Here is a 101,428-nt window from a genome sequence, read left to right on the forward strand (position 1 = left end):
GGTGATGCTGGGGGAATTGGCGGTGAATCAGGCATTGGAGCACGTCGCGGGAGTGGCCCCCCCCCCTGCCCCCCCCCCTTTTTGCGGGACCGCCGGCCGCTGTTCCCGACATGATGCATCGCTGCCCGCCTCTCTATAGATGAGGCGGCAACTCACAAACTTTTCACATTCTCTTCGTAATACTCCGCCCCATTCTGGCCGTACCTTTGTGTGCGGCCTCCGTTCGTCGGCTTCATGGATGTTCCGGCGGTGGTTGTAACGAGTGAGCTGGAGCGCCGAATGGCATTGTTCAAACGCAGCAAAACGACTGCGACAGGTTTCGACTGGGCCGGACTTCTCTGGCTGTTTGTATTCTTCTGGTACTTCTCGGGTATCACCCAACTGCTGATCCAACTGACCGGCACCTCCGGCTTCAGCGGCTTCCGTCAGGCGTTCTTCATGAGTGCGCTGTGGCTGGCGCCGATGCTGCTGTTCCCCAAACGCACCAAACTGCTCGCCGCCGTGATCGGCGTGGTGCTGTGGGCCTGCTCGATGGCCAGTCTCGGCTATTTCTTCATCTATCAGCAGGAATTCTCGCAAAGCGTCATCTTCATCATGTTCGAGTCGAACATTTCTGAAGCTGGCGAATACATGACCCAGTATTTCGCCTGGTGGATGGTCGCGGCGTTCCTCGCGCACACCGCGTTCGCCTACTTCCTGTGGACGCGTCTGCGCCCGGTGTACATGCCCCGTGGCCGTGCGATGGTCGCCGCCGCTGCGATCGTGATCGCGGTGGTTGGCTATCCGCTGGTCAAACAGACCCTGCGCATGGGCTCCTTCGCCCAAGGCTTCGAAAAATTCGAAACCCGCATCGAGCCTGCAGTGCCATGGCAGATGGCCGTGGCCTATCACCGTTATCTGGATACCCTCGCCGACATGCAGGGCATGCTGCATAACGTGAGCAAGATTCCACCGCTGAAAAACCTCAAGGACGCCTCGGCCGACCAACCGAAGACCCTGGTGCTGGTGATCGGTGAATCGACCAACCGTCAGCGCATGAGCCTCTACGGTTATCAGCGCAACACCACGCCGGAACTGGACAAGCTCAAGGATCAACTGGCGGTGTTCGACAACGTCGTCACGCCGCGTCCGTACACCATCGAAGCGTTGCAGCAAGTGCTGACCTTCGCTGACGAAGAGCATCCGGATCTGTACCTGTCGACGCCGTCGCTGGTCAGCATGATGAAACAGGCGGGTTACAAGACCTTCTGGATCACCAACCAGCAGACCATGACCAAGCGCAACACCATGCTCACGACCTTCTCCGAGCAGGCCGACGAGCAGGTGTACCTGAACAACAACCGCAACCAGAATGCCGCGCAATACGATGGCGACGTGATCGAGCCGTTCAACAAGGCCCTGGCTGACGCGGCACCGCGCAAACTCATCGTTGTGCATTTGCTCGGCACGCACATGAGCTACCAGTACCGCTATCCGCCGACGTTCGACAAGTTTCAGGATCGCAACGGCGTGCCACCGGGTGTGCGTGATGATCAGGTACCGACCTACAACAGCTACGACAATGCCGTGCTGTACAACGACTTCGTGGTGTCGAGCCTGATCAAGGATTACGCCAAATCCGATCCGAACGGCTTCCTGCTGTACCTCTCCGACCACGGTGAAGACGTGTTCGACTCGGTGGGCCACAAGACCCTGGGCCGCAACGAAAACAAACCGACCGCGCCGATGTACACCATCCCGTTCATGGCCTGGGCGTCGCCGAAGTGGAAGGAAAGCCACGACTGGAACTTCGCCGGTGATCTGGATCGCCCGTACAGCAGCTCGCACTTGATCCACACCTGGGCCGACCTCGCCGGTTTGAGCTTCGATGAACTCGACCGCAGCAAGAGCCTGGTCAGCGACAGCTTCAAGGCGCGGCCATTGCTGATCGGCGATCCGTACCAGACTGAACAGCGCGCGCTGATCGACTTCAGTTTGATGAAGCCGAAAAAGCCCGACGCAGCACCGGCGGGTGTCGCGCAGCAGTAAAACCAGAAGGGGCCGGAAACGGCCCCTTTTTTCATGTCCACCGCAAGCGAAGTGCGTTATCAGGGACAGACCACCTTTCCCCCAGAGATTCGCGCGACTTTTCGCGTTTTAAACTGGAATGTTTAAAAGACACCTTCAGACACGTCTCTGAGGCTACAAATTCTTGCGCCATTGCCTACAGCTACGCCAGAATCCGCCGGCTTGTGCGCCTTGGGGTCGGGTTCTATTGTGGGTCGGTCGCTGACGAATCAGCGATCGGGTTTAGCAGCTCGGCAACTTTCAAGGCACGCGAGTCCCGCCATTACGTTATGGCGGCTTTGCGTGGGGCACTTCGGTGCGCCGGGATCCTTGAGCCTGGTCTGCTAACCCGCGTACAGCCGCCACCCTATCCGTTTAGCAGCGATGGATGACGGCTCCACATCTCAAGGAGCTTTACCATGATCAAACCAACACCCAACCCACCCGAAACCGACCTCGCCTCCCCCTACGAATCCCTCGACTCAAAAAAGCTCAACGACGCCGCCGAACGCGCCCTCGATCACTACCTCTGCCCACCCGGCTCCACCCCACCGCCCCGCAAAACCCGCCGCATGTACGCCGTTACCGCGGACTTCAAAAACGAGGAGCTGCTGGCCGATGCCAGCGAAACACTCGCTTCAGCCAGAACTATCGCCCATGACTTCGCCCACCTCATACCGGCGTCGCAGCGCAGGACGCTGTTGGGGATCGCGCAACTGATCATGCTCGGCGAGCTGGCGGTGAATCGGGTGATGGATAATCTGGAGGTGCCGCAGTAGCGGGCCTTGATGATCGTTCCCACGCTCTGCGTGGGAATGCCTCAACGGACGCTCCGCGTTCGGCTCTGGATGGGACGCAGAGCGTCCCGGGCTGCATTCCTTTGCTGCGCATGGGGACGATCAACACCGGCAAGATCAAAAAGATCGCAGCCTTCGGCAGCGCCTACACCGCCCCCTGTAGGAGATGCCGAAGGCTGCGATCTTTTGATTTTAAAGTGACGAGGGCTATCGGTTATTCAACGGGCTCAATGCTCGTTAGCGCACCAATAGTGTGATAATTTGCGCAAATCCGACCATTCTCCGGAGGCCCGCTCATGGCAACCGTACGAAAAACCATCACCGTGACTGACCAGCAAGACCACTGGATCAAAGCCCAGATCGAAGCTGGTCATTACACCAACGACAGCGAATACATCCGCGATCTGATCCGTCGAGAACAGGAGCGAAACGCCGAGCTGGAAACCATCCGGGCGGCGCTTCGGGAAGGTGAGTCCAGTGGGACACCTCGCCCCTTCGATCCTAAGGCATTCAAGAAGAGAATGTTAAGCGGACATGGCTGAATATCGTCTTACCCCTGCGGCGGAGGGTGACCTTGAGGCGATCTGGAGTTATACGGCTCAGCAATGGGGGCTGGATCAGGCCAATCGCTACATCGACATCATTACCGCAGCCTTCGAGCAATTAGCCGAGCGCCCCAAAACGGCGCCGGCCTGCGACGCAATCCGCCCCGGTTATCGGCGCTGCAGTGTGGAACGCCACATGATCTATTTTCGGATCACCGCGTATGGCATCGCGATTATCAGGGTTCTGCATGATCGGATGGAAGCGCAGCGTAATCTCTGACAAAGACTCGCATTTCGCTGGATACGATGGTGGGCTGGTACCCGTAAGATCAAAAGATCGCAGCCTTCGGCAGCTCCTACAAAGATCAGCGTTATCAGGGACAGACCGCCTTTCCCCCCAGATCTTCGCCCGACTTTTCGTTTTTTAAACTGGAGTGTTTAAAAGACACCTCCAGACACGCCTTCAAGGCTACAAATTCTTGCGCCATTGCCTACAGCTACGCCAGAATCCGCCGGCTTGTGCGCCTTGGGGGCGGGTTCTATTGTGGTGCGGTCGCTGACGAATCAGCGATCGGGTTTCGCAGCCCGGATCAATCAAGGCGCACAGCGCTCCAGTTCATTGCCATCAACGATTAATGGCAATGGTGCTTAATGGCGGCTGTGCGCGGGATACCTTCGGGTATGCCGGGTACCTTGATTCCCGGTCTGCGAACCTGCGTACAGCTGCCACCTCTCTTCGTTTCGCAGCGAAATGTGGCGGCTTCAATAATCAAGGAGCTTCACATGATCAAACCAACGCCAAACCCGCCCGAAACCGACCTCGCCTCCCCCTACGAATCCCTCGATTCAAAAAAACTCAACGAAGCCGCCGAACGCGCGCTCGATCACTACCTCTGCCCACCCGGCTCAACACCACCGCCACGCAAAACCCGCCGGATGTACGCCGTTACCGCCGACTTCAAAAACGAGGAACTGCTGGCCGACGCCAGCGAAACACTCGCCTCAGCCAGAACAATCGCCCATGATTTCGCCCATCTCATACCCGCGTCGCAGCGCAGAACGCTGTTGGGGATCGCGCAACTGATCATGCTCGGCGAACTGGCGGTGAATCGGGTGATGGATAATCTGGAATTGCCGGATTAGTTCGGGTACAGATCGTTCCCACGCTCTGCGTGGGAATGCAGCCCGGGACGCTCTGCGTTCCTTCCGAAGCCGAACGCGGAGCGTCCGTTGAGGCATTCCCACGCGGAGCGTGGGAACGATCAATTCGGGACAGGCCCAAGGGCTGTGATCTTTTTTTAAGAAAAGTGGCGGAAGGCAGCCGGAGTCGAACCTGCCCGGGAACGGATGCCGTCCCCAACCGGGTTTGAAGCCCGGCCGCGCCACCGGGCGCGATTGCCTTCCTTGAACTCATTGTGCGCAAGCGTTGGCCAGCGCGTTGTCGGGGCGGATCTGGCGGGATTCGCCGAGGCGTCGGGTCAGGCCGACGCGGTCGAAGTATTCGAGGTACTGAATACAGCGTTTGCGACCCAAGCCTAGCGCATCGCGGAAGGTTGTCACCTGGATCTGCGGATTTTCCTTGGCGAGTTGGAGCAACACGTTGGCCATTTGGCGCAGTTGCACGTCACTCAAGAACAGGTCGCGCACCACCTGATGCATCAGACCGAGCCGCGCCAGTTTGCGTAGCAGCAGGCGTACGATGGCGTCGTCCTGCCCGAGCATTTTCGCGATGTCGCGCACCCATGGCGGGTCGAAACCGGCTTGTTCGAACAACGGCTGCAATCCTAGCCAGAGGCTTTCGTCCTCGGCATTCAAGCGCACTTGATGATCCGGTAAATGCAGCCATGGCCCGCTTGCCTGAATCGATCCGGCGGTGAGCAATTCATCCATCAAACTGACAAACGTCGAACGCTCCAGCGCCAGACCACTGAAGCGCCGCAGGCGATCGCGGTCCGGGCCCATCTGATCGGGCTCCAGTTCATGGAACTGCGCCAGTTGTTCCAACAGGGTGAACTTCAGTTGCGCCCAGCGTTGCACGTTGAACAGCAGCGGGCCTTGACGTGTGTCGATGAAGCGGACGTTTTCCGCTAATGCCCAAGTCGAGCGTGGGCGATTGAATTGGCGCTCCAGCCGCAACGGGTCGAGGCCGCCCGCGCTGTAGTTGAGCAGTACGGGCAAGACCTGTTCGAACTCGTCGCCCGAAACCAAGGCGCGCAATTGCGCCAAACGTTCCGGGCTGCGACGTTGTCGCGACGGGGCGAACGGATCGAGGACCTGTCCCCCCCCGAGGGTACGTTGCGCGCTCTGGTCGCGCAGGATCAATCGATCGCCCTTCACCGCGTGCACCGGCGCATTGATCAGCAGTTGCGCAAACATGCGCTCACCAGGATTTAGGCGCGGGCCTTCGAGCAAGGCCACCCGAGCGATGACATCTTGCGTGCCGAGATGCACATGCACCGGGTGAAAGTGTTCGAAGGTGCGCTCGCCAGGCAGCAGTTGAAAGTCGATGTCGACCCGTTGTGTCGGCGCGTGCAGCCACTCGCTAAGCAACCACTGGCCGCGATGGATCTGCGCCAGTTCAAGACGCTCGCCGCTGATATTCAAAGCCACTCGCTGCCCGGCGAAAGCCTGTTCGGCGGGTTGATTTTGCGCGTGCAAGCCGCGAACCCGGACCGATTTGCCGGAAGGTCCGAGCAACAGTTTGTCGCCGACTGAAACAGTGCCCGACAACGCCGTGCCGGTCACCACAATCCCCGCACCGGCAACGCTGAACGCACGGTCGATGGCCAGACGAAAACCACCTTCACGGCTACGCTCGTGCACCTCGCTTTGCGTCTGCAACAACACCTCGCGCAGTGCCTCAATGCCCTGCCCGCTCAGGCTCGACACGGTCAGGATCGGCGCCTCGGCAAACGGCCCCGGGGCCAGCAGATCGAGCACCTGGCGCTGCACCTCTTCCACCCTGCCCGCCTCGACCCGATCGCATTTGCTGATCGCCACCAAAGCGCGCGGAATGCCGAGCAATTCGACAATCGCCAGATGCTCGCGGGTCTGCGGCATCACGCCGTCGTCCGCCGCGACCACCAGCAGCACCAGATCAATGCCTTGGGCGCCGGCGAGCATGTTGTGGGTGAATTTCTCGTGGCCCGGGACGTCGATAAACCCGGTCAGGCCGGCGCCGGGTTCAAGTTCGGCATAGAGATAACCAAGGTCGATGGTCATCCCGCGTTCGCGTTCCTGCGGGCGGCGGTCGCCGGTCTGTCCGGTCAGGGCTTGCAGCAGCGACGTCTTGCCGTGGTCGATGTGCCCCGCCGTGCCGACAATCACGGGTCGACCTGCAGCTGCGGCAATTGCGCAAGCCACGCCGGCTCATCGTCGAGCTGACGCAGATCCAGCCACAACGCGTCGTCGTCGATGCGCCCGAGCACCGGGATCGGCAAGGCTCGTAACGCGGCTTCCAGACTCAACAGGCAACGCCCGCGCAAGCGCTTGGAGACTTGCGGGCGACAACACAGCGCCGCACTCGGCAAACGCGCCACCGGTTGGCTGCCGCTGCCGATCATGCCCAAGGCCTCGACTGCACTGACCTGCCAAACCGACCCCAGGATTTCAGCCATCAAGGGCCGCAAGCGTGAGGCCTGCGCGAAGATATCGGCTTGCGGGCGCGTCAACAGCCGCAGACTCGGCAGACGTTCTGCGAGGCGATCCGGATCGCGATACAACCCCAGCACTGCCTCCAGTGCCGCCAAGGTCAACTTGTCCACCCGCAATGCGCGTTTCAGTGGGTTCTTCTTGATCTTCGCGATCAGCTCTTTGCGCCCCACAATCAACCCGGCCTGCGGGCCGCCGAGCAATTTATCGCCGCTGAAGGTGACGATGTCCGCGCCATCCAGCAGCGCTTGCCGCACCGTCGGTTCGGCCGGCAACCCCCAACGGGTCAGATCCAGCAGGCTGCCGCTGCCCAGATCCTCCAGCAACGGCAAGCCATGTCGATGGGCCAGCTCGGCCAGTTCAGCAGTCGGCACCCGTGCGGTAAATCCTTCGATGCTGTAGTTGCTCGCGTGCACGCGCATGATCAAACCGCTGCGCGGGCTGATCGCCGCTTCGTAGTCGCGAGCATGGGTGCGATTGGTCGTACCGACTTCATGCAGGCGCACGCCAGCGCGGGCCATGATGTCGGGGATGCGGAACGCGCCGCCGATTTCGATCAACTCACCGCGCGAGATGATGCCTTCCTTGCGTACGCCCAGACTGTTCAGCGTCAGCAGCACGGCGGCGGCATTGTTGTTGACCACGGTGACGGCTTCGGCGCCGGTCAGTTCGCGGATCAGGCCTTCGATCAGATCATCGCGATCACCGCGTTTGCCGCTGGCCAGATCGAATTCCAGATTGAGCGGATAACGTGCGGCCATTTGCACGGCGTCGATGGCTTCGTCCGGCAACAAGGCGCGACCGAGGTTGGTGTGCAGGACGGTGCCGGTGAGGTTAAAGACTCGGCGCACGTTGCTGCGCTGTTGTTGGACCAGGCGTTCACCGACGCGGCCAGCGAGCACTTCGGGGCTGATTTCAATCGCCGACAATTGCCCGTTCAACACGCTGGGACGCAGCTCATCGAGCAACTGACGCAAACTCGCCAGCAACGACTCACGCCCGTGACGCTCAAGCAAAGGCACACACGCCGGATGACGCAACACACCATCAATGGAAGGTAACCGCAGGGACATCAGCCACTCCTGGAGACAGATCACTGCGCCCCGCAGTGAAAACCAAGAGTGTAGACGCTCACTTCATTCGTCTCCCGGGGCCAGCAACAGATTCGGCGCCAGGCGCTGATAACCGTCCTGCGCCAGACGCATGTCCAGCAGCAGACTGCTCAAATCAGCCGACAACGCCTCCGCATCGGCATCGTTTTCCAGATACACCAGCTTCAGATAACTGTTACAACCCGGACAGACCTCCGCCCTTAACGGCGCCTGATTGGCGGCGTGGCGATCATCCTCAAGGCTGAAATAATCCAGCCCCTTACTCGACTCGCAGTACACACACTTGACCCGCACCACATGCCATTCACACGCACACAGCGAACACACCAGATATCGCAAACCGTTGTGCTTGCCGCGATGGCGGATCACCCCGGCCATCGCCGGCGAACCACAGGCCGGGCATTGGCTGAGGCTGTCGCCGGGTTTGAGTTGCAGATTCGGCGCGCTGAGCAGCCAGTGACTCCAGGCCACTTGCAGCGCCGCGCCAAGAAACGGCACCAGTTGCGCCGGCACCATCGAATACTGGCCGCTGATCAATGCCACGGCCCAAGAGCGCAATTGGCCCGTGCTGGCGGCGCGCAGCGTGTCCACCGCTTCAACAACAGCAGGCTGCCCCAAAGGCTCATAACGCTGAAGAAAAGCCTCGAGATAAGCCTGCCAGCCCTCTTCGCGCACCAAGGTATCAGCCGCAAACGGCGGCAAACCATGCTGCTGACAGGCTTCAATCCTTTGCTGATCAAACGGTGCCGTCAGCGGCGGATCGTCGAAGACCTGCTGCTGCACCCGGCACAACCCGGCGATCAAACGCAAGTACTCGGCCAACGGGTGCCCTTGCGCCAAAAACTCTAGTCGATCAGCCCGCAGCGCAAACAGATTCGATGGCGGCAGATACAGAAACGGCGGCGAACTCGCTGCCGCTTCAATTTCCCCAGGTTCCAGAATGGTTGGCAAACGTCAGCCCTTTTTGGTGATCGGTCGTTCCGGCACGTCCGGTTGGCGTTCATCGCGGGTGATGTCGCGATACCAGAGTTCATGGTGTTTCTTCGCCCAGGCGCGGCTGACCCAGCCATGCATCATCGCGTCCACCGAGCCCTTGATCCACAGCCCGGCGTAGATGTGAATGATGATGCTCAGCACTAGAATGAACCCGGCCAGCGCATGCAGGAGCATCGCCCAGCGAATCACGGTGATGCCGAAATACGCACTGAAATACGCGCGCCAGATCACTAGCCCGGTGAACAGCAATCCGAGCATGCACAGCAGTAAAGTCCAGAACAGCATCTTCTGCCCAGCGTTGTATTTGCCCACGGGCGGTACGCTTTCTTCATCGTTGACCAGTACTCGATCAATACGGCGCATCCACTTCCAGTCGTTGTCGATAAAGAAGTTCGCACGCCAGAAACGCAACACCAGGCCGAGGAACAAGACAAACATGGCGATGCCCATGAACGGATGCAGAATCCGCGTCCACGGGCCGCCGCCGAACAGGTTGCTCAGCCAGAACAGCGACGGATGAAACAACGCCAGCCCGGACAGCCCGGCCATGAAAAACAGGATCGCCACCAGCCAGTGATTGGTGCGCTGGTTGGCGGTGTAGCGCAGGATCGTCTTGTTGCTCATGGCCGCTCCTCCCCGCGTGGATCGAAGGTGTGCACCGCCGGGTCAACGACATGCACCGAGGTGTCGGGTGGCGTTGGATGTTCATCTTCTTCGACGCGATTCGGGCCGATGCGCACGTAATGGAAGAACCCGGCCAATACCGCCGCGCCCATGGCCAGCAGGCCCAGAGGTTTGCTGATGCCTTTCCACAACCCCACCAACGGACTGATCGCCGGATCCTGCGGCAGGTTGGCGTAGATCGTCGGCGTATCGGCGTGGTGCAACACGTACATCACATGCGTGCCGCCAACACCGGCCGGGTCATACAAACCGGCGTTTTCGAAGCCACGGCTTTTCAGATCGACGATGCGTTCGGCGGCGTGTTCCTTCATGTCTTCCTTGGTGCCGAAGACGATGGCGCCGGTCGGGCAGGTTTTTACGCAGGCGGGTTCCAGCCCTACTGCCACGCGATCCGAGCACAAGGTGCACTTGTAAGCCTTGTGATCCTTCTGCGAGATACGCGGAATATTGAACGGGCAACCGGTGATGCAATAACCACAACCGATGCAGTGATCCTGATCGAAATCGACGATGCCGTTGGCGTGCTTGATGATCGCGCCGGGGCTCGGGCACGCCGCCAGACAACCCGGCTCGGCGCAGTGCATGCAGCCGTCCTTGCGGATCAGCCATTCGAGGTTGCCGGCGTCGGTTTCATGCTCGGTGAAGCGCATCAACGTCCAGGTTTCGGCGCTCAGGTCTTGCGGGTTGTCGTAGGTGCCGTGGTTGTGGCCGACCTCGTCGCGCAACTCGTTCCATTCCGAGCAGGCGACCTGACAGGCTTTGCAGCCGATGCATTTGGTGGTGTCGATCAGCTTGGCCACCGCTTCCTGATTCCTCACGGACGGCGGCACCGTGGTAGTGGCCGAGCGGGCAATGATGTCTTGGCTGGCCATTTAAAGATTCTCCATCAGAGCTTCTCCACGTTGACCAGGAATGACTTGGATTCCGGGGTCTGTGTATTGCCATCGCCGAGGAACGGCACCAGGGTGTTGGTCAAATAACCGTGACGCGTCAGGCCGGTGAAACCCCAGTGCAGCGGGATGCCGATCTGATGCACGACCTGGCCGTTGACCTGCAGCGGCCGGATCCTTTTCGTCACCACCGCCACCGCTTCGATAAAGCCACGTTTGCAACTGACCCGTACGCGATCACCGGCAGCGATGCCCTTCTCTTTCGCCAGCACTTCACCGATTTCGACGAACTGCTCGGGTTGAGCAATCGCGTTCAACTTGCAGTGCTTGCTCCAGAAGTGGAAATGCTCGGTGAGCCGGTAACTGGTGCCGGCGTACGGGAAGTCCTTGGCCTCGCCGAGGGTTTCCCAGACCGAATCGAAGATCCGCGCCGCCGGGTTGCTGGTGGCTTTCTTGTTCTGCGGGTGCAGCGGGTTGATGCCGATTGGCGTTTCGAACGGCTCGTAGTGCTCGGGGAATGGCCCTTCATTCATCTTGTCGACGGCGAAGAATCGCGCGACGCCTTCGGGGTTCATGATGAACGGGTTCATCCCGGCTTCCGGCGGTACGTCGGCTTTGTAGTCCGGCACATCGGTGCCGCCCCAGGCCTTGCCATTCCACCACACCAGGCGTTTTTTCGGGTCCCACGGTTTACCGGAGACGTCTGCCGAAGCGCGGTTATAGAGAATCCGCCGGTTGGCCGGCCACGCCCACGCCCAGCCCAGATGCTGATGCATGCCAAACGGGTCGCTGTTGTCGCGGCGGGCCATTTGGTTACCGACCTCGGTCCAGCTACCGGCGAAGATCCAGCAGCCGGACGCGGTGCTGCCGTCATCCTTGAGCAAGCCGAACCCGGCCAGTTGGGTGCCGGCCTTGACCGCCACACCCGTGGCATCGGTGAAATCAGCCACCGCGCTGCCGTTGATTTCCTTGGCCAGTTCCTCCGGCGAAGGTTCGTCGGGGATCTTGTACGGCCAGGTCAGTTTTAGTAGCGGATCAGGGAATTTGCCGCCCTCGGCCTGGTAACGCTTGCGCAGGCGCAGGAACAATTCGCTCATGATGCGAATGTCGGTCTGCGCTTCGCCCGGGCCATCGGCGCCTTTCCAGTGCCATTGCAACCAGCGACTGCTGTTGACCAGCGAGCCGTCCTCCTCGGCAAAACACGTGGTCGGCAGGCGAATGACTTCGGTCTGGATCTCCGCGCTTTTCACATCGTTGTACGGCCCGACGTTGTGCCAGAACTCCGACGTCTCGGTGGCCAGCGGATCCATCACCACCAGCCATTTCAGTTTCGCCAGTGCGCCCATCACGCGGTTTTTGTCCGGCAGCGCGGCGATCGGGTTGAAGCCTTGGCAGAAGTAGCCGTTGACCTTGCCTTGGCTCATCAGGTCGAACATTTTCAAGACGTCGTAGTTGGGAATGTCGAGTTTCGGCAAATGGTCGTAGCACCAATTGTTTTCGGCAGTGGCGTTGGCGCCGTACCACGACTTCATCAGGCTGACGTGGAATTTGCTGTAGTTCTGCCAGTAAGACAGTTGCCCCGGGCGCAGCGGAACTTGCGTGCGTTTATGGATGAACTGACCGTAGTCCTGCTCGCTGTCGCTGGCCAATGTCAGGTATCCCGGCAGCGCATTGGAGAGCAAGCCAAGGTCGGTCAGGCCTTGAATGTTGGAGTGCCCACGCAAGGCGTTGACGCCGCCGCCGGGCATGCCGACGTTGCCCAGCAGCAGTTGCACCATCGCCGCGCTGCGGATGATCTGCGCGCCGATCGAGTGCTGCGTCCAGCCGAGGGCGTAGAGAATCGTCATGGTCTTGCCCGGAATCGAGCAGGTGGCGATTTCGTCCCAGATTTTCTGCATGGCGTCGACCGGCATGCCACAGATCTGGCTGGCGAGGTCGATGTTGTAGCGGCTGTAATGCGCCTTCATCAATTGATAGACGCAGCGCGGGTCTTGCAGGGTCGGGTCGACTTTGGCGAAGCCGTCGTCGCCCATCTCGTAGCCCCAACCGGACTTGTCGGTGTAGCTGCGCTTGGCGACGTCGTAGCCGCTGAAGATACCGTCTTCGAAGCCATAGCCTTCTTTGACGATGAACGAGACGTCGGTGTAATTGCGCACGTACTCGTGCTGGATTTTGTCCTCGGTCAGCAGGTAATTGATCAGCCCGCCCATGAAGGCGATGTCGGTGCCGGTGCGGATCGGCGCGTAATAGTCGGCCACCGAAGCGGTGCGGGTAAAACGCGGATCAACCACAATCAGCCGCGCAGCGTTGTGCGCTTTGGCCTCGGTCACCCATTTGAAGCCGCACGGATGCGCTTCTGCGGCGTTGCCCCCCATCACCAGGATCAGATTCGCGTTGGCGATATCGGTCCAGGTGTTGGTCATGGCTCCACGGCCGTACGTCGGGGCAAGACTTGCCACCGTCGGGCCGTGTCAGACACGCGCCTGGTTATCGAACCCCAGCATGCCGAGACTGCGAATCACCTTCTGGGTGATGTAACCGGCTTCGTTGGACGCCGCCGATGCGGCGAGGAACCCGGTGCTCAGCCAGCGATTCACCGTTTGCCCGTTGGCATTTTGTTCGATGAAGTTGGCGTCGCGGTCGGTCTTCATCAGGTCGACGATGCGATCGAGTGCTTCGTCCCAACTGATCCGCGTCCATTCACTACTGCCCGGCTTGCGCGTTTGCGGGTAGAGCAAACGGCCGGGGCTGTGAATGAAGTCGAGCAGGCCTGCGCCTTTCGGGCAAAGGGTGCCGCGGTTGACCGGGTGGTCGGCGTCGCCCTCGATGTGAATGATGCTTTGCGCTACGTTCTTCGCTCCATCGCCCTGGCTGTACATGATCAAACCGCAGCCGACCGAGCAATACGGGCAGGTGTTGCGGGTTTCATGGGTGTGGGCAAGCTTGAAGTGGCGCACCTGCTCGGCGAAGGCCAGCGTCGGGGCCATGCCCAACGCGCCCAGGCTCGAGCCTGCAAGGCCGATACCGGCGACCTTGAAGAACTGACGACGGCTGAGATCCATCGTGCACTCCTGATCAGGTGGAACCCGGTACTTGAGCCGGGTTTTATCTGGACAATCACGGTTGCGGCAGACAAGTGCCGACCTTTTCACTGTAGACAATGACCACACAATCTGTGTGAAAACCGACCGTCGGCCGTTTGTCAGGTCTTTAACTGAAGACCACCAAACCCTGTGGGAGCGAGCTTGCTCGCGAAAGCGGTGTGTCATTCGACATCGATGCTGACTGACACGACGCCTTCGCGAGCAAGCTCGCTCCCACATGGGCAGCGTAAGGCTTAGAATGGCGTCCAAGACCATTCCCGCCTTCACGAGACCGCGCATGACTTTCGATTTTGATCAGCTGTTCGACCGCCACAACACCGGCAGCACCAAGTGGAGCCGCTATTCGGCCGACGTGTTGCCGATGTGGGTCGCTGATATGGATTTCGCCGCGCCGCCAGTGGTGATCGCGGCGCTGCAGCAACGCCTGCTGCATCCGCTGGTGGGCTACAGCGTGGCGCAGGACAACCTGCGCGAAGCCATCGTCGCCGACCTCTGGAACAAGTTTTCCTGGAAGGTCAAACCGCAAGAGCTGATCTTCCTGCCGGGCGTCGAGTCCGGCTTCAACATGGCTTTGAAAGCGCGGGGCCCCCCACAACAGAACGTCGTGGTGCAAGTGCCGAACTACCCGCCACTGCGCCATGCGCCGGGGCATTGGGGCTTGAACAAGGTTGAGCTGGAATTCGACGCGCAGGCTGACGGTACTTACTTGACGCCGCTCGACGTGCTGCGTGAATCGCTCAACGGTGGCGGCGCGTTGCTGCTGAGCAATCCGCACAACCCGATCGGCAAAGTGTTTGGCCGTGAAGAGCTGCAAGCCGTGGCCGACATCTGTGCGGCGCAGGACGCGTGGATCATCTCCGACGAAATCCACGCCGAGCTGTGCTTCGACGGTCGCGTGCACATTCCGACCGCCTCGTTGAGCGCGGAGATCGCCGAGCGCACGATCACCCTGATGTCGGCGAGCAAGGCCTACAACATCGCAGGCCTGAAGACTTCGTTCATGATCATCCAGAACGCCGCGCTGCGCGAACGCGTCAATCACGCCCGTTGTGGCATGGTCGACAGCGTCAACCCGCTGGGCATGGAAGCCACCCGCGTGGCTTACAGCGAAGGTGCGCCGTGGCTGGCCGAGCTGAAAACCTACCTGCAGGCCAACCGTGACTGGTTGGTGGAAGCGGTGCGCAACCGCTTGCCGGGCGTAAGCATTAATGTGCCGCAGGGCACCTATCTGGCGTGGCTGGATTGCTCGGCGCTGGATCTGGACAACCCGCAGCAGTTCTTCCTTGAGCAGGGCAAGGTTGGCCTCAGCGCCGGTCTGGACTTCGGCGATCAACACCAGCAGTTCGTGCGCCTGAACTTCGGCTGCCCGCGCTCGTTGCTGGAAGAAGGCATCGCCCGCATGGAACGCGCCCTGACTACACGCAATACCTGAAACCTCAGATGATCCCCTGTGGGAGCGAGCTTGCTCGCGAAAGCGGTGGTTCAGTCAACATTGACGTTGGCTGACACTCCGCCTTCGCGAGCAAGCTCGCTCCCACATTGGTTTTGCATTTCCAAGTCGGAAAATGCAGTGGAAATCCGATCGAACTCACGGCAAACACACCGGGTCAACCGCCCATACCTGCCCTGAGACCTCGGAGACCCGCGATGACCGACTATCCAAAACCACCCTTCCCCAAACAAGCCCAAGCCGTGCCTGGTGCCCAAGGCAAAATGCAGCCCTATCCCGATTGCGGTGAGCAAAGCTATGTCGGTTCAGGCCGACTGGCCGGCAAGATTGCCCTGATCACCGGCGCCGACAGCGGCATTGGCCGCGCCGTGGCCATCGCATTCGCCCGGGAAGGCGCCGACGTCGCTGTGGCCTATTTGAATGAACACGAAGACGCCAAGGAAACCGCACGCTGGGTCGAACAAGCCGGGCGTCAGTGTCTGTTGTTGCCCGGCGATATCGCGCAGAAATCCCACTGCCAAGCCCTGGTCGACAAAACCGTCGAGCGCTTTGGCCGCATCGATGTGCTGGTCAACAACGCCGCGTTCCAGATGACCCACGAAACCTTCGAAGAAATCCCCGACGAAGAATGGGTGATGACCTTCGACGTCAACATCACTGCGATCTTCCGGCTGTGCCAGGCGGCGATCAAACACATGCGCGCCGGGTCATCGATCATCAATACCAGCTCGATCAACTCGGATTTACCCAAACCGACCCTGCTCGCCTACGCCACCACCAAAGGTGCGATTGCCAACTTCACCGGCGGTCTGGCGCAAATGCTCGGGCCGAAAGAGATTCGCGTGAACTGCGTGGCACCGGGGCCGATCTGGACGCCGCTGATCGTCTCGACCATGCCCGACGAAGAAGTACAGAACTTCGGCGGCAACACCCCGCTCGGCCGCCCCGGGCAACCCGTGGAAGTCGCGCCGATCTACGTGCTGCTGGCCTCCGATGAAGCCAGTTACATCACCGGCCAGCGCTATGGCGTGACCGGCGGTAAGCCGATGCTGTGAGTAAACGCACTGTAGGAGCTGCCGCAGGCTGCGATCTTTTGATTTGGATGTTAAAAACAAGGTCAAAGGATCGCAGCCTGCGGCAGCTCCTACAGGGGCGGCGTCAGAAGCGAAAGGGTCTCTGCAAGCGGCCGTCATTAATCACTGAGGGCGGCACATCATGAGTTTTGTCGTGTGGGTGGCGGTGCTCGGCGCCGTGCTGTTGACCTTGGCACTGACCTCGTCGTACCTGCGCTGGATGCCGGTCACCACCTCGGCCGTTTGTCTGCTGCTGGGGATTGGTATCGGCCCCAGCGGCCTCGATTTGCTGAAACTGTCGCTGGAAAACGCCTCGTTGTGGATGGAGCACCTGACGGAAGTCGCGGTGCTGTTTTCTTTGTTCGTCTGCGGCCTGAAGTTACGGTTGCCACTGCGCGACAAGCGTTGGCGGATCGCCTTTGGCTTGGCCGGACCGGTGTTGGTGCTGACCATCGCCGGCGTTTGTCTGCTGCTGCACTTTGGCTTGAGCTTGCCGTGGGGGCCGTCGATGTTGATTGGCGCGATTCTGGCGCCGACCGACCCGGTATTGGCGGCGCTGGTGCAGGTCAACGATGCCCGGGATGTGGACAGCGTGCGTTTCGGCCTGTCGGGTGAGGCCGGGCTCAATGACGGGGTGGCGTTTCCGTTCGTGATACTCGGTTTGTTGCTGATTCACGGCGACGGCTCTGCCGCCGAGTGGCGGGGCTGGGTCTTGCGCAGTTTATTGTGGGCGGTGCCCGCAGGACTGCTCACCGGCTACTGGATGGGGCGCGGTATCGGTCGGGTGACGCTGTCGCTGCGGATTCATAACGACGACAGCACGCTCAGCCCCAATGATTATCTGGCGTTGTCGCTGATTGCCCTGGCGTATGTCGTTGCAGAGGCCATTGGCGGTTACGGCTTCCTGTCGGTGTTCGCCGCTGGCCTGGGTTTGCGACAGGTCGAAGTCAAATCCACCGGCGCCAGCCAAACGCCTGCCGAGCATCTGGTGCAACCAGTGGTCGGCCATCAGAACGTCGAACCGCAACACGCGGTGCACGGCGACACCGAGCGGCTTGAAAGCAGCCAAGTCGCCGCCGGCATCATGATGGGCGACATGTTGTCATTTGGCAGTCTGGTCGAACGCGCCATGGAGGTGTTTCTGGTGACCCTGCTCGGCGTGGTGCTGGTGGCGCACTGGGACTGGCGAGCGTTGCTGGTGGGCGGCGTGTTGTTCTGCCTGATCCGCCCGGCCTGCGTTGCGCTGATGCCATGGGGCAAACTGCTGGAGGGACGGCAACGGCTGTTGATCGGCTGGTTCGGTATTCGCGGGATCGGCAGCCTGTTCTATTTGTTTTATGCCTTGAATCATGGGCTGACCGATAGCGTGGCCAGCGTGTGTACCGACCTGACCTTGTCGGTGGTGGCGCTGAGCATATTGCTTCATGGCATCAGCACGCAGCCGATCCTCGCTCGCTATGAACAGCACAAGAAACAAAAAACCTGATTTTTAATCCCGGGTTTTATCGACTGATTGATCGAATTTTTTTCTGTAAAAAAATTGATCCCTGCTTAATCGCCGACAGTCACAAGCATAACCCCTCGCCGGATGTGCCCGGCGGGGCCCGGCAGGTTCGGTTCCCCTGCGGCGTCAAGCCTGTGAAAAGGAATCCTTGAAGAATAAGGTTACGGTCATGAAAGAATGCTCGACTCCTGCGCAAATCAAGGCATGCAGAGCGTTGGCTCTGGAACGCAATCGCCAACTGTTTGATAACGCCCACACCCTCAATCGAGCGGCCAATGCGCTGCTGGATGTCAAAGATCTGGACATCGAACAGTTCGAGCGCTACCGCGCACTGCGCAAGAAAGCCGATTCGATGTTTGAAGATGCCATCGATCATTTGTGCGTGTTGAACGAAGATTTTCCGCCGATTCCGATGTCATCGCAGAACTCGATGGCGTTGCGTCGGCAGCTTGAAACCGTGGAGTGAGCCAGAACAGCCCCCTCACCCTAGCCCTCTCCCAAAGGGAGAGGGAACTGACCGAGGTGGATGGTTGAGGTACGCCGACGTGAGATACCGAGTCGAACGTAGATTTTGACCACGACACTGAGATACCGCGTCGAACGCAGATTTTGACCACAACGAAGATCTGCTCCCTTCCCCCTCGCCCCCTTTGGGGGAGAGGGCTGGGGTGAGGGGGATCGATCTAAAGTGCACCACAAAATCCAGCCAAAATGAAAAAGCCCGGCGATATAAGCCGGGCTTTTGCGTGAAGACCATTCACCCCCCGGGATTGGTCACCTGAATAAACACCGCATAACTTCCCAACAACACCCAGAACGTCGCAAAGATCCAAGGCGTGCGCACCGAGAACAGCAGCGACTTGCGATACCCCTTGTGGCTCGACTCCATTTCGCTGAACAGCGGCGATTCGTCATACGCCAGCCCCATCAGCGGCTCACTGTGCAACAAGTGGCTCTGCTTGAAATGCCAGTGATCGATGATGTCGTACGCTGCGCGAATCCCCGGCCAGGCATTCAGTGAGCTGAGCAACCCGAGCAGCGCCAGAAACGGTGGCACCACCAGCGTGAACAACTTGCCCCATTCCGGGTTGAGGTTGGCCATGCACGAGGCGAAGGCGATCACCAGAAACGACTGCGCGGCCAGATAGGCATCGGTGCGGTTGGCGAGGATGCTGGTTTCGTACTGGATCTCCCGGCGATAGAAATCCAGCCGTTCCTTGGGTGAGCCGAACATCTTGGCGTCATGTTCGGTGAGAGTTTCTTCAGCGGTTGGCTCAGTCAGTATGCGAGACAAAAGGTGCGCGCTCCGGGGTGGGGAAAACATTTAGAAATCCCCTTCGGCGCGCAAGTTCAGAACGATTGACCACTGCCTCACTTCATCGATTGGGCAATGATTGCCACCAGATTCATCTGCGTGAATGGCTTGGGCAACCGCGGCAGTTGCGCAGCAAAACCTTCCAGACGCTCGGCGTAACCGGTGGCCAGGATAATCGGCAGATCCGGTTTGAGCAGGCGCACCGCATGGGCGAGTTGCGCACCGCTCATCTGCGGCATGGCCATGTCGGTGATCATCAGGTCGATGACTTCACCCTGATCAAACAGCGCCAGTGCCTTCGCCCCGGACGTCGCACTGATCACGCGATGACCGAGGTCTTCGAGCAGCAGGCTGGTGCTGGTCAACACCAGCGAATCGTCATCCACCACCAGCACGCTGAGCCTTGGCACCACCACCGGCTCGGCGGGCGGATGCAGCGGCTTGCTGACCATGCCCTCGACGGCCACCGGAATCCACAGTTCGGCCGTGGTGCCCCGGGCTTTTTCGCTCTGGAGAATGAAGCGGCCCCCGAGTTGTTCCATAAAACCATGGACCATCGACAAGCCTAACCCGGTGCCCTTGCCCAGGCCTTTGGTGGTGAAAAACGGATCTCTGGCCGACGCCAATGTGTGCTCGTCCATGCCCTCCCCGCTGTCGATCACGCTGAGGCAGATATAACGCCCTGCCGGTAGATCCGAATGACTGAGCTCGAGCACCACTTGCGGTTCAGCGCAAATGATCACCGTACCGCCGTCGGGCATGGCGTCGCGGGCGTTGGTCGCCAGGTTGAGCAAGGCCAGCTCCAGTTGATTGGTGTCCGCCAGCACCGGCTCCAGGTCTTCCGGAAACCGCGTGTCGATGCGGATACCCGGCCCGAGGGAGCTGCGCAACAAACCGGTGATGCCCTGGACCAATTGCGCAATATCGACCGACTCGGTTTTCAGTTCCTGACGGCGGGCAAACGCCAACATGCGCTGGGTCAGTGACACGCCGCGCAGTGCACCTTGGGTGGCGTTTTCCAGCAGGCGGCTGATTTTCGCATCCTCACCCATGCGCTTCTGCACGATCTCCAGATTACCGAGAATCACCGTCAGCAGATTATTGAAGTCATGGGCGATGCCACCGCTAAGCTGACCGATCGCCTGCATCTTCTGCGCCTGGAACAGCGCTTCCCGGGTTTTCTCCAGCGCCTGCTGCGCCTGATGGGCTTCGGTGATGTCGCGGGTGATCTTGGCAAAACCGAGCAAAGTGCCGGTATCGCCACGAATCGCATCAACCACCACATGGGCGAGAAACCGCGTGCCGTCCTTGCGCATGCGCCAGCTCTTGTTCTCGAAGCGGCCCTCGCGGGTGGCGATTTCCAGCGCCCGTTGCGGTTCGCCGAGTTCGCGGTCTTCGGGGGTATAGAAAATCGAAAAGTGCTGGCCGATGATTTCTTCCGGCAGATAACCCTTGATCCGCTGGGCGCCCTGGTTCCAGTTGCTGACCCGGCCTTCGGGGCTGAGCATGTAGATCGCGTAGTCGGTGACGCCCTGCACCAGCAAGCGGAATTGCTGCTCGCTTTGCTTGAGGGTTTCCTCGGCCATTTTGCGGTCGGTGAGGTCGCGGGTGATCTTGGCGAAGCCAAGTAATTTGCCGTTGGGATCAATGATCGGATCGATCACCACGTGCGACCAGAAGTTGGTGCCATCCTTGCGCACCCGCCAGCCCTCGCCTTCGAAGCGCCCTTCACGGATCGCCGTATCGAGTGCGCGTTGCGGCAAACCGGCGGCGCGATCATCAGCGGTGTAGAAGCGCGAGAAGTGTTCGCCGAGGATTTCCGCTTCTTCGTAGCCCTTGAAGCGTTTGGCGCCGGAATTCCAACTGGTGATGATGCCGCCGGGATCGATCATGTAGATCGCATAGTCGACCACCGCATCGATCAGCAGACGAAAACGCATCTCTTCGATCGCCGCGGTCTTGTTGTTTTCGCTCATCACACTCACCAGCCATTGTCATGATCGGAAGTATGCGTCAATCCGGCGAATTGGGAAGCGGCCGGCTCATTTTTGATGGCCCACCAACTCGGCAGCAGTTGTTTGATCCGGCTCTCGGCAAAGCGGTCGTCAATCAGCATCACCACGCCGCGATCCTCGCGGGTCCGGATGACTCGCCCGGCGGCTTGCACTACCTTCTGCACGCCGGGGTACAGGTAGGTGTAGTCATAACCGGCGCCGAAGATCGCCGCCATGCGGTATTTGAGTTGTTCGTTGACCGGATTGAACTGCGCCAGCCCCAGTGTGGCAATAAACGCGCCGATCAGCCGCGCACCGGGTAAATCGATGCCCTCGCCGAATGCGCCGCCCAACACAGCGAAGCCGATACCCTGGCTGTGCGCGGTGAACTGATCGAGAAAGGCCTGTCGCGCGCCTTCGAGCATCCCCCGCGATTGCTGCCAGAGGGTGATGTGCGGATAGCGCTCGGCCATCAACGACGCCACTTGTTGCAGGTAATCGAAGCTGCTGAAAAACGCCAGATAGTTGCCGGGGCGCTCGCTGAACTGCCGCGCGATCAGCTCGACGATCGGCTCCAGCGAAGCCTGACGATGGTTGAAGCGCGTCGAGATGCGGCTGACGATCTGTACCTGCAACTGCTCGGCGCAAAACGGCGACTCGACATCGATCCACACGGTGTCAGCGGGGGTGCCGAGCAAATCGGCGTAATAGTGACGCGGGCTGAGGGTCGCGGAAAACAGCACGCTGCTGCGCGCCGCTTTCAGGCGTGGGCCGATGAACGCGGCCGGCACCACGTTGCGCAGGCACAACTGTGACAGCGGCTTCTTGCGGTCGAGGTCGCGCTTGCTGATGTCGAACAGGTAATGCGCGTCGTACAGCTCCGCGACCCGGGCGAATTGCAGCAGGTCGAAGTAGAAATTCTGCAAGGCACTGTCGAGACCCTGCGGATGATCATTGAGGTAATCGCCGATGGCCGCGCAACATAACGAGATCGCGTGCAGAAGTTTTTCCGGCGCCTTGTCGTAAGCCTGATAGGCCGCCAGTTGCGGCGCATGCAGGGCGTTCCATTCACGGTTGATCCGTTGCAGGGAGTTTTTCAGCGCCGCCGGTGCGGTTTTGCGCACACTGCCCAACGTGAACTGATCAAGACTGGCGCTGTACATCTGCCGGCCCCGCTCGACGAGATTGTGCGCCTCGTCCGCCAGCACCGCGACTTTCCATTGGTTGAGCTGGGCGAGACCGAACAGCATGGCGCTGAAGTCGAAGTAATAGTTGTAGTCGGCGATGACCACATCCACCCAACGGGCCATCTCCTGACTCAGGTAATACGGGCACACCGCGTGCTGCGCGGCGACCTCGCGCATGGCCGCTTGATCGAGCAACTGGAGTCGACTGGCCGCCTCGCGCGCGGCAGGCAGGCGATCATAAAAGCCTTGGGCCAACGGGCAAGATTCGCCGTGGCAGGCTTTGTCCGGGTGTTCGCAGGCCTTGTCGCGGGCGACCATTTCCAGCACCCGCAAGGGCAAGGCTGGCGATTGATCGAACAACACCTGACTGGCATCCAATGCCAGTTTTCGCCCCGGTGTCTTGGCGGTGAGGAAGAACACCTTGTCCAGTTGCTGCGGCGCCAGGGCTTTGAGCATCGGGAACAGCGTGCCGAGGGTTTTGCCGATGCCGGTCGGTGCCTGGGCCATCAGGCAGCGGCCGGTGCTGACGGCCTTGAACACTGACTCGGCCAGATGCCGCTGACCGGGACGAAAATCCGCATGGGGAAATGCCAGTTGTTGCGCGGCCAGATTGCGCGCCTCGCGATGGGCCATTTCCTGTTCGGCCCATTGCAGGAACAGCGTGCATTGCTGCTCGAAAAACGCTTTCAACGCATCAGCGCTGAACGCCTCGACCAGGCAGGTTTCTTTTTCGCTGACGATGTCGAAATACACCAGCGCCAGATTGATCTGTTCAAGCTCGAGTTTGCGGCACATCAACCAGCCGTAGATCTTCGCCTGCGCCCAATGCAACTGGCGGTGGTTGGCCGGTTGCTTGCTCAGGTCGCCACGGTAGGTTTTGACTTCTTCCAGGCAGTTTTGCGCCGGGTCGTAGCCGTCCGCCCTGCCCTTGACCTTCAATTGCAGGAACTCGCCTTCCAGCGCCACTTCGCTTTGATACTTTTCGCTGCGCCGCGAGGCCACGGTGCGGTGGCCGGCGATGCCTTCCAGGGCCGTGGGTGATGGTGTGAAGCGCAGGTCGAGGTCGCCGGTCTTGGCGGTGAACTCGCACAATGCGCGCACGGCAATGCTGTAGCTCAAGCGCTCTGCTCCGCCCATTGCACATAGCACACCGCCACCGGCATCTGGTGTTGATGGCAGAACTCGAGCCAGCGCAGTTGGTTGTCCTGCAAGCGATCGCCGGGGCCTTTCACTTCAATCATCCGATAGGTTTTGTGCTGCGGCCAGAACTGGATCAGGTCAGGCATGCCGGCGCGGTTGGCCTTGATGTCGAGCAACAAACGGTTGAACCAGTGCTTGAGGTGTTCGGCCGGCAAGCAGGCCAGTGCTTGCTCCAGCAACGTCTCATTCAGCGCGCCCCAGAACACGAATGGCGACTGGATACCCCACTTGTCGATGAAGCGCTGGCGAATGGTCGCAGCGTATCGACCGTCGTCAAGCTCGCTCAGACACGCCTGAAACAGCTCTGCGCGACGTTGCTGGAAATCTTCGTTGAGCAGGTCCACCGGGCCGCGCTGGAACGGGTGAAAGAACGCCCCGGGCAACGGCGCGAAAATCGCCGGCCAGCACAACAGGCCGAACAGCGAGTTGATCAGGCTGTTCTCTACGTAATGCACCGGGCCCTCGTCATCGTGCAAATGCGCCTGCACGTAAAACTCCACGGACAACGCAGGATCGCTGCGCGGCAACTGCAGGTCCAGTCGCTCGACCGGTCTGGCGGCTGCACGTTTGAGCGGCGGGCCACCGAGTTTTCGCCGCACCCTTGGCAATATGCGTTGCAGGCCTTGCTGCTCGGCGGCGCTTTCCGGCGCTTGCTCCGCCAGCGTCGCTAGCTCCAGCACCAACGGGTATTCGCCGCGGCGTTCCAGCACACGAATCATGCGCAAACGGGCGCCGGGATAGGTGCAGGCGCGGTAAATACTCAGGGCCAGGGCCAACTCGCCGAGACGTTCGCAATACTGGCCGATCTGGAACAGCACCTTGCCGCGCCGCCGTTGCAGCCACGGGTTGTCGAAGTGCAGCGCACTGACTTGCTCGACGATGGTTTCCAGCGGTTCGCCGGCCTCGAAGCGTAATTGGCAGTCGTGCAGGTACAGGCAGGCGTCGACGTCTTCGCGGCGGCGCAGGCCTCGCGAGTCTGCGCAGAATTCGACTTTTTCATAGGTGAAGATGCCCAGGTCAGCGAGGACGAATTCCGACCAGTCCTGATACAGGTTGCCGAAGAACATCAGACGCAAGCGGTCGCACAGGTCCATGAGGGTCAGGCTGAACAAGCGGTCATCAAGCATTGGCGCCCAGTCGCGCAGGCTGCGCATTTCACTGAACTGTTCGACCAACAGCGGCAGCCAGTCGTCCTTGCGCCCCTTGGGCTGCTCGATGGCGGCGCCGAAGGCTTGCACAAGCTCGGCTTTGAGCAGCACGGCGAATAACTCGGCGAGGGTCAACGGCGCGTGTTCGTCGATCCAGCCATGCGCCAGCAACGGTTGCGCGGCCTCGGCGATGTCACCGATTTCAGCGTAATTGAGTTTGCCGACCCGAAAGTGCACGCCCTTGCGCATCACCATCCGCACCAGCAAACCCTGCGACGTACGTGGCAAGGCCTTGAAGTCGCGGATGAACGCGTGTTCCGTTTCGCTCATCACATCGGTATAGCGAAGCTCAAGCCAATCAAGCACTTGCCGGAAGTTGTTAAGGTAATAGAACGGGTCGTCGAGGGGATTGGCAGTCACGGGAATTCAGGGCCATGGCGAGCGAGTACTGGTTATGCGTACAGATACCAGCTGTGCCCTGCCCGGTGCAAACGGAAAATGATCAATGGCATTTTTTCGCCGGGTTATCGAACTTTTCCTCCGGGGATGGCACCAACCGCGTTAGAGGGCCGACAATGCTCGGCATCACATCGAATGAGGATTTAGAGGTGGGTATGAAAATCAAGTCACTGGGCATCCCTTTCGCCGTCGTTGCCGCGCTGGCACTGGCCGGTTGCTCGACCCCGACGGTGGTCACCCTGCAGAACGGCACCCAGTATCTGACCAAGGACATGCCGAAGACCAAAACCAAGGACGGCTTCTATGAATTCGAAGATATTTCCGGGGCCAAGGTGAAGGTCCGTGCCGATGAAGTGGCGACCGTTCGCGAAGAAGACTAGGTTTCGCTCGTGTCGATCGTTCCCACGCGCAGCAAAGGAATGCAGCCCGTGACGCTCTGCGTCCCATCCAGAGCCGAACGCGGAGCGTCCGTTGAGGCATTCCCACGCAGAGCGTGGGAACGATCAGCGAGGGAACGATCATTACGTGTTATTCGAAGGTCGGCATGCCCGGGAGGCTGCCATCGCACGGCATGTACGTGCCACCCCGCTTGACCACTTCACCCTGCAAGCGTCGGCAACGTTCCAGATCCTGCTGCGCCATGCGGTCAATGCTCAGATTGCCGGTGGTTTGCGGCTGCTTGCCGTCGCCCAGGCGCAGGGTCACGAACGGTTGTTCGGGCTGAATCTGAAAGCGGCTTTTCTCTTCAACCGGCTCGACCGCCTCGGTTTTCGGCGGGCTCGGCAGTTGGTCGGTGGTGATGCCGTAACGGCTCAGAATCGAACTTTGAGGCAGATCGGCGCAGACATTGGCCGAACCCAGCGCCAGTGCAACAAACCCGATATACCCCTTGAAACCTTTCACGTTTGAATCTCCTGTACTCGATGGCGGCTAGCTATAGAACGTGTGCGCACGTGCTGGCTTTAGGCCGCATTTCCTGTTTTGCAGGGGTTTGAGTCAGGGAATGGTTGTCGAGTCACTTTTAAACCGCATTATCGTTCTTCGCGAGCAGGCTCGCTCCCACACCGGATCTGTGTCGTTTACAAATCCCCTGTGGGAGCGAGCTTGCTCGCGAAAGGGCCCTTACCGGCGCCCCATCAACATCAGGCAATCACAACACCGTCAGCACTCAAGCTGTTCAGCGACACCCCAACCAACGTCACCGAATCGTTGCCAAACGTCAGCACCGTGTCCTGCCCGACAGTCGCAGCATGAGCCCGGAAATCCTCCGCCGGCAAAACACCCTGCACCCCGAGAAACACCAGTTTGTCGTTGGCGGTAAACCCCACCACCCGATCCTGCCCAAACGCACCGTTAAACAGGAACGTATCCGCCCCGCCTCCCGATTCCATCAGGTCATTACCGGCACCACCAACAAACACGTCGTTGCCCGCGCCACCGATCAGGCGATCGTTGCCGTCCAGCCCGAACAACCAGTCGCCGCCGGCATGCGCCTTCAGCGTGTCGGCGCCGCTGGTGCCTTTGACGCTGGACTCATACGCGGTGACGTTGTTGCCGACTTTCAAGCCGCTGGCCGTGACGCTGTGGGTCACATCGTCCTTGAACAGGCCCCAGAGAAAGCCCGGTTCCTTGGTGACAATGCTGCCGATGTCGCGGGTGATGCTGATCCCGCCGTTGGCGTCGCGCACATAGAGATTGCCGGCGCCGTCATTGGCGAAGTCGAAGTTCTTCACCGCGCTTTGCAGGTCGAGGGTGTTGCTGCCCTGCCCGCCAAGGATGACGTTGTAGCCGCCGCTGTCGCGGAAGGTGTCGTTGCCGGCGCGGCCTTCCAGATAATCGTTGCCGCTGCCGCCCTGAATCAGGTCGTTGCCGTCGCTGCCGATGATGAACGTGCTGCCCTTGTGGGTTTCGGCGTTGCGGTTGAGGTCCTGCACCCAGGTGTTGGCCCGCGCCGGGTCCGAGAGGTTGGCGACGATGATCGTCGAGTCGCGGCTGGTCAGGTCATAGAATTTAGAGTCGATCACCCGGTTCATGCCGTCGCCGTAAGCGGTCGGCAAGTGCGAGATCCAGGTGGGAATGTTGAGGATCGAGTACGGCAGCAGATTCCACGCCGTCGAGGCGTAGTGATCGTTGAAGCTGACGATGTTGTCGGTGGCCGAGGCCTTGGGCGCGTCGTGCACGCCGATCGAGGCACCCGTGAAGGTCGAGCCGTCGAGGGCACGGAACACCGGGTCGTTTTCGTAGCCGACGTTGAGCACTTTGTCGGTGCTGCTTTGCGTTGGCGAGGCGTAGGCAATGTAGTTGGAATCGGCGAAGAAACCGCCCCACTTGCCGCCGCTCAAGTCGGCCATGCTGTTGACCGCCAGGCCGCCAAGGCTGTGGCCGCTGACCAGTACGTCCTTGCCGCTGAGGCCGTTGGCCTTGGCAAACGCCACCACATCATTGAGCAGATTGCCGAAGGCTTCGCCGACGTAGTTCTTGGCGTAATCCTTGGGGCCGAAGGCGGCGAGCAGGTCGTTGATCACGTCGCCGATGGAGTCGAGGATCAGGTTTTCCCGCGGGCCGCTGGTGCCGCGAAAGGCTATGCCGAGTTCGGTGAGATGGCCCTGAGCGTCGTACTTGCCGAGGATTTCCACTTGGGCGGTGGTGTAACCGGCCTTCTCGCCGAAGAAGGTTCCCCGCGCATCGGTCTTGCCGTCGTAGCCCAGTTGCGAGGCAGTGATCGGCGTCCATCCGGCCTTTTTCACGGCGTCGAGGGCGAGTTTTTCCGAATCGGGGTTCCACGGAATACCGGGAATCACCCCTTGTGAACCGGTGCCGCCGAGCAGCGCCGTGACCAGCGTGGCGGGCAGGCCGAGGCCGAAACCGTTGTGCTGATAACCGGCCGCAAAGCCGTTATCGAGGTTGTGATAGGAATACAGCGTGATCGCCATGGCATCGCTGAACAATGCCTTGGAATCGGCTGTGCCGAAGTTCTTGTAGTCATACACACCCATTGCTATTGCCTCTCTCTTGTTGGAATTGTTAGAGATAGCTCACAGCCAGGGCGCCCCACGGGGACGCCCCGGAGCATTTCAGTACTACTTACTGCTGTTTACTGTGGGAGCGAGCTTGCTCGCGAAAGCGGTGCGTCAGGTACGAGTACTTCAACTGACACTACGCATTCGCGAGCAAGCTCGCTCCCACATTGGATCTACGCGAACATGAAACTGGAGTCCGACAGGTTAGCCACTCCCACCCCGACCAGGGTCACGGCGTAGTCGCCAATCTTCAGCACGGTATCGCTGCCGGTCTGCGACGCGTGCTGCTTGTAGTCATAGCCCTGCCCCGCACCTTCAACGCCCATGAACACCAGTTTGTCGCTGCCCTGATAACCGTTGATGGCGTCGAAGCCGAACGCGCCGCTGAACAGGAAGGTGTTGTTGCCACCCACCGCCGTCATCACGTCGTTGCCCGCACCACCGACAAAGGTCACATGGCCCTTGTCGCTGATCAGTTGGTCATCGCCACCGAGGCCGAACAGCCAGTCACCGTCGGCCGTGGCGTGCAGCGCATTGCCGTAGCCATCGCCGCTCAGCGAGTGGTTGTACTGGGTCAGCTCGCTGCCATTGGTCAGGCCTTTGGCGGTGACGCCCCAAGTGATCTCCTTGCTGCCCCACCACGAACCCGACTCCTTGCTCACCAGCGCGCCGATGTCGCGGGTCATGCTGATGCCGCCGTAGGCGTCGCGCACGTACAGCGTGCCGTCACCGTCGTTGGCGAAGCTGAAGTTCTGCAACGGTTTCTGCAGTTCGAAAGTGTTGTGGCCCTGGCCGCCGAGCAGGATGTTGTAGCCACCGTCATCACGGAAACGGTCATTGCCGCCCAGGCCTTCGAGGAAGTCGTTGCCCGCGCCGCCCTTGAGCCAGTCGTTGCTCTGCGTGCCGATGATGAAAGTGCTGCCAGTGTGCGGTTCGCCGCTGCGGCCAAGATCTTCAACCCAGGTCTTGCCGCGAGACGCTTCTTCCAGATTGGAGACAATGATCGTCGAGTCTTTATGCGTCAGGTTGTAGAACGTCGAATCGATCACCCGATTCAAGCCATCGGCATAGCCCAGCGAACTGTGGGCCGACCAGTTCAGCGGATTGATGATGCTGAACGGCACCAGGTTCTGCGCGGTGGACGCGTAGTTGTCGTTGAAGTTGACGATGTTGTCGGTGGTCGAATCGTGCGGCTTGTCGTGCTTGCCCATCGAGGCCGTGCTGAACGTGGTGCCGTCGAGTACGCGAAACACCGGGTCGTTCTCAAAGCCGATGTTCAGCACGTTATTGCCAGTGCTGCTCTGGGTTGGCGAGGCGAAGGTGATGTAGTTGGCGTCCTTGAAGAAGCCGCCCCAGTTGCTCGCGCTCAATTCGGCGACGCTGTTGACGCCGAGCCCGCCGAGGCTGTGACCGCTGAGCAGCACGTCCTTGGCGGCAATGCCGTTGGCAATCGCGAACGCCGCGACAGCCTTGAGCAGATTGTCGAAGGCGTTTTTCGCGTAGTTGCTCGCGTAATCCGACGGCCCGATGGCGGCCAGCAAGTTGTTTTTCAGGTCGCCGAACGTATCGCTGTAACCCAACCCGCCGGTGCCGCGAAAGGCCACGCCGATGCCGATCAGTTTGCCGGCAGCGTCGTATTTGCCGAGCACTTCGGCTTCGGCACTGGTGAAGCCGTCCTTCTCGCCGAAGATCGTGCCCTGCGGCCCGACCTTGCCCTGATAACCCAGTGCCGTCGCTGTGAGCGGCGCCCAAGCGGTGGCCGGTAACGGTTTGCCGGTCGGCGTGTAGGCATACAGCGTCAGTGCGATGGCGTCGCTGTACAACGCTTTGCCATCGGCATTTTTATAATCGAACAGTCCCATGTTGTGCTCTCTCTTCCTTCAAATGACTGGCAGCTCCTTGCAGAGCTGCCAGCACGCCTTAGAACTGCCAGTACTCTTTAGAACTGCCAATCCAGGGTCAGACCCACACCGTGGTCTTTCTCGTTGTCACCGATCAGTCCGTTGTAATCGAGGTTCACCCGCACATCGCGGTTGAGCGCCAGACCCGCACGCACACCGACCACCGCGGCATCACGATCCATCGACACGCTCTGCACGGTGAACGCGCTGTTGCCGTTGGCGAACGCCAGATGGCTGTCAGCGTCGACACTGCTCAGGTTGTGCTGCCAGCCGAGGCTCGCACCCAGCTCCAGTTGATGCTGGTCCGACAGGGCGAAGCTGCGCTTGGCGCGCACGCCGAGGGTCGACAGCACCACATCGCGGTTGTCCTCGCCGCCCTTCAGCGCTGCCGCGTCACCTTTTTCGGTGAAGCTTTCAGTGTTGAGGTGCACGTAGGACAGATTGGCGAACGGCTCCAGATTCATCGGTTGCAGGCCTAGATCATAAGCGGCCTCGGTGAATACTTGAGTGGTTGCGGCATCGTGTTTGGTCTTTTGTTTACCGCTCACGTCCCCGAACTGCAGGTCACGTTTGACGTCGACACGGTGCCAACTGTAGGCGCCGCCGACGGTCAGACGCAGCGCATCGATCTGATGCCCCAGGTATGCACCCAAGTGGTAGCTGTCGACCGACGCCGACGAGTGCGTGCCGCTGCCCATGCTCAACGAGCTGTCGCTATAACCGGTAACGAAACCGAGACGGGTATCTTCAGCGATCAGGCCGTCAACACCGGCCAGCAGGCCACCGATGGAGCTGTTGGAGTCAGCATTGTCATGCCCGCCATCGCTCTTGCCCCACGAACCCAACACCTTGACCCAGGCATTGCTGCGGTCGTCGGTCGGTGCGCCGGCATTGAACAGATCACGTTCGCGCAGACGCTCGCCCACCGCTTCGCGCAGGTAACGGCTGTCGTTGATCAGCATCGTGCCGATGGCCGGGTGAATCTCGCCGGACAGTTGCTGGAAGGCTTGCTGCGCCGACGCCGCATTCGGCGACAGCAACAGGGTTTCGAACAACGCATTGCCGGCGCCCAGCCGTTCAGCCGCCGCACCGACAGCGCGTTGGTTCGGCGTCAGGCCGACACTGGCGAACGAGGCATCGTTACGCCCGACGGCCAACTGGATGCCATCCGCCGAGTACGCCAGCGTGCCGCCGAGGAAGGCGTAATCCGGCAACACCTGACCGAAGCGCCCTTCAATGCCGCCCGCCGCTTGCAGGATGTTGTAGCGCGTGCCGAGCAGGCTTTGCACTTCATTGGTGGTCAGCAGCGTCGGGCTGTTTTCCAGCGACATGCTTACCGTGGCGCCTTCGATGACCGCTTTGCCAGTGGCGATGATCTGGTCGCTGCTGGTCGGCGACAGCTCTACGGCGTAGGTCGAACCCGGTGCAAACGTCACGTCACCGGCCACGTTCAGGGTGCCGATGGAGTTACCCGGCGCGACCGTACCGCCGCTGTTCACCGACAGCGCGCCGATGTGGCCGTTGCCGCCGAGGATACCGCCGTCATTCACCGTCACCGCCGACTGCAGCGAACCGTTGATGGCCAGGCGGCCCTGATTGACCAGGGTCGGGCCGCTGTAAGTGTTGTTGCCGGTCAGCACCAGCGTGCCGATACCTTGCTTGGTCAAACCGCCGTGACCGGAAATGTCGTTGCGCCAGGTGTCGAGGCCGCAAGTGATGTCGGTGCACACGCGTTCGGTCGGCTTGCCCTGATCGATGATCGCGCCGATGCCCGGCAGATCCGCGACAAACTGGCCGGAGCCGTAAGCGCCGTCAATGCGGAATTCCGCCGGAATGTCCTGCTCGGTGACGAACATCGACGGACCGTCGATGCCTTTGCGCAGGTTGATCATGCCCCAGCCGTACAAGGCGTCGATGCCCGGCGCGCCGAGGTCGGTGGCGGTAGTACGCAAGACCGTCGCGACTTGATCACCGCTCATGTACGGGAAGCGCTCCATCAGCACCGCCATGGAACCGGCGACGTGCGGCGCGGCCATCGAGGTGCCGTTGTAGTTTTGTAGCCGGTGGTCAGGTTGTCGGCGTTGGTGCCTTCGATGATCGAGCTGAAGATTTTCGTGCCCGGCGCCGAGACGCAGAAACTCGCGGTGTAGCCGCAGCGCGAAGAGAACGTACTCATGATGTACGGGTTGGCGCTGGCCAGATCCGGGTTCTTCTGCAACGCGGCGACGGTGATCCAGTTCGGCGCGATGTCCGGGACGAAATAGCCGAGGCCGGCGATGGCATCCGGGTTGTTGAGGTTGTAGTCGTTGCCAGCGGCGAAGATTGTCACGATGCCGCTGCGCGCGGCGGCAATTGCGCCGTCGTAGGCACCACCGGGTTTAGTGCCGAGCAGCGTGCGGATCTCGTTGAACTGCAACTGTGCGTCATTGACGGTGAAATGCGGATAGGCCGGATCGCGGCCGCCGAGGTCGAAACGGTCGGTGATGCCGATGCCCCAACTGTTGTTGATGATCCGCGCGCCGCTGGCGATCAGTGCGTCCCAGCCGGCCTTGTACACCGCGCCGTCGTTGCCGCGAACGATGCCGTCTTCCGGTCCCGGGTCGCCGTTGTCGGCGCTGATGATCTGCGCACCGAACGCCACGCCGTGCATCGGCCCGCCGTCACGACTGCCGGCGGCGATACCGCCGACGTGGGTGCCGTGGGCGCCGAGTTTGCCGTCGGAACCAACCGAGGGCGAACCGTCATAGCGGAACGCATCGCCGGCTTTGACCGGGATGTACGGGTCGGTGTATTCGCGGATCCCGCTGGTGACCAGGGCGACGACTTTATTGCTGCCGGAAAACTCCGGGTGCGCGGCGTACACCGGCTGGTCAAAGATCCCCAGTTTCACGCCTTTGCCGGTATAGCCGGCGGCGTAGGCGTGATCGGCACCGATCGCGCCCAGGCCCCAATCGGCCTGGAACTCGGCACTGCGCCAACTCGATGGATCGCCCGTGCGACCGCTCTCCACATAGGGCGCCGCATGAGCTGTGCCGATGGCACAGAGCACGGCGAGCGTGAGGGTTTTCAGGGCAAAGCGGCCTCCCGTTTGCGCGGGGGTATTGTTGTTATTCATCCAGCGACCTTCCTTAGTGATGTTGCGAAAAATCCTGATCGTTGCCACACAGAGCAATGATCGTTCCCACGCTCTGCGTGGGAATGCAGCCCGTGACGCTCCGCGTCACTGGACGCAGAGCGTCCCTAGAGGCGTTCCCACGCAGAGCGTGGGAACGATCGGAGCGCGGCGGTTAAAACTGCCAGTTCAGGCTCAAGCCAACGCCATGAAGCTTTTCGCGATTGGCCAGTTGTCCGTTGTAATCAAGGTTCACCCGTACGTCCTTGCTCAACGCCAGGCTGGCCTGCACGCCAACCAGCGCGGCATCGCGCACCAGCGCCGAACTCTCCACCGCGTACGGCGTGCCGCCGCTGACAAAGCGCAGATGCTGCTCGGAATCGATGTCGCTGAGGCTGTGCTGCCAGCCGACATGAGCGCTCACGTCCAGCGATTGTTGCGTCGAAAGGTTGAAGGTCTTGATCGCCCGCACGCCGAGGGTGCTCAGCACGGCGTCACGTTGATCGCCCGAGCTTTTCAGCGCGGCCGCGTCGCCCTTCTCGGTCAAACCTTCGGTGTCCAGATGCACGTAGGCCAGGTTGGCGAATGGCTCCAGCGCCAGCGGTTGCAGGTGCACGCGGTAAGCCGCCTCGCCGAACACTTGCGTGGTCGCCGCGTCGACCTTGGCTTTCTGCTTGCCGCTGACCTCGCCGTATTGCAGGTCGCGTTTCACATCGGCGCGATGCCAGCTGTAGGCCGCGCCGGTGCTCAAACGCCAGGCGCCGATTTCACGACCGGCGTATGCGCCGAGGTGATAGCTGTCGACCTTGGCCGAGGAATGCGTGCCCGAGCCCATGCTCAACGAACTGTCGCTGTAACCGGTGACCAGACCGATGCGGGTCTGCTCGTCGAGCGCACCGTCGACACCGGCCAGCAGGCCGCCAATCGAAGTGTTGTAGCCCGCCGTGTCGTGGCTTGAGTCGGTCGTGCCCCACGCGCCGAGCGCCTTGACCCAGCCGTTGCTTTGCGCCGCGTTGGTCTCGTGCAAGCGCTCGCCCACCGCGTCGCGCAACTGGCGGCTGTCATTGATCAACATCGAACTCAACGCCGGGTAAATCTCGCCGCTCAACTGCTGGAACGCTTGTTGCGCCGAAGCGGCTGTTGGCGAGAGCAACAGGCTTTCATACACCGCATTGCCGGCGCCCAGACCTTCGACCGCAGCCGCCACCGAGCGCTGATTCGGCGTTTGGCCGACGCTGCCGAACGTTGTCGCATTACGCTCGACATTGAGTTGGATACCGTTGCCGGCGTAGTCGAGGCTGCCGCCGATAAACACATAATTCGGCAGCACCGCACCGAACTGGCCCCGAATGCCACCGGCCGCTTGCAGGATGTCGAACTGGCGCCCGAGCAAGCTCTGCACCTCGGTAGTGCTGAGCAGCGTCGGGCTGTTTTCCAACGACAGGCTGACGGTGGCGCCGCTGATATTGGCGGTGCCGCCGGCAACGATACGGTCGCTGCTGGTCGGCGACAGTTCAACGGCGTAGGTCGAGCCCGGGGCGAAGGTCACATCACCGGCCACGTTCAAGGTGCCGATGGAATTGCCCGGCGCCACGCGGCCGCCGCTGTTGGCAGTCAACGCGCCGATCCGCCCGGAACCACCGAGGGTGCCGCTGTCGTTCACCGTGACAGCGGAAGTCAGCGAACCGTTGACCGTGAGCAAGCCGCCATTGACCGTGGTCGCACCGCGATAGGTGTTGTCGCCGGTGAGGATCAACTGGCCGCCGCCGGACTTGATCAGGCTGCCTTGGTACAGCCGATTCGCCGCCGCTGCATCGCGAGCGGTGCCGATGGCGTAGTCAGTCTGATCCTGTTGGCTCGCGCCGGCTGCAATGCCGTTCTGCCAGCCCTTGTCCTGCAGGGTTTGCTGCCAGGCGCTGTGTTCCGCGAGGTCTTCGGCCTGACGCTGAATCAGCGCCTTGTCGGAGATGTCATTGCTCCAGACATCGCGCTGCCCGGCCGCCAGACTGGCGTCAAACGCACCGAGCAATTGCCCCGGCCCGCGCATCGCTCGATTCAGATTGGCCACGCCCCAACCGACCCGCTCGGTCGGTGCCTCGGTGACGGAGCCGTCCAGTTGCGTCGCGGTGGTCAGCAGCACTTCGAGGGCCTGCTGATTGTTCATGTACTGGTAGCGTTCCATCACCAGCGCCAGTGCGCCGGTTGCATGCGGCGCCGACATCGAGGTGCCGGACTTGATCGCGTAACCGCCGCCGGGAATGGTGCTGTCGATCTTCGCCCCCGGCGTGGTGATGCACCAGTATTTGGCGAGGCCGCACTGGTTGTACTTCTGCTGATTGCTCTGATCGAGGCCCGATACCGCCAGCCAGTGTCCTTCCAGATCCGGCTGAAAATAGGGCAGCGCGGAACGCACGCTGGCATTCGGATAGCCGCTGTTGCCGGCGCTGAACACGTTGATCACACCGCGCCGGGACACATCCGCTGCCGCATCGAGCCAGGTGCCCTTGTTCCAGTGCTGGGCGTAAGCAGCGTGCAGATCGGCCAGGGTGCGGTAGCTGACATCCGGCGGCTGACTGCCCCAGCTGTTGTTGATCGCACGCACACCGGCGTCGGCGAGCGCGTCGTAAACCGCTTTGAAATAGCGCGGATCGGGGTTGGGGCCAAACAGGAAGCTGTCGTTCTTGTTGGTGTTGCCGACAAAGATCTGCGCGTTGTACGCCACGCCGTGCATGCCGCTGCCATCGCGCGAGGCGCCCATGGTGCCAACGACATGGGTGCCGTGAGAGTCGTTATTGGGATTGAGGGTGCCATTGACGTTGAACAATGAGCCGTCGATGTAGCTGCCGCTGGCCGTGACCGGGTGATACCGATCGCCGGCGAATTCCGGGTGGGCGGCATCGAAACCGGAGTCGAGGGCGCCGATTTTCACGCCTTGGCCGGTGATGCCGGCGGCGTACGCCTGCTCGGCCTGCATGCGGCTCAGTCCCCAGTCGCGGAGGAATTCGGCGCTGCGCCAACTGGCGGGATCGCCGGGTTGGCCGGTTTCGAGGTATTGGGCCTGAGCCTGGGTTGCAGAAATCACAAGCAGCAGGGTGCCGACCGAAATCGGCTTGATGCGTACGTCCATGTTCACCACTCACTTTTATTGTTTTATGCAGGTTCTTTTGCGGTGTTGCCTGTTCCCCTCACCCCAGCCCTCTCCCCCAGGAGAGGGAGCTGACCGAGGTGTCTTGCGTCATGCATCGACCTGGAAAACCGGGTCGATTGTGGATTCGGTAAAGCATTGCCCCTCACCCCAGCCCTCTCCCTGAGGGAGAGGGGGCTGACCGAGGGGGCTTGCGTCATACGTCGACCTGGAAAACCGGGTCGATTGTGGATTCGGTAAAGCATTGCCCCTCACCCCAGCCCTCTCCCTGAGGGAGAGGGGGCTGACCGAGGGGGCTTGCGTCATACGTCGACCTGGAAAACCGGTCGATGTTGGATTCAGTGACGCTCGATCAGGTCGGTGTACTTCTGCAATATCCCCCAATCGGTCCCCTCTCCCCCTGGGAGAGGGTTAGGGTGAGGGCTATTGAGCGACAACAAAAGCCTCATCCACCCGCGCCAGATCCTGCTCGTTCAGCGTCCCGGCGTAGTAATGCAATTTGGTCCAGGCCATCAAATAGTCGTACCGCGCCTGCGCCAGATCGCGACGGGTGGTGAACAGTTGCTGCTCGGCGTTCAACGCGTCGAGGTTGGTCCGCTCACCACCGAGAATGCTCTGCTTGGTCGACACCACCAACGCTTCCGCCGAGCTCAGCGCTTTCTGATAAGCGCGCAATTTGCTCACCCCGGACAGGCAAGCGCTGAACTGCCGACGCAATTCGATCAGCGTCTCGCGCGTCTTGCCATCAAGCTCGTACTCGGCCTGTTCCATGGTTCGGCTGGCCTGACGCGTGGACGCCGAGACCCCGCCACCGGCATACAACGGCACGCTGACTTCAAAACCGATGGTGTTGGTTTCGTAGCGTTGGTTGTAGGTGTTGCCGCTTTCCGATTCGTTCTGGCGCATCGACGCGTAAGCACTGACTTTCGGCAGATGCCCGGCGCGATTACGCTCCACTTCATACCGCGCGACTTCCACTGCCTGACGCTGCGAGGCCAGGTTCGGGTTATTGCTCACCGCCATCTCGTGCCAGGTGTCGTAATTGGCTGGCATCAGCGCGAAGGTCTGGAAGTTCTGATCGAGCGGTGCCAGATCACCAATATCCACCGCTGGCGTGCCTACCAGTGCGCCCAGTTCACGCAGCGCCGCGTCTTGCTCGTTACGCGCCTCGATCTCCTCGGCGGTCGCCAGCTCATAGCGCGACTCAGCCTCAAGAATGTCGGTGCGCGTGCCCTCGCCCTGCTTGAACATGTGCTCGTTCTGCTGGAACTGCTGCTCGTAAGCCTTCTTTTTCGCCAGGGCGATGTCGATCTGGTCCTGCGCGAACAACGCCTTGGTGTAGTTATCCAGCACGCGAACCAGCAGTTCCTGGCTCTTGCCGCGAAAGTTTTCATCGGCGAACAGCGACTGCGCGACGCCTTTGCGATACGCGGCATAGGCCTCGTAGTCGAGCAACGGTTGTTGCAGCGTCAGGGCCGAGCCGTAACTGCTGTAGTTACGGTCGTCGGTACGGTTGCGCGCGCGCTCATCGAGAGACGTAGCTTTCGACGTGTTACGGCCCTTGTTGTAGGTGTAACCAATGCGCGGCAGCAATCCGGCGCGGCCAATGGCGCGGTTTTCCAGGCCGGCGTCACGCTCCTTGATCGCCCCGAGGAACACCGGGTCATTGCGCAACGCCTGTTCGTAGATCTCGAACGGCCCCATGGCCGCTACTGCTGAGTGACTCGCGAGCAGCATCATTACCGCCCCGAGCATGGAAAGCTTATTCATACAGCCGAACATCCTTATTCCTCGGTCAACGCGGAGCCGGCCCGGTCGAGCAGCGGTTTGAACAGATAGTTGAGGAGTGAACGTTCGCCGGTGCGCACGAACATTTCTGCCGGCATGCCGGGCTTGATCACCAGGCCGTTGAGTTTTTCCATGGCCTGATCGCTGACGCTACTGCGCAGGACGTAGTACGGCACGCCGGTTTTCTCGTCGACCATCTGGTCGGCGGAAATCAGGCTGACTTCACCCGGCACACGCGGGGTTTTGCTCTGGTTGAACGCGGTAAACAGAATGTCCACCGGCAAATGCGCGCCGACCTTGTCGATCAGGTTGATCGGCAAGTGCCCTTCCACTTCCAGCGTGGTGCCTTGCGGGACGATCTCCAGCAACGTTTCGCCTTGGCGCACCACCGCGCCCTCGGTGTGCACGCCGAGATTGACCGCGACGCCGTCGGCGGTGGCGATGATTTCGCTGTGTTGCAGGTCGAAACCGGCGGAAGTCAGTTGCTCCGACAGGGTCACGCTTTTCAGCTGCGCGTCGGCCAGTTGCGTGCGGACTTCCTTCTGGTATTCCTCGGCGTGCTGTTGCAGCTTCAGGCGCGACTCGAGGATGCCCTGTTCCACGCGGCCGCTTTCACCGGTGTTTTCCGCCAGTTGCTGCTGCACTTGCGACAGTTGGCGCTGGTACTCCATCAAGCGGTTACGCGGGATGTAGCCGTTGTCAGCCAGCGGTTGCAGATTGCTCAACTGCTGTTGTAGCGAGTCGGCCTGGGCGTTGAGATCGGTACGGGCGCGGCGCATGCCGGCCAGTTGTGCGGTGGCACCTTCGATGCTCGCGCGCAGTCCGGCCTGCTCGCGGTAGTACGCCTCGCGGCGGCTGCTGAACAGTTGCCGCTGGCCTTCCAGCACCAGTGCCAGACGCGGGTCAGGGTCATTGCTCAGTTCGGCCGGAAAGGTCACTTGCTTGAGGTTGTCACGTTCGGCCTGCCAGCGCGCGAGGCTGGCCCAGGCCATGCGGTATTGCGCTTGCAGCGACTGCACATCAGCGGCGACTTGCGTCTGATCGAGGCGGAACAGCGGCTGGCCCTGCTTCACGATTTCGCCTTCGCGCACCAGAATCCGGCTGACCACACCGCTGCTCATCGACTGCACGGCTTTGCGTTTGCCCGACACGACGACCGTGCCCTGCACCGGAATGCCTTGATCCAGTGGCGCCAAGGCTGCCCAGGTGAAGAAACTGCCGGCGCCGACGATCGCCAGAATCCAGCCCATGCGCGCAAAAAATTTCGCATCGCGTTCCGGGCGTTCGGTGATGTAAGCGTGTTCCATGCTCGCTTCGTTTTCAGTGTTCATGCTTGCGCTGCTCATACACCCGAATTCCTTGTCGAGGGCTGATACTGTCGGCTCATGCTGAGCCCGCCCGGTGCCTGCGCAGCTTTTTCCCGTTGTTGCTCCTGCTGGCCGGAAAGTGCCTTGAGCACGTCCTGGCTGGGACCAAACGCCTGCAAGCGACCGTCGTTGAGCACCAGCAATTTGTCAGCCTGGGCCAGCACCGAAGAACGGTGCGTCACCAATACCACCGTGGTGCCTTGAGCTTTCAGCGCGGCGATAGCGCTGGCCAGTGCCGCTTCGCCGACGGTATCGAGGTTGGAGTTCGGTTCGTCCAGTACCACCAGACTCGGCGTGCCATACATGGAACGCGCCAGTGCCACGCGCTGTTTCTGGCCGCCGGACAAACCACTGCCGTCCTCGCCCAGTTGCGTGTCGTAGCCTTGCGGCAGACGCAGGATCATTTCGTGCACGCCAGCCTGTTGCGCGGCGGCAACGACTTTCTGCGGATCGGCCTCGCTGAAACGGGCGATGTTCTCGGCGATGCTGCCGCTGAACAGTTCGATGTCTTGCGGCAAATAACCGATGTACGGGCCGAGTTGGTCGCGGTTCCAGCGATGAATATCGGCGCCATCGAGACGCACGGTGCCGCCCAGAGTCGGCCAGACACCGACCAGCACCCGAGCGAGGGTCGACTTGCCGGAGCCGGAAGCACCGAGCACGCCGAGCACTTCGCCGGCATTCAGATTGAAATTGACCATTTGCAGAGTTGCCGCGCGGTGCCCCGGTGGGCCGGCGCTGACCTGTTCGAAGGTGATCTGGCCTTTCGGCGCCGGCAGCGCCATGGCGTCGTCACTCGGCGGGAACGCTTGCAGCAGCGCATCGAGACGGCGGTAAGCCAGCTTCGCCCCGCTCCACTGCTTCCACACCGCAATCAACTGGTCGATCGGGCTGAGTACGCGCCCCATCAAAATCGAACCGGCAATCATCATCCCGGCGGTCATATCACCCTTGATCACCAGCAATGCACCCAGGCCCAAGACCAACGATTGCAGGCACAGGCGCAGGGTTTTACTCACAGAACTGATCACCGCACCGGTGTCGCTGGCCTGATTCTGCAGACCAAGGAATCGCGAGTGCACCTGGAACCAGCGCTTGCGCAGTGAGCCGAGCATGCCCATCGCCTGAATGGTTTCGGCGTTGTGCAAATGGCTGGTGGCTAACTGGCTGGACTTCTGCGAGTAACCGGCGGCTTCGCCCAGCGGCTTTTTGGTCATGTATTCGTTGAGGCAGGCCAGCCCGATCAGCAACAGTGCGCCCGCTGTTGCGAGGACGCCGAGCCAGACGTTGAACAGGTAAATCACAAACAGGTAGACCGGGAACCACGGCGCATCGAAAAACGCGAACAGCGCAGGGCCGGTGACAAATTGGCGGATGTGCGTCAGATCGCCCAGCGACTGCCCGGCGTTGCCCTCGCCTTTGAACAGGTTGCGTTCGAATGCCGCCTGGTAAACCCGCAGGTTGAAGCGGCGCTCCAACTGACTGCCGATGCGGATGACGATAAAGCTGCGGACCACTTCCAGCATGCCGATGAAGGCAAAGAAGCCGACGACCATCAACGACAGCATTGCCAGGGTCGTTTCGTTCTGCGACGACAGCACCCGGTCATAGACCTGGAGCATATAGATGGAGGGCACCAGCATCAGCACGTTAATCAGCGCGGTAAAGCAGCCGACGCTGATCAGAATACTTTTGTAATCAGCCAATGCCTTGAATAAGGGAGCGGTGGCTGGGGCCTTCGCCATCTTCATTGATTCTTCCTGAAATGATTGGACCCGCCACACTTGGGCGAGACTTCAATTAATGTTGCGCTTACCTGCGAAAGATGACTTGCAAGTACCCGCTTACACTTTCATAACAACTGGCGCAAATAACGGCGGTGCAGTTGCCACTCAGTGTTTCTTATAACCAACGGCTGGCGCTTTATATTAAAACTTTGTCGCAGACTGGATCATCACAACTATTGCGCTGTGCGCTCGAGGGTAATCACCAGACCCGACTTCAAAGTGGTCAGATAGAGCCCGTCACGTTGTCGGCTGAAGAACTGGATTCTTGAGCCTTCCTTGCCGGTGATGGACAGGCCGTCAGGGTCGGGAAACCAGCCGATCGGAAGTTCTTCAAGCCAGGCACCCAGGCAGTCGGCGCCCTCGCCCAAGGTCTTGTTTACTTTCAATTCCAGGGAGCAAGTGTTGGAAGGTTTGTCCTGCTGCTTTTGCGCTTGTGGATCATCACCTCGGGTGGACAGCGTCGCGTGCCACTGCCCGGCAAATACGGAGGGTTCTTCGAGTCTGAGGCTGCTTGCCATGCTGGTTTCTCCTGAAATCATGAAGAGCGCCGCCGAGAGCCACGCCGCTACCGTGTAGGTAAAAGCTTTATAGATCATAGGAATATTCGCTCCGGCGTGTAGCCTTGCTTACCTGCCAATACGATGCAAGCAAAGAAAGCGGCGCATCACGCGCCGCTTTCCACTGCTACATCACGCCACGATGTCGCTGGTCGCTGCCTGGCCAACGGTGCTGACCTGGAAATCAGCCACGCCGTGCCCGGAGAAGTCCACCGAGAGCAGGCTGTTGCCGCCCGACGAGGTCAGGATGGCGTCGCCGGCAGAACCGGTGAAGCTGCTGACGAAGTGCAGGCCTGCACCGTTGGTGATGCCGGTCAGGTCGATTTTGTCCAGCCCGCTGACAAAATCGAGGATCTGATCGATCGCACCCGGCTTGGAATCGGAACTGGCCGCGAACACAAAGGTGTCCGAACCGGCACCGCCCCACAGCTTGTCAGCACCGCCAGCGCCGTAGAGGATGTCGTTGCCGGCACCGCCCTTGAGCTCGTTGGCCACGCTGTTGCCGATCAGCAGATCGTTACCCGAACCGCCAATGGCGTTCTCGATGATCGCGCCCTTGGCGATGGACACGTTGCCCACCAGGCCGCCAACGTCGGAGAACGAGGCGTCATTGAGGTTGATCTTCTGGTTCTGGGTGAAACCGGAGAAGTCCAGAGTATCTTTGCCGCCCGCGTCCCACACCGAGAACACCACTTTGTCACTCGACGACGAAGCGCTGAGGAAATCGCGGCCAGTGTTGGAGTTGAAGCCGTAGGTGGTGTCACCGGTACGGGTGGTGGTGTTGGCACCGTAGAGCTTCTGGATGGCAGCGATATCGTCCATCAGCGGGCCGGACGAATACGCTTCGACACCGCCCTTGCTGAAGTTCTGATTGGTGTTGCTTTCGCTCCAGTAGCTCATGACGCTGTAGCCGCGGGTGTCTTGCCCGTAAGACGCGTCGTTGTAGGTCGGGTTGCCATTACCGGCGTTGTAGTCGCCAGGGTGAGCGAGGCCCAGGCTGTGGCCGATTTCGTGCGTCAGGGTCTGACGACCGTAGTTGTTCAGATCCGGGTTTTTGTTCTGCGTGTAGCCACTGTTGATCAGGTACCACGAGGTGCCGTCATAACCGGCGCCCGTGCCTGGCAGATAAGCGAACGCTGCAGCGCCGTCCTGGCCACCGCTGTAGTTACCGAAGGTCATGTGGCCGTCACCGCCCGTGGCTTTCTCGGTGAAGGTCACATTGGCCACGTCAGCCCAGGATTGCATGGCGAGCTTGGCCTGGGCTTGTTGTTGTGCACTGAACTGACTGAACCCGCTGATCCCGTGCTTGTTCATCGTGCTGGACGATGCCGAAGTCAGGAACGTGTAGGTGAGTTCGATCTTGCCGCTGCCGTCCTTGTCCTGGTAGGCAGCGCCGTCGCGCAGCAACTGGGTTGCGGCCTGGTCGACGGAGAAGGAGGGTTTGCCATTGACCGTGAGGTTGCCGCCACGGTCGTACTGATGGCTGAAGCTATTGATCTGGTTGTACGCCGAGCTGAAGGCAGACAGCTGAAAAGCCTGTTCGGCGGTATCAATAGCATTCGCTTTAACTTTCGACATAAACACACTTCCTTGTTTAGCAATGGAACAGTTTTTGTCCGACAGGACGATCTCTGGCGAGGTCGTCCTATCACTCGCCCAATGAAGGCGTAAGAAACCTGACACAATTTGAAATCTGCCGTAAAGGATTTTTTTGAGATCAAATCGGGCTGTTTCGGGAAACTGCCGTAAACAAAGCGTGCGGGGGTGAAAGAATGTTTTAGTTGCGAAGCTTTTGCCTAATTGTCTGACGGTTTTCTATTTAAATATTAAATATGGGTAAGTTGTTTTTTGTTAGGCGCGTCTCACTTTGCTGCACTTTATTAGTGCGATGCCAGTGTATTGATATCAACCAGCCAAACACTGAAAGACATTGTGGGAGCGAGCCTGCTCGCTCCCACAGGGGATTTATGTATGCCTTAGTGATTAGCTACCGGTACGAATCTTGTTCCACACCCGCGTGCGAATCCGGTCAATGTTCAACGGCATCGCCTCCAACGCAAACAGCTTGCCCATCATCTCCGGGCTCGGATAAACCTTGGTGTCGTTCTTGATCGCCGGGTCGATCAGGCTGTCCGCCTGCTCGTTACCATTGGCGTAATGCACGTAGTTGCTGATCCCAGCCATCACGTCCGGGCGCAGCAGGTAGTTCATGAACGCGTAACCGGCCTTCTCGTCCGGCGCATCGGCGGGCATGGCGACCATGTCGAACCAGATTGCCGCGCCTTCCTTGGGAATGTTGTAGCCGATGTCGACACCGTTCTTGGCTTCCTTGGCGCGGTTCTCGGCTTGCAGGATGTCGCCGGAGAAACCGACCGCCACGCAAATGTCGCCGTTGGCCAGGTCGCTGGTGTATTTCGAAGAGTGGAAGTAGCTGACATACGGCCGCACTTTCATCAGCAGCGCTTCGGCCTTTTTGTAGTCCTCGGGATTTTTGCTGTGATGCGGCAAGCCCAAGTAGTTGAGCGCCGCGGGCAGCAATTCCGGGCCGTTGTCGAGGATCGCCACACCGCACTTCTGCAGCTTTTCCATGTACTCGGGCTTGAAAATCAGGTCCCAGGAATCCACCGGTGCGTCGTCGCCGAGCACGGCTTTGACTTTGGCGATGTTGTAGCCGATGCCGGTGCTGCCCCACAGATAGGGAAAGCCGTGTTCGTTGTTCGGGTCGTTGGTCTGCAGCGCTTTGAGCAGCACCGGATTGAGATTCTTCCAGTTCGGCAACCGGCTCTTGTCGAGCTTCTTCAGTGCCCCACCCTGAATCTGCCGGGCCATGAAGTGGTTGGACGGGAACACCACGTCGTAACCGGATTTCCCGGTCATCAACTTGCCGTCGAGGGTTTCGTTGCTGTCGTAGACGTCATAGGTGACACCCACGCCGGTTTCTTTCTCGAAGTTCTTGGTGGTGTCCGGCGCGATGTAGTCGGACCAGTTGTAAACCTTGACCGTTTCCGCTGCCTGAGCAAGGGAAACAGCGAGCATCAGCGGTGCCAGAGCGAGGGTCTTGCGGATCATGGATCGATTCCTGTGTGGGTTTTCTTTTTTGTTGGCAGGCAATCAAAGGATCAAACAATCAGAAAATCAGCACGTAGCTCTTGCGCACGGTTTCCTGGATATCCCAGATACCGAGCGTGTTGGCTGGCAACATCAGTGCGTCGCCGCCTTGGATGTGCAGGGTTTCGCCGCCACCGTCGGGGGTGAACGTGCATCGCCCGGAGATGAAATGGCAGAACTCCTGCGCGGTGATCTGCCGACGCCAGCGCCCGGGCGTGCATTCCCAGACGCCGGTTTCAACGCCGTCGTCGCGCTCGACGCTGGTGGTCGAGGCAATTGCGATCGGCTCGCCGAGGGGCACGGCCACCGGGTTGGATTCGTCGAGTGGCAATGTCGCGGTGTTTTTGAACTGGGTAATGCTCATGGTCTGACCTGTCTTTTGGGCTTTCTTGAAGTCAATCGGCGTTTAGTGCATGAAACCTTCCATGAACCCCGCGACCTGGCTGGCGAGCTTGCGCCGCCACGGCGCGGTTGCCGGGTTGGCCAGGGTCTGGTCTTCGTGGACGAAACTTTTGATGATCGCGTTGTAGCCGAGCCAGCGGCACGGTTCTGGCTCCCAGGCGCGCAGTGCGTGAATGCCGCCGTCGGGTAGCACCCATGGCTGCTGAGTCAGTTCGGTGTCGCGTTCGAGAATCAGATCCGCCAGCGTGCGGCCGCCAAGGTTGCTGGCGCCGACGCCCTCCCCGCCATAACCGCCGGACAGCGCGATGCCGTTGGCGCGATCGCAGAGCATGTGCGGCTTGAAGTGCCGGGACATCCCAAGGTTGCCGCCCCAGGCGTGGGTGATCTGCACGTTTTTCAGCTGGGGGAACAGTTCGCCAAACAGATAACGGCGCAGCTCGACTTCATCACGAGTCAGATCAAAGTTATGGCGCAGCTTGCCAGCGAACTGGTAACCGCCACGGGCGCCGAAGATCAGACGATTGTCGGCGCTGCGCTGGCCGTAGGTGACTTGGCGGCTGAATTCGCTGAAGGCCTGGCCACGATTGAGGCCGATTTCGTCCCAGGTCGCTGCCGACAACGGCTCGGTGGCGACAATCAGGCTTTGCACCGGCAGCTGATAGCGACCCAGCGGCGGCAAGGTCACCGAATAGCCTTCGACGGCCGGTACGATCCAGCGACTGCGCACGCTGGCTTTCGCGGTACGCAAACTGCCCGACTGCCAATGCGTGACCGGGCTGTTTTCGTAGATCTTCACGCCCATGTTCTGCACGGTGCGCGCCAGACCGCGCACCAGTTTCGCCGGATGAATGGTCGCCACGTGCGGCGCGTAAATCCCGCCGTACGGTTTGGCCACACGGATCTGTTGCGCGAGTTGTTCGGGGCTGAGCCAGCGGTAATCGTCGTCGGTCAGACCCTGGGCGTGCAGTTTGGCCAGATATTCACGCAGTGTGGCTTCCTGCTCTGGATAGCGCGCGGCGCAGTACAGCACACCGCCCTTGCGATAATCGCAGTCGATGCCTTCGCGTTCGAGAACGACTTCCACTTCATCGGGAATGCTGTGCAGCAGATCAAAAGAAGCGCGGCGCTGCTCGGGTGACAGCCCGGCCAGCAAGCGATCCTCGCCGAGCAGATTGCCCATCAGCCAGCCGCCATTGCGACCGGAAGCACCAAAACCGGCGGTTTGCGCCTCGACGATGGCAATGTCGAGCCCCGGCGCGAGTTTCTTCAGGTAGTACGCCGTCCACAGTCCGGTGTAACCGGCGCCGATGATCGCCACGTCGACGTCCAGATCCCGCTCAAGCTCGGGCCGCGCGGTCAGCGGCTCATCGAGTTGATCCATCCACAAACTGATAGTGCGCCACGCCGCCATGCAAGACTCCGCCACTGAAATGCTTCGATGGCGTCGATCCTAGTGCGCGGGTTCAGGAGAAGTCTTGCGCGCGTGTCCGCAAAGAAATTTGTTTAACGTAAGCCTTCGGAGACTGGCCAGTGTGCTGGCGGAAACAGCTGTAGAACGCCGACAACGAGTTGAAACCGGCAGCGAACGCCAGTTCATCGATGCGCACCGGCGGCGTGGCGTTGTCGAGTGCGCGCAGCAGATGTTGCAGGCGCGCCTGATTGACGTAGCGGTAGAAGCTTTGCCCAAGCACCTGGTTGAGCAGATAGGAAATCTGATTGCGACTGTAGCCGCACTCCTTCGCCACTCGCTGCAAGTCGAGTTCGGGGTCGAGGTACGGCTGCTGCTTTTCGAAGTACTGTTGCAGGTCTTCAGCCATGAAGCTCAATTGACGCGGCGACAGGCCCAGACGACTCACTGCCGGGCGCTGACTTGACGAGGCCGTGTCAGCAGTTTGCGTGCGCACCAGCGAGGCGTATTCGTTGACGCGCCAGATCAACCCGTCCTTGACCGTGATCGCTTCGCTGGAGCGAAACGACACCAGCCCGTCACCGCCGCGCAAGGTCACTTCGTATTGAATGAACGCGGTATTGCCGTCGACGCGAATGCGGTCGCAATGCTCAAGCAGTTCGTCGGATTCTCGCGGCATGCTGACCCGCACGTATTCGCGCAACTCGTCGAGACCGAGCACGCGGTTCTGAAAGAAATCGTTGTACTGAATGTCCGGGTGATACAGCGCCATGACGCTGTCGAGGTCGCGGTGCTTCCAGCTCAGGTGATAGCGCATGACCGTGGCAGCCGTGGCTTGGGTCTGCTCCGGGCCGTCGTCGTCGGCGTGCATAAAAGGCTCAGCGAAAAAGAACCGAGCTTGCCCAAGTTCGGCACAGGCTTCAATGACTAATCCGTAGTGGCCTTTTGGCGACAATTGCGTACGCCGTGACTTACATCAAAAAATGCGAAGCAATCGCAAAAAGAACTGAAAAATCTCACAGGAATTTCACACCGGGATGCTACTTTTAATGTCAGTCACCGGTTGAGCCAATGAAGGCTCTTCCCACCTAACATGAGCAAACGGAAGCGCTCGATGAAGAAGGCGGGCAACACATGAATAAAGGGTCAAGCAAAGTCACCTTTCCCAACGCATGTCAGTTGATGCGTTGGCATTTTCATCCCATGGGTTTCGAGGCGACGATGGACGCGCCGGGCAGCATGATCGCCCGTTTGTTTGATCGTGCGAGTGGCGAAACCATGATCGCCATCGCCGGCATCCCGTGCGCGACGGTGATGAATGCTGCGGATGTCGAGCGAATTATCGAGGCTGTGGAGGACGAACTGGAAGCCTTCGTACCTCCGGAGTCTCTCAGGAGTTACGCATAAGCTTTTGATTTAGAACAAAAAGCCCACATCTCTGTGGGCTTTTTTGTGCCTATGCAGTTTGTTTGGTGACACGGTGATCGACGAAGAACGGCTTGCCCTTCGCCACCCGGTCGGATGCCCGTGGCATGTTCACCGCTTGCGCTTCCTGTGGTTCGACGTACCAGTAGCAATGGCTGACCGCCCGCGTGATGCCGACATAGGCCAGGCGCAGGATCTCGTCCTTTTGCGCATTGTCATACGGCTCGCTGTCGCCCGACTTACCCAAACCTGCCATGCGATAGACCTGGTTCTTGTAAGGCGAACTGGTCAGGTGCTGGCAATCACCGAGCAAAAACACTGCATCCGCCTGCAAGCCTTTGGCACTGTGGTACGTAAGCTGTTTCAGGCGCCGCGCTTCGTACGGCAAGCTCGAATCCACATTAACTACGGACTGAATATGCTCTTCAATCAATAACTTATCGCTGCTTTTTCGATACAGCATCAAGATTGAATGACCCTGACGATAGTGTTCGGCGAGGCGCTGACCCAAGGCCTGATCATCGCGCTCCAGTACGTTGACCGGCTGCAATGGCTTGGGCGCGCCGCTGGCCTTGGCTTTTTTACCGGGGATCGCCGGCGCCGCGCGGACGATGTGTTCAGCGGCATCAATAATGTGTTGATGGCTGCGGTAATTGTCACTGAGCATCACCCGCGTAGTGCTCGGCGACGGGAACTCCTTGTCGAACGCCATGAAGTAACTTGGCGAACTGCCGCGCCAGCCGTAAATCGACTGCCAGTCATCACCGACACACAACAGCGACGAACGTTGCGCCCCCCGCCCGACATGCATGGCCGGGCCTCGACTGCGGATTTCGTTGAGGCTGGCGCGTATCCACGAAACGATCTGCGGCGATACATCCTGAAACTCATCGATCATCAAGTGCGACAGCGGCCTGAGCAACTCATCGCTCAACAGTTTGAGGTTTTCCGGTGAGTGCTCGCTGAACAACGCGAACATGCGGTTATAGGTCATGACCGGCGGCTTTTGATCGAGCAGATGATCTTCAAATGCGCGCCAGAACAGGCTCAAGGCCTCGAAGAAGAACCGGTCCGGATCATCCTTGGCAAAGCTCATGCGGCCGACGGCGTCAGGCACATCCAGGCCCAGATTCTCGATAAAGCCTGCCGCTGCGACAAAACAGTCGAGCAACGGCGCGGAGGCCAGTTCACCTTTAACCTTGTAATCAAAGCCCGGTCCGGCGCTGGCATCACCCGCCAACGTTGCCAGAACACGTCTCGACGACTCATAGCTATCCAACCAAATCAAAGGCTTACGACAGAAAGCTTGAAACAGGGTGCGTTTCACCGCCCACTCTGCGCGCACGCTGAGCTTGGCGTTTGGCCGGCTCAGCTGCGGGTTTTCCCGCGGATCGAAGCCGAGCACCACCCACGCATCCAGGCTCGGAATGTAGCCGTGGCAATGGAATGATGCCCCGTTGATATCGAAACTCTGTCGGTTCGGCTCAATGCCCTTGATCGGCCAGGCGCCAGCGCGGAACCACAGATCTTCGATGGCGTCGCACAGTTCTTCGTCGCGCCGGGAGGCCAGCTCCGTCACCGCAACGCGCTTCTGCACGTCCGGGTGATCACGCTCCAGCTCCCTGAGCTGTAGACCGGCCCGGGACAGCGGCTGAATCAGTTGGCGGAAACGTTCGTCTTCGTTGAACAAACGGTGATAGCAGGCGTTGAGTTGCTGACGTTGCGCATCGTTGATGCGCAGATCGAACGGATTACTGTCGACTTCGTCATCGGCACCTTGCGCTCGATGGCTGAGGTTTTCAAAAGCCTGCAAGCGCTCAAAACCCGGCAAGCTGCGCACCATCGGCAGAATGCGCGAGTGGAAGGTACGCACCAGTTCGCGCGCCTGGCGCAGGTTCAACGCCTGGCCCCAGAGCCCGAACAGCTCGATCAGCTTATTAATGAAATCCTTGCGCGACTCGCGGGTGAAGGTCACCACGGTCATCGAATCAAGCTCAAAACCCAGATAGTGATTGAGCAAAAGAATTCGCAGCACCAGTGTGGTGGACTTCCCCGCACCGGCGCCGGCGACCACTGAGGTCGACGGTGTTTCGCTGAAAATCATTTTCCATTGCGCGACGCTCGGCTGAGCGTGCTCAGGCAACAAACGGGCGACATCGGCCTTCATGCGTTTCTTCAATTCCGCTGTCAGCGGCAGACGCCAATCGTCAAACAGATGATTATCGACGCTTGGCGGGCGATGCTCGGTGTTGCGGCTGTCACGGATCAGCAGCACCTGCCGACCTTCTTCCAGCCCCTCAAGCTTGCCTTCCGTGAATCCATATTCGACGCCAGCGGTATGGCCGCTGCGAAAGCCATCGGCCTGACCGTGCAACCACGAGGCTCGGTGCTGCGCGCGCAAACGGGTCAAACCATGGCCGAAGAAGCGCGCAGCCAGGCGTTTTAACCATGGCATCTCGGCCAGGGGGCGAAGTTCGGGAGGAAGATCGGGGGTGTGTTGCGCCACGCTGACGGGCTCCAGTGTGTGAGGCTGTTGCGGCTATGGTGTCTGTATTTGCCGCTCAGTTCTAGCGAAATGCTTACAGGTCATTGGTTTAGGCGATGAACTGAAGGTGAGATGAGACCCTTTGGAGCGTGTTTCTTATCAGTCATTTCGATCATAACGCCGCACTTTTTCCGCTTTTTATCGATTATTAACTGATAGATGATGGCCGTCATAAACCACCGGTGTCGCGTCGGGTGTCAATCATTCACACCCCATGATGAACCTTTTGAGGAGACGATCATGCTTGAACTCAGACCTTTCAGCTCGCTGGGCGGCGCCCACCACGGCTGGTTGGATGCCCATCACCACTTTTCGTTCGCCGAGTACTACGACCCGCAGCGCATGAGCTGGGGCAACCTGCGGGTATGGAATGACGACGTGATCGCGGCGGGCACCGGGTTCCCGCAGCATCCGCATCGCGACATGGAAATCATCACCTATGTCCGTGAAGGCGCGATTACTCACCAGGACAATCTGGGCAACAAGGGCCGCACCGAGGCTGGTGATGTCCAAGTGATGAGCGCCGGCACCGGCATCGCTCACAGCGAATACAACCTGGAAGCGAAAGACACCAAGATCTTCCAGATCTGGATTCTGCCGACGGAAACCGGCGCACCGCCATCGTGGGGCGCAAAACCGTTTCCGAAAGGCCAGCGCGAGGGCTTTGTCACCTTGGCCAGTGGCAAGGACGGCGATGACCAGAGCCTGCGGATTCGCGCTGATGCGCGATTGGTCGCGGCCAATCTCAAGGCGGGTGAAACGGCGGAATATCGTCTGGATGAAGGCCGTCGCGCCTATCTGGTACCGGCCACCGGCATGATTGAAGTCAACGGCTTGCGTGCGCAAGCTCGAGACGGTGTGGCGGTGGCGCATGAGCGCGTGCTGAGCGTCACGGCCATTGAGGACAGTGAAATCGTCCTGGTGGATTTGGCGTAATCGCCTGAAGGGCAGACAAAAAAAGGGGCAACCATAATGGTTGCCCCTTTTTTCATGCACTTGCGAACATCACTTGCTGGAGATGGCGCCATCCACCAGCGTCTGCGCTTCAACGACCAATTGCTTGAGGTGGTCGTCACTGATGAAGCTTTCGGCGTAGATCTTGTAGATGTCTTCGGTGCCCGACGGACGCGCGGCGAACCAGCCGTTTTCAGTCATCACTTTCAGCCCACCAATCGCCTGGTCGTTGCCCGGTGCATGGCTGAGAATGCTCTGGATTTTCTCGCCGGCCAGCTCAGTCGAGGTGACCTGCGCAGGCGACAACTTGCTCAGCAACGCTTTCTGCTCCGGATTGGCCTTGGCATCGACGCGCACCGAGAACGGTTCGCCCAACTCATCGGTCAATGCCTTGTAGGCCTGGCTCGGATCACGACCGGTGCGAGCAGTCATTTCAGCGGCGAGCAACGCCGGGATCAGACCGTCCTTGTCGGTGCTCCACACGCCACCATCCTTGCGCAGGAACGATGCACCCGCGCTCTCTTCGCCACCGAAACCGAGTGAGCCATCGAACAGGCCATCGGCGAACCATTTGAAACCGACCGGAACTTCGTACAGACGGCGTCCCAGACGCTTGGCCACGCGATCAATCAAACCGCTGCTGACCACGGTTTTACCAACGCCAGCATCCGCGCGCCATTGTGGGCGGTTCTGGAACAGGTAATCGATCGAGACAGCGAGATAGTTGTTCGGCGCGAGCAAACCACCGGATGGCGTGACGATGCCATGACGGTCGTGATCAGGGTCGCAGGCGAAAGCAACGTCGAAACGCTCCTTGAGGCCGATCAGGCCTTGCATCGCGTGGCTGGACGACGGATCCATGCGAATCTGGCCATCCCAGTCGACGGTCATGAAACGGAACGTCGCATCGACTTCCTTATTGACCACTTGCAGATCGAGACGGTAATGCTCGGCAATCGCCGACCAGTAGCGCACCCCCGCTCCGCCCAGCGGATCAACACCCAGACGCAGTTTGGCGTCACGAATGGCATCGAAGTCGATGACGTTGATCAGGTCGGCCACGTAGGTGTTCAGGTAATCGTGACGATGCGTGGTGCTGGCCTTGAGCGCCTGCTCGTAGCTGATGCGTTTCACACCGGCCAGTTTGGCGCCCAGCAATTCGTTGGCCTTGGCTTCGATCCACTTGGTGATGTGGGTGTCGGCCGGGCCGCCGTTGGTTGGGTTGTACTTGTAACCACCGCTTTGTGGCGGGTTGTGCGACGGCGTGATGACGATGCCGTCCGCCAGGCCCGAGGTGCGGCCACGGTTGTAGCAGAGAATGGCGTGGGAGATGGCGGGCGTCGGCGTGTATTCATCACCTTCGGCGATCATCACGGTCACACCGTTGGCGGCCAGCACTTCCAGCGCGCTGGCCCCGGCTGGAGTCGACAGTGCGTGGGTGTCGATGCCGACAAACAGCGGCCCGGTGATGCCCTGGGCTTCGCGGTACAGGCAGATCGCCTGGCTGATGGCCAGAACGTGCCACTCGTTGAAACTCAAGTCGAACGAGCTGCCCCGGTGCCCGGATGTACCGAACGCCACACGCTGAGTGGAAATCGAGGCGTCGGGCTGTCCGGTGTAGTAAGCCGTTACCAGTCGCGGGATATCGACCAACAATTCTGCCGGTGCCGGTTTGCCCGCAAAAGGACTGAGTGTCATGCAAAACCTCTGGAATAGAGTGGTTCAGGAATAGAGCGCAGTTTACTGGCAGTTTGACCGCAGTGCGATGGGATCTATCCGGCACTCTCCCGATGTTTTTTAACGTTACTCTCCGGGTGCAAGGCGCAACGCGTCGCCGATCAGCCCGACCACGCTGGCCAGATCATGATCGCCGTGGCTCAGAGGGCTCAAACGCAGATGGTGCGCATGCAGCCCTTGCAGGCTGAACAACTCGCCTGGCGCAATAATGATTTGCTGCTTCAGCAGGCGCTGGAACACCTGCGCCATGTTGACCGGCCGCAGAGAACGCACCCACACGGTTGCGCCACCCTGGGGTTCGACAACCTGCAACGCATCGCCGAGACGTTCGCGCAACAACTCGATCAATTGCGTGCGACGCTCCTTGAGCATTCGCCGCAATATCGCCAAATGCTGATCCAGCCGACCACCCGCCACCAGCCTGGCAACAGCTTTCTGGCGGATTGGCGACAAGCGAAACGCGCGCAACAGAAAATGCCGCTGCAACTCGTTGCGCCACTGCCGTGAGAGCAATATGCCGAAAGGTGCCTCGGCACCGATGAACTTCTCGAACGTGGAAAACACCAGCAGACGATCAGGGTCCAGCCAGTCGCGCAATCGTTGGGCGCCCCCTCCTTCGTGGAGTTCGCTGTAACAGTCGTTTTCCAGCACCCAGGTGCCATGACGCCCGAGCAAATGCGCAACGGCCTGCTGGTTGCTCGGCGGCAGAAGGCTGCCCCGTGGCATGCTCAACGTTGAAGACAACAGCATCAGGCGCACCGGCTCACTGTTGAGCACCGACTCCAGCCGCTGCACGTCAATCACGCCACCGGCAAGCAGCGGCAGCTCGATGACACGCACCTCGGCGACTTCCAGTAAACGCAGGATCACCCAGTCACAGGGCGACTCGACGACGATGGTGGCCTTGCGCAACTCAAGCACGGAAATCAGAACTTCCAGCACACCGCGCAGATCTGCGCCGATATAGACGTCATCTGCACACCAGTAATTGGCCGTAGACGAGGTGTAGCGCGCGGCCAGTACCGTACGCAATTCCAGCTCTCCGCAGGGTTGCACCAGCGCTTGCGGCCGGCGTGGATACTGGCGCAGCAGTTCGCGTTCAAGCATCAGTAACGGGCTGTCCAGCGGTTGCAGCGAAGCCGGCTCATCGGCACTCAGTACACACATGCCCGGGCGCCTCGCATTCACGTAAACGGTTTCCAGCAAATCACTGCCGCAGTCGGGTGAATCCATCACCTGTAGCGCTTGTGCGTAGTATCCGGACTTGGCGATTGAATAGACCCGACCCTCCTTTTCCAGCAGCGAATAGGCGTACTGGACAGTCGAGATCGACACGTTGAGCCGATCCGCCAATTGTCGCAGCGAGGGCAAGCGTACCGCCGAGCCACTCCCCGCCTCGTCGATCAGTTGCGTGAGGTATCGATAAACCGCCTGATAAACGAAGTCATTCTGCCTCGCCACCTTCACAAGCCCGCATCCGTGGGCATGGGTGCATCTCCCTGCACCAGACTCACGATCAACCCTCCGCCGATCGATCGGCGGCTGGCTCAACGACCGGCTCCTGCGAGGCGCTTTCGTCGGCAGCGGGCATGTGAACCGGCCCCATTGCATACAGACGCACAATCAGTCTGAGCGGCAGCCCGCTGACATCCGTCATCCATTTCATGACTTGTTCCGGCGCATGCAGGCCCTGCATGGCCCGGTGCAGATCCGGCAACGCCACCAACATGCCGGGATGACAATGGCGCAAAAAGCGTTCGAGCCCGGCGCCAGCATTGATGAACGGTGAAAACAACAGACACGTCAGCTGGATTTCATTCAGTTCAAAATTGGCCAGCAGAGCGCTTTCAGCCTGCATGCGCAGTCGCTCGGGTTCCTGCAGATTGCCGAAGCTCGCCAGCAACTGTTCGCATACCGGTTCGGGGACCTGTCTTTGTCGCATGGATATCAGGCTGTTTTCCAGGTAGTCGCTGACGCCAGCCTCGTAGGTCCGCCCCTCGATGAATTTTGCCTGCAAACCTCGCAAATGCGCGGCGACCAAAGGCTCGACATGTTCGTCATCACCCTGATAAAGCGTCAGGTCATCTGCCTGAAACCCCAGAAAATCACTCAGCAAAGGCCAGCGTTCTTCGAGCTTGCCGACAATCATGTCGTTGATACTGATGAAGCTGGTGCGCCGACAGGCTTCGAATTGACCTTCGGGACGCCAGGCTACCCGCTCGTCTTCGGGGTAAAACTCACGGTAATAATCGCCACCCAGCCCATCGAGCAACGGGAACAGCGCTTCAAATCCGACAGAGCTCACCCGTTGCCCGGCGATCGCAGCTTTCTGTGCGGCGCGACCCAGCCCCTCAAGGAAGTGCTTCTGTCGGCGCGCAGACTCACTGCCGATCATCGCATCGACGCCATTATTCCAACGGGCAACCTGACCGTAGAACTCGGCAGTCGCCAGGTAAGCGTCGTCCCACAGCTCGAGCGTTTCGTCCCAGGTCCGACGATGCCCGATCAGCAGCAGATTGATACGGCTGGCCTCGCGCCCGGCCTCGCCAATGGGTGCCTGATGATCAAACGGCAAGACCTCACGGTGATCCAACATCACCAGTTCGACCCGAGGATCGTCATACAGAAACAGCGCGCTGTAGCTGCGGTGCATGTTTTGCAGGGATGCCTGGCTGCTGCCGTTCCAGCGCAGGTTGGCGACCCGTAACTGAAAGGTCGCGGGCGAACGCCCGGCAATGGTCAGTTGCGCGGCCCGCAGCAATGCCAGCGTGTAACTACTGTCGCGCGACCCTGACTGGTTCACCAATACCTTGAAATGACCGATGTTCTCCATACCGCCGGCGGCCACGGCCAGTCGCTGGATCAGCAACTGCAGCGCCGTGCGTTCTGCGCGCGAGAAGAAACTCAGCAAACGTTGCAATACTTGCTGGTAGACATAGTTCATTGCCTGATCATGGATCGTGCTCATCGGTATTTACCCGGTATCGAAAGTTTCATGCCGCGCAAGCTGAAAAATCAGCCCGGCGACAATTCATCAATAAGTAATAGACGTTCGAATGCTAACACTTACAAGTTTGTAGTTATTTGAAACACTTGAGCCGGAAAAAGCGCTCCTGCCGCCGGCAACCTGCCTCAAGCCCCTGTAATTGTTGAGATATTTTTTATCGAACGAAGTCCTAGGAAACTTCCCACAAGGTCCCACGACAAGTGAGCACAAGAAAAAGAGAAGCAGCTTCCGAACAGCCCTACAACAATTAAACAAAAGTTGGCTTGATCAATCGATTTATTCGTTTGATATAGCGCAGGACAAATTGAATGCACAGGCATGACTCATTCCTTGAGATGAAAGTAATCATTCAATTATCAGGGCTTACAATGTGATTAGAAGATACAGATGGAGAGCAAAAACCAGTTCAGTTGCTGAACGGCCCCAGGCGAAACACCAGGAAGCTCTGTTTTTCAGGAGGGAGGTAAACACACAAGAGTCCGTGCGGCCACGGACTCTGATGACAGGGCTTACGCCGGTTCGACCTGCAGCGCGACCCTTTCGCGACATGGACATTCGTCCATGTAACGATGCGCTTCGACGAACTCGTTGAACGGAAATACACGCGTCTTGAGCGGCAGCAGCACGCGATCCGCGGTCAACTGGTTGATGTCACGCAAGGCACGCTGCAACGCGACGTGATCCTGAGTGATGCCCAGCTCCGGCTTGCCGGTGAAGTTGCCGATGCAGTGCACGAAGAACTGAATGTTCTTCTGGAACGCTGCACAAGCCGGGAACGGCGTCTGGTTGCCGCCTTGCAAACCGTACAACACCAGGCTGCCACGTGGCGCCAGCACATCGCCCAGCAACGACATCTGCGGGCCGCCGAGACCGTCGAACACCACGTCGACACCACGGTTGTCGGTGATCTTGTTGATGCGCATCAACAGATCTTCCTCTTCGGTGACGATGACTTTTTCCGCACCGAGGGACAGCAGGTACTCGCGCTCTTCGGCTTCTTTGGTCGCAGCGATCACCCGCACGCCCATCGCCTTGCCCAGCTGGACAAACGAAGGGCCGGCGCAATGGCTGGCATCAGTGACCAGAGCGAACTGCCCCGGTTTGACCCGCGCCAGATCGGCGTAGGCAAAGTAGGCGATCAACAACGGCGTGTAGTGCACGCTGGCTTCGATCGGGCTGAGCACATCCGGATAACGGGTCAGCGCGGTACGCGGCAACACGATCGATTCGCCGTAGACCGGGTAGTCGTTCGCACTCTCGGCCGGAAAACTGGCGACCTTGTCACCCACTGCCAGATCATCGACACCGTCGCCGACAGCGGTGATCACACCGGCCATCTCGTGACCAAGACCCGCAGGCAGTCGCGCCTGAGACGAGGCCAGATTCTGACGCCAGAGGGTGTCATACCAGCTGATGCCGATCGCCTCGACACGCACCTGCACTTCGCCAGGACCTGGCTGAGCGGCCGCATGCTCTTCGCATTTGAGCACCTCGGCCGGACCAAACTTGTGAAAACGGATCGTGCGGGACATCGCAAACCTCGTCAAAGTAACCTCTAATGCCATGAACTCTATCTGGGCTTTTGACCCAAGACTATCAGTGGCTATTAATAGTCGACATGCCTGTCATTGATTCCGCAGCAGGGGCGGCGTTGGCAAAATCCATGAAAAAACTGCTGCCACCGTTTCAGTAAAGCTGAATTTTCCGGTGCAGAGTACCAGCCTTTCCCCGTAAGATTCATGCCGGCCATTGTTCTCATATGGCCGCTCTCGTCAAGCTTGATGACTCTGCCAGGACTCCAGATGAATCGTAATGACCTGCGTCGTGTCGACCTGAACCTGTTGATCGTATTCGAAACATTGATGCACGAACGCAGTGTGACCCGGGCGGCAGAAAAGCTGTTTCTCGGCCAACCGGCGATCAGTGCGGCGCTTTCGCGCCTGCGCAGCCTGTTCGATGACCCGCTATTTGTACGCACCGGGCGCAGCATGGAACCGTCCGCCCGCGCGGTGGAAATCTTCGCCCTGCTCTCCCCGGCCCTCGATTCGATTTCGACCGCCGTCAGCCGTGCAGCCGAATTCGACCCGGCGACCAGCACCTCGGTGTTTCGTATCGGCTTGTCCGACGACGTCGAATTTGCCCTGCTGCCGATGCTGCTCAAACGCCTGCGCGCCGAATCGCCAGGCATCGTGCTGGTGATCCGTCGCGTCAACTACATATTGATGCCGGGCCTGTTGGCTTCCGGCGAGATATCCATTGGCGTCAGCTACACCACCGACCTGCCGGCCAACGCCAAACGCAAGGTCCTGCGTCGCAGCGCACCCAAACTGCTGCGCGCCGATACCGTGCCGGGGCCGTTGAGCCTGGACGACTACTGCGCACGTCCGCATGCGCTGGTGTCGTTTGCTGGTGACCTCAGTGGCTTTATTGATGAAGAGCTGGAGAAACTCGGGCGCAAACGGCATGTGGTATTGGCTGTGCCGCAGTTCAATGGCTTGAGTACGCTGTTGGCGGGCACCGATATTGTTGCGACCGTGCCGGATTACACGGCGGATGCGCTGACGGCGGCCGGTGGTGTTCGAGCGGAAGATCCACCGTTGCCGACGCGCACGTTTGAACTGCACATGGCTTGGCGTGGGTCGCAGGATAATGACCCGGGTGAGCGTTGGTTAAGGTCGCGGATTCAGATGTTTTTTGGGGATCCGGATAGTCTTTGACATCCCGTCTCTGCAGACAACAATCAGATGGCGCAGATGGCTGAATCGCAGTGATCACGATGCAGGGCCATTTCAACAAAGAGTTGGTATTCCCAGCAATGAACAGGCTCTGTCCCATCACTTGCCTTGCTGCGCTTCTTTGTACTGGCTGTGGCAAAACAGCCAGCATTCCACCGGCAAATCTCACGTTGTCGTCGTTCGAGCTCGGCCCCGCCAATCTGTTCATGGCGCACTTCAGTTCCACTGTGGACCTGGAGCGCGCGTTCAATGACTACGAAAAAGCCAATCAGCTCACGCCGACTCTGATCTGTTCTCTCAATCGAGACATGGGGTTCTCGTCTGAGCATTCAATCGCGATAAAAGCCGAAGGACGAGTGAACGCGAGCATTCAGGCAAAGCCCAACTACAAATTCTCTTCCGATCTGATCTTTTACTACACCAATCCGGATGGGACGCAACGCGACCTTAATGAAGATTTTCAGGTAACCATCACCTCGTCATCGGCAAGCATATCTGGCAGATAGGCCCGGTTATTGCCACCCTCAAACACCTTGACCACCAACGCTGCCGCGCCAAGCGACGCGCGACCAAACCCCCGTCGGCTATCCGGGGAACGGCATCATCCAGCAGACAACGCGTGCCGAGACAGCGCTGATCCATTTCAACAACTCATACCAAGAGAGCGCTTTGCCCCTCCACGATTTCGCGAGTTTCACTGCCATAGAGGCACCGACCCAAAGGTGATGTCTCTGGCAGTAACAACTTGCGGCTTTTTATGCAAAACGGCACAACCCAGAGCTTCAAGTCTTTCGAACTCGTGAAGTCGAATACAGGCAAAGGCTGAGTAAATGACTCCGTCCACGGGTAGATCAACACGACGCTCCCCGGACTCTTCAAATAGAGGTGTGCGTAGGCGTGCAATTGGTAGAAATCGCTCTGGCTGAGTTGGTATTTCTCAACACTGTTGCCCTTGGCACTATCCAGAAGCTTCCATTTCGTATCGAGCACCATGCAAGTTTGGCCGCCCTGCTCTATCAGCAAATCCGGTATGAGGCGGAACCAGCCTTGCTGCTTGTGGCTCACTAAATGGTGCTTGCTGGTCTGGGTCCGCAGATTGAAACCCTGCCGGACTTGAGCGTCGAGGTGCTTCGCCACATAAGCTTCGAACACCGCCTCCATGGGAAACAACATGGAAGGTGCGTTGTGCTTGCCTGCACCTGTCACCGGGCTGTCGCCTTGCAGGATCAACCGCGCCCAGGCAAGCGCTGGTTCGTAATAGCTCATACCCCGATCCAGCCGGATACGCTTGAGGTCCTGGGCTACATCAGTGCACACAGGCACGTCGGCGAACACGAAACACAACTCGCGCGCCAGGCGCTGGTTACCCGGTACTTTGCACATACCCAGCGCTTTGCGCAGTGCTGCATGAATGAGCCTGTTTTCTGCGCGGTCCTGAATAAACTCGTCGTATTCGGTGAAAAACCGGTCACGACGCACCACATTCTGCGACAGATGAGCAGCTATCAACAATTTGCCACGCAGGCTCGACAGATTAGCCTGCCGAGTGCTGTAGTCACTTCGAACCCCGCGCTTTACCACATCCATTGCTGACGCTAGAAACTGCTGAAGAAATACCTCGAACAACGGCATCTGTTCCTTTTGAAGATCAGCATTGGATGTCTTGATATGACGAAAGCCTCGCAGACACTTGAGCATCTCTATCAACGTTTTGCGTGCGTCCTCCACCGTCGTATTGCGACCGATCTTGGGCAGAATCTCTATTTGATAACCACAGGGAGCACAGAGCACGCCCACATAGTTGGAGAACTGAATGGCGCGCCGCCCCCGACGACTTGTCAATTTCATCCAGACCGGCGCAAGTACGTCAGGGGTCAGGCATTGCTCTTCAAGCCAGGCAAATACCTTCGCGGGGACAGTGTTGCCAATTGCACCGTCAGCCTTGGGTACCAGCGTATCGAACTCGAAAATCTGTATGGACGTCATTAAGCAAGCGTCGCGTAGATTTCGATAAAGGCTTGCGGGTGATGCAGCGCATCCGCATTCAAACGATACTGAGGCCGCAGCGAGTATTCATCCAGACCGTGATTGGCGCCAAACAGGTCCTTGGGCAGACTGTCGGTTTTCAACTCCTGGACAAACTGAAGCATGTCCGCTGATTTCTGGTTATCACCCAGTACCAGTCGAATTTTTTGCCAATCCTCGAAAAAATACTCTTCCAGCAGCGGAATGATGCGTGTCTTGAAAATGCCGCCGAGAGCCTTGAAACGCTCCTCGGACGCGAGATTTTTCAATGACGTGAAATAGGCATGGCCAATAGCGTGTTCACGGTCATACAACGCCTCGATACGCAGGTTGAGTGCCGTCAGCAACTTATCGAGATGGAGGGTATGACCGCCTTCGGAAACCGTGATTTCGGCCAACACAGACGGTTCTGGCATCAACTCGATGAATTCGAAACGACGTCGCAATGCCGTATCAACCAATGCCAGTGAGCGGTCGGCTGTGTTCATCGTCCCAATCACGTCAACATTTGAAGGAACGCTGAATGGCTTGTTCGAATAGGGCAATGTCAGGGTTACCTCATATTCACCACCCTTGCGTTTGTCGACTTCGATCAGCGTGATTAACTCGCCGAAAATCTTGCTGATGTTGCCGCGGTTGATTTCGTCGATCACCATCGCATATTGCTGATCCGGATTTTCCTGAGCCTCTTCGCACAACCGCAGGAATGCGCCTTTTTTGATCTCGTAGCGGACATCCTTTGAAGATTCTGTTTGTGTCTTTTCTGGAGTCAGGCCTTCAGGTTCGACAAGCATCGGACGCAGACCTTCGACGAACTCTTCGTAGCCGTAGGATTGGTGAAAAGTTACAAATTCGTAGCGTTTTATCCCATCGGCGGACGTGTAGCCCTCGCGAAGCAACTCTTGCAGCTTGCGTGTTTTGCCGGTGCCTGGAGGGCCAAAATAGATTTGATTAGATGGGACGATGGCTACTTCTGGAAACTCCACGCTGTTGGCCTGCTCACCTTCCTTGCCTGCTGTTTCTTCCTCGACACCGTAGTCGACCGGCCAGTAACCGGTTCGAATGGAGTGCTGCCCACGCTTTGGCCCGACGTTACTTTTACGGGCAACCGCCGCTTCGACCGACGCGACGAGTTCCTCACTCAGGTCCTGGTTTTCAGTGATCGGTTTCAACCCACCGAATGATACCCACCTAACCGACACCCGGTCTTTTCGCACAAACAACACACCCGTGGATGACCCCCTTTCCGCGCTCTTTTCCTTCCCGCCGAATACCAATTGAGTGTTAGTGGCTTTTGTAGACCACCAATCAAAACCCAGTTCGTGAATCGCAAGGGCCAACCGTACGAACAAATCAGTAGTCTTGTAATACCACTCAGGTTGCCGCTCTCTGAAGTCCTTGCAAACTTGAAAACGTTTTAGAAGTGCCGCCACTTCAGGTCGAGTGTTCAAGCCAAGATGGTCTACCATTTCGTCGTATCCAATTCCAAAATTAGTGATAGCCGCCGCACTCCAATCGACAATCTTTTGAAAGCCGAGGGCCAGGCCTTCTTCAACCGGCAAGGTCGCAACAATAGGTGAGGACTGATAAGAGCCGCGCAGTTTTTCATAGCGGTCGCGCAACGCTTTATCTGCGTTTTTTGTATCGACCAGATCAAGTTTGACGACAAAGCCCCAATTGGCATCGATACCGACGGTATAGGCCAAGCCTAAGGGAGCGTCCGCGCGAGGATAGATGCGCGCCCAGTTATAGCCCAAAAACGCCTTCTGCCACTGGCCTATGGGCCTGCGAATGACTCGAGGAGCAATGCTGTCCGGGAAGACATGCCGTTGCAGTTCAATCGCCCACAATTTGGTGATGTCGTAAGCCTCGCGCAATTGACTGTAGGCTTGGCGGTGCGCAATGTCGTTCTTGTCAAAGACCCTCTTCTGCCAGGTTCTCAAACAAACGAATTGTTCACGGGTGAAGAAGTTTGCTGCCACGTGTCGTCATCCCATCCTTGAAAGTAATCGCATGGTGCCACCACTCATATGGAGCGGATAGAGCACCTCGAAATAGTTTTTCATTTGTGCGCCTCTTTTGCATTTTTGTGCGACACATCCCCTTTCAGGACTCCCGCAAGGCTCTGGCACGGTGTTAGTTTGTAAATGTATGTGTCTCAACCTAGAGGCACGCCTAACTCACTGCCCTGCAAAGGAATGCCCTTCGTAATGAATGTCCCTTTCAAAAAACTGGCTGCCACCACCTTGATGCTGGCCGGTCTTGCCGTGTTCGCGGCGCCCGCACAGGCCAATATCACCCCGCAGCAGAGCGCTGAAATTCTCAAGAGCTACAGCGCTGAAAAAGCCACTGACTTCCGCCAGTTCCTCGGCAATCTGGGCAAGAGCGATCTGGCGAAAACCGCTGACATTGGTCCGGCGATTGGCGCCTATCTCGATAACAAGACTTTAAACGCCGAGCAGCAGAACGAAATCTATCGTCTGCTGGGTATCTACACGCGCGCAAAATACACCGCCGCCGCCACCGAAACCCTGCGCGAACTGGTCGAGATCCCGACCTTTCGCAAGGATGGCGTCGAACAGCACGACAACCCGGAATTCACCAGGATCGCGGCGAAGATTCAGAGCCTTGCCGAGTCCTTCAATCTGAAATTCCGCAACATCGACAACCGTGTCTATGAAATCTCTCTCGACGGCACGGGCGACGAAGTCGTCGGCATTCATGCGCACGCCGACGTGGTGCCGGTGACGCCGGAAAACTGGGTGCTCAAGGATGGTACCCGCCTCGACCCGTTCAAGATCACCCTGATCGGTGACCGCATGTATGGTCGCGGCACCGAGGATGACAAGAACGGTATCGTGGTCACGCTCTACGCCATGAAAGTCATCAAGGAAGAAAAACTCCCGCTGGTGCGCAACTTCAAGTTGCTGGTCGACACCACCGAAGAAACCACGGGCGACGCGATCCCTTACTACTTCGAACGCAATCCGACACCGAACTACAACCTCGCGCTGGATGGTGGCTACCCGGTGGTGATTGCCGAGAAAGGCTACGGCACCGTCATGGCCAACTTTTCCAAGCGCAAAGGTGAAGGCAAAGGTGCCGAAATCATCTCGATGACCGGCGGTCTGGCGACCAACCAGATTCCGTCGGCGTCGGTCGCCACGCTGGTCACCGACAAGCCTGCGGAGCTGGCTGCCAGCCTGCAAAAGGCCGGCGACGAGTTTGCCAAACGCAATGGCGGCGACTTCCAAGTGAGCGCCAAGGTCGACGGCAAGGACGTCAAACTGACCGTGACCGGTGTGTCCGCGCACTCCTCCGAGCCCGAATCCGGGGTCAACCCGGTTGCGCGGATGCTGGTCTTTATCAATAGCCTTGATGGCAAAGTCGCGTTCAAGCACAACCACATCACCGATGCTGCGCGTTACGCTGCCGACAACTGGGGGCTGGATTACCTGGGCAACAAGCTGAGTGTCGGTTTCTCCGATGCCTTCATGGGGCCGCTGACAACGTCGCTGACCTACGTCGGCATGGATGACAAAGCCTTCAAACTCGCGGTCAACCTGCGCGTGCCGAAGGGTAAATCGCCGGAGAAGCTCAAGGCTGAAATCGCTGGGAAACTGGCTGCCTGGAGCAAGAAAAGCCACGTCGCCGTTGCCTTCGACTATTCGATCGCGGAGCCGATGTACCGCAATCCTGAGGGTGAGTGGGTCAAGGCACTGCTGGCTGTCTCGACGGAAAACCTCGGCATGAAACACGAGTTCGGCACCTCCGCCGGCGCTACCTCGGTGCATGAACTGCCGAATGGCGTGCAATTCGGTCTGGCCATGCCGAACGTGAAGTACACCGGTCACACCGATGGCGAATTCAAGACCGTGGAGCAATTCCAGCTGGATCTGCAGATCGTTACGGAAATGATTGGCCGCATCGGCCAGTTGCCGAAACTCTGACCGCATTGTCGAACCCGCCGCCATGGCGGGTTCGGCATTTTTAATCCCCGCATAATCCCCGCCGCGCAGCCTCGCCCCTGACTTTTGCACATCGGGCAACACAGAATTGCCTTCAGAGAGATTGATAGCCACCTAACGAAAGGTGCATGCTAGAGGGCTAGTTTGGGTCTTATATCATTCCGAATGATAGTTACCTTTGCTTCATTCGATTCGTGCCATCACACCCCGCCGAGCATCATCCGCCCATCTTCAATACATTGGCGGATGCATCCATGGAACAGTCACTCAAACATTTGCGCTTCCCGTTGGCCATGTTGGCCGTACTGGTGATGAGCGCCTGCGGCAAGACTCCGGAGACTGCCGCCACCCTGCCTGCGGCGAAAGTCAGCGTGGCCAAGGTGCTGGAACAGCCGGTCAACGAGTGGGACGAATTCACCGGGCGCCTCGAAGCGCCGGAAACCGTTGAAATCCGTCCTCGGGTCTCCGGCCAGATTGATGACGTCGCTTTCACTGAAGGCGCACTGGTCAAAAAAGGCGACCTGCTGTTCCAGATCGACCCGCGTCCGTTTCAAGCCGAGGTTCGCCGCCTCGAAGCACTCGTAGCTCAATCCCGCGCCAACGCCACTCGCAGTGAAAACGAAGCCGGTCGTGGTGAACGTCTGCGCGCCAGCAACGCCATTTCCGCCGAACTGGCCGACTCGCGCACCAGTGCCGCCCAAGAAGCCCGCGCCGCTGTCGGTGCCCTGCAAGCGCAACTGGACCTGGCCAAACTGAACCTCAGCTTCACCCGCGTAACGGCGCCAATCAGTGGTCGCGTCAGCCGTGCCGAAATCACCGCCGGTAACCTCGTGACCGCCGACACTACGCCGCTGACCAGCGTGGTTTCCACCGATCGCGTTTACGCCTACTTCGACGCCGACGAGCGTGTGTTCCTCAAATACACCCAGCTCGCCCGCAACGGTCAACGCGGCGCCACGACCCCGGTGTACATGGGCCTGTCCAATGAAGACGGCAACCCGCACCTCGGTCAGATGAACTTCGTCGACAACCAGGTCAACCCGAAAACCGGCACCATCCGTGGTCGTGCTGTGTTCGACAACAGCGACGGCACTTACACCCCGGGCCTGTACGCACGCCTGAAGCTGGTCGGCAGCGGCACCTACAACGCCATGCTGATCAACGACGAAGCGGTCGGTACCGACCTCGGCAAGAAGTTCGTGCTGGTGATGGATGCGGACAACAAAACCGCATACCGCGCCGTTGAACTGGGTCCGAAAATCGAAGGCCTGCGCATCGTTCGTACCGGCCTGAACAAGGACGACACGATCATCGTCAAGGGTCTGCAACGGGTTCGTCCTGGTTCACCGGTCACCCCTGAAGTGGTGCCGATGGCCAGCGAACAGACCATCGCGGCACTCGCTCAACAACGTCAAGCGCTGGAAGCCAGCAACCTGCCCAAAGTCGCCCCTGCCAAGGGTGCGTCCGGTGCGGTTGTGAAGCTGGCCGCTACGACCCCACGCGGTTAAGGGACGATAACTCCGATGAATTTTTCCCAATTCTTCATTTCACGGCCGATCTTCGCAGCGGTGCTGTCGCTGTTGATCCTCATCGCCGGCGCGATCTCGCTGTTCCAGTTGCCGATCAGCGAATACCCGGAAGTCGTGCCACCGACCGTGGTGGTGCGTGCAAACTTCCCGGGCGCCAACCCTAAAGTCATCGGTGAAACCGTGGCGGCTCCGTTGGAGCAAGCCATCACCGGCGTCGAGAACATGCTGTACATGTCCTCGCAGTCGACCGCCGACGGCAAGATCACCCTGACCATCACCTTCGCCCTGGGCACTGACCTGGACAACGCGCAGGTGCAGGTGCAAAACCGGGTGACCCGTACCGAACCGAAGCTTCCCGAAGAAGTGACGCGCATCGGTATCACCGTCGACAAAGCCTCGCCCGACCTGACCATGGTTGTGCACTTGACCTCGCCGGACAAGCGCTACGACATGCTCTACCTGTCCAACTACGCGATCCTCAACATCAAGGATGAGCTGGCGCGTCTGGGCGGTGTCGGTGACGTGCAACTGTTCGGTATGGGCGATTATTCGCTGCGTGTCTGGCTCGATCCGAACAAGACCGCTTCGCGCAATCTGACCGCCACCGATGTAGTGACTGCGATTCGTGAACAGAACCGTCAGGTCGCGGCCGGTCAATTGGGTGCGCCCCCTGCCCCGAATGCCCAGAGCTTCCAGCTGTCGGTTAACACTCAGGGCCGACTGGTCAGCGAGGAAGAGTTCGAGAACATCATCATTCGCGCAGGCGACAATGGTGAGATAACTCGTCTCAAAGACATCGCTCGTGTTGAACTCGGTTCCAGTCAATACGCCCTGCGCTCGTTGCTGGACAACCAACCGGCGGTGGCCATCCCGATCTTCCAGCGTCCAGGCTCCAATGCCATCGACATCTCGAACGAAGTTCGCGGCAAGATGGACGAGCTGAAGAAAAACTTCCCGCAAGGCATGGATTACAGCATCGTCTATGACCCGACGATCTTCGTGCGCGGCTCGATCGAGGCGGTGGTTCACACCCTCTTTGAAGCGCTGATTCTCGTGGTCCTGGTGGTGATCCTGTTCCTGCAAACCTGGCGTGCCTCGATCATTCCGTTGGTGGCAGTGCCGGTGTCGTTGATCGGTACGTTTGCGGTGATGCACCTGTTCGGCTTCTCGCTCAACGCTTTGTCGCTGTTCGGACTGGTACTGGCGATCGGTATCGTAGTGGACGACGCCATCGTGGTGGTGGAGAACGTCGAGCGCAATATCGAGCTCGGATTGAATCCGATCGAAGCCACCAAGCGCGCCATGCGTGAAGTGACCGGCCCGATCGTTGCCACGGCGCTGGTGCTGTGTGCGGTGTTCATTCCGGCGGCGTTCATCTCCGGCCTCACCGGGCAGTTCTACAAACAGTTTGCACTGACCATCGCGATCTCGACCGTGATCTCGGCGTTCAACTCGCTGACCCTGTCGCCAGCACTGGCCGCTGTGTTGCTGAAAAGCCATGACGCGCCGAAAGACCGCTTCTCCAAGGCACTCGACAAGATCTTCGGTGGCTGGTTGTTCCGTCCGTTCAACCGCTTCTTCGACCGCGCCAGCCATGGCTATGTCGGCACGGTTGGCCGGGTTATCCGCAGCAGCGGCATCGCCCTTCTGCTGTACGCAGGCCTGATGGTGCTGACCTTCTTCGGTTTCTCCAGCACGCCGACCGGTTTTGTACCGGGCCAGGACAAGCAATACCTGGTGGCCTTCGCACAATTGCCAGATGCTTCGAGCCTGGATCGCACCGAAGACGTGATCAAGCGTATGTCCGACCTCGCATTGAAACAGCCAGGCGTGGAAAGCGCCGTAGCGTTCCCGGGCCTGTCGATCAACGGCTTCACCAACAGCCCGAACGCCGGCATCGTGTTCGTGACCCTGAAACCGTTCGATGAGCGTAAAGACCCGAGCATGTCCGCCGGTGCAATTGCCGGGGCCTTGAACGGTCAGTACGCGAACATTCAAGAGGCGTACATGGCGATCTTCCCGCCACCGCCGGTACAAGGTCTGGGCACCATTGGTGGTTTCCGCCTGCAAATCGAAGACCGGGGCAACCTGGGCTACGACGAGCTGTACAAAGAAACCATGAACATCATTAACAAGAGCCATAGCGTGCCGGAACTGGCGGGTCTGTTCACCAGTTACACGGTGAACGTGCCACAGGTCGATGCCGCCATCGACCGTGAAAAAGCCAAGACCCACGGTGTGGCCGTCAGCGACATCTTCGACACCCTGCAGATCTATCTGGGTTCGTTGTATGCCAACGACTTCAACCGCTTCGGGCGCACCTATCAGGTCAACGTTCAGGCCGAACAACAGTTCCGTCTCGAATCCGACCAGATCGGTCAGCTGAAAGTACGCAACAACAAAGGCGAAATGATCCCGCTGGCGACCTTCATCAAGGTCAGCGATACCTCGGGCCCGGATCGCGTGATGCACTACAACGGCTTCATCACCGCAGAAATCAACGGTGCGGCAGCGCCCGGCTACAGCTCCGGCCAGGCCGAGAAAGCCATCGAGAAACTGCTGAAGGATGAACTGCCGAACGGCATGACCTACGAGTGGACCGACCTGACCTACCAGCAGATTTTGTCCGGCAACACCGCGCTGTTCGTGTTCCCGCTCTGCGTACTGCTGGCGTTCCTCGTGCTCGCCGCTCAATACGAAAGCTGGAGCCTGCCACTGGCGGTGATCCTGATCGTACCGATGACCCTGCTGTCGGCCATCACCGGTGTGATCATCTCGGGTGGTGACAACAACATCTTCACCCAGATCGGCTTGATCGTACTGGTGGGACTTGCCTGTAAGAACGCGATTCTGATCGTCGAGTTCGCCAAGGACAAACAGGAAGAAGGCCTCAACCCGCTCGCCGCGGTACTCGAAGCTTGCCGTCTGCGTCTGCGGCCAATCCTGATGACGTCCTTCGCGTTCATCATGGGTGTGGTGCCACTGGTGTTCTCCAGCGGTGCCGGTGCCGAGATGCGTCACGCCATGGGTGTGGCGGTGTTCTCCGGGATGCTCGGGGTGACCTTCTTCGGTCTGTTGCTGACGCCAGTGTTCTACGTACTGATCCGTAACTTTGTCGAACGCGGCGAAGCCCGCAAAGCGGCCAAAGCTCTGAAACTGGAGGCGCAACAATGAGTCTGAAAGTCTTCCTGCCGAGTCTGCTGGTGCTGGCCCTCAGCGCCTGCGCTGTCGGTCCCGACTACAAGACCCCAGCCACGGAGGCGGCCAATATCACGGCCGTCACCGACGGCGCCGCCGGGCAAAAAAACTTCGACCGCTCGAAATTCGAAGGCATCTGGTGGCAGCAATTCGACGATCCGACCCTCAACCAGTTGGTGACCCAGTCGCTGCAAGGCAACCGTGAACTGCGCGTGGCGTTCGCCCGCTGGAAAGCCGCCCGGGCGATCCGTGACGACGCCAGCAACGATGCGATGCCGACCATCACCAGCCGTGCGAGCAGTGATCTGGCCAAGGGCCAAATCCCTGGCCAGACCACCAACCGGGTCAACAGCGAACGCTATGACCTCGGTCTGGACATGGCCTGGGAGCTTGACCTGTTCGGGCGCATCCAGCGCAATCTGGAAGCCAGCGACGCCGATCAGCAAGCAGCCGAAGCCGATCTGTACCAACTGCAAGTCACCATGATTGCCGAACTGGTGGATGCTTACGGTCAACTGCGCGGCGCGCAATTGCGCGAAAAGATCGCCGTGGCCAACCTGAATAATCAGGTTGAGTCGCGCAAGATCACCATCAGTCTGCGTGACGCCGGTGTTGGCGATCAGCTCGATGTCGAACGGGCCGATGCCCGTCTGGCCTCGGTCGAAGCCAGCGTGCCGCAATTGCAGGCAGAACAGGTTCGGCAGAAAAACCGTATCGCCACCCTGCTGGGTGAGCGCCCGGACAAACTGACCGTCGATCTGAGTCCAAAAGACTTGCCCGCGATTGCCAAGGCCTTGCCGATCGGTGATCCGGGTGAACTGCTGCAACGTCGTCCGGACATCCTCAGCGCTGAACGCAAACTGGCTTCGGCCACCGCGCGTATCGGCGTGGCGAAAGCCGATCTGTTCCCACGGGTCAGCCTCAGTGGCTTCCTCGGCTGGACCGCCGGGCGTGGTTCGCAGATCGGTTCCTCGGCGGCCAACGCCTGGGCACTCGGCCCGAGCATCACTTGGGCGGCGTTCGACCTTGGCAGCGTACGCGCCCGTTTGCGTGGCGCCGATGCTGATGCCGAAGGCGCACTGGCGACTTACGAGCAACAAGTATTGCTGGCCTTGGAAGAGTCGGAAAACGCTTTCAGCGATTACGGCAAGCGTCAGCAACGCCTGATCTCGCTGATTCGCCAAAGTGAATCAAGCCGCAAGGCTGCCGACCTCGCTGAAATCCGCTATCGCGAAGGCACGACTGACTTCCTCGTGCTGCTCGACGCTCAACGCGAACGGTTGAATGCCGAAGATAGCCAGGCCCAGGCCGAAGTTGACCTGTATCGCGGCATCGTCGCGATCTACAAGGCCCTTGGCGGCGGCTGGCAGCCGGAGGCTGTTGCCAGCAAGTAATCGATTGTTAAAGAGCTCCTTTGGTTGGCCGCAACCAACCAAATTTTTTGCCCCGCGTATCATTCGGTCGCGGGGCTTTTTTGTGCCTCGAAAATCACACCCTCTTCTGTAGGAGCTGCCGCAGGCTGCGATCTTTTGACTTTGCTTTAAAAGAGCAGATCAAAAGATCGCAGCCTGCGGCAGTTCCTACAGGGATCAGTTTTCCAGCACGGTGACCGTCGCTGTGGTGCCGGCACGCAAGCGGTTCTTGCCGGCATAGTCGCCATCGATGTCGATCCGCACCGGTACCCGCTGTGCCAGTTTTACCCAGGTGTAACTCGGGTTGATGTTGGCCAGTAACCGGCTGCCCGGCGCGTTTTCCCGGTCGGCGATGGCGAAGGCGATGCTCTGCACCCTGCCGCCGAAGGTCTCCCCGCTCATCAATTGCACCCGTACCCGATCGCCCTCGGCAATTCGCGGCAATTTGGTTTCTTCGAAGTAACCGCTGATGTAGAACGAGTCACTGTCGACCAAGGCCAACAAGGCGCCACCGGCCACCGCGTAATCGCCCTCACGGGTCAGCAGGTTGGTGACATAGCCGCTGACCGGGGACTCGACACGGGTGCGCTGCAAGTCCAGTTCGGCCTGGGTCAACGCAGCAATCGCCAACTGCACATTGGCCTCGGCGAGACCGAGATTGGCCTGGTTGCGCAGCAGATCCGCCTGGGCAACGGCCACATCGGTACTGGACTTCTCCCACTCCTCACCGGAAATCGCAAAGCCCTGCTTGAGCGTACGCCGCCGGCGTTCTTCGCTTTGCCGCTGCTTGAGCAAGGCTTCGCTGGCAACGATCGCCGCTTGCGACTGGCCCAGTGTGGCCTTGGCCACTTCCACCTCACGGCGCGAATGCTCCACCGCCAGCCGGTAGCGCGCCGGGTCGATCTCCATCAACAGTTGCCCCTTGTCGACATGCTGGTTGTCCTGCACCGCCAGACTGACAATGCGCCCCGAAACATCCGCCGACAGCGTCACCACATCGGCTCTGACCCGGGCATCGCGAGTCCATGGGGCACGGGTGTAATGCTCCCAGGCAAACCAGCCGAGCACGATGGCCAACAGCACCACCGCCAACGTGATCAATCGCGTGAATAACACTTTCAAGGCATCAGCCTCCCATCAGCAAAATCAGCGTGGCACAGACACAGGCATACAAGGCGCCTTCGAACAGCGCCTCATGCCAGACCAGACGTAGCACGCCCAGACGCCGCAACCCCCAGTCCAGCACCATAAATATTGGTATGGCCAACAGTAATGCCTGGGCAATGGGCGGCAGGTAGACACCGCCAATCTCGAAATCAATGGGCAAGGGCTGCTTCTCCTTCCGGGGCGGGACGCTGGATGGCGTCACCGTGGCGCTGCAGAAATGACACGACGATCAACAGGGCCACACGCATACGAAACAGCGACCACACATGCTCATGACTGGCGACGTGCAACTCATCCAGTTCGTCGCCCAATGTGCGCAGCGCGCCCAACAAGGGTGCCAGTTGAATGTCCTGACGCCCGGCAACAAACCGCCCGGTTTTGCGCACGGCCGAAGCCAGACGCTGACTGAAGGCGTCCGTCAACAGCGCATTGTTGTGTGCCTGCTGCCGCAACTGATGCATCGCCACACCCAGCGCAACACACGCCAGGCTGATTTCGTACAATTGCTGCATCGCACGACTGTTCACCGCTGGCAACAGGCCGAGCATGCTGGTCAGGCGATCGACCATACGGCTTTCAAAAGCGAATTGCTGTTCATCGGTCGCCGGGGTTTTGCTCAGTGCATACACCTGCTCGCGCGCTTCGTTGTACAAACGGCGCAGGCGCCAGGCCGGTCGAAACGGGAAAATCCACGCATAGACGATCAGGGCGAGCATGGCTGCACTGACGTAGGCGCCCGCAAATTCGAACCATTGAATGGCGGTATTCTGCCCAGTCCCGACATTCTGCGGGCCGAGCATCAGGAAACTCGACAACCCCAGGCCCATGCCGATGCCCGCCGTCGCCGGACTGGCCAGACCGATTGCGATCACATACAGCAGCGGCGCCAGCAATAACGCCAACAGCTCGAAATCGCTGATCGCCGGCACCAGCATGAATTGATAGAACGCCGAGACCACCAGCGCCAGCCCCAAGCCTCGGGCGTAACTCTGCGCGGCCATGAGTGGACGCGGAAACGTCGCCATCAACGAACAGAGGATGCCCACCAGGATCATCCCGCCCCGTGCGCCGTCCCAAGCGGTTTCGATCCAGATCAATCCGGCCACCAGCAACGCGGTGAAGGCGCGGACCGCATTCATCGACGCCAGGGTGAAGTCCAGATGCAGCGGGCTGACCTGACCGCGATAGAGGCAACTGGCCTCGCGCCCTTCCTGAATGGCATCACTCAATTCAAGGACCTGCTCGAGTTGCTGCAACAGCCGCGCCTGCTCCCAGCGCAACGCCCAGGCCAGTGAACGCAAGGTGGCGCTCATGTCTTCGGTCAATTGCTCGGCCTGATAAGCCAGCGCTTCGAACTGTTGCTGCAGCGTGACGAACTGGTGACGTGCGCGCGCGGGCAGTGATCGCCCCTGCTCCGCCAACTGATCGAGCAGCGCCAGTTCCTCCGCGCGCAGGCGCTGGATGTTCAGCGGCAGATCGCCCTCCCAGCGTTCGGTGAGCAGCTCACGCTGATGACGTAATGCGGTCAACCGGGAAGTCAACAGCATCAGTTGATTGCCCAACAGCAGCACCAGATGGTTGGCGCTGCGCAACCGCGGCGCATCGAAATACAAATGCCGTCGCAGGCCTTCAAGGGCGCTGATCTCGCCTAGCAGCTGCATCTGCCGGCCCTGGAAATCGGCCTCGCTTTCTTCCGTGCGAAGTACCGCCGCAGCGTGGCTGGCGGCCAGTTTGATGACCTGATCGACCTTGGCGAAATAGCCCTTGGCCACCGCTTGCGGCCGTGCCGTCAACAGGCTGACCACGCATACGCAGGCCACGGCCAGCAAGGTTTCAGTAACACGGGTCACCGCCAATAGAAACGTGCCGTCCTGATCGGGAATCGCTAATAACGCGACGACTACAGCGGTGTAACCGCTGAGCACAAACGCTTGCGAACTGGTATAGCGCAGCAAAGTACCGCCGGCCGTGCACAGCGCCAGCCACAGCGCCAGGGTGGTAATGAATGGCAGCGGTGCCTGAGGAAAGATAGCCATGATCAACACCGCCACCGCCGCCCCGAGGGTGGTGCCGATCACCTGACCGAAACTGCGCGCCAGCGCCATCCCGGCCAGCGGCTGGCTGACAATGACCACCGCCATGATCGACCACTTCGGCTGATCGAGGTCGAACAGGAACGCCAGATACAACGTCAGCAACCCCGCCGCAATGGTTCGCAGGGCAAACAGCAGCACGGCCTGACCGGGATGGATCACCGCCTTGAAGTAATTGAACAGGGCTTGCATGGGAACACTCATCGAAGCGACTTCTGCAAGCGTAGACACTGCATTGAAAGCCTGACGGGTAACTGAGTCGACGCAGCTTGTAGGGCGATTCGCATCCACAGGGTTTGACTCGTGGGCCGAGCTGACCGAAGCTTGCCGCTCTGCTCAAGTACGCCTGTTTCGGAAACCTGCATGCCTCAGTCTCGCCGCTACCTGCTTATCAGCCTGGGCCTAGTGCTTGTTGTCATCGTGGCCTGGTTGTCGCTGCGCAGCACCGCGCCGGTCATCCCCGATTCGATCAAGCACGGCTACAGCGAAGCGCTGAATGCCGCTCGCACCGGGGAGCCGGGGGCGGCGCGCCAGTTGTACCAACAACTGGGCCGCCCGGACATCTCGGTCAAACGACGCGTGTGGCTGCATGGTGAGTTGCCCAATTACCCGAGCCCGCAGGCGTTGAAGCTGGCCGACACGGACCTGCAGAACGAAGCCCCCGAGGTGCGGCTGGCGGCGATCAAAAGCGTGGTGGGACTGGTGCCGGGCGGGCAACGCAGCCTGTTGCTCGGGCCGATGCTCGAGGATGACGATCAAACTGTACGGTTTGCCGCGATCAATGCCCTGCTGGGCTTGACGCCGGATGAACTGGGTCTGTATTTCGCACCGTTGCAACAAGCGATCGACGGCTGGGAACAAACGCTCAAGGCGCAGCCAGAAAGCGCCGCCAGCTACGCACAACTGGCCCGACTGCACATTCACAACGCCGAGCTAAAAGAGGCGCAGGTCGCACTCGACAATACCCTGCGCCTGGAGCCCGGCAATCTGCCGGCGCTGGTGATGCAGATCGATGTCCTCGACCGCCAGGGCCAAACTGACGCGGCCCGACAACTGCTGGTTCAGCAACTCAAGGCACAACCTGATTCTGCCTATCTGCAACATGCTCTGGGGCTTTGGCTGTTGCACCACGATCAGCGCGAATACGCCCTGCTCGGTTTATCCAAAGCCGTTGAGCTTGAACCCGATAACAAGGATTACCGCTACGACCTCGCCACCACCCTGCACAGCGCCGAGGAACTGGAAGCGGCGCAGAAGCAGTTGCAGGAAATCGTCCAGCGCCACCCCGCCGACCGCAAGGCGCGGGTGTTGCTGATCAACTACTGGAAGGAAAGCGGGCAACTGCAGAACGTGCAGATTCTGTTGGCGCAGCTGGAACAGCTCAATCCTGATGATCCGGCGTTGCAACAGGGCCTCTGACCCATTATCGACAGCTCGTTCGACATATCCGGCAAGGAATTTCGGAACTGCCATCACGCCGAAGGGTCAAGTTAATCAGGCCGCACGATTCTGTTGGCGGCCTCGCTTCCCCTAGTCATGAGAGGGCATTTTTTGTCTACTTCTAACGAGTTGATCAGTGCGAAAGCCGCTACCGGCATTGTAGGTCTGGACGACATCCTCGCCGGTGGCTTGTCTCGCGGTCATGTTTTCTTGCTGGAGGGTGAACCCGGAACCGGCAAAACCACGGTAGCTTTGCATTTTCTCCTGGCCGGCGCGAAAGCCGGTGAACGCTCGTTGTACATCACGCTCTCGGAAACCGAGCGCGAACTGAGGCAAGGGGCGTCGTCCCACGGCTGGACGCTGGATGACAACATCAAGATCTTCGAGCTGACGCCCCCGGAAAGCCTGCTCAATGCTGAACACCAGCAGAGTCTGTTGTATTCCTCCGACTTGGAACTGGGCGAAGCCACCAAGCAGATATTCGAAGCGGTCGAACGCTTCAAACCTACGCGTGTGGTGCTCGACAGCCTCTCGGAAATCCGTTTGCTGGCGCAGAGTTCGTTGCGTTATCGCCGACAGATTCTGGCCATCAAGCATTACTTCGTGCGCTATAACGCCACCGTTCTGCTGCTTGACGACCTGACCACCGAGTCCCTCGACAAAACCGTGCACAGTGTGGCTCACGGGGTCATTCGCCTTGAAGAGCTGACGCCCAACTACGGCGCCGAGCGCCGACGCGTGCGGGTGGTCAAATACCGTGGGCAAAAGTATCGCGGTGGTTTCCATGACTTCACCATCATGGGCGATGGCGTACATGTATTCCCACGATTGGTGGCAGCCGAACATCGCGGCGAATATGCACGTTTGCAGTTGACCAGTGGTATCAGGGAACTCGACGCCCTGCTCGGCGGCGGCATCGAGACCGGTTCCAGCACGCTGATTCTCGGCCCTGCCGGTACCGGCAAATCGTTGATCTCGATGATCTTCGCCGCCGCTGCCGTACAACGCGGGGAAAAAGCTGCGCTGTTTATCTTCGATGAAGAGCTCGGCCTGCTGTTCGAGCGAATGAACAACATCGGCATCGACCTCAAGGCGCTGCAAGCCACCGGCAACCTGTTGATCGAACAGGTCGACGCCGCTGAACTGTCACCGGGCGAGTTCTCCCACCGCGTGCGACGCTGCGTCGATGAAGGTCAAATCAAAACCGTGGTCATAGACAGCATCAACGGCTATCAGGCCGCCATGCCGGAAGAAAACGCACTGGTACTGCACATGCACGAGCTGTTGCTGTACCTGAATCGCAAAGGTGCGGCGACGTTCATGACCGTCGCCCAGCATGGTCTGGTCGGCGACATGCAAGCGCCGGTCGACATTACTTATCTGGCTGACACGGTGATTCTGTTGCGTTATTTCGAAGCACTGGGCAAAGTCCGCCGCGCGATTTCGATCATCAAGAAACGCACCGGCAGCCACGAATCGACCATTCGTGAATACCGCATTTCCACCCAAGGCATGACCATCGGTGAACCGCTGGAAGCCTTTCAGGGCGTGCTGCGGGGCGTACCGACTTACCTCGGCGCGAGTAATCCGTTGCTGCAGGAAGAGACCTTGTGACGGTTCAAGTGCCGCTGGCCGAACGGGCGCTGATTCTGGCCCCCGTGGGTCGCGACAGCCAGATTGCTCTGATGATTCTCAACGAGGCCGGTTATGGCGCAGTTGTCACGCCTGGTCTGGGTTCGCTGTGCACGGAACTTGAGCAGGGTGCCGGTCTGGTGCTGGTCGCCGCCGAAGCGTTGCGCGGGCCGGAACTGGAAGCTTTGTTCCTGTACCTGGAACAGCAGCCGGCCTGGTCGGATCTGCCCATAGTGCTGTTGACCCATCACGGCGGCCAGGAACAAGGCCCCTCCTCGCGCCTGAGCGATCTGCTGGGCAACGTGACCTTCCTTGAGCGACCGTTTCATCCTGCGACGCTGGTCAGTATGGTGTCCGCCGCATTACGTGGCCGACGACGACAATATGAGGCCCGCGACCGGCTCATCGATTTGAGCGAAAGCGAACGGCGTTTGCAGTCGACGCTGGAAACCCTTGAGCAACAGGTCGAAGAGCGCACCGCACAACTGCGGCATAACGAAGAAGCGCTGCGCCAGTCACAGAAAATGGAAGCGGTCGGCCAACTCACTGGCGGTATCGCCCACGACTTCAACAACATGCTCACCGGCATCATCGGCAGCCTTGAGTTGCTGCGCCGGCGCCTGGCCCGTGGACGCACGGACGACCTCGACAGTCTGATCGACCTGGGCGTGACTTCGGCCAACCGTGCCGCCAGTCTGACCCACCGCTTGCTGGCATTTTCGCGCCGGCAATCGCTCGATTCGAAAGCCGTGCAGATGAACACCCTGGTGCTGTCCATGGGTGAGTTGCTGCAGCGCAGCCTCAACGAAAGCATTCAACTGGACATGCGACTCAACGACAAACTGTGGGTCACGGAAGCGGATCCCAATCAACTGGAAAGCGCCTTGCTCAACCTGGTGATCAATGCCCGCGACGCCATGCCCGACGGCGGCAAACTGGTGGTCGAGACCAGTAATCAAGTGCTCAACCGCGAATTCACCGAGGCTTACAGCAATCTCGAACCCGGTGATTACGTGATGCTCAGTGTCACCGACAACGGCAGCGGCATGCCGCAAAGTGTCATCAACCGCGCGTTCGATCCATTTTTCACTACTAAACCGATTGGTCAGGGTACCGGGCTGGGCCTGTCGATGATCTACGGTTTCAGCAAGCAGTCGCGCGGGCATGTCTCCATCGACAGCGAAATCGATGAGGGCACCACGGTCAGGCTGTACCTGCCGCGTTTTCGCGGCGAAGAACTGTCCAGTCCAGATGCCGCTGTTCAACAAGCCCCGGATGCGCTGGACGGCGAAACGGTGCTGATCGTCGAAGACGACCCGGCCGTGCGCGTGCTGGTCTGCGCGGTACTTGGGGAGTTGGGTTATGCCTTTGTCGAAGCCTGGGATGCTGACAGCGCCGTGCCGATTCTGAATTCGACGCAGCGTATCGATCTGCTGATCAGTGATGTCGGCTTGCCCGGCATGAATGGCCGGCAATTGGCGGAAGTCGGCCGACAATACCGGCCGGGGCTGAAGGTGTTGTTCATTACCGGCTACGCCGAGCACGCGGGGGTGCGTGGTGGGTTCCTCGATTCGGGGATGCAGATGATCACCAAACCGTTCACTTTTGATCTGCTGACCGCCAAGGTGCGGGAGATGATCAAAAGCTGAAACGCTGAAACTGAAGGAGCTGCCGCAGCCTGCGGCAGCTCCTGCACGGATATCAGGCGAGCAATTCCTGAATCTTTTCCTGCAACACATCCAGATCAAACGGCTTTTCCAGGATCGGCGCCTTGCGCGTGATCGGGCTGCCGGTTTCGCGGATTTCCTGCGGGTAACCGCTGATGAAAATCACCTTCAGGTCCGGGCGCAATTTGACCGCCGGTTCGGCGATCTGCACACCGGAGATCCCGCCCGGCAAGCGGAAGTCAGTGATCAACATGTCCAGATGTGGCTTGCTCGCAAGAATCTCGAACGCCTGCTCGCCGTTTTCGGCCTGCAACACGCGATACCCCTGCCCTGACAGGTAATCCGTCAGGACCATCAAGATAACCGGTTCGTCCTCGACGACGAGTACTACATCTTGTGCATCTACGCTCATGGGAAGCCTTTGTTCGGTCAATAGCTGCTGATACGACCGTGTGGTCACTCAGAGGTTGCGTCGGATTTGCCGTTTTCCTGGATTGGCAGACAAACGCGAAACAGGGCGCCTTCGTTGATTTCACTCTCGACGACGATGGAGCCGCCATGGGCGGCGACGATCTGCTCGGAAATGAACAGACCCAGCCCGAGCCCGGCCACTACCGTCTTGGCGGAAACCCGTTCGAACTGTTGGAAAATACGCTTCTGGTTCTCCTGGCTGATACCGATGCCACGGTCTTGCACTTCGACCCGCGCCTCATCGCCTTCACGGTAAACGCGCACCTGAATCGGGCTGCGACCGCCATAGCGCAGGGCGTTGGTCAACAAGTTGGTCACCACCTGCTCGATGCGGAACTCGTCCCAATGGCCTTCCACCGGCGCTGGCGCGGTAAACGACACTTCGGTTTCTGCGGCTTCGATCTGTTGCGCGAAGTTCTGCAGCAGATTACTCACCAGTTGCACCAGGTCGAAACGACTCGGGCGGATCGACAGTTTGCCGGTGCGAATGCGTGACACGTCCAGCATGTCTTCGATCAGGCGGATCAGGCTTTTGATCTGCCGCTCATCGCGATCGACCATGGCGTGCATCTTGTCGAGGGAGAACGCCGCGGCATTGTCGCGGGCCAGGTGCATTTTGCGCAGCTGGGTTTCGAGGATAAGACCATTGAGCGGCGTACGCACTTCGTGGGCAACGATGGACATGAAGTCATCGCGCATACGCACGGCCTGCTCCAGCTCAAGTTGAGTGCTTTGCAGCTGCTGCAACAGCGCTTCCTGCTCACGGCGGGCCTGCTCCAGCGCTTCGAGCTGTTGCTTCATCGCCTTGCTCTGGCGGTACAGATCGACGAAAACGTTGACCTTGCTCTTCACCGCATGGATATCCAGCGGTTTGTGCAGAAAGTCCACCGCCCCGCTCTCGTAACCCTTGAACGCGTAATTCAGTTCACGGCCGGCGGCGCTGACGAAAATGATCGGGATGTTCTTGGTTTTCTCGGTGCCGCGCATCAACTCGGCGAGTTCGAAGCCGTTCATGCCCGGCATCTGCACATCGAGGATGGCCATGGCGAATTCGTGTTGCAGCAGCAACGACAGCGCCTCGTCCGCCGACAACGCTTTGTAGACGGTACGGTCTTCACGCTTGATCAGCGCTTCGAGTGCCAGCAGGTTCTCCGGCAGATCGTCGACGATCAGCAGTTTGGCTTGGATATTACTCAGCATGCGATTCGTTCCAGCTCGACAAGCAGACGGCCGATGCCGTTAATGGGTAGGACATGATCGGGCTGCTGAATTTTCAGTGCAGCCTGAGGCATGGTGGCGACTTGCGCCTCTTGCGGGTCCTGAACAATGGTCAGGCCTCCGCGATTTTTGACTTGTGCCAGCCCGCGCGCGCCATCGTGATTGGCGCCGGTCAGCAGGACAGCGGCCAGAGATGAACCATAGGCGTCGGCGGCCGATTCGAACAGGTAGTCAATCGAAGGCCGGGAATAATGCACGCGGTCCTCAAGACTCAGCGAAAGGCTGCGATCCTGCTCCACCGACAGGTGATAACCCGGTGTGGCGAAATAAACCGTCCCGGGAGCGATGTCCTGCTTGTCCGTCGCCTCTTCCACCGGCAGCATCAGGCGCCGGGCGAACACCTCGGCCAATTGGCTGCGACGCTCTTCAGGCAGATGCAGAACAACAATGATCGGCAACCCATAGCCTCGGCGCAGCGGTCCGAGCAGGCTCAGCAGCGCCTCAACGCCACCGGCGGAAGCACCGACCACAATCGCCTCGACGCGAGGTAAAGCCACGGCCTCGTTCATTTTTTGCGGTAGATCCGTTCTTGTTTCACCAGCGCTTCGAACTGGTTGGCATAACTGGAAAAATCCAGCGTTTCTTTACTGCCGAGCACCAGAAAGCCGCGATGGCAAAGCGATTCATGGAACAAACCGAACGCTCGATCCTGAAGCTTCTTGTTGAAGTAGATCAGCACGTTGCGGCAGGAGATCAATTGGGTTTCGGAGAACACACTGTCCGTCGCCAGACTGTGGTCGGCGAAGGTCACGTTTTCGCACAGGCTCTTGTCGAAAATCGCGTAACCGTACGCTGCAGTGTAGTAGTCGGCAAACGATTGCTGACCACCGGCCTGCTGATAGTTGGCCGTGTACGCGCGCACATTCTCCATTGAAAAAATCCCTTGCTTGGCCTTGTCCAGCGAGCGCGGGTTGATGTCGGTGGCATAAATGATCGTGCGATCGAGCAGGCCCTCTTCGCGCAGCAGAATCGCCATCGAATAGACCTCCTCGCCCGTGCTGCACCCGGCGATCCAGACCTTGATCGACGGATAGGTGCGCAGCAATGGCACCACTTCCCGGCGAATGGCGAGGAAGTGCGACGGGTCGCGAAACATTTCGCTGACCGGAATCGTCAGCAATTGCAGCAACTGCATGAACGCCGTCGGGTCGTGCAGGACTTTTTCCTGCAATGCCGAAATCGTCGCGCACTCGAACTGGCTCAGCGCATGCTGTACCCGGCGCTTGATCGAAGCGCCGGAATAATCGCGAAAATCGTAGCTGTACTTGAGGTAGATCGCCTCAATCAACAAGCGCAGTTCGATTTCACTGTTTCGTTCGGCTGGTGTACTGCGTTCCACTAAATGCGTTCCATCTTCGGTAACCACACGCGAATCAGCGAGAACAGGCGATCCAGGTCGATGGGCTTGGCCAGGTAATCATTGGCGCCCGCCTGCAGGCAGCGCTCCTGATCGTCCTTCATGGCCTTGGCCGTCACCGCGATGATCGGCAGCTTGCGCCAGCGCGGATCCTTGCGGATTTCAATGGTGGCTTCGAAACCGTCCATTTCCGGCATCATCACGTCCATCAACACCAGATCGATGTCCTCGACTTCATTGAGTCTTTCAATCGCCTCACGACCGTTACGGCCGATCACCACGACTGCACCTTTGGTCTCCAGGGCGCTGGTGAGGGCGAAAATGTTGCGCACATCGTCGTCCACCAACAGCACTTTGCGACCCTCGAAGACCTTGTCGCGGCTGCGCGCGGTCTTGAGCATCTTCTGCCGTTCATGGGACAACTGCGATTCGACTTTGTGCAGAAAGAGTGTGACCTCATCCAGCAGACGCTCCGGCGAGCGTGCGCCCTTGATGATGATCGAGCGCGAATACTTGCGCAGTTCGGCTTCTTCATCGCGCGTCAGATTGCGCCCGGTGTAGACAATGACCGGCGGGAACGAGCAGATGTCTTCGGTGGACATGCGCTTGAGCAGATCATTGCCAAGCATGTCCGGCAATTTAAGGTCGATGACCATGCAGTCGTAGATCGTCGTGCGCAGCAGCTCCAAAGCATCCTGCGCAAGGCCGACGGCGGTGATTTCAATGTCTTCGTCGCCGATCAGGCGCGCAATGCTTTCGCGCTGCAAATCGTCATCCTCGACCAACAGCACGCGTTTGACCTTTTGCGTCAGTTTGGCTTCGAGACGGGCAAACACGTCCTTGAGCTCTTCGCGGGTGGTCGGTTTGACCGCGTAACCGATCGCGCCCATGTGCATGGCCGCTTCAACGCGGTCTTCGACGGAAATCACATGCACCGGGATGTGCCGGGTTTCGGCGTGCTCTTTCAGGCGTTGCAGCACGGTCAGGCCAGAGTGATCCGGCAGGCGCATGTCGAGCAGGATGGCATCCGGGACGAACTCTTTCGCCAGGTCATAACCCTCGTCGGCGCCGTGGGCCACGAGGCACTGATAACCGAGTTCATGCGCCAGATCGTAGAGGATGTGCGCAAAGTTCGGCTCGTCTTCCACCACCAGAATGCAGCGCGTGGCGAACGGCGCCTTGTCGCGGTCATCGGCGAAGCGCGGAATGTGCACCGGCGCCAACGGCGAAACCACTGGCGCCAGTGGCGCGCTGACCATCGTGGCTGGCGGGGTAAAGGTCAACGGTGCGAACGGTACGTCGCTGGACTCGTCGAACTGCTGCGGCAACACCAGTGTGAACACACTGCCCTGCCCCGGCGCGCTGCTGACGCTGATCGAACCGCCGAGCAAGTTCGCCAGATCCCGCGAAATCGACAGGCCCAGTCCAGTGCCGCCGTATTTGCGGTTGGTGGTGCCGTCAGCCTGACGGAAAGCTTCGAAAATGCTCTCCTGCTGATCGGCGGCAATACCGATCCCCGAGTCGCGCACGATAAACGCAATCCGGTCTTCCGGCTGGCCGGCGATGGTCAGGCTGACGGTGCCCTTTTCAGTGAATTTGATGGCGTTGGACAGCAGGTTCTTGATCACCTGCTCCAGACGCTGGCGGTCGGTGTACAGCATCCCCGGGGCGCCGGGCTGCAAATCGACACTGAAGGTCAACTGTTTGTCTGCTGCCAAGGGTTCGAACACGCTGCGCAGACCATCGGCCAGACGCGCAACACTGGTGTTCTCCGGAATCACTTCGAGCTTGCCCGCCTCGACCTTGGAGATGTCCAGAATGTCGTTGATCAGGTTGAGCAGATCATTGCCGGCGGAGTAGATCGACTCGGCAAACTTGACCTGCTCGGCGCTGAGGTTGTCCTGCGGGTTCTCCGCCAGCAACTTGGCCAGAATCAGCGAGCTGTTCAGCGGCGTGCGCAGTTCGTGGGACATGTTGGCGAGGAATTCGGACTTGTATTTGCTTGAGCGCTGCAACTCTTCGGCACGTTCTTCGAGTTGTACCTGGGCCTGATTGAGTTCGGTGTTTTTCAGGTCCATGGCGTCGCGCTGCTCGGCCAGGGTCTGCGCCTGTTCGGCAAGCTGTTCGTTGGTCTGTTCCAGTTCGACTTGCTGGGTTTCCAGATGCGCCTGGGACTCCTTGAGAATCCGCGACTGTTCTTCCAGTTCTTCGTTGGCGGTTTTCAGCTCTTCCTGCTGCACCTGTAACTCTTCGTTGAGCTGCTGGGTTTCGGCCAGCACTTCCTGCAAGCGCTGACGGTAGCGCGCCGCTTCGATGGAGGTGCCGATGTTGCCGGCAATCAGCTCCAGCAGTTCGATATCGCGCTCATTGAGCGGACGCAGGAAACCCAGTTCGATCACGCCATTGACCCGATCGTCATCGCTGGTCGGCACCACCAGCACGCTGTGTGGCAAACCTTCGCCCAGCCCTGAACTGACTTTGAAGTAGTCGGACGGCACGGAGTCCAGACGAATCAGCCGCGCCTGTTGCGCCACCTGCCCAACGATGCCTTCGCCGCTGTAGATCGACTGGTCTTGCTCTTCCTGCTCGCGGGAGAAACCGTAAGTGGCCACACGCTTGAGGCCACCGTGCTCTTCACGCACATAAAGTGCGGCCACGGCGGTGCCCAAGTATTGCGCGCAGAACTGCAGAATATTGCGCCCCAACAGATTGAGCGTCAGTTGCCCCAACACCTGCTCGGCCAGTTCGGTCTGCCCATTACGCAACCACGCCTGCTGCTCCAGACGCTCGGCGCTGGCTTGCTGTGCGGCCAGGTTGGCACCGTAGTTGGTCGACAGATTGACCAGATCGCGACGGCCGATATAGGCGAGCAAGCCACTGATACCGGCGATAAACAATAAATAGAGGCTGATGCTCCAGATCGTGGTGCGACGCACCTCTTCATTGCGCGTGGTGCGCAGGACCTGTTCGGTTTCAATGACGTCTTCGAATTGCTTGCGGATTTCGTCGGTCAGGCGCTTGCCGCGCCCGGCCTTGACCGCGCCCTTGTAATCGCCGCTGGAACGCTGCAGATCGATCATCGATTGCGCGTAATTGGCCCACTCGGTCTGCAAGGCCTGCAGGCGGCGCAGACGATCGGTTTGCACCGGGTTATCGGCGGTCAGTTCGAGCAACGTATTGAGCGCCACGGTAATGCGCGGCTTGGCCGTTTCGTACGGGTCGAGGAAGTGTTCGTCGCCGCTAAGCAGAAAACCACGCATGCCGGTTTCCAGGTCCACGGTGAGCTTCACCGCTTCGTTGGCGTTATTGATCACCCGGTCGGTGTGCTCCACCCACTGGATCACCGACAGCAGATAAGTGATCAGCGAGACGAAGAACACGGCACTGAGTACACCGACGCCCAAGGGCAGACTGATGTTGCGGCTCAGGAGTTTGCGAAACCGTTGCTCATCAACCGTAGACGGAGAGGACATGGGGCAGCCTTGTCGAACTGTTGAAAAACAGGGAGTTTGCCCCAAAACGGCGGTGTGGATCCATTTTTCTCACACCTTTCGCCGCAAATTCCTACACTCACCGGCGTGTTCGCGGCCCCGAACAGTTATCCTTGCGGCCCCGTCTGCGGCTATGCTTTTTTTGTCTCGGGCGGGGAACTTGTGGCACTGCGCCACTTACTGATGAAAGAGCCCGGCACTTTTGATCGACCGGCGACCCTGAACTGACTTTTGAGAGCCTGAATATGTCTGCCACCCTATCCACCATCCTGGTCGTAGAAGACGATGACATCGTGCGCATGCTGATTGTCGATGTCTTGGAGGAGTTGGAGTTCGCGGTGCTTGAGGCTGATGGCAGCGAGCAGGCGTTGGAAAATCTCAAAGACTCGGATTTGCGCATCGACCTGATGATGACCGACGTCGGCCTGCCGGGCATGGATGGCCGCGAACTGGCCACCGAAGCACGCAAACTGCGCCCCGCGCTGCCGATCCTGTTCGCCAGTGGTTACGCAGAATCGATTGATATTCCGGCGGGCATGCACGTGATTGGCAAGCCGTTCTCGATCGATCAACTGCGCGACAAGGTCAAGGCTGTTCTCGACCAGAACACCTGAGTACCGGGCGACCTGTGGTTTAATTGCGCGCCGTTTTTTTGCCACAGCCCGCCTCAAGGAATACCCGCGCATGAATCAAGCCCCTTCCACCAAAGTCCTGGTTATTGGCTACGTCTGGCCGGAACCACGCTCTTCGGCTGCCAGCGGGCATGTCATGCAGATCCTTGAAACGTTTTTGCAGCAAGGCTGGCAGATCACGTTCAGCAGCCCCGCAGGTCCGGGCGAACACAAGGCCGACCTCGCGGCGCTGGGGATCCGCGAGGTGCCCATTGAACTGAACAACAGCAGTTTCGACGCATTCATCAGCGAACTGGCGCCGGATATCGTGTTGTTCGATCAGTTCATGATGGAAGAGCAGTTCGGCTGGCGGGTTGAAAAGCACTGCCCGCAGGCCCTGCGCGTGCTGGAGACTTCCGATCTGCAAAGTCTGCGGCATGCGCGTCATCAACGGCTCAAGTCGCGCCTGAAGGTCAATCCTGACCAGAATGATTTCAGTGATGTCTTTGCCCCAGACCTGCGCGACGAATTCGGGCTGATGGCCGAGACCGATCTGGCCAGGCGCGAAATTGCCGCACTGTACCGTTGCGATCTGAACCTGATGATCTCCGAAGTGGAAATCGAATTGCTGATCGAACAGTTCGGCTTGCCCCGGCAATTGCTGCACTGGTGCCCGTTGATGATCGACCCGCCAGCGGCCGCCCCCGCAACCTTTGCGGATCGGGCGAACTTCCTCAGCATCGGCAACTTCCGTCATGCGCCCAACTGGGATGCCGTGCTGTGGCTGAAGAGCACGATCTGGCCGCTGATTCGCCAGCAATTGCCCCAGGCACAACTGCACATCTATGGTGCCTATACGCCGCCCAAAGCCACCGCACTGCATAACGCCAGCGAAGGTTTCCACATCATGAACTGGGCTGAAGATGCGTTGCAGGTCATGTCGGCGGCACGGGTGTGTCTGGCGCCGTTACGCTTTGGTGCCGGCATCAAGGGCAAACTGATCGATGCCATGCTGTGTGGCACGCCCAGCGTGACCACGCCCGTTGGCGCCGAGGGCATGCACGGTGACCACGCCTGGCCAGGCGCCGTCACGAGCAGCGCCATCGAATTCGCCAATAACGCCGTTGCGCTTTACAAGGACGAGGCGCGTTGGCAGGACGCCTGCCAGGCGGGCTATACGCTGCTGAATGAACGCTATCAACAGTCAGTACACGGTTTGGCATTGATAGAGAAACTGCGTTATTGCCAACAACATCTGCAAAACCTCAGAGCCAGCAACTTCACCGGCAGTATGCTTCGCCACCACTCGCATAAAAGTACGCAATATATGTCGCAATGGATCGAAGCGAAAAACCAAAACACTCAGACCGTACAAGACTTATAAGCAATCACTTCTACACGACTTGCATTAAAAGCATACTTTGCCAATTAACCGACAACCGCTATAAACATCCTGCGCGCACAAACCCCATCAACTTTAACTCCATCGCAGGATGTACAACATGAACGCTCGTGAAAACTTCCAAGCCTTCCAATGGATGGCAGACACACCGCAAATCGATAACTTGTCGCTGTTTGAGCTGACCTTGCCAGGCACACATAATGCTGGCTGCGACAACGAAGCGAGTTATGCGCTGATCCCCGGCAAAAACTGGCTCGCCTGTCAGGACGTCTCCTTCTATTCACAACTGAACCGCGGCGCCCGGGCCCTTGACGTACGCCTGACTGTCGATAACAAGTCGACAGGCCTGGCGAAGTTCCGCTTTCACCACAACGGTTTTCTGTCTTCTCGTACCCTTGAAGATCTTGTCCGCGATTTGAAAGGCTTTTATGAAAGAAACAACAATGAATTCATCATTCTGGACTTTCACGAACTGGGAAATGGCAAAGACCCGTTTGACCATTCGGAATTTCAGACGTTAATGCTGGAACATCTGGGTGACCGAATGATCCCCAATCGGAACTTGCACATGACCCTCGGCCAGCTCAAGGCAACCAGTCCATTGCAAAGAATCATGGTGGCAGCGCCTATGACTTGGGAAACACAGGATCATCGAATATATGGAAACATTCAGCACAAGTGGATCAACAAACAACTTGTCAGTGTTCTCGACCTGCAGGGTTATATCAAAGAGGTATTGAAAACCCACAAAAGCACGCTGTACCCATGGTCGCTGTCGGCAACCAGTTTTACCCTTGGCGGCCCTCAGCGAATTCTCGACGATCTCGATACGTGGTTCGACCCTGACAAATCCGCCTGGGCAAAAAAGTGCAACATCATCAGTTTCGACTTTATTAAAAACTCGAACATTGTGCGTTTCTGCCAGCGGGTCAATCAGGAAAAAGCCGTTGATAAGTCCCGAAGCGTGGTTCATGAACAAGCCGTTTGAGTGAAGCTGGCGCACACCCCGAGAAACGAGGCATGATCGGCAGGCGATAACAAAAAAGTAGCTCGCCATGACCCGAACCGCCCGCGTGACCGACCCTTCATACGAGTTGATGGATGACCATAACGGCTTGTCTATCATCTACCGCCAGCACGGTTTTCCGTGCCCGCTGGTGCGCTGGCATTTCCACAAGGAATACGAACTGCACCTGATCGTTGCCAGCTCCGGCAAGGTGTTCATCGGCGACTACATCGGCAATTTTTATCCCGAAACCCTGTTCCTCACCGGCCCCAACCTGCCGCACAACTGGATCAGTCAGGTGGCCGAGGACGAGGTCGTTGAGAAGCGCGACATGCTGGTCAACTTCACCGATGAGTTGTTCGAGAGTGGTCACCAGGTATTTGCCGAACTGAAAACCCTGGCGCCTCTGCTGGAGCGCGCGCAGTACGGCATCGAGTTTCGCTGCAAGCGCACCATTCACCAGGCCATGACGCTGATGCAACGCATCGCCGACAGCAAGGGCATCACCCGCCTCGGGCACTTTTTTATCCTGATGGAGTTGCTTGCCGCCAGCGATGATTTCCAGTTGTTGTCCGGCGCCACCACCCCGCAACTGGCCGACGAGCACAATATCGATCGCACCAACCGGGCGGTCGATTACATCTTCAGCCACTACGCCCGCGACATCTCGCTGGAGGAAGTCGCCGAGCATCTGGGCATGACGCCGACTTATTTCAGTCGCGTGTTCAAGCAGGCCACCGGGCGCAATTTCATCGAGTTCGTCAATCGCCTGCGTATCAGCAAGTCCTGCGAGCTGCTGGCCGATGGCGATAAACCGGTGACCGAGGTGTGCTTTGAATCCGGCTTCAACAACATTTCCAACTTCAATCGGCGCTTTCAGCAGCTCAAGGGCATGACGCCGTCGCACTACCGGCGGCTCGCCGTGCAGCGCCTGACCGAACAGAACCACCACTGACAACACAATTCCACTGTAGGAGTGAGCCTGCTCGCGATAGCGGTGTGACAGCTTGCAGAAATGTTGGCTGACATTCCGCTATCGCGAGCAGGCTCACTCCTACAAGGGGCTGTGTCGACATCAGAAACCTGTACGCATTCGATAGCACCTCGGCGCTGAAACGCCCTTCTCTGCATTCACCACGTCAAAGCCCAGTGCAAAAAAGTATCGACAAAAGTGCTAGGGATGATTTGTCAGTCCTGCAATTGAAGGCTGTAATCAGCGCACATTCTTCCTGCACAGGAAGACACAAAAACAATAACTGTCCTTCTGTAACCCTTTGGGTGCAGAAAAGGAGTGCACGATGCAACCCACTGCAAAAGCTCTGCTTGCCCTCACCTGCATGACCCTCAGCAGCGTCAGCCTTGGCGCCCAGACCCTGACCATCGCCACCGTCAACAACAGCGACATGATCCGCATGCAAAAACTCTCGAAAACCTTCGAGACCGAGCATCCGGACATCAAGCTCAATTGGGTGGTGCTGGAAGAGAACGTCCTGCGCCAACGCCTGACCACCGACATCGCCACTCAGGGCGGTCAGTTCGACGTGTTGACCATTGGCATGTACGAAGCCGCACTGTGGGGCGCCAAAGGCTGGCTGGAACCGATGCAGGACCTGCCGGCCAGTTACGCCCTCGACGATGTGTTCCCGTCGGTGCGTGAAGGCCTGTCGGTCAAGGGTTCGCTGTACGCCCTGCCGTTCTATGCGGAAAGCTCGATCACTTACTACCGCACTGACCTGTTCAAGGATGCCGGCCTGACCATGCCCGAGCGTCCGACCTGGGAACAGATCGCCGGTTTCGCCGAAAAACTCACCAACAAAGACAAGGAGCAGTACGGCATCTGCTTGCGCGGCAAGGCCGGTTGGGGCGAGAACATGGCGCTGATCAGCACTGTCGCCAATGCTTATGGCGCACGCTGGTTCGATGAACAGTGGAAACCGGAATTCAGCGGTCCCGAGTGGAAAAACGCGCTGAACTTCTACGTCGACACCATGAAGAAATCCGGCCCGCCGGGCGCCTCCAGCAACGGCTTCAACGAAAACCTCGCGCTGTTCAACAGTGGTAAATGCGCAATCTGGGTCGATGCCAGCGTCGCCGGCTCGTTTGTGACTGACAAGACTCAAAGCAAGGTCGCCGATCACGTCGGCTTCACCTTCGCCCCGCATCAGGTCACAGACAAAGGTTCGGCCTGGCTGTACTCGTGGGCGCTGGCGATTCCGACCAGTTCCAAAGCCAAAGACGCCGCAAAAGAGTTCAGCGCCTGGGCGACTTCCAAAGAGTACGGCGAGCTGGTGGCCAAAACCGACGGCATCGCCAACGTCCCGCCCGGCACCCGCGCTTCGACCTACAGCGACGCCTACATGAGCGCGGCGCCGTTCGCCAAGGTCACGCTGGAATCGCTGAAAGCGGCTGACCCGAGCAAACCGACGCTGAAACCGGTGCCTTATATCGGCATTCAACTGGTGACCATTCCTGAGTTCCAGGCCGTGGGTACGCAGGTCGGCAAACTGTTCTCGGCGGCGCTGATCGGCCAGACCACGGTGGATCAAGCCTTGGCGGCTGCGCAGCAAACCACTGAACGCGAGATGAAGCGCGCCGGTTATCCCAAGTAACCGCAACAGCTCGCTTCTGCCTTTTGTAGGCCTTCGCCTGCTCGCGATAGCGGTTCTTCATCCAACAAAGCGGTGACTGACACACCGCTATCGCGAGCAGGCTCACTCCTACAGGGGATCTTCATTCGCCTGTCGAATCGGTTACTGCCATGAATATTTCAACTGCCAAAGCCCACCTCGACCTGTCGCCACCTGCGCGCAAGGTCCGCGTACGCAATCCCGGCTGGTTTCTGGTCAGCCCTTCGGTGGCCCTGTTGCTGCTGTGGATGATCGTGCCGCTGGGCATGACCATTTACTTCTCGATGATCCGCTACAACCTGCTCTACCCCGGTGAGAACGAGTTCGTCGGGCTGGAGAACTTCAGCTACTTTCTGACCGACTCGGGCTTCATGCCCGGTGCCACCAACACGCTGTTGCTGGTCGGTAGCGTGTTGCTGATCAGTGTGGTCCTCGGCGTGTTGATCAGTGCCTTGCTCGAGGCCAGCGAATTCCTTGGGCGCGGCATCGTCCGGGTCATGCTGATTTCGCCGTTTTTCATCATGCCCACGGTCGGTGCGTTGATCTGGAAGAACCTGATTTTCCATCCGGTCTCGGGGATTCTCGCCTACGTCTGGAAGCTGTTCGGCGCGCAACCGGTGGACTGGCTCGCGCACTACCCGCTGCTGTCGATCATCATCATTGTCTCGTGGCAGTGGCTGCCCTTCGCGATCCTGATTCTGATGACCGCGATGCAGTCCCTCGACCAGGAACAGAAAGAAGCCGCGCGCCTCGACGGCGCCGGCCCGATCGCGATCTTCTGGCACCTGACCCTGCCGCATCTGGCGCGACCAATTGCCGTGGTGGTGATGATCGAAACGATCTTCCTGCTGTCGGTGTTCGCCGAGATTTTCACCACCACCAACGGCGGCCCCGGCTACGCCTCGACCAACCTCGCCTACCTGATCTACAACCAGGCGCTGGTGCAGTTCGACGTCGGCATGGCCTCGGCGGGCGGCCTGATTGCCGTGGTCATCGCCAACATCGCCGCGATCATTCTGGTGCGGATGATCGGCAAAAACCTGACTGACAAAGCCTGAGGCCTGCCATGACTCTCCAACAATCCCGCCGGCTGCAAAGCCTGCTGCTCGGCACCCTGGCCTGGGCCATCGCGATCGTGATTTTCTTCCCGATCTTCTGGATGGTGATGACCAGTTTCAAAACCGAAATCGACGCGTTCGCCACGCCGCCGCAGTTCCTCTTCACGCCGACGCTGGAGAACTACCTGCACATCAACGAGCGCAGCGACTACTTCAGCTTCGCCTGGAACTCGGTGGTGATTTCCTTCAGCGCCACGGCCCTGTGCCTGTTGATCGCGGTGCCCGCCGCTTACTCGATGGCGTTCTACGAAACCCAGCGCACCAAAGGCACGCTGCTGTGGATGCTCTCGACCAAGATGCTGCCGCCGGTGGGCGTGCTCATGCCGATCTACTTATTGGCGAAGAGTTTCGGCCTGCTCGACACGCGCATCGCGCTGATCGTGATCTATACGCTGATCAACCTGCCGATCGTGGTCTGGATGGTTTACACCTACTTCAAGGACATCCCCAAAGACATCCTCGAAGCCGCCCGCCTCGACGGCGCCACGCTGTGGCAGGAAATGGTTCGCGTGCTGCTGCCGATCGCCAAGGGTGGCCTCGCTTCGACCGTGCTGCTGTCGCTGATTCTGTGCTGGAACGAGGCCTTCTGGTCGCTGAATCTGACCTCGTCGAAAGCCGCGCCACTGACTGCGTTGATCGCCTCGTATTCGAGTCCGGAAGGTTTGTTCTGGGCCAAGTTGTCGGCGGTCTCGACCCTGGCCTGTGCACCGATTCTGATCTTCGGCTGGATCAGCCAGAAGCAACTGGTGCGCGGCCTCTCGTTCGGCGCCGTGAAATGAAGATCCCGAACCCAACACATTCCCCCTGTAGGAGTGAGCCTGCTCGCGAAGGGGCCGTGTCAGTCGCCATCATTGTTGAATGACACTCCGCTATCGCGAGCAGGCTCACTCCTACAAAAACGCGTTCGATTCAACTGAATAATAAATTGCGGAGGCCCATCCTCATGGCCAACCTGAAAATCAAGAATCTGCAAAAAGGCTTCGAAGGTTTCTCCATCATCAAAGGCATCGACCTTGAGGTGAACGACAAGGAATTCGTGGTCTTCGTCGGCCCGTCGGGCTGCGGCAAATCCACCCTGCTGCGGCTGATCGCCGGCCTCGAAGAAGTCAGCGACGGCACCATCGAACTCGACGGCCGCGACATCACCGAAGTCAGCCCGGCCAAGCGCGATCTGGCGATGGTGTTCCAGACCTACGCGCTGTACCCGCACATGACCGTGAAGAAAAACATGTCCTTCGCCCTCGACCTGGCCGGCGTGCCGAAAGCCGAAGTCGAGAAGAAAGTCGGTGAAGCGGCGCGCATTCTCGAACTCGGACCGATGCTTGAGCGCAAGCCAAAACAACTCTCCGGTGGCCAGCGTCAACGCGTTGCGATTGGCCGCGCGATCGTGCGCAATCCGAAAATCTTCCTCTTCGACGAACCGCTGTCCAACCTCGACGCCGCGCTGCGCGTGCAGATGCGCCTGGAGTTGCTGCGCCTGCACAAGGACCTGCAAGCGACGATGATCTACGTGACCCACGATCAGGTCGAAGCGATGACCATGGCCGATAAAGTCGTGGTGCTCAATGGCGGCAAGATCGAACAGGTCGGCTCGCCGCTGGATCTGTATCACAACCCGGCGAACCTGTTCGTCGCCGGTTTCCTCGGCACGCCGAAAATGGGCTTCCTCAAAGGCACGATTGCCCGCGTTGACGGCCAGAGCTGCGAAGTCTCGCTGGACGCCGGCACGCGCATCACCCTGCCGTTCAACACCGCCAATCTGAGTGTCGGCAGCGCCGTGACCCTGGGTATTCGCCCGGAACATCTTGAACTGGCGCAACCCGGTGATTGCAGCCTGCAAGTCACCGCCGACGTCAGCGAACGCCTGGGCAGCGACACTTTCTGCCACGTCACCACCAATGCCGGCGAAGCCCTGACCATGCGCGTGCGCGGGGATCTGGCCAGCCGTTACGGCGAACAACTGAGCCTGCACCTCGATGCTGCTCACTGCCATTTATTCGATGCCGAAGGTGTGGCGTTGACCCGTCCGCTGCGCGCTGCGGCCTGATTTCGAGAACTCCCGATGAAACTCAACCAACAGAACCTCCATCGTCTGGCCGCCGAAGTGCAACTGCCGGCCTATAGCCTCAGCGACACTCGCCAAGGTATCGCCCACATCGGCGTCGGCGGCTTTCATCGCGCACATCAGGCGTATTACACCGATGCGCTGATGAACACCGGCGAAGCCCTCGACTGGGCGATTTGCGGCGTCGGCCTGCGTGCCGAAGACCGCCGCGCCCGCGACGATCTCAAGGAACAGGACTACCTGTTCACCCTGTTCGAACTCGGTGACAGCGACGACACCGAGGTCCGCGTGATTGGCGCGATTCGCGACATGCTGCTGGCCGAGGACGGCGCTCAGGCATTGATCGACAAACTTGCCGACCCGCAAATCCGCATCGTCTCGCTGACCATCACCGAGGGCGGTTATTGCATCGACGACAGCAACGGCGAATTCATGGCGCACCTGCCACAGATTCAACATGACTTGGCGCATCCCGAGGCGCCGAAAACCGTGTTCGGTTTCTTGTGTGCAGCCCTGGAAAAACGCCGCGCGGCGGGCATTCCGGCGTTTACCGTGATGTCTTGCGATAACCTCCCGCACAACGGTGCCGTGACGCGCAAGGCGCTGCTGGCGTTCGCCTCATTGCGCAACAGCAATCTGTGCAGCTGGATCGACGCCAACGTCAGTTTCCCCAACGCCATGGTCGACCGCATCACGCCAATGACCAGCACCGCGCATCGCCTGCAACTGGCCGACAAACACGGCGTCGATGATGCCTGGCCGGTGGTCTGCGAGCCGTTCGTGCAATGGGTGCTGGAGGACAAATTCGTCAACGGGCGCCCGGCCTGGGAAAAGGTCGGCGTGCAGTTCACCGACGATGTTTCGCCCTACGAAGAAATGAAGATCAAACTGCTCAACGGCAGCCACCTGGCGCTGACGTATCTGGGCTTTTTGAAGGGTTATCGGTTTGTGCACGAGACCATGAACGATCCGCTGTTCGTGCGATACATGCGCGCCTATATGGATCTGGACGTGACCCCGCAACTGGCGCCGGTGCCGGGCATTGATCTGACGGATTACAAAAACACATTGGTGGCGCGGTTTTCCAATCAGGCGATTGCCGATCAGCTGGAGCGGGTCTGCTCGGACGGCTCGTCGAAATTTCCCAAGTTCACCATTCCTACCATCAACCGGTTGATTGTCGATGGGCAAGAGACCAAACGTGCGGCGTTGGTGGTGGCGGCCTGGGCGTTGTATTTGAAGGGTGTGGATGAGAATGGCGATAGCTATTCGATTCCGGATCCGCGCGCGGCGTTTTGTCAGGCGTTGGTGGCGGACGATGCTTTAATCACCCAACGGTTGTTGGCGGTCGAAGAGATTTTCGGCACGGCGATCCCGCGTTCGGCGGAGTTTGTCGCGGCGTTCGAGTGGTGCTGCAACAGCTTGCGCGAAGAGGGTGTGACGCGGACGCTGGAAAAGATTCTCGCAGCCTGATCGTTCCCACGCTCTGCGTGGGAATGCAGCCCGGGACGCTCCGCGTCCCATCCAATAGCAGACGCAGAGCGTCCAATGAGGCATTCCCACGCAGAGCGTGGGAACGAGCGGTCCTGGAGTGCTAATGACAAAACAACAACTGTTTCTCGGCATCGACTGCGGCACCCAAGGCACCAAAGCCATCATCCTCGACGCCATCAGCGGTCAAGTCCTTGGCCAAGGCGCCGCCGCACACACAATGATCAGCGGCGCCAACGGCCGCCGCGAGCAAGACACCCAGCAATGGCTCGAAGCCTTCACCCTCGCCACCCGCCAGGCATTGCTGGCGGCGAATGTCGACGGCCAGTCGATCCTCGGCATCGGCGTCTCCGGCCAGCAACACGGTCTGGTTCTGCTCGATGATCAAGGTGAAGTCCTGCGCCCGGCCAAGCTCTGGTGCGACACCGAAACCAGCGCCGAAAACGACCGTCTGCTGACTCATCTGGGCGGTGAAAAAGGCTCGCTGGAACGCCTCGGCGTGGTTATCGCGCCGGGCTACACCGTGTCGAAACTGCTCTGGACCAAAGAACAGCACCCCGTGGTGTTCTCGCGCATCGCGCGCATTCTGCTGCCCCACGACTACCTGAACTTCTGGCTCACCGGCCGCGCCTGCAGCGAATACGGCGACGCCTCCGGCACCGGCTATTTCAACGTGCGCACCCGCCAATGGGACTTGCAACTGCTGCGCGACATCGACGCCAGCGGACGCCTGCAAGCGGCATTGCCTGAGCTGATCGATGCACATCAATCTGTCGGCACCCTCCTCCCGGCCATCGCTGAACACCTCGGCATCAACCCCAATGCGCTGGTCTCCAGCGGTGGCGGCGACAACATGATGGGCGCCATCGGCACCGGCAATATTCAGCCCGGCGCGATCACCATGAGCCTCGGTTCCTCCGGCACGGTGTACGCCTATTCCGAGGTGCCGAAAGTCAGCCCGGACGCCTCGGTGGCGACGTTCTGTTCGTCCAGCGGCGGTTGGTTGCCGCTGATCTGCACGATGAACCTGACCAATGCTACCGGCGCGATTCGCGAGTTGTTCGACCTCGATCTACAGCAGTTCAACGACCTCGTCGCCCAGGCCTCCATCGGCGCCGACGGCGTGAGCATGCTGCCGTTCCTCAACGGCGAACGCGTCCCCGCTCTGCCCCACGCCACCGGCAGCCTGCACGGCTTGACGCTGGATAACCTGACCCAGGCCAATCTGTGCCGCGCCGCCGTCGAAGGCACCACCTTCGGTTTGCGCTACGGGCTGGATTTGCTCCGCCAGAATGGTTTACAAAGCCGCAGCATTTGCCTGATCGGCGGCGGCTCGAAAAGCGCGGTGTGGCGGCAGATCGTCGCTGACATCATGAACACCCCGGTGATCTGCACCGAACAAAGCGAAGCCGCCGCCCTTGGCGCGGCGATACAAGCGGCGTGGTGCAAATCCTGGTCGAACGGCCACGAAGACACCCTCGCCGATCTGTGCCAGCGCTGCGTGAAACTCGATTCAAGCAGCGAAACCCTGCCGATTGCCGCCAACGTCGCGGCGTTCCAGCAGGCCTATGAACGCTATCAACAGCATGTCGCAACCCTATAAAGAGCAAACAATTATGTATTTGGTGTGTGGCGAAGCCCTGTTTGATTTTTTCAGTGAAGACGACGCCAGCGGTCTGGCCTCGAAAGTCAATTTCAAGGCGATTGCCGGCGGTTCGCCGTTCAACGTCGCCGTCGGTTTGCGCCGTCTGGGCGTGGACTCGGCCCTGTTCGGCGGGCTGTCCACCGACTACCTCGGCCGCCGCTTGCAGCAAGTGCTGCAGGATGAAGGCGTGTGCGCGGACTATCTGGTGGATTTCGCCGCGCCGACCACGTTGGCCATGGTCGCCGTCGGTGCCAATGGCTCGCCGCATTACAGCTTTCGCGGTGAAGGCTGTGCCGATCGGCAACTGAGCGTGGCGCATTTGCCAGCGCTCGGTCCTGAGGTGCGCGGCTTGCACATTGGCTCGTTCTCGCTGGTGGTGCAGCCGATCGGCGACACCTTGCTGACCCTGGTGCAACGCGAGAGCGGCAAACGCCTGATCACCCTCGACCCGAACGTGCGGCTCAATCCCGAGCCGAACATCGACCTGTGGCGCGAACGCATCGCGACGCTGGTGCCAATGGCCGATCTGATCAAGGTCAGCGACGAAGACTTGAGCCTGCTCTTTCCCGAACAGGACCCACAACGGGTGATCGAAGGCTGGCTCGAACAGCGCTGCCAGATCGTTTTCCTGACCCGGGGTGGCGACGGCGCCAGTGTGTTCAGCCGCCGCCATGGCAACTGGTCGGTGCCGGCGGCCTCGGTGCAGATCGCCGACACCGTTGGCGCCGGTGACACCTTCCAGGCCGCGCTGATCACCTGGCTGACCGAGCACGGTCTGGATTCGGTCGAAGGCGTGCAGCAACTCGCTCGCGAGCAGATCGACGCCATGCTCAAGTTCGCCGTGCAAGCCGCCGCGCTGACCTGCAGCAAGACCGGCCCGGATCTGCCCTATCGTCACCAATTGCGCTGAGCGCGTAGACTGTCGGCCTTTTTGCGCACGACGGGATAACGGCTTTTGAATTACGGGCAGACGCTTGGACTACTGACACTGGCAACGCTACTGAGCGGGTGCGGCACCTCGCCGCCCCGTTCGCCGGAAGACATCTGTGAAATCTTCCGCGAAAAAAGCGACTGGTACGACGCCGCGCAAGTCACGCAAAAGCGCTGGGGCGTACCGATTCAGGTGCCCTTCGCGATCATGTATCAGGAATCCGGCTACCGCTACGACGCCAAAACCCCACGCAAATACTTGCTCTGGGTGATCCCGTGGGGCCGCGTCTCGACCGCCTCGGGTTATGCGCAAGCCAAAGATGAAGTCTGGGCCGATTACCAGAAAAGCACCGGCCGCAGCGGCGCCGACCGCGAAGACTTCGACGACGCCATCGACTTTGTCGGCTGGTACATGGACAAGACCTATTCGATCAATGGCGTGTACAAGTACGACGCCTATAACCAGTACCTCAACTACCACGAAGGCTGGGGCGGGTTCCGCAACAAGACCTACGCGAGCAAAGCCTGGCTGATGCCGACAGCGCGCAAAGTGCAGAACCGTTCGGACGTGTATGCGCGGCAATATGCCGGGTGTAAGGAGGATTTGAATCGGGGGTTCTGGAGTCGGTTCTGGCATTGGTTGTAACGGTGACTTCAAGGGCCTCATCGCGAGCAGGCTCACTCCTACAATGGATCAATGTTGAACACGATATCCGCGTCCACTGAAGATCCCCTGTAGGAGTGAGCCTGCTCGCGATAGCGCCCGATCAAGCACTACACATCCAAGACCTACAACACCGAAAAGCTATAACTCACAATCAACCGTGTCTCATCCACATCCCGGGCAAACTTCTCATAATTGGTGCGATACGTCGCATTACGCAAACGCAGACTCACATCCTTGAACGTGCCCGTCTGAATCACATACTTCAACTCGCTGTCGCGTTCCCACTCCTTGCCTTCCTGATCACTGCCCAACACCTTGATGTGGTCACCGTTCACATAGCGCGTCAGGAAGCTCAAACCATTAATGCCAATGGCCTTGAAGTCATAGTCGTAACGAAGTTGCCAAGAGCGCTCCTGCGCGGCGGCGAAGTCGTTGACCTGCACATAGTTGACCAGATACGGATTGCTGCCATCGAGGTACGGCATCGAGTTGTCGCCGTTCATGCGCTGCCAACCGGCGCTGAACGTGTGGCCGCTGTGCGCATAGGACAACATGCCGCTCAACGCCCGGTTATCGATGGAACCGGCCTTGGCATCACCGCTGTCGGCACTTTTCAGCACGCGCAGATCCGCTTTGAGCACACCGCCAGCTAACGGTTGATTACCCAACAGCCCGACAAAGTGCTGACGATAAATGTCTTCCAGTTCGGCGTAGTGATACTGCGCGGTCAGGCGATCGTTGATCTTGTAATCGAAGCCGTACATGTCGAAATGGTCGGCGGTGGTGTTGCAGGCGTAGCGTTTGTTCTTGCAGTGCACGCGGATGTCTTGCGAATCGGTGGAATCGCGCGCGGTGTACTTGTCCAGGCGCGCGGCCATGAAGGTCAGATCTTTCAGCTCTTTAGAGGTGAGCATGGCGCCGTTAAACATCGTTGGTAGCAAACGACCGTCGTTGTATTTCAACAGCGGCAGATCCGGCAGCAGCGCGCCGTACTTCAGCACCGTGTCCGAAACCTTCACTTTGGCGGTCAGGCCCATTTTCGCGTACTGGCCTTTCGAGCCGCGTGGATCGTTGCCGCTGGAAGGCAGCAAGCCGCTGTTGCTGCGGTCCGGGCTGGAATCGAGTTGAAAGCCGAGCATGCCCAGCGCATCAATACCAAAACCCACGGTACCGTCGGTGTAGCCCGATTGCAGGTTGAGAATAAAGCCCTGTGCCGACTCTTCACGCTTGGACGCGCCCTGATCGTTCGTGGTGTGCCCATCACGGAAGTCGCGGTTGAAGTACACCGTGCGCGACTCGATTTTCGCCGAGGTGTCTTCAAGGAATCCGCTGGCCTGAACCTGTGCGGTAAAACCTGCGCACAGCACAAAGGCTCCGAAGCCAAACGACTGGCGCGGGGTGATGAGGGGAAATGGGGGACGCATGAAAAACTCCAACAATGCAGCGTTTGCGCAAGCGCGCAACAAGCCAGAAAAATAGCTCCCGTCCCGGGTCAGATTGAACCAGGAGAAAGTGAACACGCAGGGGTGAGCGGCAATGATGGCAGATGGCTTTGATGGGCTACAGGCGACTTTAGTCTGAATCTGACTGAGGATTCTTCAACCCGGGGTCGTGGGAAAAGTTGCCGGCAGTGAGCGCCGATTCGCAGCAAACGCCCGGTTTCATTGGGCAAAACACTAGGGGTAAGGGTTTGCCCTATACCGCAAACCTGCCAGACCTACGGCTTTTGTGCCTTGAACGAGGCCGCTTAATCCTCCATCATCCGTCACCTGCTTATTCAACGGACGGAATTCAAGGCATGCTGGACGCCAACGCAACCCACATCACCCTCACGCTTGAAGGCGCCAACGCCGACCTGCAAGTCCTCAGCTTCACCGGTCGCGAAGCCCTCAACGAACCGTTCCGTTTCGACCTCGAACTCGTCAGCGCCCGCCCCGACCTCAAACTCGAAGAGCTGCTGCACAAGCCCGGCGTCCTGACTTTCG

Annotated in this window: 73 protein-coding genes, 1 tRNA gene and 2 pseudogenes; 34 read left to right on the plus strand and 42 right to left on the minus strand. The window is 59.4% G+C overall.

What is annotated here, in order from left to right; genetic code table 11:
- Nucleotides 1–279 precede the first annotated feature (279 nt).
- The 5 genes from ACWR1S_RS13490 (at nt 280) to ACWR1S_RS13510 (ending at nt 4,531) form a co-directional block, all read left to right on the plus strand.
- On the plus strand, nt 280–2,028 hold the full coding sequence (locus ACWR1S_RS13490) for a phosphoethanolamine transferase CptA (protein ID WP_454563840.1): 1,749 nt from the start codon (nt 280–282) through the stop codon (nt 2,026–2,028).
- A gap of 437 nt (nt 2,029–2,465) precedes the next feature.
- Nucleotides 2,466–2,825 (plus strand): DUF6124 family protein, encoded by a 360-nt coding sequence (locus ACWR1S_RS13495; RefSeq protein WP_371043435.1) that lies wholly within the window; start codon nt 2,466–2,468, stop codon nt 2,823–2,825.
- Nucleotides 2,826–3,139: 314 nt separating this feature from the next.
- The gene (locus tag ACWR1S_RS13500) at nt 3,140–3,385 is read left to right on the plus strand and encodes a type II toxin-antitoxin system ParD family antitoxin (RefSeq protein WP_454563841.1); all 246 of its coding nucleotides are present in this window, start codon (nt 3,140–3,142) and stop codon (nt 3,383–3,385) included.
- Nucleotides 3,378–3,668, plus strand: a complete 291-nt coding sequence (locus ACWR1S_RS13505; protein WP_122844204.1) for a type II toxin-antitoxin system RelE/ParE family toxin — start codon at nt 3,378–3,380, stop codon at nt 3,666–3,668. Before ACWR1S_RS13500 ends, ACWR1S_RS13505 begins: the two co-directional genes overlap by 8 nt.
- Nucleotides 3,669–4,171: 503 nt before the next feature.
- Nucleotides 4,172–4,531, plus strand: a complete 360-nt coding sequence (locus tag ACWR1S_RS13510; protein WP_141125597.1) for a DUF6124 family protein — start codon at nt 4,172–4,174, stop codon at nt 4,529–4,531.
- Nucleotides 4,532–4,696: 165 nt separating this feature from the next.
- Here the strand turns inward: ACWR1S_RS13510 and ACWR1S_RS13515 are convergent.
- From ACWR1S_RS13515 to fdnG, 7 genes are all read right to left on the minus strand, one after another.
- A tRNA-Sec gene (locus tag ACWR1S_RS13515) sits at nt 4,697–4,792 on the minus strand.
- A gap of 6 nt (nt 4,793–4,798) precedes the next feature.
- On the minus strand, nt 4,799–6,715 hold the full coding sequence (gene selB, locus ACWR1S_RS13520; protein ID WP_454563896.1) for a selenocysteine-specific translation elongation factor: 1,917 nt from the start codon (nt 6,713–6,715) through the stop codon (nt 4,799–4,801).
- A complete protein-coding gene (gene selA / locus ACWR1S_RS13525) occupies nt 6,712–8,115 on the minus strand; it encodes an L-seryl-tRNA(Sec) selenium transferase (protein ID WP_454563897.1) in 1,404 nt (467 codons plus the stop codon). The genes selB and selA overlap by 4 nt, the downstream gene beginning before the upstream one ends.
- Nucleotides 8,116–8,175: 60 nt before the next feature.
- Entirely contained in the window at nt 8,176–9,102 is a 927-nt protein-coding gene (fdhE, locus tag ACWR1S_RS13530) for a formate dehydrogenase accessory protein FdhE (protein ID WP_454563842.1), read from the minus strand.
- A 3-nt stretch (nt 9,103–9,105) separates the two neighbouring features.
- Complete coding sequence (locus ACWR1S_RS13535; RefSeq protein WP_454563843.1) at nt 9,106–9,771, minus strand: formate dehydrogenase subunit gamma; 666 nt, start codon at nt 9,769–9,771, stop codon at nt 9,106–9,108.
- Nucleotides 9,768–10,703 (minus strand): formate dehydrogenase subunit beta, encoded by a 936-nt coding sequence (gene fdxH / locus ACWR1S_RS13540; protein WP_034154153.1) that lies wholly within the window; start codon nt 10,701–10,703, stop codon nt 9,768–9,770. The genes ACWR1S_RS13535 and fdxH overlap by 4 nt, the downstream gene beginning before the upstream one ends.
- Nucleotides 10,704–10,717: 14 nt before the next feature.
- A complete protein-coding gene (gene fdnG / locus ACWR1S_RS13545; RefSeq protein WP_454563844.1) occupies nt 10,718–13,783 on the minus strand; it encodes a formate dehydrogenase-N subunit alpha in 3,066 nt (1,021 codons plus the stop codon).
- 319 nt (nt 13,784–14,102) lie between these two features.
- Here fdnG and ACWR1S_RS13550 point away from each other — a divergent pair, with 319 nt between their 5' ends.
- From ACWR1S_RS13550 to ACWR1S_RS13565, 4 genes are all read left to right on the plus strand, one after another.
- Nucleotides 14,103–15,257 (plus strand): MalY/PatB family protein, encoded by a 1,155-nt coding sequence (locus ACWR1S_RS13550; RefSeq protein WP_454563845.1) that lies wholly within the window; start codon nt 14,103–14,105, stop codon nt 15,255–15,257.
- Nucleotides 15,258–15,472: 215 nt separating this feature from the next.
- Complete coding sequence (locus tag ACWR1S_RS13555; protein ID WP_454563846.1) at nt 15,473–16,330, plus strand: glucose 1-dehydrogenase; 858 nt, start codon at nt 15,473–15,475, stop codon at nt 16,328–16,330.
- Between the two features lie 160 nt (nt 16,331–16,490).
- A complete protein-coding gene (locus ACWR1S_RS13560) occupies nt 16,491–17,834 on the plus strand; it encodes a cation:proton antiporter (protein ID WP_454563847.1) in 1,344 nt (447 codons plus the stop codon).
- 187 nt (nt 17,835–18,021) lie between these two features.
- Nucleotides 18,022–18,318: a hypothetical protein gene (locus ACWR1S_RS13565; protein ID WP_454563848.1), complete on the plus strand. Its 297-nt coding sequence runs from the start codon at nt 18,022–18,024 to the stop codon at nt 18,316–18,318.
- Nucleotides 18,319–18,609: 291 nt separating this feature from the next.
- Here the strand turns inward: ACWR1S_RS13565 and ACWR1S_RS13570 are convergent, their stop codons facing one another.
- The 4 genes from ACWR1S_RS13570 to ACWR1S_RS13585 all read right to left on the minus strand — a co-directional run bounded on the left by ACWR1S_RS13570 (nt 18,610) and on the right by ACWR1S_RS13585 (nt 25,116).
- A complete protein-coding gene (locus tag ACWR1S_RS13570) occupies nt 18,610–19,146 on the minus strand; it encodes a hypothetical protein (protein WP_016983364.1) in 537 nt (178 codons plus the stop codon).
- 77 nt (nt 19,147–19,223) lie between these two features.
- Nucleotides 19,224–21,143 (minus strand): PAS domain S-box protein, encoded by a 1,920-nt coding sequence (locus ACWR1S_RS13575; protein WP_454563849.1) that lies wholly within the window; start codon nt 21,141–21,143, stop codon nt 19,224–19,226.
- Between the two features lie 5 nt (nt 21,144–21,148).
- Complete coding sequence (locus ACWR1S_RS13580) at nt 21,149–23,467, minus strand: helicase C-terminal domain-containing protein (protein WP_454563850.1); 2,319 nt, start codon at nt 23,465–23,467, stop codon at nt 21,149–21,151.
- Nucleotides 23,464–25,116 (minus strand): VRR-NUC domain-containing protein, encoded by a 1,653-nt coding sequence (locus ACWR1S_RS13585; protein WP_454563851.1) that lies wholly within the window; start codon nt 25,114–25,116, stop codon nt 23,464–23,466. The genes ACWR1S_RS13580 and ACWR1S_RS13585 overlap by 4 nt, the downstream gene beginning before the upstream one ends.
- A gap of 194 nt (nt 25,117–25,310) precedes the next feature.
- Between ACWR1S_RS13585 and ACWR1S_RS13590 the strand changes: the two genes are divergently transcribed.
- Nucleotides 25,311–25,535 (plus strand): YgdI/YgdR family lipoprotein, encoded by a 225-nt coding sequence (locus tag ACWR1S_RS13590; protein ID WP_077572987.1) that lies wholly within the window; start codon nt 25,311–25,313, stop codon nt 25,533–25,535.
- A 148-nt stretch (nt 25,536–25,683) separates the two neighbouring features.
- Here ACWR1S_RS13590 and ACWR1S_RS13595 read toward each other — a convergent pair whose 3' ends face one another.
- From ACWR1S_RS13595 to ACWR1S_RS13665, 15 genes and pseudogenes are all read right to left on the minus strand, one after another.
- Nucleotides 25,684–26,058 carry a hypothetical protein gene (locus tag ACWR1S_RS13595; RefSeq protein WP_454563852.1) on the minus strand — a complete coding sequence of 125 codons (375 nt, stop codon included), beginning with the start codon at nt 26,056–26,058 and terminating at the stop codon, nt 25,684–25,686.
- Between the two features lie 239 nt (nt 26,059–26,297).
- Nucleotides 26,298–28,151 carry a polyurethane esterase gene (locus ACWR1S_RS13600; RefSeq protein ID WP_454563853.1) on the minus strand — a complete coding sequence of 618 codons (1,854 nt, stop codon included), beginning with the start codon at nt 28,149–28,151 and terminating at the stop codon, nt 26,298–26,300.
- A 197-nt stretch (nt 28,152–28,348) separates the two neighbouring features.
- Entirely contained in the window at nt 28,349–30,037 is a 1,689-nt protein-coding gene (locus tag ACWR1S_RS13605; protein ID WP_454563854.1) for a polyurethane esterase, read from the minus strand.
- A gap of 77 nt (nt 30,038–30,114) precedes the next feature.
- A complete protein-coding gene (locus tag ACWR1S_RS13610) occupies nt 30,115–32,055 on the minus strand; it encodes an autotransporter outer membrane beta-barrel domain-containing protein (protein WP_454563898.1) in 1,941 nt (646 codons plus the stop codon).
- Nucleotides 32,029–33,191 (minus strand): annotated as a pseudogene (locus tag ACWR1S_RS13615) (S8 family peptidase); the annotation flags it as partial. The gene ACWR1S_RS13610 and the pseudogene ACWR1S_RS13615, both read right to left, overlap by 27 nt.
- 172 nt (nt 33,192–33,363) lie before the next feature.
- The gene (eprS, locus tag ACWR1S_RS13620; protein WP_454563855.1) at nt 33,364–36,315 is read right to left on the minus strand and encodes an autotransporter serine peptidase EprS; all 2,952 of its coding nucleotides are present in this window, start codon (nt 36,313–36,315) and stop codon (nt 33,364–33,366) included.
- Between the two features lie 441 nt (nt 36,316–36,756).
- Nucleotides 36,757–38,115 carry a TolC family outer membrane protein gene (locus ACWR1S_RS13625; protein WP_454563856.1) on the minus strand — a complete coding sequence of 453 codons (1,359 nt, stop codon included), beginning with the start codon at nt 38,113–38,115 and terminating at the stop codon, nt 36,757–36,759.
- Nucleotides 38,116–38,117: 2 nt separating this feature from the next.
- Nucleotides 38,118–39,467 (minus strand): HlyD family type I secretion periplasmic adaptor subunit, encoded by a 1,350-nt coding sequence (locus ACWR1S_RS13630; protein WP_034154169.1) that lies wholly within the window; start codon nt 39,465–39,467, stop codon nt 38,118–38,120.
- Nucleotides 39,464–41,239 carry a type I secretion system permease/ATPase gene (locus ACWR1S_RS13635; RefSeq protein WP_454563857.1) on the minus strand — a complete coding sequence of 592 codons (1,776 nt, stop codon included), beginning with the start codon at nt 41,237–41,239 and terminating at the stop codon, nt 39,464–39,466. Before ACWR1S_RS13635 ends, ACWR1S_RS13630 begins: the two co-directional genes overlap by 4 nt.
- 209 nt (nt 41,240–41,448) lie before the next feature.
- Nucleotides 41,449–41,871, minus strand: coding sequence for an AprI/Inh family metalloprotease inhibitor (locus ACWR1S_RS13640; RefSeq protein WP_454563858.1), 423 nt, complete (start codon nt 41,869–41,871; stop codon nt 41,449–41,451).
- Between the two features lie 93 nt (nt 41,872–41,964).
- The gene (locus ACWR1S_RS13645) at nt 41,965–43,410 is read right to left on the minus strand and encodes a serralysin family metalloprotease (RefSeq protein ID WP_454563859.1); all 1,446 of its coding nucleotides are present in this window, start codon (nt 43,408–43,410) and stop codon (nt 41,965–41,967) included.
- Nucleotides 43,411–43,815: 405 nt separating this feature from the next.
- On the minus strand, nt 43,816–44,901 hold the full coding sequence (locus tag ACWR1S_RS13650; protein WP_454563860.1) for a polyamine ABC transporter substrate-binding protein: 1,086 nt from the start codon (nt 44,899–44,901) through the stop codon (nt 43,816–43,818).
- A 58-nt stretch (nt 44,902–44,959) separates the two neighbouring features.
- Nucleotides 44,960–45,304: a cupin domain-containing protein gene (locus tag ACWR1S_RS13655; RefSeq protein ID WP_454563861.1), complete on the minus strand. Its 345-nt coding sequence runs from the start codon at nt 45,302–45,304 to the stop codon at nt 44,960–44,962.
- Nucleotides 45,305–45,346: 42 nt separating this feature from the next.
- Complete coding sequence (locus ACWR1S_RS13660) at nt 45,347–46,753, minus strand: NAD(P)/FAD-dependent oxidoreductase (RefSeq protein WP_454563862.1); 1,407 nt, start codon at nt 46,751–46,753, stop codon at nt 45,347–45,349.
- 52 nt (nt 46,754–46,805) lie between these two features.
- Nucleotides 46,806–47,621, minus strand: a complete 816-nt coding sequence (locus ACWR1S_RS13665; RefSeq protein WP_454563863.1) for a helix-turn-helix domain-containing protein — start codon at nt 47,619–47,621, stop codon at nt 46,806–46,808.
- A gap of 263 nt (nt 47,622–47,884) precedes the next feature.
- On the opposite strand from ACWR1S_RS13665, the gene ACWR1S_RS13670 reads away from it, so the two are divergent.
- On the plus strand, nt 47,885–48,157 hold the full coding sequence (locus ACWR1S_RS13670) for a DUF1652 domain-containing protein (protein WP_038367758.1): 273 nt from the start codon (nt 47,885–47,887) through the stop codon (nt 48,155–48,157).
- Between the two features lie 49 nt (nt 48,158–48,206).
- Here ACWR1S_RS13670 and ACWR1S_RS13675 read toward each other — a convergent pair whose 3' ends face one another.
- Nucleotides 48,207–50,681 carry a UvrD-helicase domain-containing protein gene (locus ACWR1S_RS13675; RefSeq protein ID WP_454563864.1) on the minus strand — a complete coding sequence of 825 codons (2,475 nt, stop codon included), beginning with the start codon at nt 50,679–50,681 and terminating at the stop codon, nt 48,207–48,209.
- A gap of 279 nt (nt 50,682–50,960) precedes the next feature.
- Here ACWR1S_RS13675 and ACWR1S_RS13680 point away from each other — a divergent pair, with 279 nt between their 5' ends.
- Nucleotides 50,961–51,656, plus strand: coding sequence for a pirin family protein (locus ACWR1S_RS13680; RefSeq protein WP_454563865.1), 696 nt, complete (start codon nt 50,961–50,963; stop codon nt 51,654–51,656).
- 69 nt (nt 51,657–51,725) lie between these two features.
- Here the strand turns inward: ACWR1S_RS13680 and pgm are convergent, their stop codons facing one another.
- The 4 genes from pgm to ACWR1S_RS13700 form a co-directional block, all read right to left on the minus strand.
- Nucleotides 51,726–53,372 (minus strand): phosphoglucomutase (alpha-D-glucose-1,6-bisphosphate-dependent), encoded by a 1,647-nt coding sequence (gene pgm, locus ACWR1S_RS13685; protein WP_454563866.1) that lies wholly within the window; start codon nt 53,370–53,372, stop codon nt 51,726–51,728.
- A 105-nt stretch (nt 53,373–53,477) separates the two neighbouring features.
- Nucleotides 53,478–54,878 (minus strand): aminotransferase-like domain-containing protein, encoded by a 1,401-nt coding sequence (locus ACWR1S_RS13690; RefSeq protein ID WP_454563867.1) that lies wholly within the window; start codon nt 54,876–54,878, stop codon nt 53,478–53,480.
- 49 nt (nt 54,879–54,927) lie between these two features.
- Nucleotides 54,928–56,379, minus strand: a complete 1,452-nt coding sequence (locus ACWR1S_RS13695; RefSeq protein WP_454563868.1) for a hypothetical protein — start codon at nt 56,377–56,379, stop codon at nt 54,928–54,930.
- 548 nt (nt 56,380–56,927) lie between these two features.
- Nucleotides 56,928–57,950, minus strand: coding sequence for a zinc-dependent alcohol dehydrogenase family protein (locus ACWR1S_RS13700; RefSeq protein ID WP_016983050.1), 1,023 nt, complete (start codon nt 57,948–57,950; stop codon nt 56,928–56,930).
- 270 nt (nt 57,951–58,220) lie between these two features.
- Here ACWR1S_RS13700 and ACWR1S_RS13705 point away from each other — a divergent pair, with 270 nt between their 5' ends.
- Together ACWR1S_RS13705 and ACWR1S_RS13710 are read left to right on the plus strand one after the other, a co-directional pair.
- Nucleotides 58,221–59,135: a LysR family transcriptional regulator gene (locus ACWR1S_RS13705; RefSeq protein ID WP_034154182.1), complete on the plus strand. Its 915-nt coding sequence runs from the start codon at nt 58,221–58,223 to the stop codon at nt 59,133–59,135.
- A gap of 59 nt (nt 59,136–59,194) precedes the next feature.
- Nucleotides 59,195–59,659 carry a hypothetical protein gene (locus ACWR1S_RS13710; RefSeq protein ID WP_454563899.1) on the plus strand — a complete coding sequence of 155 codons (465 nt, stop codon included), beginning with the start codon at nt 59,195–59,197 and terminating at the stop codon, nt 59,657–59,659.
- A gap of 145 nt (nt 59,660–59,804) precedes the next feature.
- Here ACWR1S_RS13710 and ACWR1S_RS13715 read toward each other — a convergent pair whose 3' ends face one another.
- Nucleotides 59,805–61,139 (minus strand): McrC family protein, encoded by a 1,335-nt coding sequence (locus tag ACWR1S_RS13715; protein WP_454563869.1) that lies wholly within the window; start codon nt 61,137–61,139, stop codon nt 59,805–59,807.
- The gene (locus ACWR1S_RS13720) at nt 61,139–63,160 is read right to left on the minus strand and encodes an McrB family protein (RefSeq protein WP_454563870.1); all 2,022 of its coding nucleotides are present in this window, start codon (nt 63,158–63,160) and stop codon (nt 61,139–61,141) included. The genes ACWR1S_RS13715 and ACWR1S_RS13720 overlap by 1 nt, the downstream gene beginning before the upstream one ends.
- A gap of 228 nt (nt 63,161–63,388) precedes the next feature.
- Between ACWR1S_RS13720 and ACWR1S_RS13725 the strand changes: the two genes are divergently transcribed.
- The 4 genes from ACWR1S_RS13725 (at nt 63,389) to ACWR1S_RS13740 (ending at nt 71,267) form a co-directional block, all read left to right on the plus strand.
- Nucleotides 63,389–65,128, plus strand: a complete 1,740-nt coding sequence (locus ACWR1S_RS13725) for a dipeptidase (RefSeq protein ID WP_454563871.1) — start codon at nt 63,389–63,391, stop codon at nt 65,126–65,128.
- 272 nt (nt 65,129–65,400) lie between these two features.
- The gene (gene mexE, locus ACWR1S_RS13730; RefSeq protein ID WP_454563872.1) at nt 65,401–66,654 is read left to right on the plus strand and encodes a multidrug efflux RND transporter periplasmic adaptor subunit MexE; all 1,254 of its coding nucleotides are present in this window, start codon (nt 65,401–65,403) and stop codon (nt 66,652–66,654) included.
- A 15-nt stretch (nt 66,655–66,669) separates the two neighbouring features.
- On the plus strand, nt 66,670–69,849 hold the full coding sequence (locus ACWR1S_RS13735; RefSeq protein WP_454563873.1) for an efflux RND transporter permease subunit: 3,180 nt from the start codon (nt 66,670–66,672) through the stop codon (nt 69,847–69,849).
- Nucleotides 69,846–71,267: an efflux transporter outer membrane subunit gene (locus tag ACWR1S_RS13740; RefSeq protein ID WP_454563874.1), complete on the plus strand. Its 1,422-nt coding sequence runs from the start codon at nt 69,846–69,848 to the stop codon at nt 71,265–71,267. Before ACWR1S_RS13735 ends, ACWR1S_RS13740 begins: the two co-directional genes overlap by 4 nt.
- Nucleotides 71,268–71,462: 195 nt before the next feature.
- Here the strand turns inward: ACWR1S_RS13740 and ACWR1S_RS13745 are convergent, their stop codons facing one another.
- From ACWR1S_RS13745 to ACWR1S_RS13755, 3 genes are read right to left on the minus strand one after another with little or no spacing between them, the layout of a single operon-like run.
- Nucleotides 71,463–72,407: an HlyD family efflux transporter periplasmic adaptor subunit gene (locus ACWR1S_RS13745; RefSeq protein WP_454563875.1), complete on the minus strand. Its 945-nt coding sequence runs from the start codon at nt 72,405–72,407 to the stop codon at nt 71,463–71,465.
- A gap of 4 nt (nt 72,408–72,411) precedes the next feature.
- Complete coding sequence (locus tag ACWR1S_RS13750) at nt 72,412–72,612, minus strand: DUF1656 domain-containing protein (protein WP_123595659.1); 201 nt, start codon at nt 72,610–72,612, stop codon at nt 72,412–72,414.
- Nucleotides 72,602–74,737: an FUSC family protein gene (locus ACWR1S_RS13755; protein WP_454563876.1), complete on the minus strand. Its 2,136-nt coding sequence runs from the start codon at nt 74,735–74,737 to the stop codon at nt 72,602–72,604. Before ACWR1S_RS13755 ends, ACWR1S_RS13750 begins: the two co-directional genes overlap by 11 nt.
- A gap of 171 nt (nt 74,738–74,908) precedes the next feature.
- On the opposite strand from ACWR1S_RS13755, the gene ACWR1S_RS13760 reads away from it, so the two are divergent.
- The 3 genes from ACWR1S_RS13760 (at nt 74,909) to ACWR1S_RS13770 (ending at nt 79,266) form a co-directional block, all read left to right on the plus strand.
- The gene (locus ACWR1S_RS13760) at nt 74,909–75,964 is read left to right on the plus strand and encodes a tetratricopeptide repeat protein (RefSeq protein ID WP_454563877.1); all 1,056 of its coding nucleotides are present in this window, start codon (nt 74,909–74,911) and stop codon (nt 75,962–75,964) included.
- 132 nt (nt 75,965–76,096) lie between these two features.
- On the plus strand, nt 76,097–77,599 hold the full coding sequence (locus ACWR1S_RS13765; RefSeq protein WP_454563878.1) for an ATPase domain-containing protein: 1,503 nt from the start codon (nt 76,097–76,099) through the stop codon (nt 77,597–77,599).
- On the plus strand, nt 77,596–79,266 hold the full coding sequence (locus ACWR1S_RS13770) for an ATP-binding protein (protein WP_454563879.1): 1,671 nt from the start codon (nt 77,596–77,598) through the stop codon (nt 79,264–79,266). The genes ACWR1S_RS13765 and ACWR1S_RS13770 overlap by 4 nt, the downstream gene beginning before the upstream one ends.
- A gap of 52 nt (nt 79,267–79,318) precedes the next feature.
- Here the strand turns inward: ACWR1S_RS13770 and ACWR1S_RS13775 are convergent, their stop codons facing one another.
- From ACWR1S_RS13775 to ACWR1S_RS13795, 5 genes are read right to left on the minus strand one after another with little or no spacing between them, the layout of a single operon-like run.
- Nucleotides 79,319–79,696, minus strand: coding sequence for a response regulator (locus ACWR1S_RS13775; protein ID WP_003225116.1), 378 nt, complete (start codon nt 79,694–79,696; stop codon nt 79,319–79,321).
- A 44-nt stretch (nt 79,697–79,740) separates the two neighbouring features.
- Nucleotides 79,741–80,955 (minus strand): hybrid sensor histidine kinase/response regulator, encoded by a 1,215-nt coding sequence (locus ACWR1S_RS13780; protein ID WP_454563880.1) that lies wholly within the window; start codon nt 80,953–80,955, stop codon nt 79,741–79,743.
- Nucleotides 80,949–81,542: a chemotaxis protein CheB gene (locus tag ACWR1S_RS13785; protein ID WP_454563881.1), complete on the minus strand. Its 594-nt coding sequence runs from the start codon at nt 81,540–81,542 to the stop codon at nt 80,949–80,951. Before ACWR1S_RS13785 ends, ACWR1S_RS13780 begins: the two co-directional genes overlap by 7 nt.
- Nucleotides 81,539–82,372, minus strand: a complete 834-nt coding sequence (locus ACWR1S_RS13790) for a CheR family methyltransferase (RefSeq protein WP_454563882.1) — start codon at nt 82,370–82,372, stop codon at nt 81,539–81,541. The genes ACWR1S_RS13785 and ACWR1S_RS13790 overlap by 4 nt, the downstream gene beginning before the upstream one ends.
- Complete coding sequence (locus tag ACWR1S_RS13795; RefSeq protein ID WP_454563883.1) at nt 82,372–85,863, minus strand: response regulator; 3,492 nt, start codon at nt 85,861–85,863, stop codon at nt 82,372–82,374. The genes ACWR1S_RS13790 and ACWR1S_RS13795 overlap by 1 nt, the downstream gene beginning before the upstream one ends.
- Nucleotides 85,864–86,126: 263 nt before the next feature.
- Between ACWR1S_RS13795 and ACWR1S_RS13800 the strand changes: the two genes are divergently transcribed.
- From ACWR1S_RS13800 to ACWR1S_RS13855, 12 genes are all read left to right on the plus strand, one after another.
- Complete coding sequence (locus tag ACWR1S_RS13800; protein ID WP_454563884.1) at nt 86,127–86,495, plus strand: response regulator; 369 nt, start codon at nt 86,127–86,129, stop codon at nt 86,493–86,495.
- A 70-nt stretch (nt 86,496–86,565) separates the two neighbouring features.
- Nucleotides 86,566–87,876 (plus strand): glycosyltransferase, encoded by a 1,311-nt coding sequence (locus ACWR1S_RS13805; RefSeq protein ID WP_454563885.1) that lies wholly within the window; start codon nt 86,566–86,568, stop codon nt 87,874–87,876.
- Between the two features lie 118 nt (nt 87,877–87,994).
- Nucleotides 87,995–88,882, plus strand: a complete 888-nt coding sequence (locus ACWR1S_RS13810) for a phospholipase (RefSeq protein ID WP_454563886.1) — start codon at nt 87,995–87,997, stop codon at nt 88,880–88,882.
- A 67-nt stretch (nt 88,883–88,949) separates the two neighbouring features.
- Nucleotides 88,950–89,855 carry an AraC family transcriptional regulator gene (locus tag ACWR1S_RS13815; RefSeq protein ID WP_454563887.1) on the plus strand — a complete coding sequence of 302 codons (906 nt, stop codon included), beginning with the start codon at nt 88,950–88,952 and terminating at the stop codon, nt 89,853–89,855.
- A 343-nt stretch (nt 89,856–90,198) separates the two neighbouring features.
- Nucleotides 90,199–91,509, plus strand: coding sequence for an ABC transporter substrate-binding protein (locus ACWR1S_RS13820; RefSeq protein WP_454563888.1), 1,311 nt, complete (start codon nt 90,199–90,201; stop codon nt 91,507–91,509).
- A gap of 149 nt (nt 91,510–91,658) precedes the next feature.
- The gene (locus ACWR1S_RS13825) at nt 91,659–92,585 is read left to right on the plus strand and encodes a carbohydrate ABC transporter permease (RefSeq protein ID WP_454563889.1); all 927 of its coding nucleotides are present in this window, start codon (nt 91,659–91,661) and stop codon (nt 92,583–92,585) included.
- Nucleotides 92,586–92,593: 8 nt separating this feature from the next.
- The gene (locus ACWR1S_RS13830; RefSeq protein WP_454563890.1) at nt 92,594–93,424 is read left to right on the plus strand and encodes a carbohydrate ABC transporter permease; all 831 of its coding nucleotides are present in this window, start codon (nt 92,594–92,596) and stop codon (nt 93,422–93,424) included.
- Nucleotides 93,425–93,588: 164 nt separating this feature from the next.
- Complete coding sequence (locus ACWR1S_RS13835; protein WP_454563891.1) at nt 93,589–94,692, plus strand: ABC transporter ATP-binding protein; 1,104 nt, start codon at nt 93,589–93,591, stop codon at nt 94,690–94,692.
- Between the two features lie 15 nt (nt 94,693–94,707).
- Nucleotides 94,708–96,183, plus strand: a complete 1,476-nt coding sequence (locus tag ACWR1S_RS13840) for a mannitol dehydrogenase family protein (RefSeq protein WP_454563892.1) — start codon at nt 94,708–94,710, stop codon at nt 96,181–96,183.
- Between the two features lie 124 nt (nt 96,184–96,307).
- Nucleotides 96,308–97,804, plus strand: coding sequence for a xylulokinase (gene xylB / locus ACWR1S_RS13845; RefSeq protein WP_454563893.1), 1,497 nt, complete (start codon nt 96,308–96,310; stop codon nt 97,802–97,804).
- Between the two features lie 13 nt (nt 97,805–97,817).
- Nucleotides 97,818–98,756 carry a carbohydrate kinase family protein gene (locus ACWR1S_RS13850; protein ID WP_454563894.1) on the plus strand — a complete coding sequence of 313 codons (939 nt, stop codon included), beginning with the start codon at nt 97,818–97,820 and terminating at the stop codon, nt 98,754–98,756.
- A gap of 45 nt (nt 98,757–98,801) precedes the next feature.
- Entirely contained in the window at nt 98,802–99,422 is a 621-nt protein-coding gene (locus ACWR1S_RS13855) for a transglycosylase SLT domain-containing protein (RefSeq protein WP_116028949.1), read from the plus strand.
- Between the two features lie 143 nt (nt 99,423–99,565).
- On the opposite strand, the gene ACWR1S_RS13860 is transcribed toward ACWR1S_RS13855, so the two are convergent.
- Nucleotides 99,566–100,867 (minus strand): OprD family porin, encoded by a 1,302-nt coding sequence (locus ACWR1S_RS13860; RefSeq protein ID WP_454563895.1) that lies wholly within the window; start codon nt 100,865–100,867, stop codon nt 99,566–99,568.
- 374 nt (nt 100,868–101,241) lie between these two features.
- On the opposite strand from ACWR1S_RS13860, the pseudogene ACWR1S_RS13865 reads away from it, so the two are divergent.
- Nucleotides 101,242–101,428 (plus strand): annotated as a pseudogene (locus ACWR1S_RS13865) (type VI secretion system tip protein TssI/VgrG); the annotation flags it as partial.

It is taken from the genome of Pseudomonas sp. AIG, assembly GCF_977020205.1.

Excerpts from the sequence above, each read along its gene's own strand:
- ACWR1S_RS13490 (WP_454563840.1), top strand. The coding sequence starts at position 280 with ATGGCATTGTTCAAACGCAGCAAAACGACTGCGACAGGTTTCGACTGG.
- ACWR1S_RS13495 (WP_371043435.1), top strand. The coding sequence starts at position 2,466 with ATGATCAAACCAACACCCAACCCACCCGAAACCGACCTCGCCTCCCCC.
- ACWR1S_RS13500 (WP_454563841.1), top strand. The coding sequence starts at position 3,140 with ATGGCAACCGTACGAAAAACCATCACCGTGACTGACCAGCAAGACCAC.
- ACWR1S_RS13505 (WP_122844204.1), top strand. The coding sequence starts at position 3,378 with ATGGCTGAATATCGTCTTACCCCTGCGGCGGAGGGTGACCTTGAGGCG.
- ACWR1S_RS13510 (WP_141125597.1), top strand. The coding sequence starts at position 4,172 with ATGATCAAACCAACGCCAAACCCGCCCGAAACCGACCTCGCCTCCCCC.
- ACWR1S_RS13535 (WP_454563843.1), bottom strand. The coding sequence starts at position 9,771 with ATGAGCAACAAGACGATCCTGCGCTACACCGCCAACCAGCGCACCAAT.
- fdxH (WP_034154153.1), bottom strand. The coding sequence starts at position 10,703 with ATGGCCAGCCAAGACATCATTGCCCGCTCGGCCACTACCACGGTGCCG.
- ACWR1S_RS13550 (WP_454563845.1), top strand. The coding sequence starts at position 14,103 with ATGACTTTCGATTTTGATCAGCTGTTCGACCGCCACAACACCGGCAGC.
- ACWR1S_RS13555 (WP_454563846.1), top strand. The coding sequence starts at position 15,473 with ATGACCGACTATCCAAAACCACCCTTCCCCAAACAAGCCCAAGCCGTG.
- ACWR1S_RS13560 (WP_454563847.1), top strand. The coding sequence starts at position 16,491 with ATGAGTTTTGTCGTGTGGGTGGCGGTGCTCGGCGCCGTGCTGTTGACC.
- ACWR1S_RS13565 (WP_454563848.1), top strand. The coding sequence starts at position 18,022 with ATGAAAGAATGCTCGACTCCTGCGCAAATCAAGGCATGCAGAGCGTTG.
- ACWR1S_RS13575 (WP_454563849.1), bottom strand. The coding sequence starts at position 21,143 with ATGAGCGAAAACAACAAGACCGCGGCGATCGAAGAGATGCGTTTTCGT.
- ACWR1S_RS13590 (WP_077572987.1), top strand. The coding sequence starts at position 25,311 with ATGAAAATCAAGTCACTGGGCATCCCTTTCGCCGTCGTTGCCGCGCTG.
- ACWR1S_RS13600 (WP_454563853.1), bottom strand. The coding sequence starts at position 28,151 with ATGGGTGTGTATGACTACAAGAACTTCGGCACAGCCGATTCCAAGGCA.
- ACWR1S_RS13605 (WP_454563854.1), bottom strand. The coding sequence starts at position 30,037 with ATGGGACTGTTCGATTATAAAAATGCCGATGGCAAAGCGTTGTACAGC.
- ACWR1S_RS13610 (WP_454563898.1), bottom strand. The coding sequence starts at position 32,055 with ATGAGCGGTGATCAAGTCGCGACGGTCTTGCGTACTACCGCCACCGAC.
- eprS (WP_454563855.1), bottom strand. The coding sequence starts at position 36,315 with ATGGACGTACGCATCAAGCCGATTTCGGTCGGCACCCTGCTGCTTGTG.
- ACWR1S_RS13625 (WP_454563856.1), bottom strand. The coding sequence starts at position 38,115 with ATGTTCGGCTGTATGAATAAGCTTTCCATGCTCGGGGCGGTAATGATG.
- ACWR1S_RS13630 (WP_034154169.1), bottom strand. The coding sequence starts at position 39,467 with ATGAGCAGCGCAAGCATGAACACTGAAAACGAAGCGAGCATGGAACAC.
- ACWR1S_RS13635 (WP_454563857.1), bottom strand. The coding sequence starts at position 41,239 with ATGAAGATGGCGAAGGCCCCAGCCACCGCTCCCTTATTCAAGGCATTG.
- ACWR1S_RS13640 (WP_454563858.1), bottom strand. The coding sequence starts at position 41,871 with ATGATCTATAAAGCTTTTACCTACACGGTAGCGGCGTGGCTCTCGGCG.
- ACWR1S_RS13645 (WP_454563859.1), bottom strand. The coding sequence starts at position 43,410 with ATGTCGAAAGTTAAAGCGAATGCTATTGATACCGCCGAACAGGCTTTT.
- ACWR1S_RS13650 (WP_454563860.1), bottom strand. The coding sequence starts at position 44,901 with ATGATCCGCAAGACCCTCGCTCTGGCACCGCTGATGCTCGCTGTTTCC.
- ACWR1S_RS13655 (WP_454563861.1), bottom strand. The coding sequence starts at position 45,304 with ATGAGCATTACCCAGTTCAAAAACACCGCGACATTGCCACTCGACGAA.
- ACWR1S_RS13660 (WP_454563862.1), bottom strand. The coding sequence starts at position 46,753 with ATGGCGGCGTGGCGCACTATCAGTTTGTGGATGGATCAACTCGATGAG.
- ACWR1S_RS13665 (WP_454563863.1), bottom strand. The coding sequence starts at position 47,621 with ATGCACGCCGACGACGACGGCCCGGAGCAGACCCAAGCCACGGCTGCC.
- ACWR1S_RS13670 (WP_038367758.1), top strand. The coding sequence starts at position 47,885 with ATGAATAAAGGGTCAAGCAAAGTCACCTTTCCCAACGCATGTCAGTTG.
- ACWR1S_RS13680 (WP_454563865.1), top strand. The coding sequence starts at position 50,961 with ATGCTTGAACTCAGACCTTTCAGCTCGCTGGGCGGCGCCCACCACGGC.
- pgm (WP_454563866.1), bottom strand. The coding sequence starts at position 53,372 with ATGACACTCAGTCCTTTTGCGGGCAAACCGGCACCGGCAGAATTGTTG.
- ACWR1S_RS13695 (WP_454563868.1), bottom strand. The coding sequence starts at position 56,379 with ATGAGCACGATCCATGATCAGGCAATGAACTATGTCTACCAGCAAGTA.
- ACWR1S_RS13700 (WP_016983050.1), bottom strand. The coding sequence starts at position 57,950 with ATGTCCCGCACGATCCGTTTTCACAAGTTTGGTCCGGCCGAGGTGCTC.
- ACWR1S_RS13705 (WP_034154182.1), top strand. The coding sequence starts at position 58,221 with ATGAATCGTAATGACCTGCGTCGTGTCGACCTGAACCTGTTGATCGTA.
- ACWR1S_RS13710 (WP_454563899.1), top strand. The coding sequence starts at position 59,195 with ATGCAGGGCCATTTCAACAAAGAGTTGGTATTCCCAGCAATGAACAGG.
- ACWR1S_RS13715 (WP_454563869.1), bottom strand. The coding sequence starts at position 61,139 with ATGACGTCCATACAGATTTTCGAGTTCGATACGCTGGTACCCAAGGCT.
- ACWR1S_RS13725 (WP_454563871.1), top strand. The coding sequence starts at position 63,389 with ATGAATGTCCCTTTCAAAAAACTGGCTGCCACCACCTTGATGCTGGCC.
- mexE (WP_454563872.1), top strand. The coding sequence starts at position 65,401 with ATGGAACAGTCACTCAAACATTTGCGCTTCCCGTTGGCCATGTTGGCC.
- ACWR1S_RS13735 (WP_454563873.1), top strand. The coding sequence starts at position 66,670 with ATGAATTTTTCCCAATTCTTCATTTCACGGCCGATCTTCGCAGCGGTG.
- ACWR1S_RS13740 (WP_454563874.1), top strand. The coding sequence starts at position 69,846 with ATGAGTCTGAAAGTCTTCCTGCCGAGTCTGCTGGTGCTGGCCCTCAGC.
- ACWR1S_RS13755 (WP_454563876.1), bottom strand. The coding sequence starts at position 74,737 with ATGCAAGCCCTGTTCAATTACTTCAAGGCGGTGATCCATCCCGGTCAG.
- ACWR1S_RS13760 (WP_454563877.1), top strand. The coding sequence starts at position 74,909 with ATGCCTCAGTCTCGCCGCTACCTGCTTATCAGCCTGGGCCTAGTGCTT.
- ACWR1S_RS13775 (WP_003225116.1), bottom strand. The coding sequence starts at position 79,696 with ATGAGCGTAGATGCACAAGATGTAGTACTCGTCGTCGAGGACGAACCG.
- ACWR1S_RS13780 (WP_454563880.1), bottom strand. The coding sequence starts at position 80,955 with ATGCTGAGTAATATCCAAGCCAAACTGCTGATCGTCGACGATCTGCCG.
- ACWR1S_RS13785 (WP_454563881.1), bottom strand. The coding sequence starts at position 81,542 with ATGAACGAGGCCGTGGCTTTACCTCGCGTCGAGGCGATTGTGGTCGGT.
- ACWR1S_RS13795 (WP_454563883.1), bottom strand. The coding sequence starts at position 85,863 with ATGTCCTCTCCGTCTACGGTTGATGAGCAACGGTTTCGCAAACTCCTG.
- ACWR1S_RS13800 (WP_454563884.1), top strand. The coding sequence starts at position 86,127 with ATGTCTGCCACCCTATCCACCATCCTGGTCGTAGAAGACGATGACATC.
- ACWR1S_RS13805 (WP_454563885.1), top strand. The coding sequence starts at position 86,566 with ATGAATCAAGCCCCTTCCACCAAAGTCCTGGTTATTGGCTACGTCTGG.
- ACWR1S_RS13810 (WP_454563886.1), top strand. The coding sequence starts at position 87,995 with ATGAACGCTCGTGAAAACTTCCAAGCCTTCCAATGGATGGCAGACACA.
- ACWR1S_RS13815 (WP_454563887.1), top strand. The coding sequence starts at position 88,950 with ATGACCCGAACCGCCCGCGTGACCGACCCTTCATACGAGTTGATGGAT.
- ACWR1S_RS13820 (WP_454563888.1), top strand. The coding sequence starts at position 90,199 with ATGCAACCCACTGCAAAAGCTCTGCTTGCCCTCACCTGCATGACCCTC.
- ACWR1S_RS13825 (WP_454563889.1), top strand. The coding sequence starts at position 91,659 with ATGAATATTTCAACTGCCAAAGCCCACCTCGACCTGTCGCCACCTGCG.
- ACWR1S_RS13830 (WP_454563890.1), top strand. The coding sequence starts at position 92,594 with ATGACTCTCCAACAATCCCGCCGGCTGCAAAGCCTGCTGCTCGGCACC.
- ACWR1S_RS13835 (WP_454563891.1), top strand. The coding sequence starts at position 93,589 with ATGGCCAACCTGAAAATCAAGAATCTGCAAAAAGGCTTCGAAGGTTTC.
- ACWR1S_RS13840 (WP_454563892.1), top strand. The coding sequence starts at position 94,708 with ATGAAACTCAACCAACAGAACCTCCATCGTCTGGCCGCCGAAGTGCAA.
- xylB (WP_454563893.1), top strand. The coding sequence starts at position 96,308 with ATGACAAAACAACAACTGTTTCTCGGCATCGACTGCGGCACCCAAGGC.
- ACWR1S_RS13850 (WP_454563894.1), top strand. The coding sequence starts at position 97,818 with ATGTATTTGGTGTGTGGCGAAGCCCTGTTTGATTTTTTCAGTGAAGAC.
- ACWR1S_RS13860 (WP_454563895.1), bottom strand. The coding sequence starts at position 100,867 with ATGCGTCCCCCATTTCCCCTCATCACCCCGCGCCAGTCGTTTGGCTTC.